This window comes from Pandoraea pnomenusa, assembly GCF_040391475.1.
GTDB lineage: Bacteria > Pseudomonadota > Gammaproteobacteria > Burkholderiales > Burkholderiaceae > Pandoraea > Pandoraea pnomenusa_C.
Genome location: NZ_JBEBXS010000010.1, coordinates 1 through 115077, shown reverse-complemented (window position 1 = coordinate 115077; position 115077 = coordinate 1). Strand labels below are relative to the sequence as shown.

The following is a 115077-nucleotide window of genomic DNA, read 5'->3' as shown; positions in this document are numbered from 1 at the left end:
GTCGCCAATTGGGCAGTGGGAAACGCCTTATGAATACTGCCAGAACGGCACAGCCGCGAAATCCACACCACAAATCTCTCAGGCCCAGCGCTTCAGGAGATTCCTGAGCGAGTTCCTTCGGGTTGCCGCGCCGAGCTGGATTCCTGTAGGAGAATTCGCTTCTTTCTATTGCTTGGCAGGCAGGCCCCTTATGGGCAATGATGATGGGTGAAGTTGGTCAGGAAGGTACTCGTTGACTGGCCGGACGCTGCTATGAGTCAAAGAATCTCACGCAATGCTTCCCAAAATCTCATCAGATGCATCCCACCACCCGAAGAGCCTTGTCCGGAGGGGCAGAAAATCTCACCTTATGACTCCCGCTACAGTATGTGTAGATAGACGCATAACCTGAGAAAAGGGGACCCATAAGTTGAAAAACTTATGGGTCTTTTCTTTTGGTGGGTAGCGGCAGGCCTAACGTGAGATTTTGCGATGCATCGGGTGAGATGCATTGAATGATGTGCAGTGGTCAACCCATCCCGGACTCTGGGGAAACGAGCGACATGGTTTGGTCAGCAGAGCCGACAAAGGATGATCACGCTGTCCCGTTCCCGCGAATTTGCCTTGAAAACTAGCGACAATCAGCTAGATTTGATCAAGCGCGTCGCGTCCGGCAAACAATAAGAACTGCGACACTTTTGGCCAATCGTTTCGCAAGTTGGCCGCTCCTCGCTGCACCACTTCCCGTGGCGCCCCGCATTCCTCTGAGAAACGGAGCAAGTCATGACTGTCGGACGCACTGTGGTGTCTCGCTTCAATCTCGGCGACCTTCTCACGCTTCCGGTGGTGACCTACCAGCGGGACGAGCACACCAGACAAGGTGTCTGGTCAAAACCGAACGTGCCTTTGTTGATTTTTAGTGACAATACTGTCGGTGGTGCCACGCTCCAGTATTCAAACGGCCCTATTGCGGGCGCCGCAGGCGGAAGCCCGCTGCAGTTGATCTTTTGGGGCGCGTGGTGGACTACCCAGACTGGTGCGCAGAGAAAAACGCTTATTGAACAGCGCGCTCAAAGCCTTCTGGCTAGTCCCTATTTCACGGAGCTCGTGCAGTACGGCGTCGTGCATGCACCAGTTTGGCGTGGATCGACGATTGTTACCAAGCCCGCGCCGCCGACACGATTAAAGTCGACCGATACCACCCGGAGCGTTCTTGATCTCGTCGACGACTTGCTCGACGACGGTGTGTTCCCCGATCCGGACGATGGTCCCCGCTTCGCATTCATCGTCTTAATGCCCGACGGCTTCACTGTCATAGACTCAAAGATACTCGGCGCTCACAAGAGCGACTATGACTGGGATTTCCCCTTTGACACTGACCGTTACTGGGCAGGATGGGTTCGTCCGGAGCCAACGGATCCTGAGGAAACGATGAGAACCCTGGGGCACGAACTGGTCGAGATCCTGACCGACCCCGAGAGTGATGCCTGGCGATGGAATCCCGTAATCGGCTCTAACACAGAAATAGCCGACACCTGCTTTTCTGACGGAGGTTCCACGTGGCAAGTCGCCTTTGTTAATGGTGTGATGGTCCAGTCATACTGGTCCAACCGCCATGGGGCGATGGTCATTCCGATCGACAATGATTACGAGGCAAGGCTCACTGCGAAGATCAGCGAATCATCGCGGAACGTCATCGCCGAAGGGACGTTTAGGCCGGACGCTTCAGACAGTGCGGCTTGCTCTCCGGAGTTGCCTGAGTGCTGCATCCAGGATCGAGACTATCAATGGCGCCTGTATTCGATAGCAGAAACCGCCCAGGTGCGAGTACAGACACATCGCTACCGAACACCCGCAATGACATGGACGATTAACGGTACGGCCGTATCAGGAGTGGGCGACCTCCCACTCACTGTCAACGTAGACGGGTTCATTGGACGCACGCCAATATCGACGACAAAGTCGTTCAAGGTGCACTTCGAAGTGAAGCCTAACGGCATCGACATCTCCGCTGCCGGCGTCGATGGTAATTTCGAAATCCTGGTCGGGTGCTCAGTGACAGACGGATCAATCACCGGCAACCTCACCACCAATGTCATCGCCACTCCGCAGCTCGTCGTCGACTTTGTCGGTGCCGAAGTCTTGCTGGAAGATGCCTACATCAGGCAGCGGTCCAATTGTCTGACCGCGATGGTGAAGCGCTACGCGGTTAAGTACAAGCCGACCGGAAAACCTGGCCCAGGCGATCCCATTAACTTTCTGACGCAGCTCAATGAATTACCGTCCCATGTAAGGCCAAACGAGTATCACCAGATCCGCGAAGCCGCGAAGGCGATGCGAGCAGCGTACGCCACGTTACCGGCGGCGTTGGCAGACAGTTTTGGACGTTCGCTGACCGTTGAAATTCCGACTCTGGAGCGCCAGCTTCGACGCGTGGACCAGAAGAAGGAGATTTCATGAAGTCATATGGAGAATGACGTTGCTCTGACGTTCGTGCTATCTGCAGATTCCCTCGAATCGAGTTGGTCGATATGTCTCGGAGATACATTCCATATGTTCGGGACACCAAGGTAGATATGCCATAGGCATAGATTCCGCGAGTGTTGCGTGACGGAGATCAACTATGGCGCCCTACGTGTGTTGTTGGGCCGCAGAGTCAGTGCGACTGGCGCCATCCCGATGTCATATCCCCAAACCCCCAGAACGCCTCCCGACCGACGACTCATTGATAGGCCCCATCTTTCCGGGGATGTCTCCCCCAAATAACAGAACTTCGAAATCGATATTGGACGCTTGCGCGGCTTCGTCTGAAGATGCCCTGCATTGGCGTGTTGCACGGTGTGCGGCGCGTTTGCGGGTAATCCTTATAAGAAGACAGGAGACAACGTGGTCAAGCGATACCAGCTCTATATTGGCGGCCGTTCGGTAGAGGCGACGGGTGGTCGGGTGCTTCCGAGCATCAATCCCTACACCGGCGCCGTGTGGGCCGAAATCCCTGACGCCAGCGCAACAGACGTATCTCGCGCCGTCGCCGCGGCCAGCCGGGCCTTCCACGAAGGCTGGCGCAACACGCCCGGCATCCTGCGCGCCGGCCTGATGAACAAGCTCGCCGCACTCGTCGAAGCGAACGCCGATCATCTTTCCACCATCGAGAGCACCGACAACGGCAAGATCGTGCGCGAGACGCGTCCGCAGATGCTCTGGGTGGCGCGCAACCTGCGCTACTTCGCCGGCTACGCCGACAAGCTCCTTGGCCAGCACCTCCCGCTCGATCAACCGAACACGCTCGACTACCTGTCGCTCGAGCCCTACGGCGTCGTAGGCGTCATCACCGCCTGGAATTCCCCGCTCTCGCTGCTCGCGAACAAGCTGGCGCCTGCGCTCGCGGCCGGCAACTGCGTCGTCGTGAAGCCGTCCGAACACGCCTCCGCATCGACGCTCGAATTTGCCTCGCTGGTCGAACAGGCCGGCTTCCCGCCGGGCGTTTTCAACGTTGTCACCGGCGGCGCGGAAACCGGCAGCGCACTGGTCGACGACCCGGGCGTTTCGCTCGTCAGTTTCACCGGTAGCCCCAACGTCGGTCGTCACATCGCCGCCGCCGCCGGTAGACGCCTGATCCCGGTCAAGCTCGAACTCGGCGGCAAGTCCCCGAACATCATCTTCGACGACGCCGATCTCGACAAAGCCGTCGTTGGCGCGCTCGCGGGCATCTTCGGCGCCACCGGACAAACGTGCGTCGCCGGCTCACGCCTTCTGGTGCAGCGCAGTGTCTACGACCAGGTCATCGATCGGCTCGCGACGCGTGCAAGCGCCATCCGGATGGGCGATCCGCTCGATCCGGCCACGGAGATGGGGGCCGTTGCCAACGAACCGCAATACCGACGCATCCTCGCCGCCATCGACGCCGCGAAAGACGCCGGCGGACGCCTCATCTGCGGCGGCAAGCGCGCCACCGGCCCGGGCCTCGATCAGGGGTACTTCATCGAGCCGACGATCTTCGCCGACGTCAACAATCGCAGCGAACTGGCACAGGAGGAAATCTTCGGGCCGGTGCTGGCGATCATCCCCTTCGACACGGAAGCCGAGGCCATCGCCATCGCCAACGACACGCGCTACGGCCTGGCCGCCGGCATCTGGTCGCGCGACATCTCGCGTGTCATGCGTGTCTCGAAAGCGATTCAGGCCGGCAGCGTGTGGGTCAACACCTACCGCGCACTGGCGGCACAAGCCCCCTTCGGCGGCTTCAAGGAATCGGGGATCGGGCGCGAGCGCGGCGAAGCCGGTCTGCACGAATACATGACGACCAAGAACGTCATGATCGATTACTCCGACGCCGTCCGCGATCCGTTCGCGATCCGCACGTAACGAACAAGAAAGGCCGCGACGCGCCGATCACGCGCTTCGCGGCCTCGTCGTCAACGACAACTCAGACAACGATATTCAGGAGACAATCTTGGCTACTACGCAAACCCTCGGCTTCATCGGTCTCGGTGTGATGGGCGGCCCCATGTGCGCCAACCTCACGCGCAAATCCGGCCACCCGGTGCACGTGTTCGATACCTCGAAGGAAGCCATCGGCAAACTCGTCGACGCGGGTGCTACGGCACACACCAGCATCGCCTCGCTTGCGCAGGCCGTCGACGTCGTGTTTCTCTCGCTGCCGTCCATCGATCAGGTCGAAGCCGTGTGCGCAGAACTGCGCAAGGCTGGCGACAAGCTTCGTCTGATCGTCGACATGAGCACGAGCGACGTGACGCGCACACGCGCCCTGGCCGAGTCACTCGCCGCCGACGGCATCGCGTATGCCGACGCCCCTGTCGCCCGGACGGCCGAGGCCGCCGTGAAGGGAACGTTGCTCATCACGGTCGGTGGCAGCAATGCGCTGTTCGAGTCCATCCGCCCGATGCTGGAATGCATGGGCAGCGACATCCTGCATTGCGGTGACGTCGGCGCCGGTCAGTTGGTGAAGATCCTCAACAACATGATGGTCTTCATGACGGTGAACGCGCTGTCGGAAATCATCACCATCGGACGTCGTGCCGGGCTGGACGGACAGGTGCTGTTCGATCTGCTGTCGAAGGGCTCGGCCGACAGCTTCGTGCTGCGCAACCACGGCATGAAGTCGCTCGCGGCCGACACGTTCCCGGAGAAGGTGTTTCCGCTCGTGTACGCCATCAAGGACGCGGGCCTGGCGCTAAAGCTCGCCGAGCAAGGCGACTTCAAGCCGCGTATCGCGCAATACACCTATGACGTGATGTGCGAAGCGCGCGAAGCGGGTTTCGGTCAGAACTACCATCCGGCGGTCGTGCAGATCGTCGACGGCCGAGCCGGGGGCAAGGTGGCGAAGTTGGCTTGACGCATCGACGCGCCACAACGCCCGAAAGCGGGTCGCAGGAACAGACCGAGCGGCCCGCTCACTCCCATCACTCCCCATCACCCCGCCTCGACCGGCACGCCGGCCAATCGCGGCAGTATCGTCGTGACGATCTTTTGCGTGAGCGCAGAGGCATGCCGCTGGCTCCAGATCGCCTCCATGCGAACACTACCGGCGGTCGTCGGCATCTCGCGAAATCGCACGCCGGGGAACGCGCTGTGCGCGTACGCACGCGGCACGAGCGACACCCCGAAGCCCAGGCGAACCATCTGGAAAATGGTCAACGGATTACGCGCGCTATGTTGCATCTCCGGACTGAAGCCGGCGCGATGACAGCACGCCACGATGGCATCGAAAATGGCCGGGCCGTGCTCACGCGATAGCCCGACCATCGGCTCGTTTGCCATGTCGGCAAGCGCGAAATCCGGCTTGCTGGCGAGCCAGTGATGCTCGGGCACGACGGCCACGAGCGACTCGCTGAAGATCGGCACGTGACTGAGCTTCATGCGGTCGGGACGCACATGGACGATGCCGAGATCGAGCGCTCCCTGCGCGACGGCCACCACCTGGTCCTGCGACTGCATGTCGTTGACCGAGATCACCACGTGCGGAAACGCTTCGCGCATCAGCGTGAGAAACGTCGGCATCACGCCGAACAACGCGGCCGTCGCAACGCCCACACGTAACGTGCCGGCGTCGCTCGTTGCCGTGCGCACCGTCGCATTGACTGCCGTGCGCAACTGATCGAGCAGCAACCGGCTCTCGCGCAGGAACACCACGCCGGCGTCCGTCAGCCTGACCTCACGCTTCGTTCGCGCGAACAACTGCACGCCCATCTCCGCTTCGAGCGCTTTGATGTGCTGCGTGAGCGGCGGTTGCGAAATATGCAGCCGCTCTGCGGCGCGGCTGAAGCTCAGTTCCTCCGCGACCGCGACGAAGGAGCGCAGATGTCGCATGTCCATGACGTTTCGCCTGTGATCTCCAATGGATGGGATGAGCGCTCGACGGGCAATACAGACCGACGATGGTGGAAGATTCTATAGCAGCGCGCAAGCCCGTCGAATATCACGCCGGCGCGCACCAAAGACAAGAGGCCCGGCATGCTGGATGACCGAGCCTCGGGGTGCCGAACCGCAGCGTCAATACGCGATAACGTTCTATTCGACGATATCAACCAAGCACACACGTCACATCGCGCACCGGCGTGTCCGGTCCGGCCGAGAGCAACGCGTCGAGTACGGTGTTCACGCGCGCGTCCGGCAGCGTCAGGCCGGCGTTGCCACGGAATTTCTCGCGGATCTCGTCGAGTGACAACGCACGCGCGCCGCTGCCGAGATTCATCGGTACATGGGCGCGCAGCGTGCGGCCATCTGCGAGTGTCACCGTCACCGCGCCGGAGAAGTACGTCGGGAAGTTGGAATCGACCTCCTTCACACATTCGGTCTTCGCGGCGAGCGCCAGAATGGCCGGATCGCGCAGGCTGTCGTCGTCGAGTTCACCCAGCGTGAATCGATTGCGCACGAAGCATGCCGCAACGACGAATTGCGCGCTGAATTTACCTTCGTAGTCGCTCTTCGGCACGATCTTGGCGCTGGCCGGCTCCGCCACGATCGGCAGCGTCGCTTCCGGCAACTCGCACACGATGCGCTCGATCTTCGCGTCGGGCCCCAGTTCGCGCCGCAGTTGCAGTGCGGCTTCGGCACAGCCGTGAATGAAGTGGCACACCGGGAACGGTTTGATGGACGTGTCGAGCATCGTCCACGTCGTGCCGAGCGCGTCGATGGCGGAGTCCGCATCGACCTGACTGGCCAGTGCCTGCAAGTGCGTATCGATCAGACCGAACCGACCCTCATACGGCCGCTTCGGACCGGCGAATCCGGCCTGCGCCATGTACGCCGCCGTGATGCCCGCGAGCGCGCCCCAACCGGGGTGCATGCGCTTGGTCCACGCGCCGTCTTCGAGGAACACCTGCACGCCGGACGCCGTGCTCGCAGCGATGCCTTGCGCGCAGGTGATCTGGTCGGCCGTCAGACCGAGCAGCTTGCCGGCGACGACCGCCGAACTGAAGTGCGACACGATGCCGGTCGCGTGGAAGCCTACGTGATGGAACCCGCCCTTCACCGCACGTCCCAGACGAATCGCCGTCTCCATGCCGGCCACATAGGCGGCGATCAGTTCGCCCCAGGTCGCGTTGGTCGCTTCGGCCAGCGCCATTGCCGTGGGCAGGCAGGCGACCGACGGATGCACGATGCTCGCCGGATGCGTGTCGTCGAAGTCCAGGCCGTGAATGAGGTAGCCGTTGGCCAACGCGGCATCGCGCGGCGCGAGACGCGCATCGCTGCCGATCACCGTGGCGTCGCCACTTCCGGCGGCCGCGCGAATCCCTTGAAGCCCCGGGGCGGCAAACGGAAAATGATGCGACGCGAACGCCAGTCCGATGGCATCGACGATGTGATGAACGGATTTGTTCCAAACGCTCTCGGGTAACGTCCCGGCATTCAGATCGACGGCGAACGCCGACAGGGATTGGGCAATATTGGCCGAGGGCTGGCGCAGTACGGAATTGCTGTGCATGGCGTATCTCTTTGCTTACGTGAACGATTCGGCCGCGACAAACGCCGTCAAGGCAGAACCGGTGTGGTATTCAATGCGTGTTCGATGCGTATCGATGCCTATGGTGGCGCGCTCACCGCGCGCCTGTGCACGGTTCAGATGCCACGAGCCTCGTCACCGATCCGGTAGATCCGGGCCGCTGTCCCATAGAAAAGATCGTGCTTTTCCGTCTCGCTGGCATTGGCGGCGAGACGCTTGAATGCGTTCCATACCGTCGCGTAGCTGGCCGACGCCCGATCGACCGGGAAGTTGCTCTCGAACATGCAGCGCTGCGCACCGAATGCCGAGATCACCGCTTCCACGGACGGACGCCATGCCTCGGCAAGCGTGAGCGATGACGGCGGCTCGGGCTGGCTGATGAAGTCGAAGCCGTACACGGCGGTGCCGTAACCACCGATCTTCACGACGACATTCGGACAGGTGGCCAGCGTCGCGAGCAACGGCAACCACTCGTCGAAGGCCGCTTGCTGACGGCCCGCGTAGGGACCGACGCCAAGCAGCCCGCCAATGTGATCGAGCACGATGGTCGTGTCCGGTGCGGCACGTGCGAGATCGATCACTTCCTGTAGCTGCGTGTGATACACCCACGCATCGAATGAAAGTCCCAGCGTCGCGAGTCGGCGCACACCGGCACGGAATCCGTCGTCGGCAAAAAGGCCCACCGGCGGGCGCGGCAGCACGCCGTGCTTGAACGCGTCATGACGCGCCGCCGAACAGCGAATGCCGCGAAAGCGACCCTTGCCGGCGTCGATTTGCGCAGCGAGCACGTCTTCGATCGCATCGCCTTCGCACAAATCGGCGTAGCCGACGATGCCGGCGGCCACGTCGGTCTTTGCACCTCGTGCCTGCGCGGCTTCGGCGCAGGCCACCACGGCCTCCGTCTCGCCGAGCGGCATCCATCGCGCCTCGCCCGACGTCCGATATTCCCAGCCGCACTGCACATAGACAGTCCCTTCGACGTTGTGCCCGGCACCCGTGTCGCGCAACAGATCGTCGAGACCGAAGCCCCCCCAGTGATGCGAGAAGTGATGATGCGGGTCGATGATCCGGCGCGCCGGGTCCAGCGTCGGCTCGGGCGCATGAGCGAGCCATTCGGGGCTCGGGTGACGGGTCTGCACCAGGGGCGGATCGTGCTGGACGGCTGCCTGCGTTGAAGCGTTCACGAAATGTCTCCTCCGAAGATGGTAGCCATGGATTTCGCATTCGCCGCGCGCCGGATTGGGGGGCGACGCGCCGGATCTATCCGTGCGGCGAATGAATGCGCGAACCGATGGCGGATTCATTCGCGGGCGTCGCGGCCCGCTGCTGGCCGGGGTGAGTCGACGAGGACAGTCGATGCGAATCTGGCTTGGCAACAAGCATAAACGCATCGGCGACGCGCCCGACGCCCCCGATTCATTCGATATGCCTATAGATCTATCGGACTGTCTAAATTGTTTTGGGTGGCCGCCGGGAATAACGTTGCTCTCGTGAAACACATGAACCAATTCCACACGAGGACAACGACATCATGACTTCTGCAACACCGCGGCAAATGGCGCTGGTCGCCTTCCTCCAGGCACAGAATTGCAGCAACTACGCGGGCTCGTGGCGGCACCCGTCGAGCATGACGGACTATCTGTCGCCCGAGTACTACCAGCGCATCGCCCGCACGCTCGAAGAAGGCAAGTTCGACATGGCGTTCTTCGACGACCGTCTCGCCATGCCCGACATCTACGGCAACAACCATAACGAAACCGTTCGCCACGGTGTGCGCGCCGTCAAACTGGAACCGACGTCGGTGCTCATGGCGATGGGCATGGTGACGTCGCGCCTCGGACTCGGCGCCACCTACTCGACCACCTACTACGAGCCGTATCACGTGGCGCGCCTGTTCGCGACGCTCGATCTGATGACGAAGGGCCGTGTGGCCTGGAACGTCGTCACGTCGATGAACGACTCGGAAGCCGCGAACTTCGGTGCGGATGAACACCTGGAACACGACACCCGTTACGACCGCGCCGACGAGTTCATGGAAGTGGTGATGGGTCACTGGGATACGTGGCGCGAAGGCGCCATCGTGGCGGACAAGCAGGAGAGCTACTTCGCCGACCCGTCGATGGTGACGCGGCTCGACCACGAAGGACGCTTCTTCAACTCCCGCGGACCGCTCACGGTGCCGCGCTCGGCCCAGGGGCACCCCGTGATTCTGCAGGCCGGACAGAGCGGTCGCGGTCTCGCCTTCGCGGCACGCTGGGCGGAAGTCGTCTTCGCCAAGTACCCGACGCTGGAGAACGGCATCAAGCAGTATCAGGCGTTGAAAGCGGGCGCGGCAGCGGCCGGCCGCGATCCGGCGTCGATCAAGATTTGCGCGGAAGTGAAGATCATCGTGGGCGACACCGAAGCGGACGCTCGTGAAAAGCACGACCTGATCGCGTCGCTCTCACGCCCGATCGACGGCCTCACCATGATCGGCGAGACACTCAACATCGACTTCGCGGGTCGTCCTTACGATCAGCCGTTCACCGACGAAGAGCTGGCCGCCGTGTCGTGGCAGAGCCTGCGCGACAAAGTGGTCCAGGTCAGCGGCAAGAAGAACCCGTCGGTCCGCGACTTCGTCGAGGCGTCCGGACGCGGCACGTTGCGCGATGGCCCGTGCTTCGTCGGCACCGGCGCACAGGTCGCGGAGCAGATGATCGAATGGTTCGACAAGGCGTGCGACGGCTTCGTGCTGTCGGCGACGTACGTGCCGGGCACTTACGAAGACATCGTGCGTCTGGTGATCCCCGAGCTGCAAAAGCGTGGCGTGTTCCGCAAGGAATACGAGAGCGGCACGTTGCGCAGCCATCTCGGCCTGCGCAAGCCGCTCGCCGGCGACTGGCGCAAGCCGCAGTAATGGACCGGTGATCTGAACGATATGGGAGATACCGTCCAAATGACGTCCAAGACAGTACGCATGATGTCGGCGAGCGGCATCCTGGGCTATGGCTTTCCGGAAGCGTCGATTCGCGCGGCCATGGAACGCAAGCCGCACATGTTCGGTGTGGATGGCGGCAGCTCGGACCCGGGCCCCTACTACCTGGGCTCCGGCAAGACGCTGAACTCGCGCCTTGCCATGAAGCGGGACCTGTCGCTGTTGCTGCGCGCGGCCATTGCGTCCGGTGTACCGATGATGGTCGGCACCGCCGGCGGCGCCGGCGGCGAGACGCACCTGCAGGTCTGCGCGGACATCGTGCGCGAGATCGCTCGCGAGCACGATCTGCATTTCAAGATGGCACTGATTCATGCCGAGCAGCCGAAGGACTATCTCAAGCGACGTCTCGCCGAAGGCCGCATCCGCGCGCTCGACGACGCGCCGGCGCTCGACGCCGAAACGCTCGACAGTGCGCAGCGCATCGTCGGCATGATGGGCCCCGAGCCGTATCGGGCGGCACTGGAAGCCGGCGCGCAGGTGATCCTCGGCGGTCGTGGCACCGACCCGTCGCCGTGGGTGGCACTGGCGATGCATCACGGTATGCCGGAGGCATCGTCGTGGTACGCGGGCAAGATGCTGGAATGCGCGTGCAACGCGGCGATCCCGAAGAAGCACGACTGCCTGCTCGTGACCGTGGGCGACGACTACGTCGAAGCGGAACCGCTCAACCCGGAACTGCGTTGCACGCCGTTATCGGTCGCGGTTCAGGCATTGCACGAGACCTCGAGCCCGGTGATTCGTCACGAACCCGGTGGTCTCGTCGACACGACGCATTGCCGCATCGAAGCCGTCACCGATCGCGTGGTGCGCGTGTCGGGCATGCGCTGGGAACCGCAACCGTACTCGATCAAGCTCGAAGGCGCCCGCAGCGTCGGATTCAGCGCCGTGACGTTCGCGGCGACGCGCGACCCGGGCCTGATTTCGCAGATGGACACGTTCCTCGATTTCGTGCGCGAATCGACGCGCACGAAAGTCTCTGCCCTGAGCATCTCGCCCGACGACTATCAGCTTGTGCTTCGTGTCTACGGACGCAACGGCGTAATGGGAGCGTGGGAGCCGACGTCCGGTGTCGTGCCGGTCGAGATGTCGATCATCGCCGAGGTGATCGGCAAGACCCAGGAGATCGCGAACGCGGCGCTCTCGCTCGCTCGCGTGACGTTGCTGCATTCGGACTTTGCCGGTCGCATGTGCCGCGAGGGCAACATGGCGTTCCCGTTCTCGCCGTCGGATATCGAACGCGGCGAAGTGTACGAGTTCATGTTGCAGCACGTCGTACTCCCGGACGACCCGCTCGAAATGTTCCCCATCGAATACGAGGAGGTCTGACGATGACCCGTCTCAAAGACATCGCGAAGGCCTGCAAGAGCAAGAATGCGGGACCGTTTCACATCACGCTCGACATCATGTTCGACGACCCGGCGTTGTACGAGCGCGTGCGTGCCACGGGCGTCATCACCGCCGAGCGCATTGCGTCGCTGTATCACGTGGACGTCGAGCAGGTGCGTTTCACCGAGTATCCGCCGGCGCTCGCGTGGAAGGCGACGTTGCCGCGCCGTATCGCGTCGGGCGCCATCGGTGACACCGACATCTACGGCGCGCAGCAGCACGCGATTCTGCTCGACATCGAGGTGCCGCTGTAATGGGTGCCGCCGAAGATGCCGGGTCTTCCGGACAGATACGCAAGGCCAGAACCATGCAAGACGTTCATTCACTGATTGAGAGACCCGCGCCGGCAAACGAGGCGCGCCCGTCGATTCCCGCCGGACTGCGTCGCCACGGCGCGACGGGCGCGTTCGACAACGTACCGGCGGCGATTCACGCCATCGAGCGAGGCGAGTTCGTGCTCGTATTGGACGACGAAAGCCGGGAGAACGAAGGGGATCTGATTATCGCGGCCGACGCCGTAACGCCGGAGAAGCTCGCCTTCATGGTGCGATATACGAGCGGACTGATCTGCGTGGCGATGCCCGGGCGCGTGCTCGATCGTCTGCAATTGCCGCCGATGGTGCAGAACAATGAAGATCCGATGCGCACGGCCTTCTCCGTGAGCGTCGACCTGCGTCATGGCATCTCGACGGGAATCTCCGCCGCCGATCGGGCGGCAACGATCACCGCGCTCGCCCAGACGAAGTCGTCAGCCGACGACTTTGTCCGCCCGGGGCATGTCTTCCCGTTGCGCGCCCGCGAGGGCGGCGTGACGGAGCGGCCGGGGCACACCGAAGCCGCCTACGACCTCGTGCGACTGGCGGGACGCGGCTATGCCGGTGTGCTGTGCGAAGTGGTCAACGACGATGGAACGATGGCGCGGCGCCCGGACCTGATGCGCTTCGCTATCGATCACGGCATCGCGCTCATCTCGATCGCACAACTGGTCGCGTATTGCGGCGCGACGGAAATGGCTTGAAAGGCGGGGAAAGGAAACATGAACATCATCGACAGTAAGGCGCTGCGCAAGACGCTCGGTGCATTCACGACGGGCGTGACGGTCATCACCGCGATCGGCGAGGACGGCAAGCGCTACGGCGTCACGGCGAACTCGTTCAGCTCGGTCTCGCTCGACCCGCCGCTGATCCTGTGGAGTCAGTCCACGGCGTCGCGCAGCCATCCGGCGTTTCGCGACACGGAACGCTTCGTCGTCAATATTCTGGCGGCCGATCAGAGTCACGTGTCAGACCGCTTCGCGAAGTCGGGCGACGACAAGTTCGAAGGCGTCGAGATCGACGAGGGGCTGGGCGGCCTGCCGATCATTCGCGGCGCCGCGGCGTTTCTCGAGTGCCGCAAGATGGCGACGTATCCCGGCGGCGATCACGTGGTGTTTCTCGGCCAGGTCGAGAACCTGTTTCGCGCGGATCGCGCACCGCTCGCGTTCTGCGACGGCCGATACCTGACACATCTCGCTCAGGATCACGCTGTCGCCTGAGCACGACTTTCCCGCCCGCGTCGCCGGCTTCGGGTCTGCGCGCGGGTGACAGACCGGACCTGAGCCTCAGTGTATTTCCCTACGCGCGGAGGCCATTTCGGCGCAGTCGGCCATCGGAGCTGCGTGCTAACATCGCCGCTAACGCGTTAGCGCGATGCCACCGAGCCTTTCGGTGACGCCTGCGCCGCACACGCGTGCGTCCGACGCATTTCCACCCTCGGCCGATCTCATGGACAATCCCGCGTTTCGCTTTCACCTTCCCGAGCTGGAAACTTTCCTGGTGGTGCTTGAAGAGGGACAGTTCAGCAAGGCGGCCGAGCGACTCTGCATCTCTCAGCCGACGGCGTCGAGCCGGGTGAAGAAGCTCGAATCGGTGTTGCGCGTGCAACTGCTCGTGCGCACCACGCGCAGCGTCGAACCAACGGAAGAGGGGCGCCTGCTGCAGGCCGCCGCCACCGAAGCGCTCAGCGGCCTTTACGACGTGCTCCGGCAGTTTCGCGGGCGCTCCGAAGCGGCGCGCAATCGTGTCGTCGTGGCCGCCACGCCGATGATTGCCGCGACCTTCCTGCCGCAGATCATTCATTCCTATTGCGAGCGTTTTCCCGACGTCAGCGTCCAGCTCAGGGACATGCCGTATGAAAGCGTACTCAAGTCCGTCTCCGACGGCGCGGCCGATCTGGGTGTGGCTGCCATCGACGGGGAGCAGGACAATCTGGTTTTCCGTGCGCTTGCCGAAGAACCGGTGGTGCTGATCGCACCGGCGTCGCATCCGATTACGCAGGTGCAGAAGGTGACGATCGAGATGCTGCTGCCGTTCCGTCTGATCCTGCTGGCTCGCTATGGCGATTTGCGCCAGCGTCTCGCACAGGCATTCGACGAGCGGGGGGCCGTGTTCGATGCCGCGTCGGCGGCCACACTGCCGACCTTGCTCGGCATGATCGACACCGGGGGCTTCCTGACGCTCATGCCGCGTTCTCTCGCAGAATCGAACGCGCGCCGCAATCGCACCACGCTGGAGCTCGCCGACTTTCACGCCACGCGCTGCTACGGCAGCATTGTCGCCCGCAAGGCGGTGCCCACCAGCGCCATCAAGAGCTTCCGTGAGCATCTGCATCAGGAGTTCGAGACGCTGATGCAGGGTGCCGGCACAGCGGCATAGTATTGGCGCAACGGCGTCGTAGCTTGCCGCATCCGTAGACCTTCGCTGCCTTCTCTCTCAAATAAAAAAGCGGTGTCACTGCCGAAGCCGTGACACCGTTGCGTCGATACCGGTCTTGCCGGCACCGGACGTGGGTTCAGGTGGTTGCGCTGTTGCCCACGACCGTTCCCCCGGAGGAAATCGAATCGTTGCTGGCTGACGCCGTGCCGCCTGCGTAGCCGACCGAGTGGGTACGGTGCATCCGCTTCATGTAGCCGATACCGCCGAGCGTGGCCACGAAGCCGGACACCGACACCATACCGGCAAGGTAGACCCAGGAGCCCGTCTCACGCATCAGCCATTCGGCGAGAAGCGGCGTGGGTGCGCTGAAGATGATCGAGGCGATGGCGCCGGACACCGCCACGCCGGTGTACCGATACTCCGCCGGGAACAACTCCGCACTCATGCTGCCGACCACCCCGTACGTCGTGACCTGTCCGCACACCATCGCGAGCGACAGCGCAATGCCGACGAACACCGGGTTGGCGGTATTCAACGTCATGAACAGCGGAATGCTGGCGAAGACGGCGAAGAGCGAGCCGAAGAAGAAGATGCGATGCGCGCCGATGCGGTCCGCATAGGAACAGACGATGGGGAAGGCGACCAGCGCGACCAGCGAGGCGATCATCACCAGGCGGAACGTCGTCGCCTGCGGCATCTTCAGTTGATAGGTGGCGTACGAGACGAAGTAAGTGGCCACCATGTAGAAGACGACGGCGAACGAGGCCGACATCGCCGTGGAGATCAGCGTGGGTACCTTGGCGTGACGCAGCAAATCGGCGATGGGAAGTTTCACCCGCTTGCCGGCGGCCTTCACGCGCTCGAAGTCTTCCGATTCCGCGACGCCGAGGCGAATGATGAGACCGATGATCACGAGCGCGAAGCCTGCGATGAACGGCACGCGCCAACCCCATGCGAGACGGTCGTCGGGCGGCAGCATGCCCACGAGCGCCATCGCGCCGGTCGACAGGAACAGCCCGAAGCCGCTGCCCATCTGCGGGGCGGCGCCGTAGAGCCGGATCTTGTGCTTCGGGGCATTCTCCACTGCGACCAGCACGGCGCCCCCCCATTCGCCGCCGACCGCGAGGCCTTGCAGCAGGCGCAGCGAGACCAGCAGCACCGGCGCGAGCATGCCGATCTTCTCGTAGGTCGGCAGCAGGCCGATGGCGCCGGTGGCCACGCCCATGAGCACCAGCGTGAAGATCATCGTCGACTTGCGGCCGATGCGGTCGCCGAGGTGGCCGAACAGGAATGCGCCGAGCGGACGCGCCAGGAAGGCGACGCCGAACGACGCGAAGGCGATCAGCCGGGCAATCGAAGGATCCTTGTTCGGGAAGAACAACGGGCCGAAGTAGAGGGCCGCTGCCGTGCCATAGATGAAATACTCGTACCACTCCACCGACGTGCCGACGCAGCTTGAGATGAGTGCCCGTCGCGCCTGCTTTGCCTTATCGACCCTGGGCTGGGCGGTTTGCTCTGCCATGATGTCTCCTGTCTTCATTTATTTGGTTTGAACCGGTGGGCGCGTGCAAGGGCAGCGGCCGCTGAGTCGGTTGATGACATTCTCGTCACGCGCGAGCAAGGCATCTATGCGTTGACTAAATAGATTGATTGGATTTTCGGAAGAATGCAAAGAGAGGGGCTGGCACGCCGGGCGGACGGCGTCCGGCGTGCCGTCGCCGCCCCTTAGCGATTGACCAGTTTCCCGGGCACGCACAGCGCCAGCATCGCACCGAGCACCATGAACCCGGCGAGCATGACCATGCTGGCGGTCGCGGTGCCGGTCGCGTCGCGCAACCATCCCACCGCGTAGGGGCCGGCGAACCCGGCGAGATTGCCCATCGCATTGACGAGCGCGATGCCGGCGGCGGCACCCGTGCCGGCCAGGATGGCGGTCGGAAAACACCAGAAGAGTGGCAGGGTCGTGAGAATGCCTGCGGTCGCCATCGACAGCGCGAACATGGACAGCGTCGTATTGTGGGTCCACGCCACGGCCAGCAGTAATCCAACGGCGCCGCAAAGCGCCGGGCCTGCGGTGTGCCAGCGGCGTTCGCGACGCAGATCGGCGTTGCGCGCCACGCCGAGCATGACGACCACGGCGGCAAGCGACGGAATCGCAGAGAGCAACCCGATCATCCATGGGTCGACGGCACCGGCGCCCTTGATGATCGTCGGCATCCAGAACCCGACGCCGTACATCCCCATGACAAAGCAGAAGTGCATCGCACAGATCAGCCAGATTCGCCGGTCGGTGAGGACAGCCGTGAGCGGCACATCGTCCTTGCTGGCGTTATCGGCGGCCACGTTGCGTTCGAGCAGGGTCTTCTCGTCATGAGTGAGCCATTTCGCCTTGTCGATGCGATCGTCGAGGCATGCGAGCACCAGGAAGCCGACCAGGATCGAGGGCAGGCCTTCGAGCAGGAAGAGCCATTGCCAGCCATGCCAGCCGTGCAGTCCGTCGAAGGTCTTGAGGATGTAGCCGGAGAGCGGGCCGCCGATGATGCCGGCAAGCGGCACCGCCACGATGAAGCGCGAGGTCATGCGTGCGCGACGGTGCGCTGGAAACCAGCAGGTCAGATAGACGATGATGCCGGGGAAGAAACCGGCCTCGGCCACGCCGAGCAGGAAGCGCATCACGTAGAAGCCGGTAGGCGACGTGACGTAGAGCGTCAGGCACGAGATCAGGCCCCAGGTGATCATGATCCGGGCGATCCATACGCGCGCGCCGACGCGATTCAGGATCAGGTTGCTCGGAATCTCGAACAGGAAATAGCCGAGAAAGAAGATCCCGGCGCCGAAGCCATACACGGCATCCGACAGATTCAGGTCGCTCGCCATCTGCAGCTTGGCGAATCCCACGTTGACGCGGTCGAGGTACGCCACGACGTAGCACAGCATCAACAGGGGAATGAGCCGCCGCGCGACCTTGCGATAGGTGGCCTCTTCAATCGCAAGGGTGTGCGCGCAAGGCGCGTCCGCCGGCGCTTCTCGCGGCGGGGAAAGGGAATCCATCTGCATTGCCATCGACGTGTCTCCAGGGCGGATCCTGGCGGGATCCATTTAATGTATTAACTGCACCGGTATTTCCTGGATGGATTCTAAGCTGCGGGGTGTCGGGCCATTTCTTGCGCAATTCGAATCGACTGATTTACCGAACGAATGAATCGTCAAGGCGCGACAGCAGACATAAAAAAGGCCCCATGAGCCGAAATGCTCATGGGGCCTTTTCATTCCCGGCGTTGCGCCCGATAGGTGGCCTAGTGACTGATCATCCAAGGTCTCCCACCGGGGCGTTTGAGGCCGGTGGACGTGTCTCGATTCACCCCGGCCAACCCCACCTTTCCGCTCGAGCAGCAACTACACCCGGGGCGATGTCTGCCTGACGTCCCTTCGCCAGACTGTCGCGGCGCATTCGCCGCCCGCTCGTTCGTTGCATGGGCAACCCTGCTGGCATTCCCCATCAACGCGAGAGATGGTGCCGTAATCACCCTCGTGCCTTCATTCCCGCAATCGGGGCAATGGCACGGCGCGTCGCGATCCGCGATGCGTCGCATCACCACAAACGGCCCACAGCCCGAACATTCGAAGTCGTAAATCGGCATGTCATCCTCCGTTCAGTGCCATAGCGCAAAAATTCGCATCCCGACTTCAAGATCTCAAGCCTTGACCACATCGGGCGAGCAGGGCATGTCCACGCCGCCCTTCACATGCTTCACGGGCCCATCGGCATTCGGACGAATATCGAAGTCGAAGATCTGTGTCGGGAGCCACAACGTCGCACAGGCATTCGGAATGTCCACGACACCGCTGATATGCCCCTGTACCGGCGCGCACCCAAGCAACGAATACGCCTGCGCGCCCGAATACCCGAACTTCTTCAGATACTCGATCGCGTTCAGACAGGCCTGACGATAGGCCACGGTGACGTCGAGATAATGCTGGCCGCCCTGCTCGTCCACTGAAATGCCTTCGAAGATCAGATAGTCGTTGTACGCGGGGGTGATCGGACTCGGCTGGAACACCGGATTACGAATGCCGTACTTCTCCATGCCGCCCTTGATCACATTCACGCGCATGTGCACCCAGCCCGCCATCTCGATTGCGCCGCAGAACGTAATCTCGCCGTCGCCCTGACTGAAGTGGAGATCGCCGACGGACAACCCGGCGCCATCGACATATACCGGGAAGAACACCTTCGAGCCGCGCGACAGATCCTTGATGTCGCAATTGCCGCCATGCTCACGCGGCGGGACTGTCCGCGCGCCGGACGCCGCAGCCTTCTCACGCGCAGCCCCCGACAACTTGCCCATATGTGCAGTCGCGGCGAACGGCGGATTTGCCAGCGGTGGCACGCGTTGCGGATCCGTCGCGATCAGGCCGGTCTCGCGTGCGTTCCAGGTCTCGAGGAGCTTCGGATCCGGCAAGCACCCGATCAACCCCGGGTGGATCAGTCCGGCGAAGTTCACGCCGGGGATATGACGAGAACTCGTATACAGCCCGTGGAAGTCCCAGATCGATTTCTGCGCATGGGGGAAGTGATCTGTCAGGAAGCCGCCGCCGTTCGTCTTCGAGAAGAAGCCGTTGAAACCCCATTGGCTGTCCTGCTTCGCGCCGATGTCCAGCAGATCGACCACGAGCAGATCGCCGGGTTCGGCCCCCTTCACACCGACCGGTCCGGAGAGAAAATGCACGATCGACAGATCGATGTCGCGCACGTCGTCTGCACTGTCATCGTTCTTGATGAAGCCGCCGGTCCAGTCGTAGGTTTCCAGGATGAAATCGTCGCCGGGCTTCACCCAGCACGCCATCGGAATGTCCGGGTGCCAACGGTTGTGCACCTGCTCATTTTCATAAGCGGACTGGTTCAGGTCGACCTTGATGAGAGTTTCAGCCATGCGCTCGCTCCTGGTTTCAAATGCCGGTGGGAGACACCGGCGATCTAATGGGCGCCATCCGGCGCCGGACTACACAGAGAGGGTTTCGCGGACGTACTGACATCGACAGTACAAATGCTTTGCACTACGTGAAATCACAGCATAAACCGCCGTATTTCGGGACATTTTTTTCTTTTTCTATCATCTGGCGATCCTAATTGGTGCAAAATGCATCTCCTGCACAAGAATAAGCACCATTGATGGGCATCCGAGATGAAATATCAAACCCTTGACGATTTCCTGCGCTTCACCGCTGAGCGCAACCCTGGTCAACCCGAATTCCTGCAAGCCGTCACCGAAGTGATGGAGAGCCTGTGGCCGTTCATTTCGGCGCATCCGAAATACGCCGAACACGGTTTGCTCGATCGCCTCGTCGAGCCGGAGCGCATCGTCATGTTCCGCGTGTCGTGGGTCAACGATCACGGCGACGTCCAGGTCAATCGCGGCTATCGCATTCAACATAGCTCGGCCATCGGTCCGTACAAGGGTGGCCTGCGCTTCCACCCGTCGGTCAATCTCTCGATCCTCAAGTTCCTCGCCTTCGAACAGACGTTCAAGAACGCGCTGACCACGCTGCCCATGGGCGGCGGCAAGGGCGGTTCCGACTTCGATCCGAAGGGCAAGAGCCCGGGTGAAGTCATGCGTTTCTGTCAGGCATTCGTGACGGAGCTTTTCCGTCACGTCGGCAGCGACACGGACGTGCCTGCCGGCGATATCGGCGTGGGCGGGCGTGAAGTGGGTTTCATGGCCGGCATGATGAAGAAGCTGTCGAACCGCGCCGACTGTGTCTTCACGGGCAAGGGACTGTCGTTCGGCGGCTCGCTGATTCGTCCGGAAGCCACCGGCTACGGCACCGTCTACTTCGCCGAGGAAATGCTCAAGCAGACCGGCCGCAGCTTCGACGGCCTGCGCGTGAGCGTCTCCGGTTCGGGTAACGTCGCGCAGTACGCTGTCGAGAAAGCGATGGCGCTCGGTGCGAAGGTCATCACGGTGTCGGATTCGAGCGGCACCGTCGTCGACGAAGAGGGCTTCACCCCCGAAAAGCTCGCCGAACTGATGGATGTGAAGAACCATCACTACGGCCGTGTGAGCGACTACGCGGAGCGTACCGGTATCGATTTCCTGCCGGGCCAGCGTCCGTGGCATGTGCCCGTCGATGTCGCGCTGCCCTGCGCCACGCAGAACGAGCTCGACGAGAACGATGCCGCCACGCTCATCAAGAACGGCGTGATCTGTGTTGCGGAAGGCGCGAACATGCCGTCGACCAACGAAGCTGCGAAGCGATTCGAAAAGCACGGCATTCTGTATGCGCCGGGCAAGGCGAGTAACGCGGGCGGTGTGGCGACGTCGGGCCTCGAGATGAGTCAGAACGCCATGCGTATTTCGTGGCCGCGTGAAGAAGTCGATGCACGTCTGCACGACATCATGCGCAGCATCCACGAAGTGTGTCTGAATCACGGCCGCCGCGCCGACGGCACGGTCAGCTACGTGAACGGCGCCAACGTCGCCGGTTTCGTGAAGGTCGCCGACGCCATGCTGGCGCAAGGGGTGATCTAAGCGAGGCGAACATCGCGCGCTCCGACCGGGAGCGCACGATCATGGCATCGCAAAATTGAAGGCGTTGTCCTCGCGGGCAACGCCTTTTTTGCATTGCACGCCCCGTGGTCGTTGGCTTTCGCGGTCGTGCATCGAAATGCGTTTCGCACCGTTATGGACAGTTTTCCACCTTCGCGATGGACGGCTTCATGAGACGCCAGAACGTTGTGCGGCTGATGCCGAGCGCTCTGGCCGCGGCTGCGCGATTTCCGCCCGACGCGTGCAACGCCGCGAGCGCGGTTTCACGCGTGACCGGCTCGCGCAGCGGGATCTCCTGCGCTTCACTTACGCTTCGCGCTTTCGTGCCCAGACGCAGCAACTCCGGAAACACCTCCTGCAACGTCTGCGAGTGTTGCGCCATGTCACCGTCGAGATAAATCGCGCCGCGCGCCAGCAGATTCTCCAGCTCTCGCACGTTCCCGGGCCAGTCGTAGCCGTCGAACAGGGGCGCAAGGGCTTCGAGCACGCGTCGGGACGCACGCGCATCGAGGCCGTATTGCGCCGCGCTTCTCGTGAGCAGCGTTTGTGCCAGCAGACGAATGTCCTCGCGTCGCTCGCGCAGGGCGGGCAGCGTGACCTGCAACAAATTCAGACGGAAATACAGATCGGCACGGAATCGCCCTTGCGCGACCAGCGCGTTCAGATCGCGGTGCGTGGCGGCGATCACCCGGACATCCACCGGTACCGGACGCCCCGATCCCAGCCGCATCACCTCGCGTTCCTGCAACACGCGCAGCAACCGGCTTTGCAGTGCCGGTGGCATCTCGCCAATCTCGTCGAGGAAGATCGTGCCGGTGTGCGCGATCTCGAACAGCCCCGCCTTGCCACCGCGCCGCGCACCGGTGAATGCGCCTTCGTCATGCCCGAACAATTCACTCTCGATGAGCCCCTCGGGCAACGCCGCACAGTTGAAGGCGACGAAGGGATTGCCGCGTCGCTCGCTCGCGTTGTGAATCCCCTGCGCGACAAGCTCCTTGCCCGTGCCGCTCTCGCCGGTCAGCAGCACCGTCGCATCATGCGACGCCCCCGCGCGTGCGAGGCGTCTCACCTTCTGAATCGACGGCGACTCCCCGACGAGCTCCGCCAGTTCATGCTTCGCGACCAGATGCCTGGGGCGCTGCGTCGTGCGCAACGAGCGGTCGATGCGCTGTGCCATCTGCGCATCCTGCACCGTGACCACGGCGCCGGAGCGCGTGCCGTGCTCATAGATGGGCACGCAACTGACGATGAAAGCGCGGCCGTCGATGTGCGCCAGACGCTCTTCGATCGCCACGCCGCTCTCCGATAGCTCGCGCAGCATCGGCCCGAGCTTGCGCGTGAGTTCGAACTGACGCGCGGCATGCGTGACAACGCGTGCGGCATCCACGTCCAGCAGCGAGAACATCGCCGGGTTCACGGCTTCGAGTTGCCCGCTGTCGTCGAACGCGGCGACGCCGTCGCGCATGTGCGCCACGATGGTGTTCAGCCGCAGGCGTTTCGATTCCTTCTCCCGGCTCACACGCGCCAATTCCACCGAACGCTCGAACGCTTCCTCCACCGCACCCAGCGAATAGAGGAAGACGTGTTCGAGCCCCGCCTCCTGCGCGAGATCGCATGCCATGCCCGGCCCGATGATGACCTTGCATCCCTGCGCGGCGAGCGTGTCGACGGCCGCCTTCACTTCGTCCACCGATCGGTACGCCAACTGACGCAGCTCGATCTTGAGCAATTCCCCGAGGTCGTCCAGCTCGCGCGAGACCGTCTCGTGCAGCACCAGCCCGAGGGGTTGATCGGGCCACGTCGTCGTCGCACGCGTAATGGCGCTGAGCACGTCGAAACCGTTGACCTTCACGGTGACGACCGGCACCGACAGGTTCTCGCGCAGATACGCGCCGTTCGATCCGGCCGCGAGCACGACATCGACCGCGCCCGACTCGACGTATGACTGCAACGCCGTAACGGCTGCCCCGTAGCCCTCGCGCACCGAGTAAAAGCGTGCGCGATCGGTATAGCGCGGCGCCACGGTCTCGCACAGGGTCTGCAAACGGCTGATGCTGACGAGCGCGATACCGGGGCGTCGGGTGCGCGAATCTGGGGATGGCGCAGCGGCGCCGGTGAGGCTGGGGGGCATGGCAGTGTCTCCGAACGTCTCCGATGGCCCGTTCCGAACACCGTTTCAAAGGTGTTTCAAAAGCGTTTCATGAAACGTTTCAAATGTCGTCCGTGAATTCTGCCATATCCGCATGCAACGGGCTTCCCAGCGCAAGTCCATGATTCGGCGTCAATTTTCGAAACGTTCTCAACGGCGCACCCGGCTGGCACAGCCCTTGCGAACAAATGTCCCATTTACCGATATCCGCCTACGGAGACCTTTGCCATGACCACCGCGACCGCACAACGCCGCGCCGAATTCCGCCGCAACGTCGAAGCCCGCCAGGGGCTGCTCGTGCCCGGCGCCTTTAACGCCCTGTCGGCACGCGTCATCGAAGACGCCGGCTTCGAGGCCCTGTACCTCACCGGTGCCGGCGTGACCAACATGTCGCTCGGCATGCCCGATCTCGCGTTCGTCGGTCTGGCAGAGATGGCCGAGCACACCGCGCGCGTGCGCGACGCCGTCTCGCTGCCGATCATCGTCGACGCCGATACGGGCTTCGGTAACGCGCTCAACGTGCGTCACACGGTGCGTGTGCTCGAGCGCAGCGGGGCCGACGCCATCCAGTTCGAAGATCAGGTGCTGCCCAAGAAGTGTGGCCACTTCAACGGCAAGGCCGTGATCGGCGCCGACGAGATGGTCGGCAAGATTCGCGCGGCCGTCGACGCCCGTGAAGACGGCAATCTGCAAATCATCGCGCGCACCGACGCCGCCGCCGTCGAAGGCATCGAATCGGCCATCGAGCGCGGTCGTCGCTTCATCGAGGCAGGCGCCGACATTCTCTTTATCGAGGCGACGGAAACGCTGGCTGACATCGAACGCCTGCCCGCGTTGTTCGACCGCCCGCAGTTGATCAACATCGTGATCGGCGGCAAGACGCCGACGCAATCGCAGGCGCGTCTGGCCGAGTTGGGGTACGGCATCGTGCTGTACGCCAACGCCGCGCTGCAAAGCGCCGTGCTCGGCATGCAGAAGGCGCTCGGCACGCTGCGCGACACCGGACGCCTGGACGAAGATCCGTCGCTCGTGGTGCCGTTCGCGGAACGCCAACGGCTCGTGAACAAGCCGTTCTACGACGCACTCGACAAGCAGTACGCGGCCGAATAATCACGCATCGCCTTCGAATCAAGCAGGACAGCGACGCCCGCGTGACCCCCTCACGCGGCGTCGCCGGATTATCCGCAGTACTGCATCACGGCACGACTGCATCAGACAACAAGTATTGGAGACAGATTTTGACGCCCCCCTCGGATTCCCTCGCCGCCCGCCCTTCGAACACTGCCCGAACCCAAACCGCTTCCGACGCCGCAACCGCATCCGGCGAGCGCGCGCCGGTGAAGCTCGGCTCGATCGTTGGTGGCCTCGCCGGCAACCTGATCGAGTGGTACGACTTTTTGGCGTACAGCATTTTTTCGATTTATTTCGCGAAAGCCTTCTTTCCCGGCGACAACCCGACCGTCCAACTCATGAACACGGCAGCCATTGCCGCCGTGGGCTATGTGGCGCGTCCGCTCGGTAGCTGGCTTATCGGCCTGTACGCCGACCGGCACGGCCGCAAGGCGGCGCTCACGGGCTCGGTGCTGGCGATGAGCGTCGGGTCGATGATGATCGCGCTCACGCCGGGTTACGCGACCATCGGCATCTTCGCGCCGATCGTGCTGATCGCGGCGCGCCTGCTGCAGGGGCTGTCGATGGGCGGCGAATACGGTACCAGCGCCACCTATTTGAGCGAAGTCGCGCCCGAGAATCGCAAGGGCTTCTATCTGGGCTTTCTGCAGGTGAGCGTGGTGGCGGGGCAACTCGTCGCGCTGGGCCTGATGCTGTTGATGCAGCGCGTGCTGTTCACCTCCGCGCAGATCGAGCACTGGGGCTGGCGCATTCCGTTCGTATTTGGCGGCGTGCTGGCGCTCTTTGCGCTGTACATGCGCCGCAACGTGACGGAGAGCGAGGCGTTCGTCGACAGCGCGAAGAAGCGCGAGACGTCGATCGCCCGCGAGGTGTTCGCGCACTGGCGTCAGATTCTGCTCGCGATCGGCATCACCATCGGCGGGACGGTCGCGTTCTACACGTTTACCGTCTACATGCAGAAGTTTCTGGTGAACTCGGTCGGGCTGTCGAAGGAGACTTCGACCTTCGTCTCCACGATCGCGCTGCTGCTGTACATGCCGCTGCAGCCGCTCTTCGGGCTGCTGTCAGACGTCATCGGACGCCGCAAGGTGCTGATGATCTTCGGCGTGAGCACGACGCTCTTCTCCGTGCCGCTCTTCACGGCGCTCAGCCACACGAAGGACCCGCTCACGGCATTCGCGCTGTCGTTCGCCGGGCTGGTCATGCTCTCGGGCTTCACGTCGGTCCACATGCTGGCGAAGACGGAACTCTTCCCGCCGCGAATCCGCGCGCTGGCCGTCGGCTTCCCCTATGCGCTGACGACCGCCATTCTCGGCGGCACGACGGAATTCGTTGCGCTGCGCTTCAAGGCGAGCGGCCACGAATCGTACTTCTACTGGTATGTGACGATTTGCGCCGCGATTTCGCTCGTCGTCTACCTGAAGATGCCGGAAACGCGCGGTCGCAAGTACGCCTGATGAGAAGCCGCAGCTCGTGCTGCGGTGGCCGGAAACCGCGCCACAAATGAAAAAGGCAGAAGAACCGATGTTCTTCTGCCTTTCGAATTCTGGTGCCGACGGCGAGACTCGAACTCGCACAGCTTTCGCCACTACCCCCTCAAGATAGCGTGTCTACCAATTTCACCACGTCGGCTTTGTCCAGCAAGGGAGCGCGATTGTAACGGGAAAATTTAATTTTGTGAATGCTTCGCTCACGAAATTGGGCTTCCTGCCGCCTTCCCGTGCCGTCGTGCAGGCGCTCCCTGTCCGGACATCGCGTCAGGCGGCCAGCCGCTGTGCGCTACCGACGACCGACAGCGACGGCGCGTGTGCCCCGCCGAAGCCGCGCGAATCGACGTGATGCCCTTCGCGCAGACGGAAGCGCGCCACGGTTTCCGCAAGCATGCGCGCCTGTTCGCTGAGCATGGCGGAGGCCGCGGCCGATTCTTCCACCAGCGCCGCGTTCTGCTGCGTGGCCTGATCCATCTCCGAGACCGACCGGTCGATCTGGCTGATGCCCGCGCTCTGCTCGGTCATGGCGCCGTGGATTTCGCTCACCAAACGCTGCACGCGCGCGATGCCGTCGACGATCTCGTGCATCGTCGTGCCGGCCGCCTGCACCCGCTCGGTGCCGCTCTTCACGTTCTGCACCGATGTCTCGATGAGCGCCTTGATTTCCTGCGCGGCCGCCGCGCTGCGTTGCGCCAGCGTACGCACCTCGCCGGCCACGACAGCGAAGCCGCGGCCCTGCTCACCTGCGCGCGCCGCCTCCACGGCCGCGTTGAGCGCCAGGATATTGGTCTGGAACGCAATGCCGTCGATCACGCCGATGATTTCCGTGATGCGTTCCGACGACTGCGTGATGGCGGCCATCGTGCCGACGGCATCGGTCACGACCTGACCGCCGCGCGCGGCGGCGGCGCTCGCATCATTGGCCAGACGTGTGGCGTGCTCGGCGGTGTCCGCTGTCTGCTTCACGCTGGAGGTGAGTTCCGTGAGGGCCGACGACGTCTCCTGCAACGATCCCGCCGAGGCTTCCGTGCGCTGCGACAGGTCGCGGTTACCCATCTCGATCTCGCTGGTGGCCGAGGTCATTGACGAGACACCCGAACGTACGTCGAACATCACGGAGCTGATCTTGTCGACGAAGGCGTTGAACGACTTCGAGATCTGCGCCACTTCGTCGTTGCCGACCACGTCCAGACGCTGCGTCATGTCGCCGTCGCCCGAACCGATGGTGTCCATCGCGTCGCGCACGATCGACAGGCGCTTGAACGCATGCGACGTGAAGATCGAGGCGATCACCAGTGCAACCAGCGTAAGCACGATCAGTGCGACGACCGTGGCGCCGAGCACCTGGGTGAGGCCGGCGGTGGCTTCGGCGCGGTCGAGTGCGACCACCAGATACCAGTCGGTGCCCGGAATGCGCTTGGCCTTGAGCAGCTTGGGCGCGCCGTCGAGTTCCATCGGAACGGGCGCGGCGTCTTCGCTCGCGAGCCCCGGCAGCGACTCGGCGGTGAGCGTGGCGGCCACGTCGGTGGACGGCTTGAGCGAGAACTTGTTGTCCGGGTGGGCGATTACCTGACCGTCGCTGGCCACCACGAGCGCCAGGCTCGACGGCGTGGGGTGCACGGCCTTGATGATGTCCTGCACGCCGGTGAGCGCAACCGCGCCGCTGATGGCACCGGTGGTCTGCCCGTCGCGCACGAGCGGGGCGGTGAAGGCGACGTAAGGAATGCCCGTCGACGAATCGCCATACGGCTTCGTGACGGTGAGTTTGCCCGCCGAAACGGCGCTCTTGTACCAGGGACGCGCGGTCGGATCGTAGTCCGCCGGCGTCGGCGCCGTGGAGAAGAAGGTCTTGTCCGACCAGCCGATGCTGGTAATCGGGAAGTCGTTGGTCTTGCCCATGAGCTTCACGAGACCGGCCGGATCGCCTTTCTCGACAACCTGCGATGTCGCCACGACGGCCTGCGCCTTGTCGGCGGACCAGCGCTCGATGGCGCTGGCGTTGCCGTTCGCGACGGCCGACAGCGTGTGGGCGATGCTCGACATCATGCTGCCGCGCACGATCACATAGGTGGTGACGCCTGACAGGATCAGCGCGCCGACGACCGTCAGGCAGGTAATGAGCAGAATCCGGGTTCGCAACGTAGTGACTTTCATGAGCTTTCGTCGGTGGGCTCGCAAGCGAGCCGTGGATCGGGGGGGCTACCGCGCCGGCGGTACTGCCCGCGCCGTCGCGTGGTGACATTGCTGCTTCACTCTCTGCGCTTACGGCTTCATGCGGCCGCAACTTTAATGAGCGGAAGTCAATGCGGGGGGGGCGCCGTTCAACGGCGCAAAGACGCCGGGAGGGCAGCGTGGGCGTGGGGCACGACGGGCGGTGAGTTCTGCCGGCAGGACTACGGGTGACGGCGCTCAGACGGCGCCTCGCGGCGATCGTCGTCGCCGGTGCTTTCGTCGATGAAGGGAGAACCCGTGTCGCGCGTGCCGTCGCGCAACGCGAGGCGCGCCTCGTTCGCCAGCGCTTCGTACCGGGTGCGAAATCGCTGGAGTTCCTTTTCGTCGAGTTCCTCGAGATCGAGCAACGCGTTATGCGCGCCTTCCATGGCGCGAATCAGCTCGTCGAGCTTGATATGCATGGCCGCCGTATCGCGGTTCTGCGTGTTCTGGATCAGGAAGACCATCAGGAACGTGACAATCGTGGTCGAGGTATTGATGACCAGTTGCCAGGTATCGCTGTAATGGAACAGCGGGCCGGTGACGGCCCAGATGAGCACCAGCGCGACCGCCAGCACGAACGCGGCCGGACGCCCGGTGACCGAGGAAAGGTAGCTCGAGAACTTCGAAAACCACTTGCCGCTCATGGCTGTCTCCCGTTGTCGAAAGCAATGGACGGATGATGGCACAGCGACGTGACGCGCCGAAATCTCTCCAGGACGGGGCTGCGAGGTGAGCGGACCCGGTCTTATCTATCGCTTACGAAGGCATCGGAGAGTTCCGGAAAGCCCAGTTGCTGTGCACCACACCCTTCGGCCAGCACATCGTCGTGCGTGGAGAAGAATACGCATCGATCCCGGCCGAGTTCGGTGAAAAGTTCGATAAGCACGCTTCGTGACGGGCCGTCGAGACCACCACTTGGCTCGTCCGCGAGGATCACACGCGGCGAACCGAACAGGGTTGCCGTCAGATAAAACTTCCGGCGCGTGCCCAGCGACATCTGGTCGAAGCGCTTCTCCATGTGCGGCATCAGGCCGAAGCGTTCCGCCCAATGGAGAATGTCCGCGCTCACGGTTACGCCCCGCTCTGCGGCGCGTTGTTCGAGAAATTCCCGGCCTGTCTGTGCAGGCGCCGTCAGACAGTCGAACGGCACCACGGCGAGTGCGGCCTTGGCCGCATCCGGCGCGTCTTGCATGGACTGGCCGTCGATCCATACGCGGCCCCCGCCCGTGTCGGCCGTGCCCGCGAGCATGCCGAGCAGTGTGGTCTTGCCGCCGCCGCCTTCGTCGCGCAACGCGAAGCAACCGTGCGCCGCACGGAAGCTCAGGTTCTCGAACAGCGTGAAATCGCCGAAGCGCTGGGTGAGGTTCTCGAAGCGGAGGATCGGGGCGGGGTGGTTCACTTCAGATAGGCCTTGATGACGTTGAGCAACGGGGCGAGTTCGGCTTCACGATGAGCTTCGTCAGGTTCATGGACAAGGTGATCGACGAGATGGCCCTCGATGACCGCCCCCATCAATCCGTTGACGGCGCCCCGAATGGCGGCGATCTGCTGGAGGATCTCGACGCAGTCGCCCTCGTCGTTCAACTGACGCTCCAACGCCTGCGTCTGCCCCTGAATGCGACGCACCCGTGCCAACAACTTGCTCTTGTCCCGAATCGTGTGCACGGCCTGTCGCGCTCCTGTTCTGTGTCGATCGAATTGCGAAAAATGCTAACACGAATATACTGGGGGGTAGTATATTTCGGATTCCGTTTTCCTTCCCGCTTTCCAAGATGCCATGACCGAGTTTTCGACACTTCTCCAGCAAGGCAATGCGTGGCTGTTCGTGCCAAGCGCCATATTGCTCGGCGCGCTGCACGGGCTGGAACCGGGGCACTCCAAGACGATGATGGCGGCGTTCATCATCGCGATTCGCGGCACTGTCGGACAGGCGGTGTTGCTCGGGCTGGCGGCTACGGCGTCGCACACGGCGGTCGTGTGGGCAGTCGCCCTCTCGGGCATGTATTTCGGGCGCAACTGGAACGCTGAAGCCACGGAACCGTACTTTCAACTGGCGTCGGGGGTGCTGATTCTTGCCGTGGCGGGCTGGATGTTGTGGCGGACGTGGCGCGACAACGCGCATTCGCATTCCCATTCCCATGATGGGGAGCACAGCCATCATCATCACGACCACGACCACGACCACGACCACGACCACGACCACGACCATGGTCACGGACACCCACATGCAGCGGCTCACGGTCACCGTGCCGGCCAAACGCATTCACATGTCCATGTGCAAGCCCGAACGCCCGCACACGCCTCGCCCACTCCGGCGTCGACGGCGATGCCGGTCGACGGCTACCAGGACGCTCACGAGCGCGCCCACGCCCGCGACATCGAGAAGCGATTCAGCGGCCAGAACGTCACCACCGGTCAGATCGTCATGTTCGGTCTGACGGGGGGGCTGGTGCCGTGTCCCGCGTCGATTACCGTGTTGCTGCTTTGTCTGCAATTGAAGCGCTTCACCCTGGGCGCAGGACTTGTGCTGTGTTTCAGCATCGGACTGGCGCTGACGATGGTGGCGTCGGGCACGCTGGCGGCGCTGAGTGTGCGTCATGTGTCGCGACGCTGGAGCGGCTTCGGCGAGTTCGCTCGAAAGGCACCGTACTTCTCGAGCGCGCTCATCATTCTGGTGGGTTTGTACGTCGCTTATCAGGGCGCCGCGCATCTTCTCTTCAAGTAACGCGCGAAGATTGCAGAAGACGTCGGTGAGCGTGTTCGCGAGCACGGACCTCGACAAGCGAATGAAGACGCAGGGCATCGATACCCTGCTGATTACGGGGCTGATGGCGCATGCCTGCGTGGCCGAGGCGGCGCGCGACGCGGTGCGCGCATTCATCGACTTCATGACGGAACACTATCGGCAGTCCTGAATCATTGCCCGGCGCGAATGTCGGCAGTGTGCAAGAATCGGCGCATCCGGCAATCGTCCACCGAGGTATGTGCCATGACCGCTCCGAAAGACATCGCTCCCGACAGTACGGCCGCCCGCGTTGCGTTGTGGCGCGCGCTGCATCTCGAGGCTGACGCGCCGCCGGCCGTGCTCGCCGACGACATCGGCCTGAAGCTGCTGGAGCCGCCCGACGACTGGCGTGAGCGTGGCGACATGAATCCTGTGTTCACACGGCCGTTCCGGGCATCCATCGTGGCGCGTGCGCGGTTCATCGAAGATCTCGTGATCGAGCAGATGCAGCATGGGGTGAGCCAGTATGTGATTCTCGGTGCAGGGCTCGACAGCTTCGCGCAGCGGCGTCCGGAGCTTGCGTCGTCGCTGACGATTTTCGAAGTCGATCGACCCGGGCCGCAGCAATGGAAGCACGACCGGCTGATCGCGCTGGGCTATGGGGTGCAGGACTGGTTGCGCTTCGTGCCGGTGGATTTCGAAGCCGGGCAGTCGTGGCGCGATGCCCTGTTGCAGCACGGCTTCGATCCGGGCAAACCGGCGGTGATCGTTTCTACCGGCGTGAGCATGTATCTGACGCGCGAGGCCAACGCCGCGACGCTGCGCGAAGTGGCGTCGTTCGCGCCGGGCTCCACGCTGGCGATGACCTTCCTGCTGCCATTGGAGATGGCCGATCCCGAGGTGCGTCCGGGGCTGGAGATGGCCGAGAAAGGGGCGCGGGCGAGCGGCACGCCGTTCATTTCGTTCTTCACGCCGCAGGAGATCATGGCCTTTGCCCGTGAGAACGGATTCAAGGCGGCTCGCCATGTCTCGGCCGAGGCGTTGACCGAGCGCTACTTCGCCGGTCGTAGCGACGGTTTGCATCCGCCGCGCAACGCCGAAGAGTTGCTCATCGCCACCCTCTGAACGATCGGATCTCGCGCCGATCCTGCTGTGCGAAACGGGCGGGATCGCGTTATGCTGCCCGCTGCCTGGGTGCCGACAACAGGTTCGGCGCCAGGTATCGATACATCGACCGGAGAGTGGCATGACGTTGACCGAACTTCTCGTTCCCACGTGTTCTCATATGCTGCGCGCCTTGTCTGCGTGGCTCGACAAGGCGGCAGCCTACGAAAAGTCGCAGGGCAAGGACGCCGACGCGCTGATGACGCTGCGTCTCGCACCGGACATGTATCCGCTCGCCGCCCAGGTGCGCTTCGTCTGTTATCAGTCCATGGAGCCGGCTTACCGCCTGCGCAGCGAACCGATTCCCGAGCACGTGCTCGCGCTTCAGCACGAAGGCTGGAACGCCGACCAGCACCCGGGCACGTTTGCCGACGCGAAGACCCGTCTGACCGACACCATCGCCTTTCTCGACACGCTCCCCGATAACGCGCTCGACGCCGGCGAGTACATCGACATCTCGCTCTCGCTGCCCAACGGCGTCATCTTCGACATGACCGGCGAGCAGTACGCGCGCGACTGGCTGCTCGCGCAGTTCTATTTCCATACGAACATGGCCTACGCCATCCTGCGTCAGCACGGCGTGGAACTGGGCAAGGCCGATTACGTGGCCCACGTCACGGCCTATCTGCGCCCGGGGTCGGCGCCGAAGGCGTAACGACGCAGACCGGGACCGCCTTGGGGTGTCGCGCCCAAGGCCGTCCCTCCGGTCATTCCGGGATCAGGAACGGCGGTCCGAAGCGCGTGGCGATGTGCTCCGTCGACTCGAACAATTCGCGCAGCACCTGGCTCGTGCACGTGGGCTGCACGTACAGATAGAACGCGACATCGGGCAGGCGCGGCAAGCCGTCTGCTTCGGAGAGCACGCGCATGTTCGCGTCGAGCAGTTCGGTGGTGCGGGCCGTCACGCCGAGGCCGGCGCTGATGGCCGCCTTGATTCCCGTGAGCGTGGGGGAGATGAAGCTCGTGCGCCACGCGATCCCTGCCGCGTTGAGACGTTCGATGGACAACCGTCGGAACAGGCTCAGCTCGTCGGCCATCACCAGCGGCACGGGGGCCGCCGAGTTGAAGATGAAGTCGTCTGCGCAGATCCACACCATCGGCGACGTGCGCAGCTTGATGCCGGGAAACCCTTCGTCATAGCGCGTCGAAATCGCGAGATCCAGTTCCTTGTCGCGCAGCGCATCCATCAGGTGCGGGCTGCGGCCGACGATGATCTCCAACTGCAATTCCGCCGACAGTTTCGAGAGTCGTCGCAGCATGCTCGGCAGAATCGAATCGGCCACGTCGTGAGGCGAGCCGATCCGCAATTTCTCGGCAGGCCCGCGCGTCTGCATGACCTGCACCGCCTGATCGTTGAGCGCGAGAATCTTGTTCGCATACGCGACGAGCCGCACGCCATCGGCAGTCATCGTCTTCTGCCGCCCCTGCTTTTCAAACAGCGCACAACCCATTTCCTGTTCGAGCCGCTGCATCTGCTGCGTGATGGCGGACTGCGTGCGTCCGACACGCGTGGCGGCTGCCGCAAAGGTCTCGTGCTGCGCGATCGCCACGAATGTGCGCAACAAATCGATGTCGAGATTCCGCATGGTCGTCTGCGTCGATACTTCAGAGACGCTAATGTTTCCGAGATAAAAATTAAATTGTTCTTGGGAATTTTGGTCGATAACCTGCCTGACACTCAAGCAATATTTATGTGACCGGGGGCGAAACCGGCGCCGACCGGTCCCCCGCTAATCGATTTGCCCTCACAAATCGAATCCAAGGAGACTCTGGACCATGTGGCAACGACATCTTGCAGCCGCGCTGTTCGCGACCCTCGCCATGACGGGCATCGCGCACGCCGACCAACTGGCTGACATCAAGGCGCGCGGCACGCTCGTTTGCGGCACGCAAAACGCGAGCGAACCGTATGCGTTCCCCGACGCTGCCTCGCGCAAGATCGTCGGCTTCGATGTCGACGTGTGCAACGCCATCGCCAAGGGCCTCGGCGTGAAGCTCGAGCACCGCGCGCTGTCTACCGATGCACGCATTCCGGAACTGAAGACGCGCCGCGTGGACGTGCTCGCCGCCGCCGTCGCCTGGATGCCCGCGCGGGCCGCACAGGTCGACTTCAGCGACCAATACTTCGTGGCCCCGATCCGCGTGCTGGTGCGCGCCGAGTCGCCGGTGCAGAACCTCGATCAACTCGCAGGCAAGAAGATCGCCGCCTCGGAAGGGTCGAGTTCTGCGGCGGTGTCGGTGACGCGTCTGCCCGATTCGAATCTGCTCACGTTCCACGACATTTCGTCGGCGTTCCTCGCGCTGCAGCAAGGCAAGGTGGAAGGTCTCGTCGCCGGTCAACTGATCCTCGCGCGCTTCGCCAACGAAGCCGCCACCAAGGGCGGCCAGCAATACCGTCTGATCACCAAGCCGGTGTTCGAAGAGCGCTGGGGCGTGGTGATGAACAAGGGCGAACCGGCCCTGCGTGACGCGGTGAACAAGATCCTGGTCGACTACGACAAGTCGAACGGCCTGCAGGAGAGCTTCGACAAGTGGCTCGGCAGCAAGTCGGTCTACAAGTTCACGCGCGACTACAAGGTCGAGCCGATCAAGGTGCAGTAAGCGAGACGCAACAGAATGTTCGATCTCTCGTTTCTGCTCGACGACGGCTACCTGAAGCTGTTTCGCGACGGGGTACTGACCACGCTGCGGTTGTTCGTGGTCTCGGGCCTGCTGGCGATCGTGGTGGGCGTGGTGCTCACCACGCTGCGCGCCCTGCCGGTGAAGCTCTTCAAGGGCTTCGTCATCGTGATCGTGGAGTACCACCGCAACGTGCCGGTGCTGGTGCAGATTCTCGTGTGGTACTTCGGCGTGCCGCAGCTCCTGCCCGATGGCCTGCGCGACTGGATCAACGCGGGTAATACCGAGTTCTTCTTCGCGACGGTGGCACTCGCGCTCAACGCCGGCGCCTTCATCTCCGAAGACCTGCGCTCCGGCTTGCGTGCGATTCCGAACACGCAGCAGGAAGCCGCGTGGTCCATCGGTCTGACGTACCTGCAGTCGTTTCGCTACGTAATCCTGCCGCAGGGCATTCGTGTGGCGCTGCCCGCGCTGCTCAACCAGGCGCTGCTGCTCTTCAAGAACAGTTCGCTGGCGATGGCCATCGGGGTGCACGAGTTGCTCTATCGCACGCGCCAGATCGATAACCTCACGTTCCGGACGTTCGATGTGTTTCTGGTGGCGACGATCCTCTACCTGATCGGCACGCTTGCCCTGATGGCGCTCTCCGAGCACTTCGCCAAACGCCGTACGGCGCCCTCGGGAGTCTGAGTCGATGTACGAGATTCTGCATGACTATCTCGCGTTGTTCCTCGTCGGCAGCTGGCCCAACGGCCCGCTCGGCGGCGTGGCGATCACGCTCATTCTCTCGGCGCTCGGCCTCGTGGTCTCGTTTCCCATCGCCGTCGCGATCGGCATGGCGCAAGTCTCGCCCTGGCGCTGGATGCGACGCGTCGCCGGTGTCTGGACGCGGCTGGTGCGCGGCATTCCACTGCTGATGATCATCTTCTGGGCGTACTTCGCGGTGCCGCTGCTCGTGGGCGCCGAGGTGTCGGCCTTCACGACCGCCGTGTGCGCGATCATCGTCTACGAGAGCGCGTTTCTGTCGCAGATCGTGCGCGCCGGTCTGGAAGGGTTGCCGCGCGGGCAGATGGAAGCGGCGCGCTCGAACGGGCTGTCGTGGCTGCAGAGCATGCGCTACGTGCAGTTGCCGCAGGCGCTGGCGAACATGCTTCCGTCGATCGTCAACCAGTTCGTGTCGATCATCAAGGCGACGTCGCTGGCCTATGTGATCGGCGTGCCCGAACTCACGTATTCGGCCGCGCAGGTCAATACGATCGTGCTGACAAAACCGCTGCAGACGTTCCTCGTGCTCGCTGCATTCTATTTCGTGTTGTGTTTCGCCATTTCGCGCTTCGCCGGCTGGCTCGAGCGTCGAATCGCCCGCCAGCGCGCGGGGCTGGCGTAAGCACAGGTTCCAAGAAGGAGAACGCGACCATGTCCATGCTCGCATTCGAGAAGGTCGACAAGTTCTACGGCGAACATCACGTCCTCAAGGGGATCGACGCCACCATCGGACGCGGTGAAGTCGTCGTGGTGTGCGGGCCGTCCGGCTCCGGCAAGTCGACGCTGATCCGTACCGTCACGCGGCTCGAAGCCATCCAGAAGGGGCGTATTCTCTTCGAAGGGAAAGACGTGAGCGCGCGCGACGTGAAGCTCAATCAGCTTCGTGCGCGCATCGGCTTCGTCTTCCAGAGCTTCAACCTGTTCCAGAACCTGTCGGTGCGCCAGAACCTGATTCTCGGCCCGACCAAGGTGCTGGGCATGTCGCGCGACGAAGCGGTGGCACAGGCCGAAACGTTGCTGACCAAGGTCGGTCTCGCGCACAAGATCGACGCCATGCCGGCCAACCTGTCGGGCGGTCAGCAACAACGCGTGGCCATTGCGCGGGCGCTGGCCATGAAGCCGCCGCTCATGCTGTTCGACGAGCCGACCAGCGCGCTCGACCCGGAGATGGTGCAGGAAGTGCTGCAAGTCATGCGCTCGCTGGCGGATGACGGCCTGACGATGATGATCGTCACGCACGAGATGGGATTCGCGCGCGACGTGTCGAGCCGCGTCTGGTTCATGGATCAGGGCCAGTTGATCGAAGACGCCTCGCCCGCCGAGTTCTTCAGCCAGCCAAAGCACGCGCGTGCCCAGCGATTCCTGCAGGACGTGTTGCGTCCGTCGCCGATGATCAGCGTGCCGCGCGACCCCGTGACCGCCTGACACCCCCTATCACCAAGACAGAAGACAGCGCCTCACCCGGGCCGTCGTCCAACAAAGCACTACGGAGAAGACTCTCATCATGTCCACGACCAATCTTTCCGAACAGCGTCAGGCCGTCGTCGGCGATGCCATCGCCGCCATGAAGGCCGCCCTGGCCCCTGCAGGTGAAACGCGCCCCGCGCTGGCTGCCGTCCTCGACGAGGTCAAGGCACTCGCCGCGCGCAGCGCGCTGTGGAGCGAAGCCGACTTCCCGCCCCCGACCGACGGCGAACTGCAGGCGCGCTATCTGATTCACGAAGACGCCGACAAGACCTACGCGCTGTACCTGAACGTGATGCGTCCGGGCAAGAAGATCACCCCGCACAACCACACTACGTGGGCATGCATCGCGGCGGTCGACGGCGTGGAATACAACTACGTCTATCGCCGCACCGACGACGGCAAGACGCCCGGCGTCGGCACGCTCGAAGTGAGCGACACCGTCGTGGTCGATCCGGGCAACGGCATCGCGCTGGCGTCGGACGACATTCATGCGGTCGAGATCAAGGGCGAGGCCCCGATTCGCCACCTGCACATGTACGGCCGCGCGCTGGAGACGCTCACCGAGCGCATCACCTTCGATCTGGCCAAGGGCACGTATCAGGTCATGGACATCGGCGTGAAGACGCGTCGCTGACGCCGGGCTGATACGGCACCCGCCAGATACCACCGGCGGCGTGCCCATCGCGAACCCCTGACGGCGCGAATGCCTCCCGCGCCAATGCATCACATCGCCCCGGCGGGCGGTGCGGACCCGCTCATCCCTACGCTTTGGCAATGGCCGGGCGAGGTCCACGAAATGAGCCGAAAACTGAGCCCAATTCCGAGCCCAATTCCGAGCCGATAACCGGGCTGCCCCCGAGCGGAAAACCCAGCTGACAACCGACATAACGCTATGACCTCGTTCACTCCTCAATTCGTGTCGCCCGCCCAACTGAAGGCATGGCAGCACGACGGCGCCGAAATCGCCGTGTTCGACGTGCGCGAGCACGGCCAGTACGGCGAAGCGCACCTGTTCTACGGCGTGACACTGCCGTACAGCCGGCTCGAACTCGACATCGTGCGCCTCGCGCCGCGCCGCGATGCACGCGTGGTGGTCTACGACACCGACGCGAGCGTGGCGGTACTGGCCGCGCAACGTCTGGCCGAACTCGGCTACACCGATGTGTACGCGCTCGAAGGCGGCACCAACGCGTGGCAACAAGCGGGCTACACGCTCTTCGCCGGGGTGAACGTGCCGTCGAAGACGTTCGGCGAACTGGTGGAGATGGCGTATCACACGCCGCGCGTGACGGCGCGTGAACTCGCTGCCATGCGCGAGCGCGGCGATAACGTCGTGATCCTCGACGGTCGTCCGGTGAACGAATACCTGAAGATGACGATTCCGTCGTCGATCTGCTGCCCGAACGGTGAGCTGGGCTATCGCATTCGCGATCTGGTGCCCGACGCGACCACGCCCATCGTGGTGAACTGCGCCGGCCGCACGCGCAGCATCATCGGGGCGCAGACGCTCATCAATCTCGGCATTCCCAATCCGGTGATGGCGCTGGAGAACGGCACGCAAGGCTGGTATCTGGAAGACCTGCCGCTGGAGCATGGCAGCACGCGCCGCTATCCCGACACGGTCGCGGCGTCGAGCCTCGCGCAGATGCAGGAAGCGAGCGGCGCGCTGGCCGAGCGCTTCGCCGTGCCGGAAGTCGACGCGGCGACCTTCGCCGAATGGGCGCGGGACACGTCGCGTTCGCTGTTCCTGTGCGACGTGCGCACCCCCGAGGAATTCGCGGCAGGTTCGCTGCCGGGCGCGCAGCATACGCCGGGCGGTCAATTGATTCAGGCGACGGATCAGTACGTGGGGGTGCGTCACGCGCGCCTCGCGTTGTTCGACAACGACGGTGTTCGCGCGCCGATCGTGGCGAGCTGGCTGCGTCAACTGGGGCACGATGCGTACGTGCTGCGCGACGGCCTGTCGAGCGGCGCCTCATTGCCGGTTCGTGAGGCATCCGCCGATGTCGCGTTGCCCGAGATCGATGCCGCCGGACTCGTTGCCGCGCTGGCCGCCAGCAGCGTCGCGGTGGTCGACGTACGCCCCAGCATGACCTTCCGTCGCGAGCACGTGCCTGGCGCGCAATGGGCGATTCGCCCGCGTCTGCCGCAGTTGCCTGCGTCACGCAACATCGTGATCGTTGCCGACGAGCCGGGCGTCGCCGCGTTGTTCGTGGCCGACTGGCAGCGCGAGCATGCGCAGGACTCGCGCACGTTCTCGCTGCTCACGGGCGGCATGAAGGCGTGGAAGGCCGCCGGCCAGCCGGTGGAAGCCTCGGCCGATGTGCCGCCGGATGCCGAATGCATCGACTACCTGTTCTTCGTGCACGATCGTCACGACGGTAACAAGGCGGCGGCGCGCCAGTATCTGGCATGGGAAACGGGTCTGCTCGCCCAACTCGACGAGCAGGAGCGCGGTGCCTTCCGTATTGGTGAGTCCGTCGCTTCGAAGTAAGCTCTGACATCGGGGTGCGCTGCCGCAGGATCGTCGCAGCGCACGCCGGTTTCGCTTTTCTCCTACCCCCCACGTCTCCGATCATGTCTCGACAATCGTCTCCCAAACGTCTCGCCACCCGACTGGTCAAGAGTGGCACGCATACGCCGGTCGTCGGCGGGCGCGCCGTCAACCCGCCCGTGGTGCGCGCGTCCACCGTGTTGTTCGACACGATGGACGACATGAACGACGCGCGCCGCCGTCGCGGCACCGAGCGCATGTTCACCTACGGCGCACGCGGCAACCCGACCGGCTTCGCGCTGGAGGATGTCGTTGCGGAGCTCGAAGGCGGCTACCGCACGCGCCTCTTCCCGACCGGACTCGCCGCGATTTCGATGGTATTTCTCGCGTATACGCGCCCCGGCGATCACGTGCTGATTTCCGATTGCGTGTATCAGCCGTTGCGTCATTTCGTCGAGACGTTCCTGAAGCCGTGGGGCGTTCATGTGACTTATTTCCGTGCCGACGGCCGCGACGCCGCCGAGCACATGACAGCCCGCACGAAGCTGATTTACGTGGAAGCGCCGGGCTCGCTCGTCTACGAGATGTGCGACATTCCGGCGCTGGCGGATCTGGCGCATCGTCACGGTGCGCTGCTCGTGGCAGACAACACCTGGGGCTCGGGCGTGCAGTGCCGTCCGCTCATGCTGGGTGCCGACGTTTCCGTGATGGCCGCGACGAAGTACCTGAGCGGCCACTCCGACGTGATGATGGGCACCGTCACCACGACGCAGGAGGTCTGGCAGACGCTTTCCGCGATGGCGGATGCGCAGGGCGTTGCCGTCAGCCCGGACGATTCGTACCTGGTGCTGCGCGGCATTCGCACACTCGGGGCGCGCTTGCAGATGCACGAGCGTCATGCCCTTGAAGTGGCGCACTGGCTGGAGGGCGTACCCGACGTTGCCCGCGTGTTCTGCCCGGCGCTGCCGACGCATCCGGGTCACGCGCTGTGGCAACGCGATTGTCTCGGCACCAACGGACTCATTTCGTTCGAGTTCGCCAACGCCACGACGGCGCAGGCGAATCAGTTCGTCGATACGCTGTCGCTGTTCGGGATCGGGGCGTCGTGGGGCGGTTACGAAAGTCTGGCGACGGTCTCGAACGTGGCGGGTACGCGGACCTGCGAGGACTGGACAGCCGCCGGACCGATCGTGCGCCTGCATATCGGTCTCGAAGACCCGCAGGATCTGATCGACGACATGGCAGCAGCGCTGGAGACGGTGTTCGGCCGCTGATGGCCTTGCTGTACCTCGCCCGCCCTGTCTACGTGCATTCACGAGACACGGCGGGCGATATCACCGTCGGGTTACTTCCCTGATGCGGAGGTTTGGCGCGGGCTGCCGTCGAGCGTCGTGAGGATGTGATGCGCGGCGCGGATGCGCTCGTCCATCGCATAGTTCTTGTTCGCCAGCAGCACAATGCCCATCTGCTTTGACGGCACGAACGCGACATAGGCGCCGAACCCGTTCGTGGAGCCGGTCTTGTTGACCCAGGCGACGGGCGTGGGGGCCATCGCCGGCGACAATTCGCGTGCAGACGTAGGTTCGTACGCCATGTGCGACGAGTTGCCCTCGAGCAGCGCGTCGACACTCACCGGATACGGATACTGTTCCCAGACCAGATCCTGCGTCATCGGCTTGTCGAAGAAGTAGCCGGTGCGTGTGGCATAGATCGCGTGACGCAGTTTGCGATCGTGCACGGGCTGGCCGAGGTTGGCACGCACGAACTGCAACAGGTCGCTCGCGGTCGTCTTGACGCCATAGGCCTCCTGTTCGAACAACCCGGGGTTGACGCGAACCGGCTTGCCATCCTTTCCATAACCCCACGCATAGTTCGCCTGCTCGGCGTCCGGCACCCGAAAGTACGTGTGCTGCAGGTCGAGCGGTTTGAAGATGTGCTCCGTCACGAGCGTGGCGAAGTCACCGTGCATGGCGCGCGCCGTCACCCAGCCGAGGGCGCCGAGGCTCACATTGGAGTAGGTGCGCACGGTACCGGTCGGCTTCGCCGGCTTCCAGGCCTTGAGGTACTGAAGCATCTGGTCCATGTCGCGGATGTCGTCCGGTACCTGGAGCGGCATGCCCCCCGTTGTGTGCGTGGCGAGATTCAGGACCTTTACCTCGCCGAACGGCGTGCCTGCGAGTTCGGGCACGATGCGGCCGGTCTTGTCGGTGAGCGACAGAGCGCCGTCGGTCTGTGCGTAGGCGGCCAGCGTGCCGGTGAACGTCTTGCTCACGGAGCCGATTTCGAAGAGCGTGGCGTCCGTCACCGGTTTGTTGGCGGCCTTGTCGGCCACACCATAGTTGAAGACATAGGTCTGTCCGTCGAAGACGATGCCGACGGCCATGCCGGGAATGTCCTGCAGGGCCATGAGCGGACGGATCGTCTCGTCGACGAGCGTTTTGATCGCGGCCTGACGCGGGTTGGCCTGAGGCTGCGTGTCCGGTTCGGCGGCGTAGCTGCGTGCGCTGAACGCCATCCAGCCGATGGCTGCCGTGGCCGCCAGCGCGGAAAACAGGGTGAGGTAAGGCTTGGTCATTGACGGTGGTCTCCGTGGGGGCACATCGGACGCTCGGGCGCCCGGGCCCGTCGGCATCATTGTGAAACGTGTTTCGCTATGCCCGAAGCGTAATCCCAAAGCGGTGCGCCGTTGAGACCTGCGGAGGTAACCGACGTAACCGACGTAATCGATGTGACTGATGTGACTGATGTGACCGCCGTAAGTGAAGTGACAACGACGTAAGCGACGACGCCGACCGAATACGCATAAAAAAGCCGCCCTCAAGGGGCGGCAACACGCTGAAACCAAACGGGGGGATCGGGGGGACTACATTTTCAGCGCGTGGGTTCTTTACGTGCTTGCCGCTTACAGGGCCGCTTCGAGTTCGCGGTCTTCCGACGCGCGCATGGCGCGAATCGCGTCTGCGGAAATCATGGCGTCGGCGTTCAGCGGCGGCACGTCGCCAAACAGCGGGCGATAGACGAAGTCGCCAACGTCGATCGTGTCACCCGTGAGCGCGCAAACGCCGGGGTGATGCGCCTTGCGAATGCGCCAGATCTGGGCGCCATAGTTGCCGCCCGTGGCGTCGTTCCACGACACCGTGATCGTGAGTTCGCTGGCAATCTCGAGCACGCGCACGATGGGCGCGCGGCGGGTGTACGGAATCACGGGGCGGCAGACGACGGGTTCGGCGTCGAGCATTGCCACGGTGTGCTGCCACACGTGCTGATCGCGCGCGGAGGCGCGCGAAGTCCGCGAGGTCGTGCGCGACGGACGTGCCGTCGCCGTGGTGCCGGGAGCGCGGCTGCTGCCGCTTCTGTTGGAGCAGTTGGTTCGGTCGCTTCGCATAGTCAGGCCAGCCGGAGACGCGGCCCGCGAAGGCCGCCGAGTTTTTCCGCGCCCAGCAACATCGTGGCGCGGGTGAACCCGTGCAACGCATGCTGATGACGCCGATACAACATGGCGTGGCTCCACTGCGCAAAGCGTCCGCGCACGATGCCACCTTTGAAAATGCCGAATCGCCCGAGCGCCCCAAACGCGTTGTAGTCCGACAAGGACACCGACGCGCCCGGATCGCGATAAGCGAATGGCGGAATGGCGCGGCCATCGAGCCACGCACCCAGATGACGGCTCAAATGCGCCGCCTGCTGTGTCGCTACCTGTGCGGTCGGCGGCAAGGCGCCCTTGCCATCCGTCACCGTGAGCGACGCACAATCACCGAGCGCGAAAATGCGCTCGTCCTGCGCGGTCTGCAACGAACTGCGCACCACGATCTGGTTCGCCGCGTTCGTCGCGAGTCCGCCAATGCCCTTGAGCACGTCGGGCGCTTTCACGCCCGCCGCCCACACCAGCAAATCGCCGGGAATCAACTGGCCGTCGTCGCGATAGAAGCCGTCGCGGTCGGCACACACGATGCGGGTGTCCGTCAGCACGCGAAAGCCGCATTGCTCGAGCTGTTCCTGCGCCGACGTCGACACCTCGGGCGCGAAGGCCCCCAGCAGACGCGGGCCGCTTTCGATCAACGTGAGCTTCAACCGCTCGCAAATCTGCGGATCACCGTAACCGGCGGCCAAGGCAAACGTTTGACGCAATTCGGCCGCGAGCGCCACGCCGGTCGCACCGCCGCCGGCGATCACGACCCGCAGCGCGTCGTCGTTGACTGCGCTGCGCAACGATTCGCAACGCAACGCCGCGTTGAACGCTTCGGCCTGCGGCTGGCTGTCGATGAAATGGCAGATGTCGCGCACGCCTGGCAGACTGGCGTCGTTCGCTTCGGAGCCGAGGGCGAGCACGAGCGTGTCGTAAGGCACATGGCGCTCACCGAGCAGCCGCGAACCGTCCGGTGCGGCCATCTCCCCCAGCACAATCTCCCGGCGTGTGCGGTCGAGTCCGCACATCCGCCCCGCCTGATACGTGAAGCCGTGACTGCACGCATGGGCCAGATACGCCACCTGGGTCTGCGCAACATCGCGCGTGCCGGCCGCCATGCTATGCAGCATCGGCTTCCACAGATGGGTGGGGTGACTGTCGACAAGTGTCACGCGCGCAGCACCGTCGCGGCCGAGCGTGCGGCCCAGACGCGTTGCCAGCATCAAGCCGGCGATACCGCCACCGACAATCACAATTCGGTTTGCGCGAGACATTTGGGGGGGAAATGTCAAATTCAACAAGTGATGAATAAGCGCATAATAGCGAGCGTGGCCCCGGCATGTCAAATGGGAAGTGTCCGGGAAGGCAGCCGCGCCCGGGTCGGTTAGACTTGGCGCATTGCTGTCGCGAAATCGTTACCCCATCGCTCCATGACTCCAGATAAAGCCGTCTCGCAAGCCGAACCACCCCGCAAGCGCACACGCGGTCGTCCCACGTGCAATTGCACGCACGGTGCCGACGCGCTCTTGCTCAATGCGCGGCGCATCTTCGCCCAGCGCGGGTTTTATGCGAGTAGTGTGCGTCAGATCGCCGAAGCGTCGGGTGTCGACGCAGCGCTGATTTCGCATCACTTCGGTTCGAAAGAAGCGCTGTGGGTGGCGGTGGTCGATCAGATCGGCACGCTCACGCAGTCGCTGATCGAAAACACGCACGCATTGCGGCACGCGCCGATGGGGCCCGCCGAGCGACTCGAGCAAGCGGTGCGTGAGTTTGTCGAGGCCGTGTTCGAGAATCCCGACGTCGGCATGTTCTTCTCGACGGCGGCCACCGAAGAGGGCGAGCGTCTCGATATCCTCACGCAACGGCTTGTGCGTCCGTATCGCGACGCGATGGTGCCGCTCGTATCGGACTGGCTCGAAGCACAGCAGCGTCCGGTGCAGGATGCCGACGTGATGTTCTTCATGCTGACGTCGGCCATCAGCAAGACGGTGTCGTACCGTCACATGATGGGACCGTTCCTGCCGCCCGAAGGCATGGCCGATCTCAAGCGCACGGTGCTCGATTGCGCGATGGCGCTGATTCGTCAGTAAGACGTTGGGGATGGCGTCGGGCGTTGCCGGATGCCATCGTGGGGGCATCGACGTGTCGTGAGACGGGTCGTATAAGATAGCGGCACCCGGGCCGAATCCCGGCCCGTTTTCTTTGTTACGGTGCCCCCCTATGTCGAACGAAATCAAGCGTCTGCACACCAACGCTCGCATGAGCCAGATCGTGATCGCCAACGGCGTCGTGTACCTTGCCGGCCAGGTGCCGGACACGGCCAACGTGTCGGTCACGCAACAGACCACCGAAATTCTCACCCGCATCGACTCGCTGCTCGCCGAAGCCGGTGTCAACAAGTCGCGCCTGCTGACGGCCAACATCTGGTTGTCCGACGCCAAGCACTTCGCCGAATTCAACGCCGTGTGGGACGCCTGGGTGCCGGAAGGTCACGCACCGACGCGTGCTTGCGTGCAATCGCCGCTCATGCGTGCCGGTCTGGAAGTCGAGATCGCCGTGACCGCGCTGGCGTAATCGCTCGCCAGAACGAGGCTCATCGCGACGCGCGTCGTGCAGGAGCCTCGTCAGCGCGCCTGATGCGCTGACTTCCTCGCCTGTCTCCGTGCATCAGCGCATCTCCGCGCGGCTCCCCTTCGCTTCACTCCTGCCTTACTGCGGCATCTCCTCCTGTACATCGACGCCCGGCGTACGTGCGCCTTCTGCGCCTGACTCACCACTTGTCCCCGGCGCGTTGCCGCCGATCACGCTGATCTCGAACAGTGGCTTGCCCGCGAGCGAGCGCACCTGTGGATCCTCCGGATAGGTCTTCAGCAGCGGCAGGATCACCGACCCGCCGATGACGTTGCGACGACTGTTGTCGGCCGGCGAGAGTCCCCAGACGTTCTGGTATGTCATCGGCACGCTTTCGCCGTCATGCTGCGCATTGCCCAGATACAACATGATGTGACCGTTGATGTGGATGAGCGTCATCAGCGGACGACCGCGCTCGGCCAGGGTGTGCAAGCGTGTATCGATATCGGCATTGCGAAGATCCGTGCGCTTTCCGGCGCGCAACTGATCCGACGAATGGCGCGGGAGCCACACACCGAACGGCGCGAATAGACTGCGCGTTTCTGCGGAGCAGTCGTTGTAGAACAGCGTGTTGCCCCAGCCGTAGGGGCGGCCGATCTGCTGCTTCATCACCTGCGCCAGATGACGCGGCGTGAGTGCCCACGGCATCGGCACGAATGTCGTGTCGTCGAACGTCATCGTGCGGATCGTCGCGCGACGATCGGCATCGGCCACGGGAATCATCGCGAGCTGACGTCCGTCGTGCGAGCGCGACATGGGCAGCACCGTGCCAATCGGCGCGAACGTGCGATAGACGCCATGCGTGGCGCCGGGTGGCACATCAATGAGCGGCGTATCGGCGCGAATGATGGCACCGAGGCCGCGTTGCGCAGCGCTACGCCATGTGGCGACGAAGCGCTCGTCGGCAGACGCCACCGTGCGCGCGTCGACCCAGCCGGTCAGATCGGGCGAATAGACGAGCAGCCACGCACCGTCGGCGCTGCGCGCCAGTGTGTAGACGGGGGTGCCCGGACGCAGGGCGGAGTCCTGCAAGGCGTCGAACGGATACCCCTCGCCGGCTTCGCGGAAGTCGTAGAACGCCGGATCGTTCGTCGGCAACTGACGTACCAGTGCGTTGTCGACGGTGATGCCACGCCGACGCGGATCGTAGCGCCAGTTCGCATGATCGGCGTCGAGTTGGGCGAGCGCCATATTCGCTTCGATGGCGCGAATCCATGCCGTGGTGTGCGGCTGGAAGTTCTCGCCGTAGGTCTTGCGAACGCCGGGCGTGCCGTTGTCGAAACGCCTGACGCGACGACCTTGCGCGTCGGCGATCTGCTGTGCACCGGCGGCATTGAGGAGCGATGTGGTGAGCCACGCTTCGTTCCAGGGCGACGGGTCTCGCGGCGCGGTGCCGAAATATCGCGCGCGGAACGCTTCGAAGTGTCGCGCCTGTTCCTGCGCCGAGAGCAACGGACGATCGTAATCGGGCGAATCGGGACGGATCCAGTGATCGACGTCCTGATCGTAATGCTCGATGGGGAACCGGCTGACGTTGAAGCGGGGGGCGGTTGCGGTCTGCGCAGACGCCTGTGGTGGCGTCTGTACCGGCGGTGTCCCCGCACAGGCGGCGAGAACAAACAGCGGAAGGAACCGCGCCAGCACGACGGCGCGGCGGCGTGTCGCATGCGTGGCGCACGCCGGAGCGGTGCGCGACGCAAAGGGTGACGTGAGATCGGCAATGGCGCTGCCGACATTGCCGAAGTGACGCAGCGCGAGGAGTGCACCCATGTCGTGCGATGAAGAGCCCGGATGTCGCCATGCTACTCCATCGACACGGGCGCCAGTCCCCGCCTGCGTTCAACGGCTTTGCCGCCCCCGCCGCGACCTTCCTCCGACGATTACCAGCGCGCCGTCACACTGCCGATGACGGTGCGGCCCGTGCCGTAATAGCACTGCACGGTCGTGTTGCAGCCTGCGACATAGGTGCGGTCGAACAGGTTGGTCGCGTTGAGTTGCAGACGCCAGCGCCAGCCGATGTCCGCGTGCAGCGAGGCGTCGACGAGCGTCACGCTCGGCACGGAGAACGAGTTGGCGCTGTCGCCCGCCGTCTGGCCCAGATAACGGATACCGGCCCCGGCGCCAAGCTTCGCGTCACCCACGGTGCCGAAGTTGTAGTCGGCCCAGAACGACGCCATGTTGCGCGGCACGCCATACGGACGCTTGCCCAGATCGGCGTTGTTGCTGCGCGTGACCTCCACGTCCTGATACGTGTAGCTCGCCACCATATTGAGCTTCGACGTCAGGCTCATGCGCGCTTCGAGTTCCACGCCACGCGAGCGCACTTCGCCCGTCTGGATGGTGTTGCGCGTGTTGGTCGGGTCGGCGGTCGACACGTTCTGCTGCGTCAGGTTGAAGAGCGACGCCGTGAAGATCGCGTCCGTGCCCGGCGGTTGATACTTCACGCCGATTTCGTACTGCTGGCCCGTCGTGGGCTGCAGCGGATCGCCCGCGAGGTTGGTCGAGAGCGTCGGCAGGAACGAGGTCGAGTAGCTGAAGTACGGCGACAAGCCGATGGCCGATTCGTACAGCAGGCCCGCGCGCCACGTGAACTTGTTCGGCGTTTGCTTCACCGACGTGTTGTTCAGGTTGTTGTCGGTCGTCGACCAGGTGAAGTCTTCGCGGCCGCCGAGCGTGAGGTACCAGCGATCCCAGCGCATCTGGTCCTGCAGGTAGAGGCCGAGTTGGGTCTGCGTCTGATCGGTGCTGGTCGTCGGATTGGCGGGCAGCACGCCCTTCACGCCGTAGACCGGCGCGTAGAGGTCGAGCGACGGCGCCGTGCCCGTCCACACGCGGTTCAGGAAGCGTTGCGTCTGGAAGTCGGCGCCGCCGACCACTTTATGCGCGACGGGGCCGGTCTTCGTGTCGTACTGCACGTTGTTGTCCAGCTGCCAGCCGTTCAGGATCGGTTCGGCCTGGTAGGCGGTGCGCTGCAGCGTGCGCTGATCGGCGAGCAGTGCCGTGCCGTAGATCGACTTGTAGTCGAGGTTCATGTGCGTGAAGCGCGCGGTCGAGCGCAACAGCAATGCCTCGTTGAAGCGGTGCTCGAAGCGATAGCCGGTCGCCACCTGCGTCTTGCGATAGCGGTCGAACGCCGGATCGCCGGTGAGGAGTTCGCGGTCGATGCGTCCCCACTTCGAGTCTTTCACCATGCCGAGCGCCGGACCGTAGCTGACCGACGATCCCATGTTGTCCTGCATGTAGTTGACGAACCATGTGAAGCTCGTCTGCGCATTCGGTCGCCAGGTGAACGACGGTTGCAGCATCAGACGGTCGTCGCTCACGTTGTCGGTCTGGGCATTCGACAGACGTCCGAGGCCGGTGAAGCGATACAGCAGCGTACCGTCTTCGTTCGCCGGGCCGGTCATGTCGACGCGCAACTGGCGACGATCGAAGGTGCCGTAATCGATGCCGATCTCGCGGTACGGCTCGGCGCTCGGCGCCTTGCTCACCAGATTGACGAGCCCGCCGAGGTTGCCCGCGCCATACAGGATCGAGCTCGGGCCGCGCAGCACTTCCACGCGCTCGAGCGTGTACGGATCGACACGAACGGCCGCGTAGCTGCCCGGACGGTTGGCGATCTGCGGCACGCGCAAGCCGTCCCAGTAGACGTCGGCGTTGAAGCCGCGAATGTAGAACCAGTCGGCGCGCGTGTCGCTGCCGTACGGATCGGCGTTCACCCCGGCGGCGTACTTGAGTGCGTCGGTTACCGTCTGCACCGCCTGATCGTTCATCTGGTCGCGCGGAATCACGCTGATCGATTGCGACGTCTGCATGATCGAGGTGTCGGTCTTGGTCGCCGTGTCGCTGCGTTGGGCGACATAGCCGACGACCGGACCGCGCGCCACGTCGCGTTCGGCGTTGGCGTTCACGTCGGTCTGCGGCAGCGAGACGGCCGCACCGGCGTCGGCACCGGCCGCCGCACTTGCGCCGGGCGCGACGATGTAACCGCCGTTCGGCTGGCCGGTGGCCTGGAGCCCCGTGCCTTCGATCAGGATCGCGAGCGCAAGCGTGGGCGTGTAAGTCCCGGTCACGCCCGCCGTGCGCTTGTCGGCGATCTGGGCGGCGTCATACGAGATCATGAGTCCGGTTTGCTGCGCGAAGGCCACGAGACCCTGTTGCAGCGACCCGGCGGGAATGCGGATCGGTTGTGCGGCGCGCGCGGCCGTGGCCGGCGCGGCACCTTTCGCGGGGCCCGATTGCGCGTGAGCGTTCAGGGCGCTCATGGCCGTCAGGGCGAAGAGTGCGCTGGCGGCGAGCGTGACGGCACGGGCTGCACGCAAGGGCGTGTGGCTGACGTGAGAAGACATGACGGCGGATTCCTTTCCTGGGAGCATCGAAACATCGAAATGGGCATTCCTGTCTATGCCCCGCGAGATTCGAAAACCCCTCATCCGACGTCAAAAAATTTCTGGACCGACGGTTTACGTGTGCGGGCGGTCGCCGCCGACGGCCTGATAGGTGCTGCGCTGCGTTCGGATACGGCCCGGCGATTCGCCGGATTCCGTGCCCGGCTGCACGCGCACGAACCAGCGGGTGTAGCGCTGGACTTCGACCGGCAGCGCGCGAGAGAGCATGTCGAGTACGCGATCGGTGTCGTCGACCGGGTAGATGCCCGAGACACGCAGGTTGGCCACCTCCGGTGCGCAACCGAGGTGGCCGCGCCGGTAACGGCCGAGTTCGTGGAGGAAGTCGCCCAGCGGCATGGCGTGCACGACGAGCATGCCTTGCGTCCACGCGGCGGCGGCATTGGCCGTGCCGGCATCGTCGAAGCGCGAGCGCAGGTCGGCGGCGTCGAACGTGGCGCCCTGCCCGGCCATCAGCACGACGGCGGCCTCCGGCGTTCGCGAAGACCGGATGGGCATGACGCGCACGGCGCCATCGAGGACCGCCACTCGCGTGATGTCGTCGTGTTGCCGCACGTCGAACCGTGTGCCGAGCGCCTGAAGGCTGCCTTGTGCGGTGTCGACGAAGAACGGACGGTGGCCGTGTTCGGCGTCGGCGCCGGTGGTGATCGCGATTTCTCCGCGCACGAGATGCAAGCGGCGGGTGTCCTGCGAGAAACGCAAGTCGACCGCCGTATCGGTGTTCAGGTCCAGCGTGGTGCCGTCGGCCAGCCTGATGGTGCGACGCTCGCCCACACCGGTGCTCAGGTCGGCGCGCCAGGCGCGCACGGCGTTGGAGTCGGCAGCCGTCCATGTGGCACCGGCGACCCCGGCGAACAGTAGCAGCCCGAGTACGCGGCGGCGCTCGGCATTCGCGCGCGAACGGGCGCCCACGAGCGTGCCGTGTGCCACGCGCGCGGGGATCGTGCGCAGGTGTGCGTCGAAGTCGAGCAGGCGCTGCCACGCGAGGGCGTGCTGCGCGTCGGCGTCATGCCAGCGTTGCCAGGCCGCCTGTGTGATCGTGCGTGCGGGACCGTCGGTGTGCTGATTGGCTTGCAGTCGGACGAACCATTCGGTCGCGGCGAGCGTGACCGATTCGGGCAGTGCGGTCGAAGGGGTCGTGCGAAGCGGTGACGTATCGGCGCTCATGCCGTCGGACTCCCGAAGCAACAGGCGTGCAGCGCCTTGACGATGTGTCGTTGGACGGTGGCGATGGAAATGCCGACGGTCTCGGCGATATCGCGCTGGGCGAGGCCGTCGAGTTGCGACATCAGGAACACGCGCCGTACGACGGGCGGCAAGCCGTCGAGACGGCGATCGATGTCGATGAGGGTCTGGAGCAGAATCGCACGGGCTTCCGGATCCGGGGCGACGGCCTCGGGTTGTGCGGCGAGCACTTCGAGGTACGCGGCTTCGATCTTGCGATGACGATGCAGATTGGCGACGAGCCCTTGCGCGACGACGGTGAGAAAGGCGCGCGGTTCGCGCGGGCACACGGGCGTGTCCTTGCTGAGCAGGCGCACGAACGTGTCGTGGGCGAGGTCGGCGGCGTCGCCGTGATTGCCGAGCTTGCGGTGCAGCCAGTTGCGCAGCCAGCCGTGATGATCGTGGTAGAGCGCAGCCACGCCGGACGCGTCGGCGCGTGCGTCGTTCTGGCGTCCCCCGGTGTCGTCACGCGTCATGGTCTGGGCCCGGTCGCGTTACCTCCTGAACGGCACGCAACCCTCGCTGATCTGGCAGCTTATGAGGTTAATGATAATCATTCGCATCATATCACGATGCGTATCGTGCGGTGACGGATGGGAAACAAATCGGGGGGATTCGGGGGATCGGGGGGCTGGTCTGATGCGGGTGACGAACGCAATCCGCACGGGTGAAACGTCAGGCGTTGAGCCAGTTCTCGATACGGAGGCCGGGATACGCGGCGAAGTCGCGTTCGTTGTTGGTGACGAGGGTGACGTCCAGCGCAATCGCATGCGAAGCAATCAGCTTGTCGAGATGATCCTTTCGGCGTTCGCGCGTGGCTTCACGGACCGGTCCATAAGCGTCGGCCGCAGCGGCGTCGAAGGCCAGAACCGGAATATCCTCAATCAAAGCCGCAAGATGGTGACGCTCGCGTGCGGGGTGAGCGCTTACCGAAACACCGTAGGACAACTCGGCAAACGTAATGGCCGACATGACGACGTCGCCCACGTTGCATTGCGCGAATCGTTTTGCAACGACCTCCGGCTGATGTTTCATCAGATAAATGCAGATGTTGGTGTCGAGCATGTAGCGAGGCATCACAGTGCCTCGCGATCCGATTGCTCCTGATCGCCCCGGCCGTCGGCCATGACGTCGGCACCGAAGCGCGCGAACTTGTCGAGTACGCCGGTAAGCGGCCGCCGCCGCGGGCGGATGCGGAGTTCATCGCCGATGCGCTCGATCTCCAGGTCCATATCGGTATTGGCGTAGGCCAGGTCAGCAGGTATACGGACCGCTTGCGAATTGCCGTTCCGAAAGGCGCGCGTGATGTGCATGAATGACTCCAGCAGATAGACCTGATGTCGATACTGTAGGCGTCGTGCGGGCTGATGTAAATACATGTGTGTGTACATCGGAGTGGGAGAATAAAAAAGGGGCGTCCGACTTAGGAATGCCGGCGGTGGGGGATCTATTGATGCTGTACAAATATACAGTACAATCGACCCGTGCCGAGCGTCGCCTGGATGCTGCCAGCGACTGACGCATCGGCCTGATACAGTAGTTCCCCCGAGGCGCGTACGCGCGCCGTCAGACGTCACGCTGTCATCGTCAGTCATTCAAGCGGCCCTGATATCAAGTGGATAACGCATCCTCGAAACCCGACCCGTCGGCCAGCCACGCCATTCGTATTCGTGGCGCTCGCCAGCACAACCTCAAGAACCTCGACGTCGATCTCCAGACCGGTGAGATGACGGTCGTGACCGGCCCGTCCGGTTCCGGCAAGTCGAGCCTGGTCTTCGACACGCTGTTCGCCGAAGGCCAGCGTCGCTATGTCGAGACCTTCAGCGCCTACGCACGCCAGTTCCTCGACCGCATGGACCGACCGCAGGTCGACCATGTGGAAGGCGTGCCGCCCGCCATCGCCATCGACCAGACCAACCCCGTGCGCAGCTCGCGCTCGACGGTCGGCACGATGACCGAACTCAACGACCACCTCAAGCTCCTGTTCGCTCGCGCGGCGGCGCTGTTCGATCGCGAGACCGCGCAGGCGGTGCGTCACGACACGCCCGAGACCATCTACGCCGAACTGATGGCCCGCACGTCGAAGGACGATCCGCGTCTGGTCGTCACGTTCCCGGTCGAGTTGCCCGGCACGGTGACCGCCGACGAGGTCGCGCAATGGCTCTCGGCGTCGGGCTACACGCGCGTGCAGGCCGAGCGCGAAGTCGCCACCGCCGACGGCACCCGCAAGGTGCTCGACGTCGTGGCCGATCGCTTCCGCCTGCAGAACACCGAGAAGGCGCGTGCGATGGAGGCCATCGAGTCGTCGCTCAAGCGCGGCCGAGGCCGTGTGAACGTCTATGTGCTCGCCGACGAAGGCGAGCCCGATATCTGGCGTTACTCGCAGGACCTGCACTGCCCCGACAGCGATCTGCACTACGCCGATCCGCAGCCGGCGCTCTTTTCGTTCAACTCGGCTTATGGCGCATGCGAAGCCTGTCGCGGTTTCGGACGCGTGATCGGCGTCGATCTCGGTCTCGTGATTCCCGACGAGCGCAAGACGCTGCGCGGCGGTGCGGTCAAGACGATCCAGACGCCGGCGTGGAAAGAGATTCAGGAGGATCTGCTCGAGTACTCGGGCAAGGCCGGCATTCCGCGCGATACGCCCTGGTCGAAGCTCTCGCCGGAGCATCGCGAGTGGGTCATCGAGGGTGACCCCGACTGGAAGGGCGAGTGGAACAAGCAGTGGTACGGCATCCGCCGCTTCTTCGGCTATCTGGAGTCGAAGGCGTACAAGATGCACATCCGCGTGCTGCTCTCGAAATACCGCAGTTACACCACGTGCGAGACCTGCGGCGGCGCGCGCCTGAAGACGGAAGGCCTGTTGTGGCGTCTGGGCTCGAAAGCGAATGCCGACGCCGTGTTGCCGCCCGACCAGCGCTTCATGCCGCGCGGCGTGTCGTGGTCGCGCGAGCAACTCGAAGCGTTGCCCGGCCTCACCATGCACGACCTGATGCTCATGCCGATCTCGCGCGTGCGTCAGTTCTTCGATTCGCTGACGTTGCCGTCGAGCCTGCTCGACGACGCGCTCAAGCTCCTGCAGGAAGAAGTCGGCACGCGTCTGAAGTATCTCTGCGATGTCGGCATCGGTTACCTCACGCTCGATCGACAGAGCCGTACGCTCTCGGGCGGCGAGGTGCAGCGGATCAACCTGACGACGGCCCTCGGCACGTCGCTCGTGAATACGCTCTTCGTACTCGACGAACCGAGCATCGGGCTGCATCCGCGCGACATGGACCGGATCGTGGCCGCCATGCATCGCCTGCGCGACGCGGGCAACACGCTCGTCGTCGTCGAGCACGACCCGGCCGTGATGCTCGCGGCGGACCGCGTGATCGACATGGGTCCGGGGCCGGGTGAGCGCGGCGGGCAGATCGTCTTCGACGGTACGCCCGACGAAGTGCGCACGGCGGACACGTTGACCGGCAGCTATCTCGGCGGACGCAAGCACGTCGCGAACGCGTCGAACTGGCGCGCACGTCCCGTCGACGACAACACGCCGCGCCTCACGCTGACCGGCGCGCGCGAGCACAATCTCAAACGGGTGAGCGTCGACATTCCGCTCGGCCGTCTCGTGTGCGTGACCGGCGTATCCGGGTCCGGCAAGTCGACGCTGGTGCAGGACATTCTCAACCCGGCGCTGGCACGTCACTTCGGCGATCCGACCGAGGCGCCCGGCGCGCATGACGAACTCATCGGTGCGGAACAGCTGTCGGGCGTGGTGTTCGTCGATCAATCGCCGATCGGCAAGACAGCGCGCTCGAATCCGGCGAGCTACGTCGGCGCGTTCGACGAAATCCGCAAGCTGTTCGCGGCGGAACCGGTGGCGCTGCAACGCGGCTACAACGCGAGCACGTTCAGCTTCAACTCGGGCAATGGCCGTTGCCCGACGTGCGGCGGCTCGGGCTTCGAACACGTGGAGATGCAGTTCCTGAGCGATGTGTATCTGCGTTGCCCGGACTGCGACGGCAAGCGCTACCGCGCCGAAGTGCTCGACGTGAAGATTCAACGCGCGGTGCCGGGCGAGGCCATGCGCGAGTTGAGCGTGTCGGATGTGCTCGAACTGACCGTCAACGAGGCGGTGAAGCTCTTCTCATCGGATCGCGACGTCCTGCGCGTGCTGCAGCCGATCGTGGACGTCGGTCTCGAGTATGTGAAGCTCGGTCAGCCGGTGCCGACACTCTCGGGCGGCGAAGCGCAGCGTCTGAAGCTCGCGGGCTTCCTCGCCGAGGCGGCGCAGAAGAAGACGGCGAGCGGTCAGAAGGTGGCGCATCGCGGACGTCTCTTCATCTTCGACGAGCCGACGACCGGCCTGCACTTCGACGACATCGCCAAGCTGATGCGCGCGTTCGCGAAGCTGCTCGACGGTGGCAATTCGCTGCTCGTCATCGAACACAACCTCGACGTGGTGCGCGCCGCCGACTGGATCATCGATCTGGGCCCGGAGGGCGGCGAGGGCGGTGGTGAGGTGCTGTGCGCGGGCACGCTCGCGGATGTCGTGGCTTGCGACGGCTCGCATACCGGGCGCGCGCTGGCCGACTACGAGCGCACCGTCGTCGCGCCGCAAGCCGTGGCAGTCAAGCCGCTCGGTGCGACGTCCGCCGAACCGGGCATGCCGTTGCAAACGGCGCTGCGCGCCGCGCGTGCGCATCGCAAGCCGGCGGGGGGCGACGACATTCGCATCGTCAACGCGCGCGAACACAACCTCAAGTCGCTCGACGTGGCGATTCCGCGCGGCAAGTTCAGCGTGATCACCGGCGTGTCGGGGTCCGGCAAGTCGACCCTGGCGTTCGACATCCTCTTCAACGAAGGACAGCGTCGCTATCTCGAGTCGCTCAATGCGTATGCGCGCTCCATCGTGCAGCCTGCAGGGCGTCCGGAAGTCGACGCCGTGTACGGCATTCCGCCGACGGTGGCCATCGAGCAGCGCCTGTCGCGCGGCGGCCGCAAGAGTACCGTCGCGACGACCACCGAAGTGTGGCACTTCCTGCGTCTGCTTTACGTGAAGCTCGGCATTCAGCATTGCATTCACGACGGCGCGCCGGTCACCGCTCAGAGTCCGGATTCCATCGTGGCGCAGCTCATGCGTGACCGTCGCGGTCAGCACGTCGGCCTGCTCGCGCCGCTGGTCGTGGGACGCAAAGGTATCTACACCGATCTGGCGAAGTGGGCCAAGGCACGCGGTCATTCGCATTTGCGTGTCGACGGCGTATTCCTGCCGGTCGATCCGTGGCCGAAGCTCGATCGCTTTCGCGAGCACACCATCGAACTGCCCGTCGGCGATGTGGTCGTGACCCCGGAGAACGAGGGGCTGCTGCGTACACTGCTGGCGGCGGCGCTCGAACTCGGCAAGGGGGTCATGCATTTGCTCGCGCCGCTCGACGGCCTCGGCGAGACCATGAGCGACGAACAGCCGGGCGAGGGCGTGGGCGAGATCGAAGTGTTTTCGGTCAAGCGGGCCTGCCCGGTGTGTGGCACGAGCTATCCGGATCTCGACCCGCGCATGTTCTCGTTCAACAGCAAGCACGGTTGGTGCTCGACTTGCGTGGGCACGGGGCTCGCACTCACGCGCGAGCAACGCGAAGCGTTCGACGACACGGTGCTTGGCCAGGACAATCGCGGCCGCGAGCATTCGCTGCCGTCCGAGGAGCAGGAGCCGGAAGGCGTGGGCGATCAGCCCTGCCCGGACTGCCACGGCGCACGACTCAACCCCGTCGCGCGTGCCGTGACCTTCGACGACAGCGCGATCTCCGACGTGGCTCAATGGACGGTCACCGATGTGCGCGTGTGGATTCAGGGCCTCGAATTGCGTGGTCGCGACGCGAGCATCGCGCGCGATCTGATCAGCGAGATTCAGGGGCGCCTGGAGTTTCTCGAGGAGGTCGGTCTCGGCTATCTCACACTCGATCGTGCGGCGCCGACGCTTTCGGGCGGCGAGTCGCAACGCATTCGTCTGGCAGCGCAACTCGGCAGCAATCTGCAGGGCGTGTGCTACGTGCTCGACGAGCCGACCATCGGCCTGCACCCGCGTGACAACGGCATTCTGCTCGGCGCGTTGCGCAAGCTCGGCGATCAGGGCAATACGCTGGTCGTGGTAGAGCACGACGAAGACACGATCCGTCGCGCGGATCACATCATCGATATCGGTCCCGGGGCCGGCAAACGCGGCGGCACGCTCGTCGCGCAGGGCAACGTGGCCGATCTGGCGGCGCATCCCGATTCGCTGACGGGCAAGTTCCTCGCGCATCCGTTGCAGCATCCGCTGCAACCGCGACGCGAAGTGGTGGCCCCGACGAAGGGCGTGGAGGCGGTGCCGCCGCATTGGCTGACGGTGCATGGCGCCACGCTTCATAACCTGAAGCACGTCACGGCGTCGTTGCCGTTGTCGCGTCTGACGGCGATCACCGGCGTTTCGGGGTCGGGCAAGTCGACGCTGGCGCGCGACGTGCTGATGACGAACCTGCTGGATGCGGTAGGACGCTCGGTGCTCTCGTCGCCCGCCGAACGGCGCGCACGCAAGGGCACGGTGCGTCATGCGGTGAAGGCGGACGGCAAGCCGCGCGCAAAGTCGGAGGTGGCGGTGGAGCCGCGGCGTCCGGTGGTGCATGCGTGGCACGGCTGCGAGTCGGTCACCGGCTGGGAGACGATCGATCGCGTGCTCGAAGTCGATCAGACGCCGATCGGCAAGACGCCGCGTTCCTGCCCGGCGACGTACATCGGCTTCTGGGACACGATCCGACGCTTGTTCGCCGACACGCTCGAAGCCCGGGCGCGCGGGTATTCGGCATCGCGTTTCTCGTTCAATACCGGCGAAGGCCGCTGCCCGGCATGCGAAGGGCAAGGCGTGCGGACCATCGGCATGAGCTTCCTGGCGGACGTGAAGGTGTTGTGCGACGTCTGCCACGGACAGCGTTTCAACGCCGAGACGCTTGCGGTTACGTGGCGTGGCAAGAGCATTGGCGACGTGCTGACGATGGAGGTCGACGAGGCCGTGGCGTTCTTCGCGTCGATGCCGAGCATCGCGCACCCGTTGCAACTGATGCAGGACGTCGGGCTTGGGTATCTCACACTGGGACAACCGTCGCCGACGCTCTCGGGCGGCGAGGCGCAGCGTATCAAGCTCGTGACCGAACTGACCAAGGTGCGCGACGACATCACGCGCCGCGGCCAGAAGTCGCCGCACACGCTGTACGTGCTCGACGAGCCGACGGTCGGGTTGCACATGGCGGACGTGGCCCGATTGATCAATGTGCTGCACCGGCTGGTGAATGGCGGGCACACCGTGGTCGTCATCGAGCACAACCTCGACGTGATTGCGGAGGCCGACTGGATCGTCGACATGGGGCCCGAGGGCGGCAAGGACGGAGGCACCGTGGTGGCCGCAACGTCGCCCGACGCGTTGACGAAGGTGGCTGCGAGCCATACCGGCATCGCGCTCAGGCCTGTGCTGGCCCAAACGGCAGCGTCCGGGGCAACCAAAGCGTCGCCGGAGGCCGCCACGGCGAAATAGCCTGCACGGATTCTCCCCTGCCCCTTACACAACGGGACGCCAGCAATTTGGCGTCCCGTTGTCGTTTCATGCCGTTCCTGCGCTGCCTCTATTATTTCTGAAATTGCAATTAAAAATAGACAATTATCGTATTTATTGCGATTGACGATAGCAATAGACTGCAACTGTCGACGATGAATTGAACATCGCCGCGTTTCAAACAGACAGGAGAAACATCATGAAGCGCACTCTTATCACCTCTGCCCTGATTTCCACGATGCTGGCCGTTTCGGCTGGTTCGGCTTTTGCCAGCGACGCTTTCGAAGGTCCGTCGGAATTCGCATGGGTCCCGCAAACGTCCGCCCTGAGCCGCGCACAAGTTCGTGAAGAACTGGTGCAAGCCCGCCAGGCAGGTCTGCTGCAACAACACGATACGGTTTATCCGAAGACCGTGGCTGCGCCCAGCGGTGCCGCTTCGGCCGTGACCCCGGGTTCGGTCGGCAAGATCGCCCGTGCCGGTACCACGTACTTCGGTAGCTAATCGACTCACCCATCGCTGTACTTGCTGTACCCCCGTGAGCCGGCGCCAACGCGGCGCAACGCGACTCCGGTAGCAGTCTCCGATACCAAATCGGCCGCAATTCTGGCGGCCGATTTTGTTTTGGGCGCTCGCCTCGTTATGGAGAGGTGCTGTGGATAAGCCTGTCGATAACCTTGTGAGCAAGCTGTGATGCGGCTGTGGGCAACCCTGTGGAAGACCTGCGGATAGTCGGTGGATAGCGGATGGAAATCCGGTGGAAAAGCCACCGAATCGACGTGGATAACCCGTGTATAAGTCGTGGATATCTCGTGAATAACCGACAAATTGCCGTGGAAAAGCCGGTGGATTTCCTGTGGAAATCCGGCGATTTTCTGTGATTAAGCTGTGGGTAGCACGTGCATAAGTTTCAGGTCGGTGGGCCGAGTAGCCCGCCAGACAAGGGATTCAGGGCGGCAACGCTGTTGAGAGGCCAAAATCGCCGCCGAGCGTCACTTCCCGAAAGCCTTGGCAAGAAACGCCGTTACGCGCGCGATGGCATCGTCGCGGGCTTCGGGCTGGGTGCCGGTAATCGGCACGACGTGTGTCTTCGGGTTCGTGAATTCCGGGCGCGCCCTGACTGGCAGGTTCGGATAGTCGAAGTCATGCACGGCACCCGGGTAGATGTGGAACGTGATCGGTGCGCCCTTCGACGTGACCGCCTGGACGAAGGCGTCGCACGGCGCCGGTTTTGACCAGACGTCGTCGGCGCCTGTGAGCAAGAGCAGGGGAATCGAGGTGGACCAGTCAGCACCCTGCGCCTTCAGGTTGCACCAGCCCGGGTAGAACGCCACAGCTGCCGCGAAGTCCGGTGCCGCCTTTGCGCCTGTACCGCTCGAAGCATCCGATAGGTGGCCCGGCCCCTTCGGCCCGATGGAAAACAACACCGTTCCGCCGCCGTGCGACCACCCCATGAGCGCAACACGATCCGGCAGGATGTCCAAAAGCCGCTGGAGATAACGCAACGCGCCGTAGGCGTCTCGCGGACGCTCGACCGATGGCCGCACGTCGCCGCCGCCCCGGCATTCGCTGGCCTGAGCGCGCGAGGTGAAGCTGTCCACCGCCAGCACCGCATAGCCCAACGCATTGAAGCGCTGTGCCCAGTCCAGCTCGCGGCGATCGATACCGCCCTTGCGCGTGAACATGCCGTTGCAGCCGTGCATGAACACGACGGCAGGTGTCGGACCGTTCGCGTTGGGCACGCGGAACAGATACGCATCGAGCATCACCGGCTTGCCCGCGGCATCCGTATCCAGCGAGGCTACCGCCACTTTCTCCTGCGCAACGGCGAGGCCCGCGGGGCTCAGCAGCGCGAGCACATTCAGACACACACCTGCGGCAAGTGCGGCAGCGAATCGTGCCGGGGAACATCCGAACGACATGACAGTGCGTCTCCTGAAGCGGCGCGAAACGATCGGAACCCATCGGAAGCGCCGGCGGCAACGGGCGCGACGCTCGCAAGGCTGCCGCTGCCGTAACCCTTGCATCGGCCCTCGCATTCACCCGGCCCGTTGTGTGAACGAGTATATCCAGCGGCTCTCCCGCCAGATAGCGCATGCGGCTCGCGCCATATTACGAACGGTTGCGCGACGGCGATCGCTTAGCTTCTGCCCAACGGAGATAAGGCCGGCCCGGCCAGCCGTTTAGAATGACATCGGATACCTAATGAAAGCGTTCCGCAGGTGGAACGTCACGCCTATCCGGAGACATTCGACATGACCGACAAGACCCAGAACGCCAACGACGCCGAAACGGCACCGCAAGCCCCGCAATGGCGGCTCGAAACGCTCGCCGTGCACGGCGGCTATCGCCCGGATCCGACCACGCGCGCCGTGGCGGTGCCGATCTATCAGACCGTCGCCTTCGCGTTCGACGACACGCAACACGGCGCCGACCTGTTCGACCTCAAGGTGCCGGGCAACATCTACACGCGCATCATGAACCCGACACAGGACGTGCTCGAGCAGCGCGTGGCTGCGCTCGAGGGCGGCGTGGCGGCGTTGGCGCTGGCCTCCGGTCAGGCGGCGGTGACCTACGCCATTCAGACGATTGCGGAGGCGGGCGACAACATCGTCGCCGCGAGCGCGCTGTACGGCGGCACCTACAACCTGCTGGCGCACACGCTGCCGCTCTCGGGCATTACCACCCGCTTCGCCGATCCGCGCGAACCCGAGTCGTTCGAGCCGCTCATCGACGACAAGACCAAGGCGATCTTCGCGGAATCGGTCGGCAATCCGCTGGGTAACGTCACCGATATCGCCAAGCTCGCCGAGATCGCGCATCGTCATGGCATTCCGCTCATCGTCGACAACACGGTGCCGTCGCCGTATCTGCTGCGTCCGTTCGAACACGGTGCGGACATCGTCGTGCACTCGCTGACGAAGTACCTGGGCGGTCACGGTACCAGCCTGGGCGGCGCCATCGTCGATTCGGGCAAGTTCCCGTGGGCCGAGCACAAGGCACGCTTCAAGCGACTCAACGAGCCCGACGTGAGCTATCACGGCGTGGTGTACACCGAGGCGTTCGGTCCGGCGGCGTACATCGGGCGCGCGCGTGTGGTGCCGCTGCGCAACACCGGCGCGGCGATCTCGCCGTTCAACGCCTTCCAGATCCTGCAAGGCATCGAAACGCTGGCGCTGCGGCTCGACCGCATCACCGAGAACGCGCTGAAGGTCGCCCAGTTCCTGAAGTCGCATCCGAAGGTGGAATGGGTGAACTACGCCGGGCTGCCCGACCATCCGGAGCACGCGCTCGTCGAGAAGTATCTGTCGGGACGCGGCCCCGGCATTCTTACCTTCGGGGTGAAGGGCGGCCGTGAAGCGGGCGCGGCATTTCAGGACGCGCTGCAACTCTTCACGCGTCTGGTGAACATCGGCGACGCGAAGTCGCTTGCCACGCACCCGGCGTCGACCACGCACCGTCAGCTGTCGCCGGAGGAACTGCGCAAGGCGGGGGTGAGCGAGGAGACGGTGCGCCTGTCGATCGGCATCGAGCATATCGACGATCTGCTCGCCGATCTCGATCAGGCGTTGAGCGGTATTCGCGGCTGAGGCCGACAGGTATCGGCGGGCGTCGACGGTCGCCGGCATCGGTATCACGCCGATCCGGCACCGAATGTGACACCCCTCGGTGGCCTCATTTCCGGCCAATTCTGACGGAGTATCATGCGCGGCAGCCGGTCGAGGGTAAGCGACCGGTGCCGCCGTCATGTGACTGTCACAAAATTGACACGCGTTCGGCGTACTGTCCTTGCCCATTTCACAAGGATTACGCATGGACTATTTGCAAGTGCTCGTGCTCGCGATCGTGCAGGGCGTGGCGGAGTTGCTTCCCGTGTCGAGTTCGGCACACGTCATCATGGCCGAGAAACTGATGGGGCTCGACCCGTCGGCGCCGGCCATGACGCTGCTGCTCGTCATGCTTCACACCGGCACGATGCTCGCCGTCATCGTCTACTTCTGGAAGTCGTGGCGCGAACGCTATTTCTCGTCGAAACACGACTTCATCCATAACGCGAAGCAGGTCATCATCGCCACCGGCTTTACCGGCGTGATCGGGCTGGCGCTGATGTTCTTCATCGAGAAGGTGTTGATGCGCGGCACCGAACATGCCGAGATCGAGCACCTGTTCGGCAACATGTACATCATCTCGGCCGGTCTCGCGATGGCGGGCATCCTGATCCTGATTTCGGGCAGCAAGCGTCCGCCGATGGGCGACCGTCCGATGCGCGGCGGCGACTCCGCATGGATCGGCGCCGTGCAGGGGCTGTGCCTGCCCTTCCGTGGTTTCTCCCGTTCGGGATCGACCATCTCGACGGGTATGCTGCGCGGGCTCGACAAGGTGCGCGTCGAGGAATTCAGCTTCGCGCTGGCCGTGGTGCTCACGCCGCCGGTGATCGTGAAGGAGGCATACCGCCTGTACAAGTCGGGTGGTGCGCAGACCTTTTCAGGCCATTTCATGACGGTGCTTACGCCGAGCCTCGTCGGCATGGTCTTCAGCTTCCTCGCCGGCCTCGTGGCGCTGCGCTGGCTGTCGCGCTGGCTCGAACACGGCCGCTGGTATCTGTTCGGCATTTACTGCCTGCTGGCTTCGGCCGTCGTGCTCGTGTCGAGCCAGTTTCTCTAAGTCGACGAATGTCCCGGGAGCCGCGGCGTTGGCCGCGCTCTCGTGTCATTTGCGCCGACTTCATACCAATCCTGCCACCACCTCCAGAAACGCCGCGATCACGCGCGATTCGCGCCGCTCCGCAAGGCACACGATCACGGTCGTGGTCTCCACGCGGGCGTCGCTGATCGAGACGGTCGCGAGCCGCTCGTCCGGCGTATGTTCGCGCGCCGACACCGCTGCAATCCCCAGTCCCAGAATCACGGCCTCGCGAATCGCTTCGCGGCTGCCGATCTCCATTGCGACGTTCGGTGTCACCCCGGCCTTCTGCATGGCCGCTTCGAGGGCGTGACGTGTCGTCGAGCCCGGCTCGCGCATGAGCATCGGTTCGTCGGCCAGCTCGGCGAGCTTCACGCTGCGACGGCGCGCGAAGCGGTGCGAACCTGGCACCAGCAGCACCACCGGGTGCGTGCGATACGGCACGGTGTGCAGACGCGCATCGTCGTGATAGCGCGCGAGTACCGCCACATCGGTGCGATACGCCAGCAAGCTGTCGATCATCTCCTCCGAATTGCCAGGGCGCATCGAGATACGAATGCCCGGATAGCGCGGCTGAAAGGCCGCCACGATCTCCATCGCGTGATGCGGGCCTACCGCGCCGAGCCGCAACTCGCCGGTGCGCAGCCCGCCATGCTCCTTGAGCAGGCCAAGTGCCTCGGCTTCGTCCGAGAAGATGCGCAGGCTCACCGAATACAGCGCCTTGCCGGTCGGTGTGAGCGTCAGCCCACGCCCGTGGCGGTAGAAGAGCTCGACGCCGTAAGTCTCCTCCAGCGCGCGGATCTGCGTGGTCATCGTGGGCTGGCTGACGTGCAACGCCTGGGCCGCACGCGTCACGCTGCCGTGGTGGGCCACCGCATGAAACGAACGCAACTGGGTAATCCGCATGACGTGACGCTCCCGTGACGAGGTATAGGTTTTATCAATACATCGGCGAAAAAATGTGAATTGGAAGTATAGGACGCCGCTCACCATAATCCAGCTCAATCTTCGTCAATCGATCGCAACGCCTGCGGGCGAGGCGGCACCGTCCTCACCATGACTGACTGTTCGCGCCATTCACGTTTCCATAATCCGGTCGACGTCCACTTCGGGCCGGGGGCCCTCGCGCATTTGCCTGCGCTGGTCGGCAACCGTCGCGCGGTGCTCGTGACGATGCCGGAAGCGCGGGGGTTGGGCATGACGGGGCAGATCGAAGCGTTGCTCGGGCAGCGTCTCGCCGGGGTGATCGATCAGGTCAGCCCGAATCCGGATGTGCGCGAACTCGCGCCGATGTATGGCGATTTCTGGCGCCGGTACGGTCAGTGCGAAGTGATCGTGGCGCTGGGCGGCGGCAGTGCGCTCGATACCGCCAAGCTGCTGATGGTGGCTGGCGACGACGACCGCTTCGCCACGCTCGTCGACGCACTCGACGCGGGTGGCACTTTCCGGCCCACGCGCACGAAACGCCTGATTACGGTGCCGACGACGGCGGGCACGGGCAGCGAAGTCACGCCGTGGGCCACGCTGTGGGACCGCCACGTGAAGCGCAAGAAATACTCGCTGCACCTGCCCGAGACGTGGCCGGAGGCGGCGATCGTGGACCCGCGGCTGACGCGCTCGCTGCCGCGTGCCGTCACCTTGCAAAGCGGTCTCGACGCCCTCTCGCACGCGCTCGAGGCGATCTGGAACGTGAACGCGAATCCGATTTCGGACACCTTCGCGGTCACGGCCGCGCGCGACATGATGCGTGTGCTTCCGCAACTCATGGCCTCGCTCGACGACGAAGACCTGCGCGCCCAGGCGGCGCTGGCGGCATTGCAGGCGGGCATGGCGTTCTCGAACACGAAGACCGCGCTTGCGCATTCCATTTCGTACGACATGACGATCCGTCACGGCTTGCCGCACGGCATTGCGTGCTCGTTCACGCTGCCGGCCGTGATGCGACTGGCGATCGGCCGGCGCGCCGATCGCGACGCGGTGCTCGCGCGCGTGTTCGACGGCGACATCGCGCGCGCCCCGCAGACGCTCACGGCGTTTCTCAACGGCCTGGGCGTGGCCACCGAATTTTCCGCGTATGGCGTGAGCGAACCGGAGTCGAGCGCGATGATCGCCGCCGCGCTCGACGGCCCGCGCGGACGCAACTTCATTGGCGCCGTGGCATGACTTTCGGAACGCGCGTAACGACGCTGTCGTGCGCGTCATCCTGATCGGCATGCCACCGCCGTGAACGCATGGCCCCGCGCATGCGTGTTTTCGAGTCTTACCCGCAGTCCCCGCAATACCCATCATCACGACAATAGCCGCACACAGAACACGCGGCACCGAGACATCCAGGAGACAGACGCCCGGCACAGACCGGCGCGTCGCAGCGCGCCGACGGGGCGCGGCGCACAACAGGAGGCGCAATGGAACAGGTTCTCACCGGTGTGGGCGGGCGCGATGCCGTCAATGCCGAAAAAGCGGTGCGCACGGTCGCGCTGGCCAGCCTGATCGGCACGACCGTCGAATGGTATGACTTCTTCCTGTACGGCACCGTCACAGGACTCGTCTTCAACAAGCTTTTCTTTCCCAGCGGCGACGCGTTCGTTGCCACCGCCCTCGCCTACACGGTGTACGCCGTGGGCTTCGCGACCCGCCCGCTCGGCGGCATTCTCTTCGGCCATTTCGGCGACAAGCTCGGGCGCAAGCCGTTACTCATCGTCACCCTGACGATCATGGGCGTTTCCACGTTCCTGATCGGGCTGGTGCCGACCTACGACAGCATCGGGATTGCGGCACCCCTGATCCTGTTGTTCCTGCGCTTGCTTCAGGGCATCGGGCTCGGTGGGGAATGGGGCGGCGCCGTGCTGATGGCGTTCGAGTACGCGCCGCGCGACAAACGCGGGCAGTTCGCGGCGTATCCGCAGATCGGACTGGCGGTGGGCTTATGTCTGTCGACCGGTGTCGTGGCCCTGCTCTCATCGACGCTGACCGACGCGCAGTTCATGGCGTGGGGCTGGCGCCTCGCATTCATGCTCAGTCTGGTGCTCGTGGCCGTGGGCATGTTCATTCGGCTGCGCGTGCTCGAGACGCCCGAGTTCGCCCGCATCAAGGACAGCCAGCACGTGGCGCACGTGCCGCTCTCCGAGATCGCGCGTGATTACCGGCGCAACGTGCTGCTCGGCTGGGGCGCGCGGTATATCGATGGCGTGGTGTTCAACGTGTATGCCGTGTTTGCGATTTCGTATCTCGTCGGCACGCTGCACTTTCCGAAGACACCGATTCTCCTGGCCGTCACGGTAGCGGCGCTGGTGCTGATCGCCACGATTCCGTACGCGTCGAAACTCTCCGACCGGGTGGGGCGCCGCCGGGTCTTCGGCTGGGGCGCAGTGGCGTGCGGCGTGTCGTCGATTCCGGCGCTCGCCGTGATGCACTACTCGTCGAACGTGTGGTGGGTGTCGCTCGCGGTCATCGTGCCGCTCGGGGTGGTGTATGCGTTTGTGTACGGGCCGGAAGCGTCGCTGTTCTGCGAGCTGTTCGATACACGCGTGCGCTACACGGGCATCTCGGTCGTCTATCAGGTGTCGGGGATTGTTTCGAGTTCGATTACGCCTTTGGTGGCGGCGACGCTACTCGAATTCGGCGGGCACAAGCCGTGGTGGATCGCGGTGTACGTGCTGGCGGTGGGATGCCTCTCCGCTGGATGTGCGGCGGCGATGAAGCGGACTTACTGATTTCAGGTTCCCATGTGAGTCGGGAACACGGCAGGCCGGCGGATGGCTCCCCGGCTTGCCGTTTTTTCTACGACGCCGGTGCTTACTGGCCGAAGTAGATCGAACCGGCGCGGTTCACGCGGCCCGGCACTTCGTACACGGGGGAGACAACGGTCGTCGTCGGTTGTGCCGCGATCGGGCCCGGTTGGGCTTGCGTCTGCGTTTGCACTTGCGTTTGTTGCTGTGCCTGAGCCTGGGCGGCGGCCGGCTGGGCTTGCTCGGCGGCGCTGGCAGCACCGGCGAAGAGGGCAACTGCGAAGGTCGAGGCGATCAGAGCCTGTTTCATTTTCATTTCTCCTGTCTGGCGAGACGTCCACCATGGGCGCCGTCATTGCTGCCAATCTACCCTCGCGCGAGGGGGAGAAAAACGCGATCCCTGATAAGGACGCATTGCGGAAAATGAAAGAATAAAACGCAAAAATCGCGGATTCGGCCGCCAGGCAACGAAAGTCAGCGGGTATACCCGGTCACGCTGATGGCGTACCGGCTATACGCAATTTGTGAACTTTCGCAGAATCAGCGACGCGTGACGCGGGCTTGTTGACGACGCGTGCGTGCGGTACGGCTGCGCAGATACGAGGCGGTAAGCAGCGAGGCGCTCGCCAGCAGAAGGAAAGAACCGAGGGCAGCCATGGTAATGCTCCTGTTCGAGCCGGCCTCGTTCGCGGTGCGGCGCACCTTGCGATTCACGTTGCCGACTGACTTCATCATGTTGTCACTCTACTGCCGACGCACTCTGCAATAAACCCCATCCGATCAAACACCGTGTTGCGCAAAGCGGCATTTCCCGCCAAATCGGTGCCCGACAAGCGTCATCAGCAGGCCATCTAGCGGTTTTAACGGCGCTAACCATATGATTTTCAATGGATTTTATTAATCGGACGATCGGTTGCGTTTTGTGGACGCTTAGTTGCGAAAAAACCACGGGTTTTCCCTAAGATTCACCCATGCCAACGCGACGGACACCGCAACGCAGCAAAACCTGGCTGCCGATGCCCCGAACGCTAGCTGAACGAGCCGTTATCCCAAATTGACAGGAGTCACACCATGAACACTCGTATCCTTGCTGCCGTTGTTGCTGCCACCTCGTTTGTCTCGGCTTCCGCCTTCGCTGACGCCCGTTACAACGACAACACCCCCGATCTGCAGGTCGCCACCCAAAGCGAGGTGAGCCGCGAAGCGGTGCGCAGCGAACTGGTGCAAGCCGCTGCCAGCGGTCAACTGAATCAAGTCGAGACCGGTACGCCGCTGGTCACCGCCGCGCATGCGCAAAGCGACTGGAGCGCCGCTCCGGTGACCCGTGCCGATGTGCGTGCACAAGTGAGCGACCGCGCGCTGATTCAGGACAACCGTTCGTAAGTTGCCCCGTCGTATCACCCCAAGCGATGCGACACCGCCGGCCCGCCCAGGCCGGCGTTTTTTTGCCTTGACGCCGTGCATTGCGATTTCGGCGCCGACGGATCGTCCGGTGACGTCGCGCGCCTGGCGCGGCACGCGGCACTAACTACCGCGCGCGAGCAACACCGGCGCCTGCGCGATCAGATACAGCACGGCCCCGATCAGCCCGCCCACGAGCGTGCCGTTGATGCGGATGTACTGCAGGTCCTGCCCGACGCTCAGGCGGATTTGCTGTGAGAGATGTTCCGCGTTCCACCCATGCACCGTCGCGCGAATGTGCTCGGTGACGAAGTCGGCGAAACCCGGGGCCATGCGCTCGGCGGCGTCGAGCAATTGCGCATCGAGTGCCTTTCGCAGCGACTCGCTGCGTGCCAGTTCCTGTCCGATCCAGGCTGCCGCGCCGTTGATCTTCGCGCCGATGACGGAGTCGTCGCGCGCGAGGTCGCGCTTCACCCAGCCGCGCCATTCGTTCCAGAGTCCGCCGACGTAGGCATTCAGCGCCGTGTCGCCCTTGAGTTGCGCTTTGAAGGCGTCGAGCTTCGCCTGAAGTTCGGCGTCGTGCTTCAGGCGTTCGATCAGCCCCGCGACCGCCCGGTCAAAGGCCTGACGCAACTGATGCGACTCGTCGGCTTCCATCTGGGCAAGCATGCGTGTCACGGCCGCCGAGATCATGTCGGAGCCTTTGTTGCCGATCCATTCCGACGGCAGCACCTTCTCCTTCTTCGGATGATCCGTCTTGAGCCACTCGACGATGCGTGCCGAGATGAACTCGCGCGTTTGCGGCTCGTTGAGCAGTTCGACGAGATAGTCGAGCGTCTCGTCGAGCAGCGCCTGATGACGACCGTCGCGAGTCAGGGTGTCGAGGATGGCTGCGGCCGACTGAGACAGGTCGAGCCGGTCGATCATCGTGTCGAGCGCGCGGCGGATGAACGCCTGGACGTTACGCTCGTCCATCACGTCGAGTACGCCTCCGGCGACTTTCACCAGCACGGCACTCAACTGACGTGTGTTTTCGTAGGAGGCGAGCCAGTGCGTGACGGCGTCCGCCGGGTTCTGCTGCTGAATCAGGCGCACGACCGAGGGCGTGTCGAGAAATTTCTCGCGCACGAAGCGAGCGAGCCCGTCGCCGAGTGCGTCTTTCTTGCGGATGAGAATATTCGTGTGCCGGGAGAGGCCGGGAATGGGAATGCGTCGGAACAACGCTTCGACGGCAAACCAGTCCGCCAGTCCGCCCACCATCGCGGCTTCCGCTGCGGCGCGGATCCAGCCGGTGACGAAGTGCACCGGCATGAAGAGCGTGGCGATGAAGATCACCAACGCCACGAGAAGGAAGGACAGCGCGCGCCGTTCGGCGCGTTGCAGGGCAAGGGCGGGATCTGCGGCATCCATGCGCAACCGGCTCCTGAAAAAACGAAGACGCCCGACAGGTTACCCCGTCGGGCGTCTCGTGATAAGTCCGGTGCATCGGGGGTGTCCGGCGTACCCGCATCGTTTCATCGACGATGGCGCACGCCAGACATCCGTCACCCTTACGTGACCCTTACCCGCGTTGCTTCGCCTTGAGCGCCAGGCGGTACTTGTGCAGCAGCGGTTCGGTGTAGCCGTTCGGCTGCGTGAGGCCTTCGAACACCAGCGCGCTCGCGGCCTTGAATGCCAGCGAGTTGTCGAAGTTCGGCGCCATCGGCACGTACTGCTTGTCACCGGCGTTCTGCTTGTCCACCACGGCGGCCATGCGCTTCATGGTCTCTTCGACCTGCTCGCGCGTAATCACGCCGTGACGCAGCCAGTTCGCCAGGTGCTGGCTCGAAATGCGCAGCGTGGCACGGTCTTCCATCAGGCCGATGTCGTTGATGTCCGGCACCTTCGAGCAGCCCACGCCCTGATCGATCCAGCGCACCACGTAGCCCAGGATGCCTTGTGCGTTGTTCTCGATTTCCTTGCGGATCTCGTCGGCGCTCCATTCGGCCCTGGCCACGACCGGCACCGTCAGAAGACCGGTCAGCAGCGCGTCGCGCTCCTTCGCGTAATCGATCTTCTCGAGTTCCTGTTGCACGGCCTGAACGTCGACCATGTGGTAGTGCAGTGCGTGCAGCGTGGCGGCCGTCGGCGACGGCACCCAGGCGGTGTTCGCACCGGCCTTCGGATGCGCGATCTTCTGTTCGAGCATGGCGTGCATCAGGTCGGGCATGGCCCACATGCCCTTGCCGATCTGGGCGCGACCGCGCAGGCCGGCGGCCAGACCCACGAGTACGTTGCTCTTCTCGTAGGACGTGATCCACGCAGACGACTTCATGTCGCCCTTGCGCATCATCGGACCGGCTTCCATCGCGGTGTGCATTTCGTCGCCCGTGCGATCGAGGAAGCCCGTGTTGATGAAGGCCACGCGCGAGGCGGCGGCGGCGATACAGGCCGAGAGGTTCACGCTGGTGCGACGCTCTTCGTCCATGATGCCCATCTTGAGCGTATTGCGCGGCAGGGCGTACAGGTCTTCGATGCGGCCGAACAGCTCGTCCGCGAAGGCCACTTCGGCCGGGCCGTGCATCTTCGGCTTGACGATGTAGATCGAGCCGGTGCGCGAGTTCAGTTGATGCTTGCGGTCGTGCAGCGAGGCGAGCACGGTGACCACGCCGTCAAGAATGCCTTCCGGAATCTCGTGCCCGTCGCGATCGGTGATCGCCGGGTTGGTCATCAGGTGGCCGACGTTGCGGATGAACAGCAGCGAGCGGCCATGCAGCTTCACCGGCTTGCCGTCGGCGCCCGTGTACTCGCGGTCGGCGTTCAGGCGACGCGTGAAGGTCTTGCCGCCCTTGGCGACTTCTTCGGTCAGCGTGCCTTGCATCAGGCCCAGCCAGTTGCGATAGAGGTCGACCTTGTCGTCGGCGTCCACGGCGGCGACCGAGTCTTCGCAGTCGATGATGGTCGTCACGGCGGCTTCGACGAGCACGTCCTTGATATGGGCGGGGTCGGTCTTGCCGATCGGGTGGTTCGCGTCGAACTGGATCTCGAAGTGCAGGCCGTTGTGCTTGAGCAGCACGGCGGCGGGTGCGGCGGCGTCGCCCTGGAAGCCGACGAACAGCGACGGCGTGGCGAGATCCGTCGTGCCCTGCGTCGTCGTGACGACGAGCTTGCCGTTCTCCACGCGATAGCCGGTCGCATCCTTGTGCGAGCCAACGGCCAGCGGCGCGGCCTGATCGAGGAAACCGCGCGCGAAAGCGATCACGAGTTCGCCGCGCTTCGGGTTGTAGCCGGTGCCCTTCTCGGCGCCGCCGGTCTCGGGGATGGCGTCGGTGCCGTACAGGGCGTCGTACAGGCTGCCCCAACGCGCGTTGGCGGCGTTCAGGGCGTAGCGGGCGTTGGAGAGCGGTACGACGAGCTGCGGGCCGGCCTGCTCGGCGATCTCAAAATCGACGTTGGCCGTGGTGGCCTTCACGCTGGCGGGTGCGGGCAGCAGGTAGCCGATCTTTTCGAGGAAGGCGCGATAGGCGGCGGCATCGGCGATCGGGCCCGGATTGGCGCGGTGCCAGTTATCCAGTTCGCCTTGCAGACGGTCGCGTTCGGCGAGCAGTGCGCGGTTCTTCGGGGCGAGGTCGTGGACGATGGCGTCGAAGCCTTTCCAGAAGGCGTCGACATCGACACCGGTGCCCGGCAGGGCTTCCTTTTCGATGAACGCGATCAGATTGTCTGCGACCTTCAGGCCGCCACGCTGGGAAGTGGAAGTCATGATGCTGTACTCGAGTTTGAAAACCTGGTTGACGCGACTACATCCGCCCTTCCCGGGATGCCACCGGCGCGTTTCTCACCGGAAGAATCGTCAGGAGGACAGACGATAAGGGGCAGTCTTATATAAGACTCTGAGTGTAATCCTTCTGCGGGCGCTCGGAAACCCGGGATTTCAGGTGGCGACACCGGCCCGGGTTATAGGTGGCATAAGGGTTTGCGTATGAGGTCGACGCCACAAGGCTTTGCGCCAGGTGCCCAATTTTTCATCGGCGGTTGCAGCATTCGGTATGACGTTTCACTTCATGAGAAATGACGTCGCCCGCTTGCGAAAGCTTGCACCGTCCGTGTCCGCTGATTTTGTCCGGTCTGGTGACGAGTACACTCATTGCTTTCGCCGGACGCCCGACGGGCGCCTCGATCGAAATGAAGACACCCGAACCGATCGCCAACATGACGATATGCCCCGGAGGGCACGCGCCGTGAAACAGATTTTGATGATGAGCAGTTCCCGCAAGGGCAGCCAGGGCTTTCTGGAGCACGCGTACGATCAGGTGCACGCGGCGCTGCATGGGCGTGTGAAAAGCGTGTTGTTCGTGCCGTATGCGGGCGGTATTACGTTCAGCTACGACGAGTACGAAGCGCGTGTGAAGCCGACGTTCGACCGGCTGGGCTACACGCTCGAATCGATTCACCGCCACAAGGATCCGCGTGCGGCGATCGAGCAGGCCGAAGCGGTGGTGGTGGGCGGCGGCAACACTTTCGCGTTGCTCGACCGGATGTATAACGCGGGCATCGTGGGTCTGTTGCGCGAGCGCGTGACGGCGGGCATGCCGTATGTAGGATGGAGCGCCGGGGCGAACGTGGTGTGTCCGACGATTCGCACGACCAACGACATGCCGATCGTCGAGCCGCCGACACTCAAGGCGCTCAACCTGATTCCGTTTCAGGTCAACCCGCACTTCATCAGCGGCAAGCCGGCCGGTCACAATGGCGAGTCGCGCGAGGAGCGTCTGGCGGAGTATCTGGCGATCAACCCCGATGAACGGGTCGTTGCCCTGCCCGAAGGCACCGCGCTGATCGTGCAGGGCGAGAACGCCACGGTGTTGGGCGAGTTCGACGCGTTGCACCTCAAGCAAGGCGGCGTCGTCGAGACACTCGCGACGGGCAGCACGTTTGCGTTGACGTCGATTTGATGGAGGTCGGTGCCTGACCTGTTGATGCGAACGACAAGGGGCAGCGCAGCGGCTGCCCCTTATCGTTCAATGCAGACGGGTAGTGCGGATCGCGGCGATCAGGCGTCGTCGTCGAGCCACGGGATTTCGACGTCGGTCAGGAAGGCGACCATCGCGAGCGGACGCGCCTCATGGCGGCCGATCTTGCCGTCGGCACGATGCCACACCACGCGGAACGTGTCGGGATGCGTGTCGGCGAGCAACTGCACGACGCGCAGCTCTTCTTCATCGCTCTCTTCGATGGGGCCGTCGAACGACAGGACGAGCGTCTGCGGCCAAACGCCGTCTTCCGGGTCGTAGACCTTGTCGCCGTTCGGCACGTCTACCACCGCCTCGACGCCGATCGTCGCCGACGTGGCCACGATCATCTCGCCCAGCGCACGCAGCAATGCGGTGGCGCGGGCCGAGTTGATCTGGCGCATGGCGAGATCGCCGCGCGTCAGCGCTTGTTCGAGCTTGGGGTCGGTTTTTTGTTTGGACATGCGGTTCCTCGGTAAAACGTTAGCCACCGCGCGGCGGCCATGCCATGTCACTGCGACACCGGCGCCCTGCGCGGGGTTCCGATGCTACCACCGTCGCGCTCGCCGGGGCGCATTACAATGCAGGTTTTCGCTATCCCGCTTTCTGCGCTTTCCTCAGGTGCCCGCTGTCATGGATTCACCCAAGCCCGCCAATTCCGATCAAGCCAACCCGACCGCCGCCTCAGGCGCGAGTGACGTCTATCTGCGTCTGCTCGGCGAGACGGCAAAGATCGACTGGAAAGATCTGGAGTCGTTCTTCGCACGCGGCGTGCTGCTGTACGTGTCGCCCGGCGTCGATCTCGTGTCCGTCGCCGAAGCCGTTGCCAACGACGATACGCCGACCGTGTCCCAATGGCTATCGTCCGGCATGGTGCAGCGCATGCAAGGCGATCAGGCCGCAGACTTCGCGGCGCGCACGCCGGAACTGTGGGCCGTCGTCGTCGCCCCCTGGGTGCTCGTGCAGGAACGCGGGATCGCTGCCTGATACGCGTTCTGCGTTCGCTCGCCCTCGGCGTCCTGCCTACTCGCTAATGTCGGTAATGCCCGCCTCGACGAGGCGGCGCGTGCAATCTTCCAACAAGTCCTGCGCCACCGCCGACGCGTACGCATAGTCCGCGTCGAGCGATTCGGTCATCTCGTGCGCGGTGTACAAACCCGCCTCGCGCGAGAGCGTGCCCGCCAGTTCGCGCGCAAAGTCGTCGCTCAACGTGGAGAGCAGACGCCGCTCATCCAGCGGCAACTGCAACTTCGAGCGCGACAGCCACAGTTGCGCGAGCGTCGCGCCTTGCTTGTCCGTCATCCACTGTCCATGCTCGTAAAACGCCGACAGACGTTCGGCCGTCAGCGCGAACAGCAGCGCACGGCGCGTATTGAAATTCAGACGAATCGGGGTGTTTTCCGGCATGACGACAGCCGCAATAAGCGGATAAGAACAGGATCAGTGGGCAAAGGTATCACGCGAACAGGCGCAGCAGCGCATTGCGCGCGTGACGGATCAGGTCGGTCTCGTCGGCGCGTCCGGGCAGCAGATGGAATTCCGCGCGCGGCAACGGTGGCAGGCCGAGCGACGGGGGACAGACGATGAGATCGGACGTCAGCGCCGACTCGTTCAGGCACGAGATGCCCAGCCCTGCGCTCAACGCCAGTTGCATGCCCGCTACGCCGGCAGCGGAATGCGACACACGGTACGGCACCTTGTGCCGTTCGAGCACGCCGAGCACGAGGCTTTGCAGTGCGCACGAGGGCGGCAGCGTGACCAGCGGCAGCGGCTCATCGATGGGCTCCGACAGTGTCGACGCCATCGCCCACACCAGTCGCTCGCGCCGCACCAGGGTGCCCGGTGTACGATAGCCGAGCGCCTTGGCGCCCTTGCCGACGTCTTCGTTCATCAATCGCAACGCCAGCCCCACGTCGAAATGCTCGCCAGTCATTGCGGTGCGCTCGATCTGCGCGCTTTGCATGGCACTCACATGCAGTCGAAGGCGCGGATACAGGCTGGTGAATCGCTTGAGCACGCGCCCGACATCGTGTGGACGGTAGTAGTCCGTGATCGCGATGCGCAACTCGCCGTCGAGCAGCACGCCTTGCAGATCCTCGAACGCCGCTTCGGACAATGCCGAAATCTGACGGGCGTAGGCAAGCAATCGTGTCCCGGCCGGCGTCGGGCGCATACCTTTACGGGAGCGAACGAGCAACGGTTGGCCCGCACGTTCTTCGAGCTTCTTGAGTTGCTCGCTGACGGTCGATTGCGACAGGAAGATCAGTTCGGCGGCGGCCGAAATGCTGCCCGCATCGTGAATGGCGATGAAGGTGCGCAGTTGTGTGAGGTCGAAGGCTCGGGCGTTCATGGCGGCTCCCGCAGGGCATCGTGTCAGCCGGAGTTAATCCGGATAACCCGATATAAGTCATCGAATTTTCCCGCTTTTCCGATGCTGTGTCCATCCGTAGGATGGGGGTCAGGGTGTCGCTTGTCCCGCGCCATCGCGAGACGCGACACCGTTTCTCCTCCCCCTCTGAGGCGCGTGCCTGCGGGCCGCGCAGCGTGTGACACATGAACGAACGTCTCTGTCCTGCTCCCGCCGCACCGGTCGCCGGCAAGTCCGGTACCCCTCGCGCTCCTGCCAGCCATTCGCCGGCGCCGACCCCGGCGGCGAGTGCCGCACCTCGTCTCGGTCCCAACCATCGCTGGAAGGTCCTCGGCGTTGGCGTGGCCGCCAATTGCAGCTTCGCGGCGGCGATGGGTGGCATTCCCGCCACGGCGGTGCAAATGCGCAGCGCCTACGCGCTGGGCACCGGCGACCTCGGCATCGTGCTGGGCATGATCGGGCTGGGCATCGCGCTGTCCGAATTACCCTGGGGCATGCTGACTGACCGCTGGGGTGACCGGCGCGTGCTCCTCGTCGGCTTGCTCGTCACGGCCGTGGCGTTCATTGGTCTGGGGTTCCGGGTCGTGCCGATGCCGCACTTCGTGCCTTCGACGCCGATGCTCGCCGCCGGGATGCTGGCCATCGGCCTGCTCGGCGGCAGCGTGAACGGCTCCAGCGGACGCGCCATCATGCGATGGTTCCATGACCGCGAGCGCGGTCTGGCAATGAGCGTGCGGCAATGCGCGGTGCCGCTCGGCGGTGGCATCGGCGCGCTGGTCTTGCCGGGGACCGCGCTGCACTTCGGCTTCAGCGCCGTGTACTTCGGGCTGGCGGCCGCCTCGATCGCGGCGGCCGTCATGGCATGGGTCTGGCTGCTGGAGCCGCCGGAAGAGGCGCATGAGAGCCCGGCGAATGCCACGCACGGTGCACACGCCGCTCGTCCCGCCTCCGGTTACACACCGTTGCGTGACGCCCGCCTGCTGATTACGGCATTGGGTATGGCGGTTCTCGCCATGCCGCAAGTTGCGGTGCTGACGTTCGGCACCGTCTTTCTGCACGACTTTGCGCATGCCAGCGTGTCCACGATCTCCCTCACGCTCGGCGCGGTGCAGGCCGGGGCTGCAATTACGCGAGTGTGGAGCGGACGTTTCACCGACAAGCGTCGTAACCGGCCGCAGTACTTGCGCGTCTGCACGATGGTGGTTGGGGCGGTGTTCGCGTTGCTGGCGTTACTCGTCGCCGTGCTCTCGCATCGTCCCGAATGGCTCGCGCATGGCGCGCCGTGGGTGATCGCGTTGCTGATCGTGGGTGGTGTCGTGGCGTCTGCGTGGCACGGGGTGGCGTTCACCGAACTGGCGACGCTTGCGGGCGCCTCGCGGGCGGGCACGGCACTCGGCATTGGCAACACGGGCGTGTTTCTCACGATGTTCCTCACACCGCTCACGATCCCGCTGTTGTTGACCGTGGGCGGATGGGGCCTGGTGTGGGCGGGCGGCTTGCTGTGTGCCGCGATGGCATGGCGGATGTTCGTGTGGTCGCATCGCAACCCCGGCTGATCTCTGTCGTTCGACGGCCTCAGGGCAGATGCACGTTGGTCACGAGGAAGTCGAGGAACGCGCGTACGCGCGCGGGCAGGTGTCCGCCCTGGCCCACGTACACTGCGTGTATCGGCTCCGGCTCGCCCGCGTTGTAGTCTTCGAGCACGGTGACGAGGCGCCCCGCGCGCAGGTCCGTATCGACGTGATAACGGGCATGGCGCGCGAGTCCCATGCCCTCGATCGCGAGCTTGCGCATGGCTTCACCGTCGCTCAGCGCCATGTTCCCCGAGGGCTGATAAAACGTAATGCCACCGGCGCCGTCGCGAAACGGCCAGCCCTGCACCTGACGATCGAAGTTGAACGCCATGGCGTTGTGATGGATCAGGTCGGCGGGCGTGCGCAGCGGGGCACTGCGCGCGAGATAGCCGGGCGACGCCACCACATGCACCTGACTCTCACCGAGCTTGCGCGCCACGAGCCGTGAATCGCGCAACGGACCGGCGCGCACCGCTACATCGGCGCGCTGCTCCAGCAAGTCGACGACGGTATCGGTCAGCGTCAGGTCAAGGCGAATTTCCGGATACTGCGCGAGAAACGCCGGGATCACCGGTAGCAGATAGAGCGTGCCGATCGGCACACTCGAATTCACCCGCAGCAAACCGCGCGGCACGGCGCCCGCGGCCGCCTCGCGCTCTGCCGCTTCGATATCGGCCAGCACCCGCATGGCCCGTTCGTGGAACGCGGTGCCCTCGGGCGTGAGCTGCAGGCGGCGCGTCGACCGGTTGAACAGCCGCGCCCCCAGGCGCGCTTCGAGGCGCGCGACCAGCTTGCTCACGGCAGATGGCGTCATGTGCAACGCGCGGGCCGCTGCGGAGAAGCCGCCCAGCGCGACCACGCGCGTGAACACTTCCATATCCCCCGAGCGATTGACGTCCTGTCGACCCATCGTGCGTTGGCTCCTCGCCGCGGATTCCGTTGCCTGATTCGGTTGCCTGATTCGGTTGCTTTTACCGGCTTCTGATCCGGTTTCTGATCATTTGTGAATATAAATCACAAATCATATTCCGTAGCGCAGTCTATTTCATCAATCAAAGCCCGTCTATATTCCGCACATCGACGCGCGGGTGTGACATCACCGGCGCGGCCTTTCCCGAACACAGACAGGAGTCTTTCGTGCCCATCGCCCTTTATGCCCTCACGGCCGGTGCCTTCGGCATCGGTGTGACGGAATTCGTCATCATGGGCTTGCTGCTCAACGTCGGCGCCGATTTCGGCGTGTCGATCGCGGCAGCCGGCCTGCTCATTTCCGGTTATGCCCTGGGCGTGGTGGTCGGCGCCCCGCTCATGACGACCGCCACCGCTCGCTGGCCGCGCAAGACGGTGCTGCTGGTACTCATGGCGATTTTCACCATCGGCAACGCTGCGTGTGCGCTCGCGCCGAGTTACGGTGCACTCATGGCGGCGCGCGTGCTGACGTCGTTCGCGCACGGTACGTTCTTCGGTGTCGGTTCGGTCGTGGCGACCGGTCTGGTGCCGCGCGAGCGCCGTGCGTCGGCCATCGCCGTGATGTTCACCGGCCTGACCGTCGCCAACATTCTCGGTGTGCCGTTCGGCACATGGCTTGGTCAGCATTTCGGCTGGCGCGCCAGCTTCTGGGCGGTGACCGCCATCGGTGTCGTCGCTTTCCTCGTGATCGCAGGGTTTGTGCCGAAGATCACGGCACCGAAGGATGCGGGCGACTGGCGTGCAGACCTGCGTGCGCTGGCACGTCGTCCGGTACTGCTGGGCTTGCTCACGACGGTGCTTGGCTGGGTCGGCGTGTTTGGCGTGTTCACGTATATTGCGCCGCTGCTCACCGAAGTGACGGGCTTTTCGGAGGGTGCCGTCTCGCCGATCCTGCTGGTTTTCGGCGGCGGGCTGGTCGTGGGGAACCTGCTGGGCGGGAAGCTCGCGGACCGTCATGTGGTGCCGACCGTCCTGGGTAGTCTCGTCGCGCTCTCGGCGGTGCTGGGATTGATGACGTTCGCGCTGCACTCGCACTGGCTGGCCATCGTGTTCGTGGCGTTGCTCGGCGCAACCGCTTTCGCAACGGTGGCACCGCTGCAGCTGTGGGTGATGGAGAAGGCGTCGGGCGCGGGCGAGAGTCTGGCGTCGAGCTTCAATATCGCCGCGTTCAACCTCGGCAATGCCATCGGCGCGTGGCTCGGTGGCTTCGTCATCGATCACGGCCCGGGTCTGACGGCGGTGCCCTGGGTGGCGGCGCTCGTGCCGCTCGCCGGTGCCGGTGTCGCGGTTTTGAGCCTGCGCCTGGATCGACGCGATGCCCGCCAGCACGCAGTGCCGGCTTGCGAAACCCCGGCGCTGTAACTTGCGCAAAGGGCTGACGCGCAAGCGTCAGCCCTTTGTTGTCTTGCTCACTGATGGCGCAATGATCCTGACGCCTGAACGTCAGGCCAATACTCCGAGAATCACGCTGGTGGCCGCGAAGGTTGCCGTGGCGCCGACACCCGTCGTCAGCCCGCGTGCCGAGAGCGTGTCGTGCGGCATGACCGCAGCCAGATGACTGCCGCCCGGCAGCGCCAGAATCACTTCCGCTTGTCCCTCGTCGTTCGTGACGGTTTGCACGGTGCCGGAGAGTCGGTTGGCCGTGGGCAGTCCGGCCAGATCGGCCCCGCGTGCAATATCGATCCACGGCGCCTTGATCAGCGCGAAGGCTTCGCCGCCGATCGCGAGCCCGAGCGTCTGGGTACTGCGATGCGTGAGCGATGCCCGGATCGCCTCGCCGCCCGGCAGCGTCAGCGTCACCTCGTCGTTCACCCCGCAGCGCCGGATGCCGGTAATCGTGCCGTGAAGTTGGTTGCGCGCGCTCGTCTGGAGGCCGAGCCGGGCGATGATCGGCCATTGCTCGTCGAAATGCTCGAGATCGGCGGCCACGCGCGCGAGGAACTGCTGTTGCGCGACTTCCACCGCCCGAAATGCCGCGACGAGCTTCGCGCCGCGTGCCGTGAGACGTGTGCCGCCGCCGCCACGCCCGCCCGTGCTGCGCGCCACCAGCGGCTCTCCGGCCAACTGATTCATGGCGTCCACGGCATCCCAGGCCGCCTTGTAGCTCATGCCGGCAGCTTTTGCTGCTGCGGTGATCGAGCCGGTCGTGGCAATGTGTTCAAGCAACGCAACGCGCGCCTGACCGCCCAACGACGAACTGCCGCGGTGCAACCAAAGCGAGCCGCTGACTTGCAGGCGGTCATTCATTTCGTTGTGTAAAACGTCGTCCGGCGTTGAAGAAGGTTCGGAAACCATAACGATTTTTTCGATCAAACACATCAGGTGGCCGCATTGTAGAGGGCGGGCGAACCCGTGGAAAATGGCAGGGGACGGGGAACTGTTGCGGCGCACCAACGGAGCACGCTTCGGACGCCCGTCTGGGGGACGAATGGGGGACGTTTCTCCTCTACATTGACTTGAGCCGCATGCCCCCCCAAAGCCGGTTGTATCGCCTCGGACCGCCAGTCGGGCCCGATGGGAGTTGACCGGGAATGCGACGTTTGCCGAAGTGCCGACTCACCTGACACAACAGAAACGGGGTGAAATGATGCGCGTCAGGAATATCAAGGAAACGGTTGACGGGGCTCGATACTATCGTCTGGTTCGCACACTGCCCAACGGCAAGCGGCATCAGATGCAAATCTCTTTCTCCGCGGGTGAAATGCGCTTTCGAAGTTTTGTCGCGCAGCGATTGTGGCTGCTGCGAGCCGAAATGCGCGCCAGCACACGAGCGGCCGCCACACCCGCACCCCGCAGCAACATGCCGCAATTGGTTTTCTGATCCCACGCGCGTCTTGGCGTTATACGGCGTCGGCCCGGTGAGTTTTCACCGGACTGGCGCTGTCGTCGCTCGCTTCGCGCCACCGCGTGCATGCGATTCAGGTGCTGCCCTCGGCCCGCAATCCCGGCGTGACAGTCTTGGCAGGCGTGAGCCTGGTGGCCGCCGACGGCCCGGTTTTCACCGCCGTCAATCCCGTGCCTGCGTGCGCAATGGCGAACTGCACCAGCTCGTCGAACGAAATCGGTCGCGCGAACAGGTAGCCTTGAGCATAGGTCACGTTGCGGCCTCGCAGGTAGTTCGCCTGCATCTCGTTTTCCACCCCTTCCGCCACGATCGTCATATCGAGTCGTTCGCCGAGATCGATGATGGAGTCGCAGATATTGCGCGTGACGGTGTCGTTCTCGTTGACGGGCAGGAATTCCTTGTCGATCTTCAGATAGTTGAAGTCGTAGCGCTTCAGGTAACCGATGGAGTTGTTCTCGGCACCGAAGTCGTCGAGCGCCGTCTCGATGCCGCGCCGCTGCAACTCGGCCATCACGTTACGGGCCGCAGCCGTGTCGCGAATCACGTAACGCTCGGTGATCTCGGCGACCATCGGATAGGTATCGTTGAGCGTGCCGTAGTAGCGCTCGATGTCGTGCACGATCGTCATGTCGCGCAAATGGCGTTCCGCGAGATTGATGCCGATGTGAAAGCCCTGCGGCAGGGCGCCCTTGGCAACGTCGTTGCGAATCTGGCGCAGCAGCGAGCGTGTGAGTTCGATGATGAGGCCGTTGCTTTCGGCAATCGGAATGAAGGCGTCCGGTCGCACCAGACCCGCCACCGGGTGATGCCAGCGCACCAGCGCCTCGCCCCCGGCGCAACGGCCCGTCGCGAGTTCCATTACCGGCTGGTAATAGACCTTGAACTCGTTTCGCTTGATGCCGTGCGCGATCTGTCGCCGCATGAACTGCGCAGGGCCGAGACGGCGGAACGTCAACACGCCGAGCAGGAACGCCACGACGCCGCCGAACGACAGGAAGATGGGGGCTTGATGCGCGGCGAGCGATCGCATCAGCGACGGGCTGCCGGCGAGCGACGTCACGAAGTGTTCGGACGACAACGTGACCTGCGCGCCCCGGGTTGCAATGCCGGTCGATTCCAGGCGCGGCCCTTCCGAGGTGAGCGAGACATTGCCGACGGTCATCGCTGTCCATGCCAGATCGCTGTTCTTGACGCTATGCAGCGTCTCGGTCAGATACACGCCATCGACGAAGCCGAGCACGCCATCGGTCGCCGAGGTCGGTATGAACAGGGCCAGCGCCGGCGAGTTGCTTACGTAAGGCGTGCCGCCGACGAGCAGTGTGCGCGTGCCGGTCAGCATGGGCACGAGATCGCCGGGCAGCGGCAAGTTGAGCGCCTGGTCCGAGCGAATCACCGACGAACAGTAGAGCTGGCCGCGCGACACAAGCCAGATGGAGCGGAAATAAGGACTGAGGGTGCCGACCGCCTGCATCGAGGTGTTGACTTCGGCGCATGAGCGGCCCACCCACGGGGTGGCGCCCTGCAGGGTGCTTTCGGCTTGCGAGACGATGCGCTCCAGCGCGTCGCGCTGACGTTCGGCGTTCTCCTGGAGGACCAACTGCGACATGTGATAGACGCGCAGCCAGCCCAGGAAGAGGACGACGACGAGCGTGACCGCCACGACAAGTCCGGTCACCAGCCACTGCACGACTCTGGAGTGTTGAATCATGTTTGCTGCCAACCAAGGAAAGAGTGGGGCCCTGTCTTGCACGCGGTGTTGCAAGGCACAACTCGTCAATTGACTCTACACGAATCCCCGACGGCGTCCGACTCCCGATAAACCCGCACAAGCCCGAAAGACGTGCGGTGAAGAAAGTGCCCGGCGCCGCGCCGGTTCCCGTGCGGCGGCCGATGTCGCGACGACGTCGTGCCCGGAGTGCCCGCAATTAGCGGTATTCAGGGATGGCGCAATCGCGACAAAACTTGGCGTAACGACGATTTACGCATGTTCTACACTTCACACATTCAATTTCCGGCAAAAAATGGGAAAAAACCTAACTTTTATCCCGACTTTTGCGCATTAACGCGCGAAAGCTGCCGGAAAGCCTGTGATTTCCCAAAGCCTTTGACGTAAATCCTCCATCCCATGTCGAGTCAACCTGCAACGTCCCTTCCCGGCACCCCCGCGCCGGCGGCGCAGGGCACCGCGTTCCGCGTGCTGTCCGCGATCAGCTTCTCCCATCTGCTCAACGACATGATTCAGTCGTTGATTCTGGCCATCTATCCATTGCTCAAGGCGAGCTTCGATCTTAGCTTCGCGCAGGTCGGCCTGATCACGCTCACCTATCAGGTCACGGCGTCGCTGCTGCAACCGGTGGTGGGGCTGTATACCGACAAGCATCCGAAGCCGTATTCGCTGCCGGTGGGCATGGGCTTTACGCTCGTGGGCCTGCTGCTGCTGGCGGTTGCCCCCAATTTCGGTGTACTGCTCGTGGCCGCCTCGCTTGTGGGCATGGGCTCGTCGGTGTTCCATCCGGAATCGTCGCGCGTCGCGCGCATGGCTTCCGGCGGACGCCACGGCATGGCGCAGTCGTTCTTCCAGGTCGGCGGTAACGTCGGCTCGTCGCTCGGCCCGTTACTGGCAGCGCTCATCATCGCGCCGCACGGCCGGGGCAGCGTGGCCTGGTTCTCGGTGGCGGCGCTCCTGGCGATCTTCGTGTTGTTCCACGTGAGCCGCTGGTACGCTGCCCAGCGTGCCGCGAGCAAGGGCAAACCGGCTGCACGTCGCGGTGGCACGCTCGAATTGCCGCGCGGCAAGGTGCTGTTAGCGATCGGCATTCTGCTGGTGCTGATTTTCTCGAAGTACTTCTATCTGGCGAGCATCAGCAGCTACTTCACGTTCTACCTGATCAGCAAGTTCCACGTGTCGGTGCAAAGCGCGCAGGTGCATCTGTTCGTGTTCCTGTTCGCCGTGGCGGCAGGCACGATGATCGGCGGCCCGCTGGGCGACAAGATCGGCCGCAAGTATGTCATCTGGGGCTCGATCCTCGGTGCCGCGCCGTTCACGCTCATGTTGCCTTACGCCAACCTGTTCTGGACCGGCATTCTGACGGTGGTGATTGGCCTGGTGCTGGCATCGGCGTTCTCGGCGATCCTCGTCTATGCGCAGGAACTGATCCCGGGCAAGGTCGGTACGGTCTCGGGGCTGTTCTTCGGCTTTGCGTTCGGGATGGGTGGCGTGGGCGCCGCAGTCCTCGGTCAATTGGCCGATTCGACAAGCATCGACTTCGTCTACCACGTGTGTGCCTATCTGCCGTTGCTCGGCGTCGTCACGATCCTATTGCCGGACGTGGAAGGCCGCAAGAAGAAGATGGCGGCGGCCTGACGCTCGCCCCATGAAAAAAGCCGGTCCCGCGAAATCGGGACCGGCTTTTTTTCGTCAGTCGACGGCGACGTGCCGCTCAACGCCACGAAGCGATTACGGCGCGGCGCGGCGTTGCAGTTCCCAGTGACCTTTCTCGCCTTGCTTGCAGGCGGGCAGACGGAGCGTGACTTGCTGTCCGCGCGCGCCCAGCACCACGATCAGGTCGCGGCAGGTCTGTTCGTCGGTCTTCTGGGTGTTGGTGGGCGTGAGTTGCGCCGTGATGGCGGTCGGGTTGCCGGTGCCCTTGTTGGTCCACTCGGTGGTCTCGTTGTCCTGCTTGTCGCTGAGGACTTGCCCGGCGGCCTTGGCGATCGATGCGTTGTCCGCACGGCGCATGAAGGCCAGCGGCGAGTTGTCCATGAAGGAGAGGTTGGAAGCGGCAAACGCGGGCATGGCCACGCTTGCCCCGATGACGAGCGCCGTGCCAAACGCGATCGAGCGGGCACGCGACAAGCGGATTTGTGACATTCGGAGTCCTTGAGATTGTGGACGGGGGGACGGATCCTGAACGGAGCCGGCGCGGCGCTCGCGCCGGCGTCCGGCTCTGGGGACGCACGTCGATCATAAAAGAAACGGACTGCGCCGTCATCTCGGCGTACCGCCGCCCATGGTGCAGATTGCCCCGAAGGTCGCTGTCTCCGGTCACGCTCGGTCGCCGGTGGCGCCCACGACCTCGACGACCTGCGTGAGCGCGGCGCGTAATGCGGTATCGCTGGCGGGTGAGCCGAGGGCGACGCGAATGGCTGCCGGAGCGCTCTGGCCGGGCGCGGCGAACGCATCGACGGGCGTCACGGCGACACCGCGCGCCTGCAGCGCGGCCACCACGTCGTCGCAGCGCATTGGCGCGGGTACCGGCAGGAGCCGGTGAAATGCGCCGTCGTATCCCGTCGAATCGAGTCCGGCGAGGCAGGCTTGTGCCATCGCCTGACGCCGCCGCGCCAACGCGCGTTTGCGCACGATCCACTGGTCGAGGGTGCCATCGTTGAGCCAGCGCGATGCCAGCTGCGTCATGAGCGGCGCCGCACTCCAGACACTGGCGCGCAGGGCGGCATGAACGCGCGACATGAGTCCGGACGGCGCGATCAGATAGGCCACACGCAACCCCGGCGCGCCCGGCTTGGAAAGACTACACACCTCGAAGGTGCGCTCGGGGGCGAGTGCGCGAAGCGGCGGCGGCGCATCGGCAACGAGAAAGCCGTAAGCACTGTCTTCGACGAGCAGCAGGTCGTGACGCCGCGCGACTTCCACCAGCGCAAGCCGTTGCGCCAGCGGCATCACGCTGCCCAAAGGGTTGTGCAAGGTCGGCATGACGTAGACGACGCGCAGACGGCCCGCGTGCGTGCGGCAAGCGATATCGAGCGCGACGGGATCGAGACCGTCGGGCGTCATCGACACGGCCACGAGCGGAATGTCCCGCAACGCCGCGAGCGCCTTCCAGCCGGGATACGTCAGGGCTTCGACCGCCACCGGCTCGCCCGCCCGGCACAACGCCAGTTGCAGCACGTCGAGCGCATGCTGCCCGCCGGCGCAGACGACCAGCGAGTCGTGCGAGACGTCCGGGCTGTCGCGCTGCGAGAGCCATTTCGCCGCGGCGCGCCGGTCGGCCAGGTGGCCATCGTGCGGGGAGTGGGCGAGCAGGGCGCTCAGATCGCCGCCCGATGCCGTGTCGCGCAGTGCCTGTCGGAAGACCTCCGCCTGTTCCGGCAATACCGGATAGTTGAAGGCCAGGTCCACGCCATCGATGGCGCCCGGCGCAGGAGCCCACTGCGCGAACGCGGCGGCAGCGCCGACCGCAGGCGAGCGCACGAACGTGCCGCGCCCCACTTCGCCGACGGCGAGCCCCCGGCGGGCCAGTTCGGTGTAGACCCGCGAGACGGTGGAGATGGCGAGACCGTGCGCGTCGGCGTAGTCGCGCTGCGGCGGCAGCTGCGTGCCCGAGGCCAGATCGCCCGAAGCGATGGCATCGGCGAGGCGGTCGACGTGTTCGAGGTAGCGGGCAGGGGCGGCCATAAGTGAGTCTCGGACGTGAGCCTTTGATGCTCGCGTGTGACGGAATTGATATCAGGACAATTCAATAATTGCACTGGCATGACGCGATGGCAATACTGAATGGCCGCATGTCACCAGCCGATGGCTCCCTTAAACGAACGCATCGTATGTCTTCCCCCAAGCTCACCCTTCCCCCCGCGCCGACCGGGATGCGCCAGCCTGCCTACGCGATCCCGTTGCTTGCCGTGCAGCTCTTTCTCGTGACATTCGCCGTCAACCTGCAGGCGCCGCTGGTGCCGCACTACGCCGCCGCCAGCGGTTACGGCACGGGCGCGCAGGCGCTGGCGTTCGCGTGCTACGTCGGGGCGCTCGTGCCCGCGTTGCTGCTGCTCGCGGGCCTGTCGGACCGCGTGGGGCGACGCCTGCCGCTCGCCGTTGCGCTGCTGCTCGGTCTCGCGGGCACATGGCTGACATTGAAATGGCCGACGCTCGTCGCACTCGGGGGTGCGCGGGCGTGTTACGGGCTGGCGACGGGGCTCGTTGCGGGCAGCGGCACGGCGTACATGACGGAGCTGTACGGCCAGCGCGAAGACGCAGCGACGCGAGGCGCGGCACTCGTCGCTGCGGCCACTTCGCTGGGGTTCGGCACCGGCGCGCTAGTGACCGGCATTTGCCTCATCGTCTCGCCTTCGGTGTTGCCGCCGTTGAGCCTGTGGGCGTATCTGCCGGTGGCGCTCGTGGCGGCCGTCGCCGTGGCGGCGCAACCCGCGCCCGCGCGCCATCCGGACGTGCCGTGGCTACGCTGGCCGGTAATTGCCCCGGGCACCGTACCGCTCGGGGTGGCGATTCTGCTGGCCTGGGCGGCCGTAGGCGTCGTGATCGGCGTGGTGCCCGCCGCCCTGGCTGCGCATGGGCACGCAGCGTGGGCGGGTTTCGCTACGTTCTTCGTCGTCTCGACGGGATTGCTGTTCCAGCCGGCGGCGCGGCGCCTGTCGCCGGTGCGCGCGGTCCGTCTGGGGCTGGTGCTCGTGCCGCTCGGATTCGTTGTGTTGGCGCTGGGGGTGATCTACGCGAATCTGCCGGCGTTGCTCGTCGGTGCGGCCATCGCGAGTTCGGCCTGTTACGGCTTCACGTATCTGGGCGGACTGGCCGCCGTGAATGCGGCCGTCGCCCCGACGCTACGCGCCCGCGCGGCGGCGGGCTACTTCCTGTTTGCCTACTTCGGCTTTTCGGTGCCGGTCGTCACGAGCGGGTGGCTGGCCGATCACTTCGGCATGCCTGTCGCGCTCGCGCTGTTCACGGTGGCACTGGTCGCGGGCAGCGCAGCGCTGGGGCTCGCATTGCGCCGCGAGGCGGCGTCGCTTACGCGTCGGCCGGATCCGGCCTGATCCGCCCGACGCCCGGTTCGCCGCCACCGGCCGGCGAGACATAGGCGCCGGTGCCGTGCAACTGGTCCTCGGCAAGTTCAAGGGCGCGCACGGCGCCGCGCCCCTTGCGGGCGAGGAGCATCTCCACCAGCGTTTCGACCACGGCGATCCCGGCTGTGATCGACGGGAAGAACGACGGGCTTTCGTGCGAGAACAGCACGGTCACGTCGGCATCGAGTGCGAGGGGCGAGACCGTCGAGTCTGTCAACGCCAACACCCGCGCACCGGCCGCCCGCGCCGCGCGCGCGACGATCAGCGCTTCGTTCGAATACGGCGCAAAACTGATCACGACCACGACGTCGCGCGCCGACAACGCGCGCAATTCCATTTCCAGTGTGCCCGCCTCGCCCCGGATCAGATGTACCGTGGGACGGAACAAGCGGTAGACATACTGAAACGTGAAGGCGATGGGAAAGCACGCGCGAAAGCCGGCGACATGGACCGTGCCCGCGTTGGCGAGCAGATCGACCGCCGCACCCAGCGACGGATTCGCGCCCGCCTCGGTCAGATCGAGGTTGTTGTGCTGTACGCGGAACATCTCCGGCACCATGCGTGCGGCGTCCCCCTCGCGAATTACCTGACGGGCACGGCTCGCGTAAGGCTGCGGCCCGAGACGAATCGATTCGAGAAACAGTTCACGCAGACCGTGCCAGCCGTCGAAGCCGAGATGCTGCGCGAGCCGCACGAACGTCGCAGGCTGCACGCCCGCTTCGGCGGCGATCGCACGCATCGAACTGATCGGTACGCGTTGTGGATGATCGAGCAGGAAACGCGCGCCCGACTGAAATTGCGGACTGAGTTGGGGATAGCGTTCGCGAAGCAGCGTATTGAGCTGTTCGAGCGTCTGCGGCAGCGCAGTGGCTTCTGTCATTTGGGGAATGGCAACACGACGGCGAAATAATGTAACGATTGTTGCATGAAATGCCGGGAACGCGCACGCGCTTTCCCCAATCCCCTTGTCCTGCGGTGAAACATCGCTTGTGGTAATGGGGTTGGGGGAAGTGTTGCGGCGACAAAACACATGAAACATATGTTGCAAACACAGGGCGATACGCCTACACTGGGCGTCATTGTTCGCGAAGGGTTGCCAGGCATCAGGAAGGCCGTCGCCGCCTTGCGCACCCATTTCTTTGTCAGAGGTTCAGGCATGACTCACGTGTTTCACCGCAACCCGCGCCAGACGTTGCCCGTCGCGGTCGGCGGTCAGGGAATCGAGTTGATCGACAGCACCGGCAAGCGCTATCTCGACGCGTGCGGCGGCGCCGCCGTGTCGTGTCTGGGACACGGGCATCCGCGCGTGATCGAGGCGATGCAGCAGCAGGCGGCTCAACTGGCGTATGCCCACACGTCGTTCTTCACGACCGAAGTCGCCGAGCATCTGGCCGACATGCTTGCGACGAGTGCACCGGGCGACCTGAATCACGTGTACTTCGTGAGCGGCGGTTCGGAAGGCGTGGAAGCCGCGCTCAAGCTCGCGCGTCAATACTTCGTCGAAATCGGGCAGCCGCAACGTCAGTACTTCATCGCGCGTCGTCAGAGCTATCACGGCAACACGCTGGGCGCGCTCGCCATCGGCGGCAATGCCTGGCGACGCGAGCCGTTCCTGCCGCTGCTGGTGCCGGCGCATCACGTCTCGCCCTGCTTCGCGTATCGCGAGCGCTTCGAGGGCGAGAGCGACGACGCCTACGTGCAGCGTCTGGCCGACGAGCTCGAAGCCAAGATCCTCGAACTTGGCGGCGACAAGGTGATCGCGTTCGTGGCCGAGACGGTGGTGGGCGCCACGGCCGGGGCGGTGCCGCCGGTGGGTGACTACTTCAAGCGCATTCGCGCCGTGTGCGACAAGTACGGCGTGTTGTTGCTGCTCGACGAAGTGATGTCGGGCATGGGACGCACCGGTTACCTGTTCGCGTGCGAGGAAGACGGTGTGGTGCCGGACATCCTTGTGATCGCCAAGGGGCTGGGCGCCGGTTATCAGCCGATCGGGGCCATGCTGTGCTCGGACAAGATCTTCGACGCCGTCGTCGGCGGCTCGGGCTTCTTCCAGCACGGTCACACGTATCTGGGCCATGCAATGGCCTGCGCGGCGGCGCTTGCCGTGCAGCGCACGATTGTCGCGGACAACCTGCTGGAGAACGTGAAGGCGCGCGGCGAGCAATTGCGTGCGCGACTGCGCGAGGTCTTTGCCGATCATCCGAATGTCGGTGACGTGCGCGGCCGAGGCCTGTTCGTCGGCGTGGAATTCGTGGCCGATCGCGCGACGAAAGCGACGCTCCCGACGGCCGACAAGACGCACGCGCGTTTGAAGGCGGCCGCCAAGGAGCGCGGGCTGTTGATCTACCCGATGGGCGGGACGGTCGACGGCGTGCATGGCGATCACGCGCTGATCGCGCCGCCGTTCATCTGCCAGCCGGACGACATCGATCGCATCGTGGAGCGCCTGGCGCTCGCGGTGGCCGATGTCACTGGCGTGAAAGCCGGAGCCACGGCATGACGCGCGCGTTTGCGCTGGCGGTCGCACCCAACGGTGCACGCCGCACGCATGTCGATCACGCGGCACTGCCGATGACGCCTGGGGAACTGGGTGCGTGCGCCAAGGCGTGTCTGGACGCGGGCGCCGCCATGATCCACCTGCACGTGCGCAAGCCCGATGGCACTCATAGCCTCGAAGTCGCGCATTACGAAGCGGGTATCGCCGCGGTGCGCCGCGCCGTTGGCGACGCGCTCGTGTTGCAGGTGACGACCGAAGCCGTGGGGATCTACACGCCGGCACAGCAAATTGCCACGGTGCACGCGCTGCGTCCCGAAGCGATTTCGGTGGCGCTGCGCGAGGTGTCGCCCGACGCGGCCCACGCGCCGGCGGCCGAAGCCTTCTTCGAATGGCTCTGGCAGGAGCACATCACGGCGCAATACATCCTGTACGACACGGAAGACGTGGCGCACTACTGGCGCTTGCGGGCGAGCGGCGCGATTCGCCCGGGACGTCACTGGGTGCTGTTCGTGCTGGGACGTTACAGCAAGGGGCAGTTGTCGTCGCCGTCGGATCTGTTGCCGTTTCTGACGGCCTGGCAAGCCGGCGCACAGGCGCAGGGCGGGACGGCCGATGCTGCCGACGCCACGCCGTGGGCCATGTGTGCCTTCGGGCCGCGCGAGGCGGAGTGTGCGCTCGCGGCCGTGTTGCAGGGCGGCCACGCTCGCATCGGTTTCGAAAACAACCTTTTCCTGCCCGATGGCAGCGTGTCGCCGGATAACGCGGCGTCGCTGCGTGCGCTGACGGCCGCTGCCACGCCGCTGGCGCTCGCCCCCATGAGCGCCGACGCGCTGCGAGCACTCACTCGCTAAGCGCTTGTTCGCGGGCGTCGACGCGCTTTTGCGGGACAGAGGGCGCGCCCGAATTCAGAAATAAACCCAAATACACGGCCTGACCGGCGTTGCCCGGCCGGGCCGCTGTAATAGAATCGGCGTAACCTCAAAAAAGGCCCGCGTCGCCCTCCCCGGCACCGGGCGTGAACAACGAACGGGAGCGCGGCGTGAAACACTGGTCGATCCGACATCGCATTCTGGCCAGTTTTGGCCTGATCATCGCCTTGATGGCCCTCATGGCCGGTATCGCCTATTCGCGGCTGGCCGCCATCGATCAGGAAGCGAATAACGTGGAGACCGATTCCACGCCGGGGCTCTACTACAGCACCATGCTGCGCGGCGCCTGGTTCGAGAGCTACCAGTTGCTCCAGCAGGCGGTCGCCGTCGACGACAACGACAAAACCCGTGCCATCGATCTCGACGCATTGCGCGCCGCAGAGGGCCGCATCGACAGCTGGCTCAAGAGCTACGGCACGACGGTCAACCGGGCCATCGACCGTACCCAGTTCGACGAAGTGCGCAACGTTCGCCAGCAGTACAGCCGCATCAGCAACCAGATCCTCAAGCTGACCGCCGACGGTCAATTGCCTGCCGCGCGTGCCGCACTCACCGAGCAGTTGTATCCGGAATGGGGGCGCGGGCGCATGGCGATTCAGCGCCTGGTCGATACCAACAAGACCTTCGCCGACGAATCGACCCATAACATCGGGGAAGCGGTCACGGCAGCCAAGGCGACCTTGCTCATTACATTGTGTGTGGCGCTGGCCGTTGCTGTCCTGGCCGGCTGGCTGCTGTTCCGCGCGATCAGCGTGCCGCTCGCGAGCGTGATGCAGATTCTTGAAGTCATGCGCTCCGGCGACCTCACCAAGCGGCTCGATCTCGCGCGCCGCGACGAATTCGGCGCGCTCGAGTCGGGCTTCAACCGCATGACGGACGAACTGACCGGGCTCGTCGGACAGGCGCAGAAGTCGGCGCTCCAGGTCACCACGTCGGTGACCGAAATCGCCGCCACGTCGCGTCAGCAGCAGGCCACCGCGTCGGAGACGGCCGCGACCACAACCGAGATCGGCGCGACTTCGCGCGAGATCTTCGCCACGTCACGCGATCTGGCACGCACCATGACGGAAGTCGCGGGCGTGGCCGATCACGCGGCGTCGCTCGCGGGCACCGGTCACGTGGGCCTTTCGCGCATGGAAGACGCCATGCGTCACGTGATGGATGCGGCCGGGTCGGTCAACGGCAAGCTCGGCATCCTCAACGAGAAGGCGGGCAACATCAATCAGGTCGTGACGACGATCACCAAGGTGGCCGACCAGACCAACCTGCTCTCGCTCAATGCGGCCATCGAGGCCGAGAAGGCGGGCGAGTACGGTCGCGGCTTCGCGGTGGTGGCGACGGAAATCCGTCGCCTTGCCGACCAGACAGCCGTGGCGACCTACGACATCGAGCAGATGATCAAGGAGATCCAGTCGGCGGTGTCGGCCGGGGTCATGGGCATGGACAAGTTCGCCGAGGAAGTGCGTCGCGGCATGGACGAAATGCGTCAGGTCGGCGACCAGCTCGCGCAGATCATTGCGCAGGTGCAAACGCTGCCACCGCGCTTCCAGGTCGTCAACGAGGGCATGCAGGCGCAGGCGACCGGCGCCGAGCAGATCAATCAGGCGCTGGTGCAGCTCTCGGAAGCGGCGCAGCAGACGGCCGAATCCTTGCAGCAGTCGAGTCAGGCCATCGAGGAACTCAATCACGTTGCCAATGGGCTCAAGAGCGGCGTATCGCGCTTCAAGGTGCAGGCGCCGCCGCCCACGGGGCTGGTGTGATGCCGGCATAACGCCAAGGCCGGCGCCACCAGCCATACCCGCCTTATCAGCCTCATTCGTCATTCGCGGACACCGACATGTTGTTCCTGCGTTTCGCCATCGGGACCGATCATTACGTCATCGAAGCCAGCCATGTGGCCGAGGTGCTGCCGTGGCTCGCGCTCAAGCGCCTGCCCGCCGCCCCGCCGTGGGTGGCCGGGGCGTTCAGCTATCGGGGCGAATCCGTGCCGGTGATCGACCTGACGCGACTGGCCACCGGCGTTGCAGCCCCTGCGCGCCGCTCCACGCGGCTGGCGCTCGTGCATTACCCGGCCCCCGGTCCTGCGGCGCGCCGACTCGGTGTACTCGTCGAGCGTGCGACCGACACGCTGCGTGCCGACGCGACGGCGTTTCGGCGTAGCGGCGTCGACCTGCCCGAGGGCCGCTATCTCGGCCCGGTGCTCGATACCGACGAGGGCATGGTGCAGTGGGTGCGCATCGATCAGTTGCTGACGGATGAAGCACGCGCGTTGCTGTTCGACGCGGCGCGCGACGCCCTCGCTGCGGATGCGACGGAAGTGTCCTGCGCAGCGACGGACGATTCGGCGGTCTCCGCCGCAACGGCACGCCCGGATGCAGGGGGCACACGATGAGCCACGTGGCCGCCATCGAACGCCTGCTGTACGAGACGATGGGTCTCGACGCGCAAACGCTGGGCGCGAACGCCGTCGAGCGTGCCGTGCGGGCACGACTGGCCGCGCTGTCGCCCGAGGCACAGGATGCACCCTCGTATTCGCTCTACTGGCAACGGCTGCAACAGTCGCCGGAAGAGTTGCAGGCACTGATCGAGGCCGTCGTCGTGCCCGAGACGTGGTTCTTCCGGCATCGCGACGCCTTCAAGGCGCTGGCGCAGATGGCACAGGAGGCGCGCGCCGAACGACGTGGCACCGCACGCGAGGCGCAACCGTTGCGCTTGTTGAGCTTGCCGTGTTCCACGGGCGAGGAGCCGTATTCGATCGCGATGACGCTGTTCGACGCCGGTTTCAAGGCCAATGAGTTCACCATCGACGCTATCGACATCAGCGAACGCGCGCTGGCGGTGGCGCGCGAGGGCGTGTACGGGCGAAATTCGTTCCGCGGTCCGCCGGGCACGTTGCTGTTTCGCGACCGGTACTTCACACCGGTGGAAGCCGAGAGTTTCCGTGTTGCCGACGCCGTGCGCACCCAAGTTCGCTGGCAGGCGGGCAATCTGTTCGACGACACGTTGATCGAACGCATCGGCACGTTCGATTTCGTGTTCTTCCGCAATGTGCTGATCTACTTCGACCGCGATGGACAACGGCGAGCGATTGCCGCGCTGGAGCGACTCATGCGCATGGGCGCCACGCTCTTTGCCGGACCAGCCGAAGGCGGCACGTTGACCACCAACGGTTTGACGTCCACGGGCCACGTACAGGCGTTTTCGTTTCGCGTGTCCGGTCCGGTGCGCGATGTCGTGACGCCCGTTGCCACAGCGTCGCGCTTCACCGGCACGCTCGATACGTTCAACGTGTCGCCGCCGGCCAATATGGTGGACGCCTTTGCTCATCGGCACACACCACTGCCGCATGTGACGCACACGACGCACACGACGCACACGACGCATGCGGCACTTGCCGCCGCACCCGCACCCGCAACGGCGAGTGCCACCCCGTCGGCCCCGCGTGGCACACCGGATACCGTACGCAATGCGCCAGCCTCGCACGCGACGGTGGCGGCAGCCGCGACGACTGGAGCGCCCGGTTCGTCTCCGTCGTCTGCATCGTCCCCGTCGGACGACGTTCGCACGCAGCTCGAACAAGCGCATCTGGCGGCCGACGCCGGCGACTTCGTTCGCGCGGTAGCGTTGTGCCGCAGCGTGCTCGGCACCGACCGCGCCAATGCGCAGGCGGAATATCTGCTCGGACTCGTCGAAGACGCTCGCGACAACGCCCAGGGCGCACTCGTGCACTACCGTCGCGCGTTGTATCTCGACCCCGGTCACTACGAGGCGCTCGTGCATTGCGCGGCGCAACTCGACGCCCGGGGCGACGCCGACGGCGCTCGTCGCTTGCTCGAGCGCGCCGGGCGGGCCGAGCACACCGACCCTACCGCCGCGACCGATGCGCCTGACCGTGTCCGTCGCCACGGGGCCCGACATCGATGACCCATCACTACGACTTCGCGCAAAACGCTGCCCTCGAAGCGGCGACGGAAGCCGGTGCCGACGCGAACGTGCGCCCACCCGACAACGGTCCGAGTGGCGACCGTCAGAGCCTGCATCGTCAAGCCGCCGAGTTGCTGGACCGGTTGCCGGTAGTTCCGGCCGATCCTGCACCGTGGCGCGCTGTGGCCAATTCGCAGGAATCGGCGCGCGGTACCTCGCTGCTGCTCTTTCGTCTGGCTGACGAATGGCTCGCGCTTCCAGCGTCCGCCATCGAAGAAGTGGCGCCGATGCGCGCCTGGCATTCGCTGCCGGGGCATCGTCAGTCGACAGTGCTCGGTCTGGTGAATTTGCGCGGTGCACTCGTGCCGTGCCTGTCGCTGGGCGACTTGCTCGGCGTACAGCCGGCGGTGGCGGCACAGAGCACGCCGTCGAATACGCTGCGCGCCAGCACGGCGCGTGTGCTGGCCTTGCGGCATGGCCACCATCTGAGCGCGTTTCCCGTGACGGAAGTTCACGGCACGGTGACCCCCGCGAGCGACGCGCTCGGCACGGTGCCTGCCACGGCGTTGGGCGCATCGGACGGTTTCTCGGTCGCCGTGCTGCGCTGGCGCGATCGCATCGTGGGCGTGCTGGACCCTCTGCGCGTTGGCGCAGCGTTCGACCGGAGCCTCGCATGAGCGACGATCTTCAGAACGCCACGCTGCTCGACCTGTTCCGCATGGAGACGGAGACGCAGGCGCAGGTCCTCGGCGACGGTCTGCTCGCACTCGAGCGCGCACCGACGGATGCGTCTCGTCTCGAAGCCTGCATGCGCGCGGCGCACTCCCTCAAAGGGGCGGCGCGCATCGTCGGCGTGGAGGCCGGCGTTGCGCTCGCGCACGTTCTGGAGGACGCCTTCGTCGCCGCGCAACATGGCACGCTGACGATCGACGTGCCGCTCATCGACCGGCTGTTGCAAGGCGTCGATCTGCTGATGCGCCTGGCGCACCCGCCGAGTCACGATCCCGGCTGGGCTCAGGGTGCCGGCAAAGCGGAGATCGATACGTACGTCAGCGCACTCGCCGGCCATCTCTCGACGCTCACGGCGGATCGCTCTGCGGCGCGCAGTGTCGAACCGCAGCGCCTGCCGGACGACGACGGGGCGTTCGACTATGCCAGCTACGGAACGCCTGCGGCGGAAATGCCCGCCACGCCCGCCACGCCGGTCCCTCACGTCCCTGTGGGGGCTGTTTCGCATGAGGCTGCCGGCTCGCCGCTGTCGGGTGACGCAGGGGGAAGACTCGGCGACACGCTGGCAGGCGACGGCGACTCAGACGGAAGCAAAGACAGGTCGGAGAGCGCATCGCGTGCGCTGCGGGTTTCTGCCGACAGTCTGGACCGGCTGCTGCGACTGTCGAGCGAAGCGCTGGTAGCGTCGCGCTGGTCGCAGCCTTTCGCACAATCATTGTTGCGGCTCAAGCGTCACCAGCACGACGCGGGCGATGCCCTCGATCGGGTGAGTTCCGCATTGGGGCGCGTGGCGGATCGCGCCGCCGACGACGGTCAGGTACTACTCGCTGCGCTGGCCGATCTGCGACGTGCGCTCGGTGTGGGCGGACAACTGCTCGCCGAACAGATTCACGAGCTGGACCAGTTCGACCGTCGCTCGACACAGCTCTCGCAGCGACTCTACGACGAAGCCCTCGCATGCCGCATGCGTCCACTGGACGACCGGCTCGGCGGTTTCCCGCGTATGGTGCGCGACCTCGGTCGTTCGCTCGGCAAGCCGGCGCGGCTGGAAATTCGCGGCGCGCACACACAGGTCGATCGCGACATCCTCGATCAACTGGAAGCGCCGCTGGGTCACCTGCTGCGCAACGCCGTCGATCACGGTCTTGAGCGTCCGGAACAGCGCGCAGCGGCGGGCAAGCCGGCAGAGGGCGTCATCACGCTCAGCGCGCGGCATAGCTCCGGGCTGCTGCTCGTGAGCGTGGCGGACGATGGCGCAGGTATCGACATCGAACGTGTGCGCCAGGCGGTTGTCGCGCGCGGGCTGGCCACACCCGAGACCGCGCAGCGGCTCGACGACAGCGAGTTGCTCGAATTCCTCATGCTGCCGGGTTTCACACTGCGCCATACGGTGACGGACGTGTCCGGGCGCGGCGTCGGGCTGGACGCCGTGCGTGAAATGGTTGCGCGGGTGCGTGGCACGGTGCGCATCGAACATGCGCCGGGGCTTGGCACGAAGTGCACGCTGCAACTACCGCTCACGCTGTCGGTGGTGCGCAGCCTGCTCGTGGAGATCGGGGGCGAGCCGTATGCATTGCCGCTCGCGAACCTGTCGCGCACGCTGGCGCTGCCGCAGTCGCGCATCGACATGCTCGAAGGGCGTGCGCACTTCACGCTCGACGGCAAGCAGATCGGTCTCGTGAGCGCGGAGCAGGTGCTTTGCGGACGCGAGCCGGCGGGCACCTCCGGCGATCAGCCGGTGGTGGTCTTTGGCGACGCAGAGGCAAGTTACGGGCTGGCCGTCGACAAATTCCTCGGCGAGCGCATGCTCGTCGTACAGCCGCTCGATGCGCGGTTGGGCAAGTTGCCGAACATCGCCGCCGGCGCATTGACCGAAGACGGCTCACCGTTGCTCATCATCGACACCGCCGATCTGGTGCGCTCGATTGCGAAGGCCGTGGAGATGGGATCGCTCGAACGATTGCCGGTGCGTACGGCGCCGGCGAGCGGGCGCGCGCGCAAGCGCGTGCTGGTCGTCGACGATTCCTTGACCGTGCGTGAACTCGAACGCAAACTGCTGGCGGCGCGCGGCTTCGAAGTGAGCGTCGCCGTCGACGGCATGGATGGCTGGAATGCCGTGCGCAGCGAGACGTTCGACATGGTGATCACCGACGTCGACATGCCGCGCATGGATGGCATCGAACTGGTCACGCTCATCAAGCGCGATGCCCGCACGGCGGAGTTGCCGGTCATGATCGTTTCTTACAAGGATCGCGAGGAAGACCGTCAGCGCGGACTCGACGCCGGCGCCGACTATTACCTTGCGAAAGGCAGCTTCCACGACGACGCGTTGCTGCGTGCCGTCGTGGATCTCATCGGGGAGCCGGGAGCATGAGAATCGGGATCGTGAACGATTCGGTCATCGCCGTGGAGGCATTGCGCCGCACGCTCGCGCAACGCCCCGAGTTCGAGGTCGCGTGGGTGGCGCACGATGGCGCGCAAGCTGTCGCGATGTGCGCTGCCGCGCTGCCGGATCTCGTGCTGATGGACCTCGTCATGCCGATCATGGATGGCATTTCGGCCACGCGCGAGATCATGCGCCGCACGCCCTGCCCCATCCTGATCGTCACGTCGGATGTCGGCCATCACGCCAGCCTGGTGTTCGATGCGATGGGCGCCGGTGCGGTAGATGCCGTCGACACGCCTGTACTGGGCACCACGGACAAGGTCCGGCCGGGGGCGTCGCTGCTCGCGAAGATCGACGCCGTTGCCGCGCAGCAGGCCGACGCGCGTCAGCCCCGCCGCAGCATGGTGTCGCCGGCGCCGACGGCCGGCACCGACGCACTGGTTGCCATCGGGGCTTCGGCCGGTGGCCCGGCAGCGCTTGCGACGTTGCTGGCCCGTCTGCCGGCAAACTTCGGCGCGGGCGTGATCGTGGTGCAGCATGTCGACGACGCGTTCGCACCCGGCATGGCCACGTGGCTCGATCAGCAGACGTCGCTCACGGTGCGCCTGGCGAAATCCGGCGACCGCCCGGCGTCGGGACTGGTGTTGCTCGCCGGCGGCAACCGCCATTTGCGGGTGGATGCGACCGGGTGCTGCGTGTATAGCGACGAACCGAAGGAAGCGGTCTATCGCCCGTCGATCGACGTCTTCCTGCACAGCGTGGCCGAACACTGGCGCACGCGCGCCGTGGGGATACTGCTCACGGGCATGGGACGCGATGGCGCCGCCGGGCTGGGCGACATGCGCACGCGCGGCTTCATCACCATTGCGCAGGATCGCGCGACCAGCGCCGTCTACGGCATGCCCAAGGCGGCAGCCGAGGCTGGCGCGGCGTCGGAGATTCTGCCGCTGCCGACCATTGCGCCACAACTGGTGACGCTGTTTGGAACCGTATGACAGGACGCGAATCATGACGACAACGCCACGCCAAACCCAACCCGAAGTGCAACCGATCGGCACCGAGAGCAGCCTGAACGACTCGTCGGCCATGGTCTTGCTCGTCGACGATCAGGCGATGGTCGGGGAAGCCGTGCGGCGCGCACTGGCGAACGAGGCGAATATCGACTTCCATTACTGCGCGAATCCCGAGGATGCGCTGCGGGTGGCCGAACAGACGCGCCCGACCGTCATCCTGCAGGATCTCGTGATGCCTGGCACCGACGGGCTGTCGCTGGTGCGTCAGTACCGGGCGAGTCCGCTCACGCGCGACATTCCGATCATCGTGCTCTCGACGAAGGAAGAGCCGACGATCAAGCGCGAGGCCTTCGCGGCGGGGGCTAACGATTACCTCGTCAAGCTGCCCGATACCATCGAACTGGTCGCACGCATTCGCTATCACTCGCGCTCGTACATGAACCTGCTGCAACGCGACGAAGCCTACCGCGCGTTGCGCGAGAGCCAGCAGCAGCTACTGGAAACGAACCTGGAGTTGCAGCGCCTCACGCACTCGGACGGTCTCACGGGGCTGGCGAACCGGCGTTACTTCGACGAATACTTCGGCGCGGAATGGCGGCGTGCGCTGCGCGAGCAACGCGAGATGGCGTTGCTCATGATCGACGTCGACAACTTCAAGATCTACAACGATACCTACGGCCACATTGCGGGCGACGACGTGTTGCGCCGCGTGGCGCGCACGCTGGCCGATGCCGCCTCGCGTCCGGCCGATCTCGCGGCGCGCTTCGGCGGTGAAGAGTTCGTGATGGTGCTGCCGAACACGTCGGCTGCGGGTGCGGCGGCGATTGCCGAGAAGGTGCGCGCGCAGATCGACGCGATGGCGATTCCGCACGTCGGCTCGGCCAATGGCCGTCATGTCACGATCAGTCTGGGCGGTGCGGCGCTGGTGCCGCGCACGCATATGGCGTCGACATCGCTCATCGAGTCGGCGGATCTGGCGCTGTACCGCGCCAAGCAACAGGGCAAGAATCGCGTGGAGATGCAGCCGGGCGCTTCGTAAGCCTGAGGAGGGTGCATGACCTTCGAACTGTTCTACTGGCCGGGTCTGCAGGGGCGCGGCGAGTTTGTCCGCCTCGCTTTCGAGGCCACCGGCACACCGTACGTGGAGATCGTGCAGGGCGACGGCCCCGGACAAGGCATCGACGGTCTCATGCAAACGATGGACGATCCCGGTGTTGTCGATCCGCCTTACGCGCCCCCCTTTATGCGGGTCGGTGACGAACTGATCGGCCAGACGGCGAACATATTGGCGTATCTGGGCCCGCTGCTAGGCCTCGTTGGCGAGTCGCCACGCGCGCGTCGCTGGGTCAATCAACTGCAACTTACGCTCGCCGATCTCGTGGCCGAAGTCCACGACGGGCACCACCCGATCGCCAGCCGGCTGTACTACAGCAACCAACGCGCCGAGGCGCGCAAGCGCACGGCGGACCTGATCGCGTACCGCTTGCCGAAGTACTTCGGCTATTTCGAGCGCGTGCTGACGAACAATCCACAGTCCGGTGGCTGGCTCTCCGAAGGCGCGATGTCATACGCCGATCTCTCGCTGTTTCAGGTCGTCGAAGGACTGTATTACGCGTTTCCGCGCGCCATGTCGGGGTTCGCCAAGGCATTCCCGCGCTGTCGCGCGGTGCGCGATGCTGTCGCCCGCGAGCCGCTCGTCGCGGCCTATCTGAAGTCGTCGCGGCGCATCCCGTTCAACACCACGGGCATCTTCCGCCATTACAAGGAACTGGATCGCGAGTCGCCGTTCTGACGACGCTTCGGTCTTACTCGGGCAGCGTGGTATCGCCGGCGTTCAGCGCGCGCTGCATCAGCACGGTATCCACCCAACGGCCGAACTTGAAGCCGACGGATTTGAGCGTGCCGGCCTGCTCGAATCCGCACGCGCGGTGAAGGGCGAGCGACGCCGCGTTACCGCTATCGCCCACGTTGGCGATCAACTGCCGCCACGGACCGCCCTCGCAACGCGCGATCAGCGTGAGCAGCAACGCGCGGCCCACGCCCTGGCCCGTGGCGTCTGCAGCGATGTACACCGAGTCTTCCAGCGTGAAGCGGTATGCCGAGCGCGGGCGGTAGTGCGTTGCGTAGGCATAACCGAGCACCTTGCCGTCGTGCTCCGCCACGAGATACGGCAACCCGGTGTCGAGCACCTTCGCGCAGCGCGCGCGCATCTCGGCTTCGTCGGGGGGAATTTCCTCGAACGACGCCGAACCGGTGCGCACGTGGTGGGCGTAGATCGCCGTGATGGCGGGCAGGTCGGCGTCGCGCACCGGACGCACCGTACAGGCGCAGCGCGCGAGTTCGGTGCCGACGCGTCGGGCGGCGTGCGACGTATTGGACGAGGCGCAAGGGGAGGACGAGGAGGACGGGGAGGACGACGACATTCGAACACGCTTATTCGTTGAGGGGCGCGGCGACCCGGGAATCAGTCGTTCCGGGTCGCGTCTGGCAGATCTGTCGGCAGTGTGCGCCTCGTCGGTTCATAAGAAAAGCTTGTGCCGATTATGAATTGCATAAGCGGGACTTTGAGATGCCGCGGCGGTCGTCCGGCGCATCAGGCGTCTTTCAAGCGGCCTTCTGCGTCATCCGGCGGCACACCGCCGGCCCGTTGCACTGCGCTCTCGCCGGCCATGCCCGCCGCCGCCGGCTCGGTGTTCATCGCATCGAGCCGCTGACGCACGAAGCCGATGTGCTCGCGAAGCACATAGAACTGATCTGCATACGCGAGCGGAATCTTCAGGCGATTGACGGCCGCCTCGATGGCGTCGAGCCGGTGACGAAGGCTTTGATACTCGGCATGGGCGTCGTCGGACAAGGCTTCGCGCTCGAGCCCGATGAGCGCGCCATACCAGCGATACAGCCGCGACTTCACGCGCCAGCTATACAGCGCCGGGACCAGCCGGAACGCCGGAATCAGCACCACGATGATCGGCACGAGCAGCACGATGATGCGGTCGGCAAGGCTCGCGATCCAGAACGGCAGATGCCGGTACAGGAAGCCCTTGCCCGACTGGTAGTACCGCGCGGCGTCGTCGGAGATCGGGAACTCGTGCACCTGCGCCGACGGGAACTCGCCGGCGCGTTGTAGCAGATTCGCCCTGCCGTGCACCTCCTTCGCCGCTTCGATCAGCAGATCGGAAAGCGCAGGATGCAGACTGTCGCGCGCCACAAGCTCGACGGTTGGACTGATAACGTAGACCGGCTGCGACGGGAGGTTGCGGCCGAGATCGAACACGCCGCGCGGCAGCACGAGTTGATTCAGGTAGGTAAACCGTCGCGTGTAGGCCTCGGCCTGCGCGAAGCTCATCAGATGCACGCCCGGCTCGCGGATCAGCTTGCCCATCGTGGGACCGGTGGCGGTGTCGCCGGTGAGCATGGCAGCGTCGACGCGACCATCGATGAGCGCTTGTGCCGCTTCCTGGCCATCGTAGGCGGTGAGCGTGGTCGGGCCGCCCGGTTCGATGCCGTTCGCCTTGAGCAGCGTAAGCGAGAGCGCACGCGCGCCGCTGCCCTCGCGGCCGATCGCAATGCGCTTGCCGGTCAAGTCCGAGAGCTTGGATACGCGCGGGCCGCGATAGAACACGGAAATCGGGGCGAAGAACACGCTGCCCAGCGATACGAGGCCGTCGATATTCAGGCCTTGCGAAACACCGCCCTGCACGAGGCCCAGATCGACGTTCTGTGCGTCGTCGGCCAGGCGCTCGACGTTCTGGCGCGAGCCCTCCGAGGGCAACACGTTGAGGGTGATGCCGTCGCGCGCGAGGATCGTCTTGTAACGCTGTGCGGCATTCCAGAACGAACTGCCTTCGGGGCCGGCACTGATCGTGACGGTACGTGGCGGCGCCGGTTTGACCAGCCAGACGGCGAGCCAGATGGCGGCAATCGAGACGAGCACCACGGGCCCGAAGGAAACGGCGAGATCACGCCAGGAAATCGCGACGAAGCGCGCGCGGAGTCGCCGGTGGGCGGGTTGGTTCGAGTCGGTCATCGATCAGGCAGGCTTTATCCAACACCCGGCCGATAATACGCCATCTGCGGCGAGGCACGTGCCGACCGTGCCCCTCAGCGATGCGCGAGACTCTGTGCGAGTTGCTTCCAGAGATGGTCGGCGGCCGGCGAAAGACGTCGTCCCACGCGCGTCATCATCTGACTTGAGAACCCGAGCGCAATGGGGTGATCGATGGGCACGGCCACGAGTTCGCCGAGTTCGATGCCGCGCCGCGCCGTAATGGCGGACATGAACGCTACGCCCAGTCCGGCGGCAGCCAGCGTTTGCGCGGTATTGAACAGGTCGACGCGATACGCGGGCGTGACGTTCAGTCGCGTGGTTTCCAGCACCGAGTGGACGAAGTGCTGCACGCCGTGGGCTTCGGTCATGAAGATGAGCCGCTCGTGTTCGAGTTCCGTGGGCGGCACGCTGGTGAGCTTCGCGAAGCGATGTGTGGGCGCGACCACGGCGCACAGCGGCTTCGGCGCAAAGGGATGGATACGCATTGCCGGATCGTCGGCGGAGCGTGCACACAGGCCGATGTCGACGACGTCGTCGCGCACGAGCGAGAGCACCGTTGGCGTGGGACCGGAGCGAATTTCGACGAGGATGTCGGGATAGCTCATGGAGAAGCGCTGCAACGCCTGCGCGATCAACCGGCCGATGAAGCCCTCGCCGACACCGATGGCCACCCTCCCCCGTTTCAGGTGCCGATACTCTTCCAGCCGTGCGGACAGATCACGCTGTCGCCGCTGGCCGTCGCGGTAGTAGTCGATGAGGACCTGACCGATCTCGGTGACGCTCACGTTGCGCCCGCGCCGCTCGATCAGCGGGAAGCGCAAACGCCGCTCGAGCGCGGCGATCTGGCGGCTGACCACCGACGGATTGACCCCGAGCGACTCGGCCGCCATGCGCACGCCGCCGGTCGCGGCAATTTCGGCGAGGTACTTGAGCGAGCGCTCGCCGATGTCGTCCATCCACGCATCGATTGTCATCACGAAGTCCGGGAATCCGGTGCCTGATCGTTGCCTTGAAAGCAACATTTTGACGTGGTTTGCGTCATGGGTCGAGATTTTCGTCGATGCAATACTCCGCGATATTCGAAAAAGAGAGGGAGCCCCCATGAGTGAGACTCGTTATTGCGAAGTCGGCGATCTGGCCGATGCCCGCGAGCAACTGGCTGACATTCGTCACCATATTCATCAACACCCCGAGCTGTCCTACGAGGAAGTCGACACGTCGCGCTACGTGGCGCAGAAGCTCGAAAGCTGGGGGTATCAGGTCACGCGCAATGTCGGTGGTCACGGCGTGGTCGCCTCGCTGACGGCCGGGACCGGCACGCGCACCGTGGGTGTGCGCGCTGACATGGACGCCCTGCCGATTCACGAGCAGACGGGTCTGGCGTACGCCAGCGTGCACGACGGCAAGATGCACGCCTGCGGTCACGACGGCCACACGACCGTGCTGCTGGGCGCTGCGCAGCAACTCGCGAAGACGCGCAACTTCGACGGCACCGTCCACCTGATCTTCCAACCGGCGGAGGAAGCCGGTTCGAACAGCGGTGCCGAGCAGATGATCGCTGACGGCCTGTTCGAGCGCTTCCCGTGCGACGCGATCTTCGGGCTGCACAACCACCCGGGCGTTGCCACGGGTACGTTCGGCTTTCGCGCGGGTCCGCTCATGGCCGCTTGCGACACCGTCAAGGTGCGCATTCACGGCCGGGGGGGTCACGCTGCGCGCCCGCACCTGGCCATCGATCCGGTGATGATCGGCAGCAGCCTCGTGATGGCGCTGCAAACCGTGGTGGCCCGCAACATCGACCCGACCGAAGCCGCCGTGGTCACGGTCGGCACGTTCCACGCCGGATTCGCGCCGAACGTCATTCCCGAAGAGGCCACGCTGGAGATGAGCGTGCGCTCGTTCTCGGCGAAGGTGCGCGCCACGCTCGAGGAGCGTATCTGCGCACTGGTGAAGTCGCACACCGAAGGCTACGGCGCGAGCGCGGACATCGAGTACATCCGCGGTTATCCGGTGCTGGTGAACAGCGAGGCGGAGACGGAATTCGCGCGCGGCGTGGCCGAGGAACTGGTCGGTGCCGAGCACATCATCTCGCCGTTCCCGCCCATCGCCGGCAGCGAAGACTTCGCCTACTACCTGCAGAAGGTGCCGGGTTGCTTCATTCGCCTGGGCAACGGCGAAGGCAAGCCGATGCTGCACAACGCCAAATACGATTTCAACGACGACAATCTGACCATCGGTGCCGCCTTCTGGACGCGTCTGGTCGAACGCTTTCTCGCCAAGGACCGCGCATGAGCATCGCAACCACGACATTGACGGCTGACGGTGCGCAGCCGTCGCAGATGAGCCCGTCACAGCAGCGCAAGATCGTTTTCGCAGCCGTCATCGGCAACCTGCTCGAGTTTTTCGATTTCACGGTCTACAGCTACTTCGCGCTGACCATCGGCAAGCAGTTCTTTCCGGCGGACGATCCGATCACCTCGTCGTTGCTCGCGTTCGCCGTGTTCGCGGTCGGCTTCGTGATGCGCCCGCTGGGCGGTATCGTGCTCGGTCGCTACGCCGACCGTGCGGGCCGCAAACCGGCGCTCACGCTGACCATCCTGCTGATGGCGATCGGCTCGGCGGCAATCGGCCTCGCACCGACCTACGCCCAGATCGGTCTGGCGGCGCCGCTGCTGATCGTCGGGGCGCGTCTGCTGCAAGGTTTTGCACAAGGCGGCGAGTTCGGTGCGGCCACGGCCACGCTGCTGGAAGTGGGCGGGGCAAAGAGCCGCGGCTTCCGTGCGAGCTGGCAGTTGGCGAGCCAGGGCGCAGCCGCACTGCTCGGGTCGGGTCTGGCGGCAAGCCTCGGCTTCCTGCTCTCCGACGACACCATGCATAGCTGGGGCTGGCGCATTCCGTTCCTGCTCGGCACCCTGATCGCGCCGGTCGGCATCTACCTGCGTCGTCACATCCAGGAAGAGCCGCCGAAGGCGAAGGCCGTTGCCGGTCGCGACGACCCGAAGCGCGGCGTGTACGTGCGCAACTGGTTCCTCACGATCTTCTCGATCATGGGCATGTCGGTCTCGACGTACGTGATGATGTATTACATGCCGACGTACTGCATTCAGTACCTTGGTCTGCCGCCGAAGATGTCGATGCTCGCCGGTGTGGCCGCCAGCACGATTTCGCTGGTGATGTGCCCGATTTACGGCGCGTGGTCGGACAAGATGGGCCGTCGCAAGCCGTTGACGATTGCCGGCCGCGTGGCGCTCATCGTGTTGTTGTATCCGGCGTTCTGGGTCATGACGCACTTCCCGTCGCTGCCGGTCGTGCTCGCCGCACTGATCGTGCTGATGCTGTGCTACACGATGGGTTCGGCCCCCGCGTATGCGCTGATGCCCGAGAACTTCCCCAAGCATCTGCGCGCGGGCTACATGTCGAGCGCCTATGCGATCGCCGTGTCGGTGTTCGGCGGGACCGCCCAGCTCGTGGCGGGGTGGCTGATCCGCGTGACGGGCAACAAGATGGCCCCGGCGTGGTACATGATCGTTTGCGTGGTCATCTCGCTCATCGCCGTGTCGATGTTCGAAGAGACCGGCAACAAGGTGCTCGACGAGTAATCCGGTCGAGACAGGCCCATCGGTCGCGGCGCGTTCGTGCCCGACCGATGGCGCGCGAAAGCCTTCGCGCCTTCCTAGATGCGTTCGAAGATGGCGGCGATACCTTGTCCGCCGCCAACACAGGTCGTCACGAGCGCGTAACGCGCCCCGGTGCGTTGCAGTTCGTGCACGGCCTTCGTCACCATGATTGCGCCGGTCGCACCGACCGGATGCCCCAACGCAATGGCACCCCCATTCGGATTGACGCGCGTGTCGTCGATCGCCATCTCGCGCAAAAAAGCCCCCACGTCCGACGCGAACACCTCGTTCAGCTCGATCACGTCCATGCGATGAATACGCAACTCGGCACGACGAAGTACTTCGCGCGTGGCGATCACGGGCGCGATGCCCATGTCCTCGGGCATCACGCCGACGCGTGCATGGGCGATCAGCCGCGCCATCGGGCGCAGCTCGTGAAATCTCGCGTGCCGTGCGGTCGTCATCAGCACGGCAGCGGCGCCATCGTTGAAGCCCGAGGCGTTGGCCGCGGTAATGGTGCCTCCGTCCTGGCGGAAGATAGGTTTGAATTTGGCGAAATAGCCGGGAGTCACTGCCGCGCGAACGCGTTCGTCGCGCGTGAATGTCACTGCCTTGTCCGATGCCCCGGTGTCGACGGGCACGATTTGGGTGTCGAAGTAGCCGGCGGCAGCCGCGTGTGCCGCGCGCCGGTGCGACGAGAGTGCAATGGCGTCTTGTCGCTGCCGGCTGATCTTGAAGCGCGCGGCGATGCGCTCGCCCAACTCGCCGATGCGAACCCCGGTCATCGGGTCAGTGAATCCGCGCAGGAGCGTGTCCGCCACGACAGCCTCGCCGGGCGGTGTGCCGGGGGGCGATATGGGCAGCAGTTGCGGCGCGAGGCTCATCGTCTCGGCACCCCCGCCCACGGCTATCTCGGCTTCGCCCGACGCGACGTAGTGCGCGGCCAGCAGCACGGCTTCGAGTCCGGAGCCGCCCAGCCGGTTCACGGTCAATGCCCCCGCGTGAGGGGCGACACCGCCACTCAATGCCGCGAGGCGGCCGAGATACATGTCTCGAGGTGTGGTCTGAAGCACGTTGCCGAAGACGGCCTGGCCGATGTCCTCGCCCGACACGCCGGTACGCGTGAGCAGCGCCCGGATGACGGCCGCGCCGAGCCCTGCGGGCGCCATCTTGCGCAAGCTGCCGCCGAATTCGCCAATCGGGGTGCGCACGGCCCCCACGATGACCACGTCGTTACTCATCAGTCGGATTCTCCCGAAGTCTTCGGGCGAACGGACGGCACAGGCAAGTACGTCGCAGACGATAATGATCGCCCGAGCCTCGAGCGTATGACGCAATCGGGCGTCCGACACCTGACAAGGTTGACAGGTGCGGCGCGCTTCGAATTACATTACGGCTCGCGCGTCGTGGGCGTTTGCCGCCGACCTACGCTTCAAACGCGACGTCGGTGTCCAACGGATACACCGGACGATTGACGCGCGAGAACGGGAACAGTGCGTAGTTGGAGCTGGTCACGCCATTGCTGTCGCACTCGACCAGTCCTGCCGAGATCGGCACGAAGACCGGGCGGCAGTACATGCGCGACTTGAGCAGCAGGAAGCGTTCGCCATGCGGATCGAGGCCCACGCAGGTAAACACGCCGTGATCCCACGGCTCGTGAGTGCGTTCCGTCACGACGATGCGCGCCGCGCCGATGTCGAACAGTACCGTGCGTCCCATGTAGCAGCGCTGGCCGGTGTAGGTCGGGCCGCTCACCACATACTCGCCGTCGCTGATCTTGCGCACGATGCCGGTGAGGACCGCCGGCGTTTTCGTGATGCCCAGTTGCGAGAGCGGGCGCTTGTTGCCCACGGCCAGCGTGACTTCGGCCCCCTCGCCTGCCTCGATCAGCGTTGCCACGGCTTCCGGGTCGCACAGCGGGCCGACACCGATGCCCGTCAGCCCCGCCGCGAGCGCGGCCTCGAGCACGTCCATGGTGTCGCACGTGCCACCCGACATGCAGTTGTCGCTGTGATCGAGCAGCAGCACCGGCTTGTCGGCGCCTTCGGCGAGGCGTTTCGCCTCGGCAATCGAGGCGTCGAGTGTGGCGCTGCGATAGACGAAGCCGTCGCGCTCGTCCCACGCTTGCGACGCGATACGGTCTGCTACGGCTTGCGCCCGCTGCACGCCTTCTTCGCCGTCGGCGGCCGTCACCACAACGCTGATGCACGGCGACGCAATGTCGGCGAGCGAGAAGCCCGAGAACACGGAAACCGCCGGGATGCCCTCTTCCGTCTCGGCACGTTTGGCGGCGTCGAGCGCGCGCTTCATCGCACCGCCGTGGCTCGTGCTGCGCAGCGAATGCACCATGAGCGGCGGCTGTCGCCAGACGACCTTGGGGCGGCGCTTGCCGGCAAGCATTTCAAACAGCAGACGTCCGGCGTGCTCGCCGGTCTCGTACATGTCGACGTGCGGATAGGTCTTGAAGCCGACGACGATGTCGGCATTCGCCACGATCTTCGGCGTGACGTTCGCGTGCAGATCGAGCGCCACGGCAATCGGGGTATCGGGTGCGGCGGCGCGTACGCGTTCGAGCAGATCGCCTTCGCCGTCGTCGCTGTTCTCGGCGACCATCGCGCCGTGCAGATCGAGGAGGATCGCGTCGACGCCGCCCGCAGCCGCCACGATCCGGCGGCACAGTTCGTCGTAAGCGCTCGCCGCCACGCGCCCGCTCGGATTGGCGCTGGCGGACACCGGCGTCACCATCTCGGCACCGGCCGCGTGCGCCAGATCGATGAACGCGGACATGGCCGTGCGCATGCCCTTGTTGTCGCGATAGGCGTCGTCGTCATACGTCGGCCCGTGATTGCCGAAGGCTTCGAGCGGCGTGGGCACCGGCGAGAACGTATTCGTCTCGTGATTCATGCGCGCGATCATCACCTTCATGCGGCACCTCCTGCGCGTTGCAGCATGGCTTGCAGCAGCACGTTGCAACCGGCCTCGAGATGCACGGGGTCGGCATCCTCGATCTCGTTGTGACTGATGCCGTCCTTGCACGGCACGAAAATCATTGCCGTGGGCGCCACGCGCGCGAGATAGACGGCGTCGTGTCCGGCACCGCTGATCGCATCCATCGACGACAGCCCCAACGCCTGTGCGCCGCTGCGAATCGCTTCGACGAGCGCCGGCGCGAACGGTTGCGGCGGGAAGTACACGACTTGTTCGATGGCCACGTCGATGCCATTCGTGCTCAGCGCCTCGCATTCGGCGCGCAGCTTGGCATTCAGCGTGTCGAGCGTGGCATCGTCGGCCGCGCGCAGATCGACCGAGAGCTTCACCCGGCCCGGAATGACGTTGCGCGAATTCGGATAGTTGTCGACCCAGCCGACCGTGCCGCGCGCGTGCGGCGCATGCTCGCAGGCGATGCGGTTCACCGCCTGGATCAGTTGCGCGGCGGCGAGCAAGGCGTCGCGGCGCAATGCCATCGGCGTCGGGCCCGCGTGCGCTTCCATGCCGGTGACGGTCACGTCGTACCAGCGCTGGCCGAGCGCACCCTGCACCACGCCGATGGTCTTGTCATGCGCTTCGAGCACCGGTCCCTGTTCGATGTGCGCTTCGAAGTACGCGCCCACCGCACCGGGTGCGCCCACAGCGGAGTCCTTTCCGGCGTAGCCTGTGGCCTTCAGCGCCTCGGCGACGCTCACGCCGTTGTGATCCTTCTGTGCCAACGCGTGCTCGAGCGTAAAGGCGCCTGCGTAGACGCCGGAGCCCATCATGACGGGAACGAACCGGGAGCCTTCCTCGTTCGTCCACACGGCCACTTCGAGCGGCGCCTGCGTCACGATGCCGTTGTCGTTCAGGGTGCGCAGCACTTCGAGACCGGCCAGCACGCCGTAGTTGCCGTCGAACTTGCCACCGGTCGGCTGCGTGTCGATATGGCTGCCGGTCATCACGGGCGGCAGGGTGTCGTCGCGTCCCGCGCGGCGCGCGAAGATGTTGCCGATGGCGTCGACGCGCACCGTACAGCCGATCTCCTTGGCCCACGTCACGAACAGATCGCGGCCCTGTCGGTCGAGATCGGTCAGTGCGAGACGGCACACGCCGCCCTTTTCCGTCGCGCCGATTTGCGCGAGTTGCATGAGGCTGTTCCACAGGCGCGCGCCGTCCACGCGCACTGCGGCCGCCGGTTGATCGAGACGTTCCATGTTCACAAGTCCTTCAGGGCATGCGCCGCGGCAATCACGTTGACCGTGTTGGCCGTGTTTGTCGCGAAAGGCGCATGCGTTGGCAAAGCGGCGCGCGCTGTGTCGAGGCCTCGACGGCTTCGGACGGGGCAGCGCGCGTCGCGCGATACGATAGATGCGACAGGCGCGTCAGGCCACGCCCACCCCGAGATAGCGGTCCTTGACCACGTCGTCGGCGAGGAACGCGGCGTTGTCGGCGCCGTACACGATCACGCCCTGCTCGACGATGTAATGCCGGTCGGCCAGCTGCGTGCAGACTTCCAGATTCTGTTCGACGAGCAGGATTGCCACGCCCGCCTGCTTGATGAGCTTGAGCTGCGCCACGATCTCTTCGACGATCACGGGCGCGAGGCCTTCCACCGGTTCGTCGAGCATGAGCAGTCGCGGATGATTCATCAGCGCGCGGCCGATGGCCAGCATCTGCTGCTCGCCACCGGACAGCTGCGCGCCACCGTTCTTGCGACGCTCCTGCAGGCGCGGAAAGATGCGGTAGATGTCGGCAAGCTGCCAGGGCGAATCGCGTCGCGCGCCGAGCCTGAGGTTCTCCTCGACCGTCAGCAGCTTGAAGATGCCGCGATGTTCCGGCACGAAGCACACGCCGCGCGCGGCGATGCGATGCGCGGGTTGTCCGGCAACGGGCTTGCCGAGAAACGTGATGCTGCCCGCCTTCGGCGTGACCACGCCCGCGATTGTCTTGAGCGTGGTCGATTTGCCCGCGCCGTTGCGTCCGAGCAGGGTGACGAGCTCGCCGTCGCCGATATTGAGCGACACGCCCTGCAGGATGTGGCTCTTGCCGTAATAGCTGTGAATGCCTGCGACGTCGAGGATCATGCGCGTCCTCCGGTAATCATGTTGCCGAGATAGGCAGCGCGCACGCGGTCGTCGGCGCGGATCGCATCGGGCTTGCCTTCGACGAGCACCCGGCCCTGCTGCATGACGGTGATCGTGTCGGAGATGTCCATTACGATGTTCATGTTGTGTTCGATGAGCACGACGGTGTGGTCGTCGCGCAGACCGCGAATGAGTTGCTTCATGTCGTCGAGGTCGTCGATGCCCATGCCGGACGTCGGCTCGTCGAGGAAGATCGCCTTGGGGCGCGCCGCGAGCGCCATGCCCACTTCGAGGCGTCGCTGCTGGCCATGTGAGAGCGAACCGGCAGCGGTGCCCGCGTGACGCGTGAGCGCCAGTCGCGTGAGCACGTCGTCGACGACGGCGGCGCAGGCGCGCGGGCCGTCGGCCTTGCGCCAGCACGAGAGCGCGCGGCGCGGGGTCACCCCCAGCGCGGCCAGACGCAGGTTTTCACGCACCGACAGGTTCTGGAACAGCGCGGTGACCTGGAACGAACGCGCGATGCCGCGTTGCACGCGACGGTAATCGGCCTCGGTCGTCACATCGTGACCATCGAACAGGATGCGCCCGCCCGAGACCGGCACGGTGCCGGTGAGCATGTGAAACAGCGTGGTCTTGCCGGCGCCGTTCGGGCCGATGACGGAGTGCACGGTGCGCGGCGCCACGCGCAGATCCACGCCATGCAGCGCCGTGAACTTGCCGTACCGCTTGACGATGCCCGAGGCTTCGATCAGTGCGTCGCTCATGTCGGGTCTCCCTGCGTGTCCAGTTTGCCGTTCTTGTCATTCTCCTGGCCGCGTTTGCCAGTCAGGCGATGCCACAGCGACTCTCCCACGCCCCACAGTCCGCGATGCATGAACAGGCTCACGGCGATGAGCAACAGGCCGAGCAAGAGCAGCCAGCGCGGCCACAGGGTGGAGAGCCAGTCGGCGGCAAGCACGTAGAACGCCGCGCCCAGCACCGACGCGAACAGGTTGCCCGTGCCGCCGATCACCGTCATCACGAGGATCATCTCGCTCGTGTGGTACTCGATGTTCGACAGCGGTGCGATGCCCGTCATGAGCGCATGCAATGCCCCGGCGAGTGCGGTGACCGCGCCGGAGATCGCGAACGCCACGAGCTTGAATGTCTTCACGTGGTAGCCGATGGCCGCCGCGCGGGTCTCGTTGTCGCGAATGGCAAGCAGTGTGCGACCGAACACGGAGTCGGCCACGCGCAGCAACACGGCGAACACGATCAGGAAGACGACGGCAACGAAGGTGTAGTACTGCCATGGCGTCTCGAGCGGGATCAGTGTCGTGCCGCCGAGCGCGAGCGACTTGCGCGGAATGTCGAGCAGGCCGTTGTCGCCGCCGGTCCAGTCGGTGGCGGTATAGGCCACGAAGTAGAACATCTGCGCGCAGGCGAGCGTGAGCATCACGAAGTACGTGCCCTTCTGCCGGATCGCGAAGCTGCCGACGACGGCGGCGATCACTGCGCCCAGCACGATGGCCGTAATGACGGCCAACGGCATCGGAAGTGCGGTACGCGTGAGCAGAATGCCCAGCGTGTAGCTGCCCAGGCCGAAGAAGATGCCCTGACCGAACGACAGCAGACCGGTGTAGCCGAGCAGCAGGTTGCAACCGAGTACGGCCAGTGCATAGACCAGCACTTCGGTGGCGAGCGTGCCCGACGACAGCGTGAGCGGCAGGATCAGTGTGACGGCGGCCGCAAGGAGCCAAAAACGGTAACGTACCAGCATCATCCCCTCCCGAGCAGGCCGTGCGGGCGCATGAGCAGCACCGCTGCCATCGCCACATAGATCATCAATCGTGCGCCTTCCGGCCAGATCGTGCTCATCAGGCTTTGCACGATGCCGATGACGAGGCCGCCCACCAGTGCCCCGGCGAAACTGCCCATGCCCCCGATGACGACCACCACGAAGGCGATGCCCAGCGCTTCGATGCCCATGAACGGTTCGACGCCGCGCACCGGCGCAGCGAGCACGCCGGCCAGCGCCGCAGTGCCCGCGCCCAGCGCAAAGGCCAGACTGAACACACGGAACACGTTGATACCGAGCAGCGACACCATCTCCGACGACTCGCTCCCGGCGCGCACCGCACTGCCCAGTCGCGTGCCTTCGAGCAGCCACCAGAGCACCGCAGCGAACACTGCCGTGAAGCCGATGAGGAAGAGCCGGTATTTCGGATAGATGAAGTTGCCCCACATCACCACGCCGTCGAGCACTTCGGGCACCGCGACGTTATCGCCGAGCGGGCCCCATACGATGATGACGAGTTCCTGCACCACCAGCGCGAGACCGACGGTGACGAGGATGTGGAATTCGTGGGCCTTTTCGTAGATGTGCGAGAGCAGGACTTTCTCGGCGATCCACGCCAGCGCGCCGACCACGATCGGACACACGATGAGCGCGAGCCAGAACGACATGCCCCATTGCAGCGCCTGATAGCAGAAGTAGGCGCCGAGCAGATAGAAGGCGCCGTGCGCGAAGTTCACG

General features: G+C 64.7%; 98 protein-coding genes, 1 tRNA gene and 1 pseudogene (1 of these 100 only partly in view). 52 read left to right on the top strand and 48 right to left on the bottom strand.

Annotated features, from left to right (window positions below):
- The 4 genes from ABWO90_RS12910 to ABWO90_RS12895 all read left to right on the top strand — a co-directional run.
- A protein-coding gene (locus ABWO90_RS12910) for a DUF2357 domain-containing protein (RefSeq protein WP_353191636.1) crosses the window boundary here: on the top strand, nt 1–33 show its end. It extends 1548 nt beyond the left edge of the window; only the last 33 of its 1581 coding nucleotides appear in the window; its start codon lies off the left edge, out of view; its stop codon occupies nt 31–33.
- Between the two features lie 729 nt (nt 34–762).
- Complete coding sequence (locus ABWO90_RS12905; RefSeq protein ID WP_353191635.1) at nt 763–2439, top strand: hypothetical protein; 1677 nt, start codon at nt 763–765, stop codon at nt 2437–2439.
- A 426-nt stretch (nt 2440–2865) separates the two neighbouring features.
- A complete protein-coding gene (locus tag ABWO90_RS12900) occupies nt 2866–4344 on the top strand; it encodes an aldehyde dehydrogenase (protein ID WP_353191634.1) in 1479 nt (492 codons plus the stop codon).
- An 85-nt stretch (nt 4345–4429) separates the two neighbouring features.
- A complete protein-coding gene (locus ABWO90_RS12895; protein WP_502922604.1) occupies nt 4430–5335 on the top strand; it encodes an NAD(P)-dependent oxidoreductase in 906 nt (301 codons plus the stop codon).
- 77 nt (nt 5336–5412) lie between these two features.
- Here the strand turns inward: ABWO90_RS12895 and ABWO90_RS12890 are convergent, their stop codons facing one another.
- The 3 genes from ABWO90_RS12890 to ABWO90_RS12880 form a co-directional block, all read right to left on the bottom strand.
- Complete coding sequence (locus tag ABWO90_RS12890) at nt 5413–6315, bottom strand: LysR family transcriptional regulator (RefSeq protein WP_353191632.1); 903 nt, start codon at nt 6313–6315, stop codon at nt 5413–5415.
- A 208-nt stretch (nt 6316–6523) separates the two neighbouring features.
- Nucleotides 6524–7927, bottom strand: coding sequence for an MmgE/PrpD family protein (locus tag ABWO90_RS12885; RefSeq protein WP_353191631.1), 1404 nt, complete (start codon nt 7925–7927; stop codon nt 6524–6526).
- 134 nt (nt 7928–8061) lie between these two features.
- A complete protein-coding gene (locus ABWO90_RS12880) occupies nt 8062–9129 on the bottom strand; it encodes an amidohydrolase family protein (RefSeq protein WP_353191630.1) in 1068 nt (355 codons plus the stop codon).
- Between the two features lie 347 nt (nt 9130–9476).
- Between ABWO90_RS12880 and ABWO90_RS12875 the strand changes: the two genes are divergently transcribed.
- From ABWO90_RS12875 to ABWO90_RS12850, 6 genes are all read left to right on the top strand, one after another.
- A complete protein-coding gene (locus ABWO90_RS12875) occupies nt 9477–10841 on the top strand; it encodes an LLM class flavin-dependent oxidoreductase (RefSeq protein WP_353191629.1) in 1365 nt (454 codons plus the stop codon).
- Between the two features lie 39 nt (nt 10842–10880).
- Entirely contained in the window at nt 10881–12245 is a 1365-nt protein-coding gene (locus tag ABWO90_RS12870) for an acyclic terpene utilization AtuA family protein (protein ID WP_353191628.1), read from the top strand.
- A gap of 2 nt (nt 12246–12247) precedes the next feature.
- Nucleotides 12248–12559: a DUF4387 domain-containing protein gene (locus ABWO90_RS12865; RefSeq protein ID WP_353191627.1), complete on the top strand. Its 312-nt coding sequence runs from the start codon at nt 12248–12250 to the stop codon at nt 12557–12559.
- A 53-nt stretch (nt 12560–12612) separates the two neighbouring features.
- Nucleotides 12613–13323: a 3,4-dihydroxy-2-butanone-4-phosphate synthase gene (ribB, locus tag ABWO90_RS12860; protein ID WP_353191626.1), complete on the top strand. Its 711-nt coding sequence runs from the start codon at nt 12613–12615 to the stop codon at nt 13321–13323.
- Between the two features lie 18 nt (nt 13324–13341).
- Nucleotides 13342–13839 carry a flavin reductase family protein gene (locus tag ABWO90_RS12855; protein WP_353191625.1) on the top strand — a complete coding sequence of 166 codons (498 nt, stop codon included), beginning with the start codon at nt 13342–13344 and terminating at the stop codon, nt 13837–13839.
- Between the two features lie 154 nt (nt 13840–13993).
- Nucleotides 13994–14998, top strand: a complete 1005-nt coding sequence (locus ABWO90_RS12850) for a LysR family transcriptional regulator (protein WP_353191624.1) — start codon at nt 13994–13996, stop codon at nt 14996–14998.
- A gap of 136 nt (nt 14999–15134) precedes the next feature.
- On the opposite strand, the gene ABWO90_RS12845 is transcribed toward ABWO90_RS12850, so the two are convergent.
- From ABWO90_RS12845 to fmdA, 4 genes are all read right to left on the bottom strand, one after another.
- Complete coding sequence (locus ABWO90_RS12845; RefSeq protein ID WP_353191623.1) at nt 15135–16520, bottom strand: MFS transporter; 1386 nt, start codon at nt 16518–16520, stop codon at nt 15135–15137.
- A 203-nt stretch (nt 16521–16723) separates the two neighbouring features.
- Nucleotides 16724–18049 (bottom strand): MFS transporter, encoded by a 1326-nt coding sequence (locus tag ABWO90_RS12840; protein WP_353191622.1) that lies wholly within the window; start codon nt 18047–18049, stop codon nt 16724–16726.
- A gap of 245 nt (nt 18050–18294) precedes the next feature.
- Entirely contained in the window at nt 18295–18639 is a 345-nt protein-coding gene (locus ABWO90_RS12835; protein WP_353191621.1) for an FmdB family zinc ribbon protein, read from the bottom strand.
- 54 nt (nt 18640–18693) lie between these two features.
- A complete protein-coding gene (fmdA, locus tag ABWO90_RS12830) occupies nt 18694–19932 on the bottom strand; it encodes a formamidase (RefSeq protein ID WP_353191620.1) in 1239 nt (412 codons plus the stop codon).
- 252 nt (nt 19933–20184) lie between these two features.
- Here fmdA and gdhA point away from each other — a divergent pair, with 252 nt between their 5' ends.
- A complete protein-coding gene (gene gdhA, locus ABWO90_RS12825) occupies nt 20185–21528 on the top strand; it encodes an NADP-specific glutamate dehydrogenase (RefSeq protein WP_353191619.1) in 1344 nt (447 codons plus the stop codon).
- A 151-nt stretch (nt 21529–21679) separates the two neighbouring features.
- Here the strand turns inward: gdhA and prpR are convergent, their stop codons facing one another.
- Nucleotides 21680–23677 carry a propionate catabolism operon regulatory protein PrpR gene (prpR, locus tag ABWO90_RS12820; protein WP_353191618.1) on the bottom strand — a complete coding sequence of 666 codons (1998 nt, stop codon included), beginning with the start codon at nt 23675–23677 and terminating at the stop codon, nt 21680–21682.
- A 246-nt stretch (nt 23678–23923) separates the two neighbouring features.
- Here prpR and ABWO90_RS12815 point away from each other — a divergent pair, with 246 nt between their 5' ends.
- Both ABWO90_RS12815 and ABWO90_RS12810 read left to right on the top strand, forming a co-directional pair.
- A complete protein-coding gene (locus tag ABWO90_RS12815; RefSeq protein WP_353191617.1) occupies nt 23924–24805 on the top strand; it encodes an isocitrate lyase/PEP mutase family protein in 882 nt (293 codons plus the stop codon).
- Nucleotides 24806–24933: 128 nt separating this feature from the next.
- Complete coding sequence (locus tag ABWO90_RS12810) at nt 24934–26283, top strand: MFS transporter (RefSeq protein WP_353191616.1); 1350 nt, start codon at nt 24934–24936, stop codon at nt 26281–26283.
- Between the two features lie 90 nt (nt 26284–26373).
- Here the strand turns inward: ABWO90_RS12810 and ABWO90_RS12805 are convergent.
- From ABWO90_RS12805 to ABWO90_RS12785, 5 genes are all read right to left on the bottom strand, one after another.
- Nucleotides 26374–26458 (bottom strand) — tRNA-Leu (locus ABWO90_RS12805).
- 125 nt (nt 26459–26583) lie between these two features.
- On the bottom strand, nt 26584–28470 hold the full coding sequence (locus ABWO90_RS12800) for a methyl-accepting chemotaxis protein (RefSeq protein ID WP_353191615.1): 1887 nt from the start codon (nt 28468–28470) through the stop codon (nt 26584–26586).
- A gap of 239 nt (nt 28471–28709) precedes the next feature.
- Nucleotides 28710–29174 (bottom strand): low affinity iron permease family protein, encoded by a 465-nt coding sequence (locus ABWO90_RS12795; RefSeq protein WP_353191614.1) that lies wholly within the window; start codon nt 29172–29174, stop codon nt 28710–28712.
- Between the two features lie 101 nt (nt 29175–29275).
- Nucleotides 29276–29929, bottom strand: a complete 654-nt coding sequence (locus tag ABWO90_RS12790; RefSeq protein WP_353191613.1) for an ABC transporter ATP-binding protein — start codon at nt 29927–29929, stop codon at nt 29276–29278.
- Nucleotides 29926–30195 carry a metal/formaldehyde-sensitive transcriptional repressor gene (locus tag ABWO90_RS12785; protein WP_353191612.1) on the bottom strand — a complete coding sequence of 90 codons (270 nt, stop codon included), beginning with the start codon at nt 30193–30195 and terminating at the stop codon, nt 29926–29928. The genes ABWO90_RS12790 and ABWO90_RS12785 overlap by 4 nt, the downstream gene beginning before the upstream one ends.
- A 112-nt stretch (nt 30196–30307) precedes the next feature.
- On the opposite strand from ABWO90_RS12785, the gene ABWO90_RS12780 reads away from it, so the two are divergent.
- The 4 genes and pseudogenes from ABWO90_RS12780 (at nt 30308) to ABWO90_RS12765 (ending at nt 33074) form a co-directional block, all read left to right on the top strand.
- Nucleotides 30308–31255 (top strand): nickel/cobalt efflux protein RcnA, encoded by a 948-nt coding sequence (locus ABWO90_RS12780; protein ID WP_353191611.1) that lies wholly within the window; start codon nt 30308–30310, stop codon nt 31253–31255.
- Nucleotides 31256–31265: 10 nt separating this feature from the next.
- A pseudogene (locus tag ABWO90_RS12775) lies at nt 31266–31400 on the top strand (cysteine hydrolase family protein); the annotation flags it as partial.
- 119 nt (nt 31401–31519) lie between these two features.
- Nucleotides 31520–32380 carry a class I SAM-dependent methyltransferase gene (locus ABWO90_RS12770; RefSeq protein WP_353191610.1) on the top strand — a complete coding sequence of 287 codons (861 nt, stop codon included), beginning with the start codon at nt 31520–31522 and terminating at the stop codon, nt 32378–32380.
- A 121-nt stretch (nt 32381–32501) separates the two neighbouring features.
- Complete coding sequence (locus ABWO90_RS12765) at nt 32502–33074, top strand: DUF1993 domain-containing protein (RefSeq protein WP_353191609.1); 573 nt, start codon at nt 32502–32504, stop codon at nt 33072–33074.
- Between the two features lie 52 nt (nt 33075–33126).
- Here the strand turns inward: ABWO90_RS12765 and ABWO90_RS12760 are convergent, their stop codons facing one another.
- Nucleotides 33127–34005 (bottom strand): LysR substrate-binding domain-containing protein, encoded by an 879-nt coding sequence (locus ABWO90_RS12760; RefSeq protein WP_353191608.1) that lies wholly within the window; start codon nt 34003–34005, stop codon nt 33127–33129.
- Nucleotides 34006–34195: 190 nt separating this feature from the next.
- Between ABWO90_RS12760 and ABWO90_RS12755 the strand changes: the two genes are divergently transcribed.
- The 7 genes from ABWO90_RS12755 (at nt 34196) to metC (ending at nt 41038) form a co-directional block, all read left to right on the top strand.
- Nucleotides 34196–35020, top strand: a complete 825-nt coding sequence (locus ABWO90_RS12755; protein WP_353191607.1) for a transporter substrate-binding domain-containing protein — start codon at nt 34196–34198, stop codon at nt 35018–35020.
- A 15-nt stretch (nt 35021–35035) separates the two neighbouring features.
- Complete coding sequence (locus ABWO90_RS12750; RefSeq protein WP_353191606.1) at nt 35036–35728, top strand: amino acid ABC transporter permease; 693 nt, start codon at nt 35036–35038, stop codon at nt 35726–35728.
- A 4-nt stretch (nt 35729–35732) separates the two neighbouring features.
- Nucleotides 35733–36425, top strand: a complete 693-nt coding sequence (locus tag ABWO90_RS12745; RefSeq protein WP_353191605.1) for an amino acid ABC transporter permease — start codon at nt 35733–35735, stop codon at nt 36423–36425.
- Between the two features lie 35 nt (nt 36426–36460).
- On the top strand, nt 36461–37228 hold the full coding sequence (locus ABWO90_RS12740; RefSeq protein ID WP_353191702.1) for an amino acid ABC transporter ATP-binding protein: 768 nt from the start codon (nt 36461–36463) through the stop codon (nt 37226–37228).
- 79 nt (nt 37229–37307) lie between these two features.
- On the top strand, nt 37308–37904 hold the full coding sequence (locus ABWO90_RS12735; protein ID WP_353191604.1) for a cysteine dioxygenase family protein: 597 nt from the start codon (nt 37308–37310) through the stop codon (nt 37902–37904).
- A gap of 258 nt (nt 37905–38162) precedes the next feature.
- Nucleotides 38163–39764 (top strand): rhodanese-like domain-containing protein, encoded by a 1602-nt coding sequence (locus tag ABWO90_RS12730; RefSeq protein WP_353191603.1) that lies wholly within the window; start codon nt 38163–38165, stop codon nt 39762–39764.
- Between the two features lie 83 nt (nt 39765–39847).
- A complete protein-coding gene (gene metC, locus ABWO90_RS12725) occupies nt 39848–41038 on the top strand; it encodes a cystathionine beta-lyase (protein WP_353191602.1) in 1191 nt (396 codons plus the stop codon).
- Nucleotides 41039–41109: 71 nt separating this feature from the next.
- Here the strand turns inward: metC and blaPNC are convergent, their stop codons facing one another.
- From blaPNC to ABWO90_RS12710, 3 genes are all read right to left on the bottom strand, one after another.
- Nucleotides 41110–42339 (bottom strand): PNC family class C beta-lactamase, encoded by a 1230-nt coding sequence (blaPNC, locus tag ABWO90_RS12720; protein WP_353191601.1) that lies wholly within the window; start codon nt 42337–42339, stop codon nt 41110–41112.
- Nucleotides 42340–42666: 327 nt separating this feature from the next.
- Nucleotides 42667–43023, bottom strand: a complete 357-nt coding sequence (locus ABWO90_RS12715) for a DUF3331 domain-containing protein (RefSeq protein ID WP_353191600.1) — start codon at nt 43021–43023, stop codon at nt 42667–42669.
- A 128-nt stretch (nt 43024–43151) separates the two neighbouring features.
- A complete protein-coding gene (locus ABWO90_RS12710) occupies nt 43152–44444 on the bottom strand; it encodes an NAD(P)/FAD-dependent oxidoreductase (protein WP_353191599.1) in 1293 nt (430 codons plus the stop codon).
- Between the two features lie 156 nt (nt 44445–44600).
- On the opposite strand from ABWO90_RS12710, the gene ABWO90_RS12705 reads away from it, so the two are divergent.
- Both ABWO90_RS12705 and ABWO90_RS12700 read left to right on the top strand, forming a co-directional pair.
- Nucleotides 44601–45260 (top strand): TetR/AcrR family transcriptional regulator, encoded by a 660-nt coding sequence (locus tag ABWO90_RS12705; protein ID WP_353191598.1) that lies wholly within the window; start codon nt 44601–44603, stop codon nt 45258–45260.
- 130 nt (nt 45261–45390) lie between these two features.
- Nucleotides 45391–45744 (top strand): RidA family protein, encoded by a 354-nt coding sequence (locus ABWO90_RS12700; RefSeq protein ID WP_039394400.1) that lies wholly within the window; start codon nt 45391–45393, stop codon nt 45742–45744.
- Nucleotides 45745–45879: 135 nt separating this feature from the next.
- On the opposite strand, the gene ABWO90_RS12695 is transcribed toward ABWO90_RS12700, so the two are convergent.
- From ABWO90_RS12695 to vapB, 6 genes are all read right to left on the bottom strand, one after another.
- A complete protein-coding gene (locus ABWO90_RS12695) occupies nt 45880–47571 on the bottom strand; it encodes an SH3 domain-containing protein (RefSeq protein ID WP_353191597.1) in 1692 nt (563 codons plus the stop codon).
- A gap of 110 nt (nt 47572–47681) precedes the next feature.
- On the bottom strand, nt 47682–50150 hold the full coding sequence (locus ABWO90_RS12690; RefSeq protein WP_353191596.1) for a TonB-dependent siderophore receptor: 2469 nt from the start codon (nt 50148–50150) through the stop codon (nt 47682–47684).
- A 114-nt stretch (nt 50151–50264) separates the two neighbouring features.
- Nucleotides 50265–51374 carry a FecR domain-containing protein gene (locus ABWO90_RS12685; protein ID WP_353191595.1) on the bottom strand — a complete coding sequence of 370 codons (1110 nt, stop codon included), beginning with the start codon at nt 51372–51374 and terminating at the stop codon, nt 50265–50267.
- Complete coding sequence (locus ABWO90_RS12680) at nt 51371–51907, bottom strand: sigma-70 family RNA polymerase sigma factor (RefSeq protein ID WP_353191594.1); 537 nt, start codon at nt 51905–51907, stop codon at nt 51371–51373. Before ABWO90_RS12680 ends, ABWO90_RS12685 begins: the two co-directional genes overlap by 4 nt.
- 199 nt (nt 51908–52106) lie before the next feature.
- Nucleotides 52107–52508 (bottom strand): type II toxin-antitoxin system VapC family toxin, encoded by a 402-nt coding sequence (locus tag ABWO90_RS12675; RefSeq protein WP_353191593.1) that lies wholly within the window; start codon nt 52506–52508, stop codon nt 52107–52109.
- Nucleotides 52508–52744, bottom strand: a complete 237-nt coding sequence (gene vapB, locus ABWO90_RS12670) for a type II toxin-antitoxin system VapB family antitoxin (protein ID WP_353191592.1) — start codon at nt 52742–52744, stop codon at nt 52508–52510. The genes ABWO90_RS12675 and vapB overlap by 1 nt, the downstream gene beginning before the upstream one ends.
- A 302-nt stretch (nt 52745–53046) precedes the next feature.
- Here vapB and uvrA point away from each other — a divergent pair, with 302 nt between their 5' ends.
- Together uvrA and ABWO90_RS12660 are read left to right on the top strand one after the other, a co-directional pair.
- Nucleotides 53047–58980 carry an excinuclease ABC subunit UvrA gene (uvrA, locus tag ABWO90_RS12665; protein WP_353191591.1) on the top strand — a complete coding sequence of 1978 codons (5934 nt, stop codon included), beginning with the start codon at nt 53047–53049 and terminating at the stop codon, nt 58978–58980.
- 217 nt (nt 58981–59197) lie between these two features.
- A complete protein-coding gene (locus ABWO90_RS12660) occupies nt 59198–59500 on the top strand; it encodes a DUF4148 domain-containing protein (RefSeq protein ID WP_353191590.1) in 303 nt (100 codons plus the stop codon).
- 488 nt (nt 59501–59988) lie between these two features.
- On the opposite strand, the gene ABWO90_RS12655 is transcribed toward ABWO90_RS12660, so the two are convergent.
- Nucleotides 59989–60918: a dienelactone hydrolase family protein gene (locus ABWO90_RS12655; RefSeq protein WP_353191589.1), complete on the bottom strand. Its 930-nt coding sequence runs from the start codon at nt 60916–60918 to the stop codon at nt 59989–59991.
- 333 nt (nt 60919–61251) lie between these two features.
- Between ABWO90_RS12655 and ABWO90_RS12650 the strand changes: the two genes are divergently transcribed.
- A complete protein-coding gene (locus tag ABWO90_RS12650; RefSeq protein WP_353191588.1) occupies nt 61252–62586 on the top strand; it encodes an O-acetylhomoserine aminocarboxypropyltransferase/cysteine synthase family protein in 1335 nt (444 codons plus the stop codon).
- A 223-nt stretch (nt 62587–62809) separates the two neighbouring features.
- On the top strand, nt 62810–63661 hold the full coding sequence (locus ABWO90_RS12645; protein WP_353191587.1) for an undecaprenyl-diphosphate phosphatase: 852 nt from the start codon (nt 62810–62812) through the stop codon (nt 63659–63661).
- 60 nt (nt 63662–63721) lie between these two features.
- Here ABWO90_RS12645 and ABWO90_RS12640 read toward each other — a convergent pair whose 3' ends face one another.
- Nucleotides 63722–64585, bottom strand: a complete 864-nt coding sequence (locus tag ABWO90_RS12640; protein ID WP_353191586.1) for a LysR substrate-binding domain-containing protein — start codon at nt 64583–64585, stop codon at nt 63722–63724.
- A 150-nt stretch (nt 64586–64735) separates the two neighbouring features.
- Between ABWO90_RS12640 and psrA the strand changes: the two genes are divergently transcribed.
- Together psrA and ABWO90_RS12630 are read left to right on the top strand one after the other, a co-directional pair.
- Nucleotides 64736–65842, top strand: coding sequence for an iron-containing alcohol dehydrogenase PsrA (gene psrA, locus ABWO90_RS12635; RefSeq protein ID WP_353191585.1), 1107 nt, complete (start codon nt 64736–64738; stop codon nt 65840–65842).
- Between the two features lie 242 nt (nt 65843–66084).
- Complete coding sequence (locus tag ABWO90_RS12630) at nt 66085–67392, top strand: MFS transporter (protein ID WP_353191584.1); 1308 nt, start codon at nt 66085–66087, stop codon at nt 67390–67392.
- Between the two features lie 82 nt (nt 67393–67474).
- Here ABWO90_RS12630 and ABWO90_RS12625 read toward each other — a convergent pair whose 3' ends face one another.
- Together ABWO90_RS12625 and ABWO90_RS12620 are read right to left on the bottom strand one after the other, a co-directional pair.
- A complete protein-coding gene (locus ABWO90_RS12625) occupies nt 67475–67717 on the bottom strand; it encodes a hypothetical protein (protein ID WP_353191583.1) in 243 nt (80 codons plus the stop codon).
- Nucleotides 67718–67947: 230 nt separating this feature from the next.
- Nucleotides 67948–68142: a hypothetical protein gene (locus ABWO90_RS12620; protein WP_353191582.1), complete on the bottom strand. Its 195-nt coding sequence runs from the start codon at nt 68140–68142 to the stop codon at nt 67948–67950.
- 336 nt (nt 68143–68478) lie between these two features.
- On the opposite strand from ABWO90_RS12620, the gene ABWO90_RS12615 reads away from it, so the two are divergent.
- A complete protein-coding gene (locus ABWO90_RS12615; RefSeq protein ID WP_353191581.1) occupies nt 68479–68790 on the top strand; it encodes a DUF4148 domain-containing protein in 312 nt (103 codons plus the stop codon).
- Nucleotides 68791–68931: 141 nt separating this feature from the next.
- Here the strand turns inward: ABWO90_RS12615 and ABWO90_RS12610 are convergent, their stop codons facing one another.
- Entirely contained in the window at nt 68932–70218 is a 1287-nt protein-coding gene (locus ABWO90_RS12610) for a DUF445 domain-containing protein (RefSeq protein WP_353191580.1), read from the bottom strand.
- A 151-nt stretch (nt 70219–70369) separates the two neighbouring features.
- Nucleotides 70370–72550 carry a malate synthase G gene (locus ABWO90_RS12605; RefSeq protein WP_353191579.1) on the bottom strand — a complete coding sequence of 727 codons (2181 nt, stop codon included), beginning with the start codon at nt 72548–72550 and terminating at the stop codon, nt 70370–70372.
- Nucleotides 72551–73028: 478 nt separating this feature from the next.
- Between ABWO90_RS12605 and pepE the strand changes: the two genes are divergently transcribed.
- On the top strand, nt 73029–73742 hold the full coding sequence (gene pepE, locus ABWO90_RS12600) for a dipeptidase PepE (protein ID WP_353191578.1): 714 nt from the start codon (nt 73029–73031) through the stop codon (nt 73740–73742).
- Nucleotides 73743–73840: 98 nt separating this feature from the next.
- Here the strand turns inward: pepE and ABWO90_RS12595 are convergent, their stop codons facing one another.
- Nucleotides 73841–74263: a hypothetical protein gene (locus tag ABWO90_RS12595; protein ID WP_353191577.1), complete on the bottom strand. Its 423-nt coding sequence runs from the start codon at nt 74261–74263 to the stop codon at nt 73841–73843.
- Between the two features lie 169 nt (nt 74264–74432).
- Here ABWO90_RS12595 and ABWO90_RS12590 point away from each other — a divergent pair, with 169 nt between their 5' ends.
- Nucleotides 74433–74786, top strand: coding sequence for a DUF2288 domain-containing protein (locus ABWO90_RS12590; RefSeq protein WP_353191576.1), 354 nt, complete (start codon nt 74433–74435; stop codon nt 74784–74786).
- A 36-nt stretch (nt 74787–74822) separates the two neighbouring features.
- Here ABWO90_RS12590 and ABWO90_RS12585 read toward each other — a convergent pair whose 3' ends face one another.
- Nucleotides 74823–75206 (bottom strand): hypothetical protein, encoded by a 384-nt coding sequence (locus tag ABWO90_RS12585; protein ID WP_353191575.1) that lies wholly within the window; start codon nt 75204–75206, stop codon nt 74823–74825.
- A gap of 49 nt (nt 75207–75255) precedes the next feature.
- Nucleotides 75256–76149 (bottom strand): LysR family transcriptional regulator, encoded by an 894-nt coding sequence (locus ABWO90_RS12580; RefSeq protein WP_353191574.1) that lies wholly within the window; start codon nt 76147–76149, stop codon nt 75256–75258.
- A gap of 203 nt (nt 76150–76352) precedes the next feature.
- Here ABWO90_RS12580 and ABWO90_RS12575 point away from each other — a divergent pair, with 203 nt between their 5' ends.
- On the top strand, nt 76353–77723 hold the full coding sequence (locus tag ABWO90_RS12575; RefSeq protein WP_353191573.1) for an MFS transporter: 1371 nt from the start codon (nt 76353–76355) through the stop codon (nt 77721–77723).
- 19 nt (nt 77724–77742) lie between these two features.
- On the opposite strand, the gene ABWO90_RS12570 is transcribed toward ABWO90_RS12575, so the two are convergent.
- A complete protein-coding gene (locus tag ABWO90_RS12570) occupies nt 77743–78651 on the bottom strand; it encodes a LysR family transcriptional regulator (RefSeq protein WP_353191572.1) in 909 nt (302 codons plus the stop codon).
- Nucleotides 78652–78878: 227 nt separating this feature from the next.
- Here ABWO90_RS12570 and ABWO90_RS12565 point away from each other — a divergent pair, with 227 nt between their 5' ends.
- A complete protein-coding gene (locus ABWO90_RS12565; RefSeq protein ID WP_353191571.1) occupies nt 78879–80072 on the top strand; it encodes an MFS transporter in 1194 nt (397 codons plus the stop codon).
- Between the two features lie 81 nt (nt 80073–80153).
- Here the strand turns inward: ABWO90_RS12565 and ABWO90_RS12560 are convergent, their stop codons facing one another.
- On the bottom strand, nt 80154–81005 hold the full coding sequence (locus ABWO90_RS12560) for a TOBE domain-containing protein (RefSeq protein ID WP_502922601.1): 852 nt from the start codon (nt 81003–81005) through the stop codon (nt 80154–80156).
- Between the two features lie 226 nt (nt 81006–81231).
- Between ABWO90_RS12560 and ABWO90_RS12555 the strand changes: the two genes are divergently transcribed.
- On the top strand, nt 81232–81531 hold the full coding sequence (locus ABWO90_RS12555) for a hypothetical protein (RefSeq protein WP_353191569.1): 300 nt from the start codon (nt 81232–81234) through the stop codon (nt 81529–81531).
- 97 nt (nt 81532–81628) lie between these two features.
- On the opposite strand, the gene ABWO90_RS12550 is transcribed toward ABWO90_RS12555, so the two are convergent.
- Nucleotides 81629–83263 (bottom strand): EAL domain-containing protein, encoded by a 1635-nt coding sequence (locus tag ABWO90_RS12550; RefSeq protein WP_353191568.1) that lies wholly within the window; start codon nt 83261–83263, stop codon nt 81629–81631.
- 417 nt (nt 83264–83680) lie between these two features.
- Between ABWO90_RS12550 and ABWO90_RS12545 the strand changes: the two genes are divergently transcribed.
- A complete protein-coding gene (locus ABWO90_RS12545) occupies nt 83681–84919 on the top strand; it encodes an MFS transporter (protein WP_353191567.1) in 1239 nt (412 codons plus the stop codon).
- Nucleotides 84920–85012: 93 nt separating this feature from the next.
- Here ABWO90_RS12545 and ABWO90_RS12540 read toward each other — a convergent pair whose 3' ends face one another.
- Both ABWO90_RS12540 and ABWO90_RS12535 read right to left on the bottom strand, forming a co-directional pair.
- Complete coding sequence (locus ABWO90_RS12540; RefSeq protein ID WP_353191566.1) at nt 85013–85426, bottom strand: RT0821/Lpp0805 family surface protein; 414 nt, start codon at nt 85424–85426, stop codon at nt 85013–85015.
- A gap of 174 nt (nt 85427–85600) precedes the next feature.
- Nucleotides 85601–86968, bottom strand: a complete 1368-nt coding sequence (locus ABWO90_RS12535; RefSeq protein ID WP_353191565.1) for an aminotransferase-like domain-containing protein — start codon at nt 86966–86968, stop codon at nt 85601–85603.
- 146 nt (nt 86969–87114) lie between these two features.
- On the opposite strand from ABWO90_RS12535, the gene ABWO90_RS12530 reads away from it, so the two are divergent.
- Nucleotides 87115–88335 carry an MFS transporter gene (locus tag ABWO90_RS12530; RefSeq protein ID WP_353191564.1) on the top strand — a complete coding sequence of 407 codons (1221 nt, stop codon included), beginning with the start codon at nt 87115–87117 and terminating at the stop codon, nt 88333–88335.
- Here ABWO90_RS12530 and ABWO90_RS12525 read toward each other — a convergent pair.
- On the bottom strand, nt 88310–89245 hold the full coding sequence (locus tag ABWO90_RS12525; RefSeq protein ID WP_353191563.1) for a MurR/RpiR family transcriptional regulator: 936 nt from the start codon (nt 89243–89245) through the stop codon (nt 88310–88312). The two genes, ABWO90_RS12530 and ABWO90_RS12525, sit on opposite strands and share 26 nt — an antisense overlap.
- 276 nt (nt 89246–89521) lie before the next feature.
- On the opposite strand from ABWO90_RS12525, the gene ABWO90_RS12520 reads away from it, so the two are divergent.
- The 10 genes from ABWO90_RS12520 (at nt 89522) to ABWO90_RS12475 (ending at nt 101635) form a co-directional block, all read left to right on the top strand.
- Nucleotides 89522–90865 carry an aspartate aminotransferase family protein gene (locus tag ABWO90_RS12520; protein WP_353191562.1) on the top strand — a complete coding sequence of 448 codons (1344 nt, stop codon included), beginning with the start codon at nt 89522–89524 and terminating at the stop codon, nt 90863–90865.
- Nucleotides 90862–91713, top strand: a complete 852-nt coding sequence (locus tag ABWO90_RS12515) for a beta-keto acid cleavage family enzyme (protein WP_353191561.1) — start codon at nt 90862–90864, stop codon at nt 91711–91713. Before ABWO90_RS12520 ends, ABWO90_RS12515 begins: the two co-directional genes overlap by 4 nt.
- A 164-nt stretch (nt 91714–91877) precedes the next feature.
- On the top strand, nt 91878–93551 hold the full coding sequence (locus tag ABWO90_RS12510) for a methyl-accepting chemotaxis protein (protein WP_502922600.1): 1674 nt from the start codon (nt 91878–91880) through the stop codon (nt 93549–93551).
- Nucleotides 93552–93628: 77 nt separating this feature from the next.
- A complete protein-coding gene (locus tag ABWO90_RS12505; protein ID WP_353191560.1) occupies nt 93629–94183 on the top strand; it encodes a chemotaxis protein CheW in 555 nt (184 codons plus the stop codon).
- Nucleotides 94180–95715 (top strand): CheR family methyltransferase, encoded by a 1536-nt coding sequence (locus ABWO90_RS12500; protein WP_353191559.1) that lies wholly within the window; start codon nt 94180–94182, stop codon nt 95713–95715. Before ABWO90_RS12505 ends, ABWO90_RS12500 begins: the two co-directional genes overlap by 4 nt.
- Nucleotides 95712–96392 carry a chemotaxis protein CheW gene (locus ABWO90_RS12495; protein WP_353191558.1) on the top strand — a complete coding sequence of 227 codons (681 nt, stop codon included), beginning with the start codon at nt 95712–95714 and terminating at the stop codon, nt 96390–96392. Before ABWO90_RS12500 ends, ABWO90_RS12495 begins: the two co-directional genes overlap by 4 nt.
- A complete protein-coding gene (locus ABWO90_RS12490) occupies nt 96389–98818 on the top strand; it encodes a hybrid sensor histidine kinase/response regulator (protein ID WP_353191557.1) in 2430 nt (809 codons plus the stop codon). The genes ABWO90_RS12495 and ABWO90_RS12490 overlap by 4 nt, the downstream gene beginning before the upstream one ends.
- Nucleotides 98815–99825 carry a chemotaxis-specific protein-glutamate methyltransferase CheB gene (gene cheB, locus ABWO90_RS12485; RefSeq protein ID WP_353191556.1) on the top strand — a complete coding sequence of 337 codons (1011 nt, stop codon included), beginning with the start codon at nt 98815–98817 and terminating at the stop codon, nt 99823–99825. The genes ABWO90_RS12490 and cheB overlap by 4 nt, the downstream gene beginning before the upstream one ends.
- A 13-nt stretch (nt 99826–99838) precedes the next feature.
- Nucleotides 99839–100882, top strand: coding sequence for a diguanylate cyclase (locus ABWO90_RS12480; protein WP_502922599.1), 1044 nt, complete (start codon nt 99839–99841; stop codon nt 100880–100882).
- A 15-nt stretch (nt 100883–100897) separates the two neighbouring features.
- Nucleotides 100898–101635: a glutathione S-transferase gene (locus tag ABWO90_RS12475; protein ID WP_353191555.1), complete on the top strand. Its 738-nt coding sequence runs from the start codon at nt 100898–100900 to the stop codon at nt 101633–101635.
- Between the two features lie 13 nt (nt 101636–101648).
- Here ABWO90_RS12475 and ABWO90_RS12470 read toward each other — a convergent pair whose 3' ends face one another.
- From ABWO90_RS12470 to ABWO90_RS12460, 3 genes are all read right to left on the bottom strand, one after another.
- On the bottom strand, nt 101649–102266 hold the full coding sequence (locus ABWO90_RS12470) for a GNAT family N-acetyltransferase (protein WP_353191554.1): 618 nt from the start codon (nt 102264–102266) through the stop codon (nt 101649–101651).
- A 170-nt stretch (nt 102267–102436) separates the two neighbouring features.
- Nucleotides 102437–103870, bottom strand: a complete 1434-nt coding sequence (locus tag ABWO90_RS12465) for a TAXI family TRAP transporter solute-binding subunit (protein ID WP_353191553.1) — start codon at nt 103868–103870, stop codon at nt 102437–102439.
- A gap of 74 nt (nt 103871–103944) precedes the next feature.
- Nucleotides 103945–104865 carry a LysR family transcriptional regulator gene (locus ABWO90_RS12460; protein WP_353191552.1) on the bottom strand — a complete coding sequence of 307 codons (921 nt, stop codon included), beginning with the start codon at nt 104863–104865 and terminating at the stop codon, nt 103945–103947.
- A 127-nt stretch (nt 104866–104992) separates the two neighbouring features.
- Here ABWO90_RS12460 and ABWO90_RS12455 point away from each other — a divergent pair, with 127 nt between their 5' ends.
- Together ABWO90_RS12455 and ABWO90_RS12450 are read left to right on the top strand one after the other, a co-directional pair.
- Nucleotides 104993–106183, top strand: a complete 1191-nt coding sequence (locus tag ABWO90_RS12455; RefSeq protein WP_353191551.1) for a M20 aminoacylase family protein — start codon at nt 104993–104995, stop codon at nt 106181–106183.
- Nucleotides 106180–107490, top strand: a complete 1311-nt coding sequence (locus ABWO90_RS12450) for an MFS transporter (protein WP_353191550.1) — start codon at nt 106180–106182, stop codon at nt 107488–107490. Before ABWO90_RS12455 ends, ABWO90_RS12450 begins: the two co-directional genes overlap by 4 nt.
- Nucleotides 107491–107564: 74 nt before the next feature.
- Here ABWO90_RS12450 and ABWO90_RS12445 read toward each other — a convergent pair whose 3' ends face one another.
- The 7 genes from ABWO90_RS12445 to ABWO90_RS12415 form a co-directional block, all read right to left on the bottom strand.
- The gene (locus ABWO90_RS12445; RefSeq protein ID WP_353191549.1) at nt 107565–108749 is read right to left on the bottom strand and encodes an acetyl-CoA C-acyltransferase; all 1185 of its coding nucleotides are present in this window, start codon (nt 108747–108749) and stop codon (nt 107565–107567) included.
- A gap of 184 nt (nt 108750–108933) precedes the next feature.
- Nucleotides 108934–110433: a M81 family metallopeptidase gene (locus ABWO90_RS12440; protein ID WP_353191548.1), complete on the bottom strand. Its 1500-nt coding sequence runs from the start codon at nt 110431–110433 to the stop codon at nt 108934–108936.
- Nucleotides 110430–111692 (bottom strand): Zn-dependent hydrolase, encoded by a 1263-nt coding sequence (locus ABWO90_RS12435; RefSeq protein WP_353191547.1) that lies wholly within the window; start codon nt 111690–111692, stop codon nt 110430–110432. Before ABWO90_RS12435 ends, ABWO90_RS12440 begins: the two co-directional genes overlap by 4 nt.
- Before the next feature lie 168 nt (nt 111693–111860).
- Entirely contained in the window at nt 111861–112562 is a 702-nt protein-coding gene (locus ABWO90_RS12430; protein ID WP_353191546.1) for an ABC transporter ATP-binding protein, read from the bottom strand.
- Nucleotides 112559–113326: an ABC transporter ATP-binding protein gene (locus ABWO90_RS12425; protein ID WP_353191545.1), complete on the bottom strand. Its 768-nt coding sequence runs from the start codon at nt 113324–113326 to the stop codon at nt 112559–112561. The genes ABWO90_RS12430 and ABWO90_RS12425 overlap by 4 nt, the downstream gene beginning before the upstream one ends.
- Nucleotides 113323–114321, bottom strand: coding sequence for a branched-chain amino acid ABC transporter permease (locus ABWO90_RS12420; protein ID WP_353191544.1), 999 nt, complete (start codon nt 114319–114321; stop codon nt 113323–113325). Before ABWO90_RS12420 ends, ABWO90_RS12425 begins: the two co-directional genes overlap by 4 nt.
- Nucleotides 114321–115077 (bottom strand): branched-chain amino acid ABC transporter permease (locus tag ABWO90_RS12415; protein WP_353191543.1); only part of this gene is annotated, 757 nt, incomplete at its 5' end. The genes ABWO90_RS12420 and ABWO90_RS12415, both read right to left, overlap by 1 nt.

Bases quoted from the DNA above. Each gene is read 5' to 3' on its own strand.
- ABWO90_RS12905 (WP_353191635.1), top strand. From the start codon at position 763: ATGACTGTCGGACGCACTGTGGTGTCTCGCTTCAATCTCGGCGACCTT.
- ABWO90_RS12890 (WP_353191632.1), bottom strand. From the start codon at position 6,315: ATGGACATGCGACATCTGCGCTCCTTCGTCGCGGTCGCGGAGGAACTG.
- ABWO90_RS12885 (WP_353191631.1), bottom strand. From the start codon at position 7,927: ATGCACAGCAATTCCGTACTGCGCCAGCCCTCGGCCAATATTGCCCAA.
- ABWO90_RS12875 (WP_353191629.1), top strand. From the start codon at position 9,477: ATGACTTCTGCAACACCGCGGCAAATGGCGCTGGTCGCCTTCCTCCAG.
- ABWO90_RS12870 (WP_353191628.1), top strand. From the start codon at position 10,881: ATGACGTCCAAGACAGTACGCATGATGTCGGCGAGCGGCATCCTGGGC.
- ABWO90_RS12865 (WP_353191627.1), top strand. From the start codon at position 12,248: ATGACCCGTCTCAAAGACATCGCGAAGGCCTGCAAGAGCAAGAATGCG.
- ribB (WP_353191626.1), top strand. From the start codon at position 12,613: ATGCAAGACGTTCATTCACTGATTGAGAGACCCGCGCCGGCAAACGAG.
- ABWO90_RS12855 (WP_353191625.1), top strand. From the start codon at position 13,342: ATGAACATCATCGACAGTAAGGCGCTGCGCAAGACGCTCGGTGCATTC.
- ABWO90_RS12850 (WP_353191624.1), top strand. From the start codon at position 13,994: ATGCCACCGAGCCTTTCGGTGACGCCTGCGCCGCACACGCGTGCGTCC.
- ABWO90_RS12845 (WP_353191623.1), bottom strand. From the start codon at position 16,520: ATGGCAGAGCAAACCGCCCAGCCCAGGGTCGATAAGGCAAAGCAGGCG.
- ABWO90_RS12840 (WP_353191622.1), bottom strand. From the start codon at position 18,049: ATGGATTCCCTTTCCCCGCCGCGAGAAGCGCCGGCGGACGCGCCTTGC.
- ABWO90_RS12835 (WP_353191621.1), bottom strand. From the start codon at position 18,639: ATGCCGATTTACGACTTCGAATGTTCGGGCTGTGGGCCGTTTGTGGTG.
- fmdA (WP_353191620.1), bottom strand. From the start codon at position 19,932: ATGGCTGAAACTCTCATCAAGGTCGACCTGAACCAGTCCGCTTATGAA.
- gdhA (WP_353191619.1), top strand. From the start codon at position 20,185: ATGAAATATCAAACCCTTGACGATTTCCTGCGCTTCACCGCTGAGCGC.
- prpR (WP_353191618.1), bottom strand. From the start codon at position 23,677: ATGCCCCCCAGCCTCACCGGCGCCGCTGCGCCATCCCCAGATTCGCGC.
- ABWO90_RS12815 (WP_353191617.1), top strand. From the start codon at position 23,924: ATGACCACCGCGACCGCACAACGCCGCGCCGAATTCCGCCGCAACGTC.
- ABWO90_RS12800 (WP_353191615.1), bottom strand. From the start codon at position 28,470: ATGAAAGTCACTACGTTGCGAACCCGGATTCTGCTCATTACCTGCCTG.
- ABWO90_RS12795 (WP_353191614.1), bottom strand. From the start codon at position 29,174: ATGAGCGGCAAGTGGTTTTCGAAGTTCTCGAGCTACCTTTCCTCGGTC.
- ABWO90_RS12780 (WP_353191611.1), top strand. From the start codon at position 30,308: ATGACCGAGTTTTCGACACTTCTCCAGCAAGGCAATGCGTGGCTGTTC.
- ABWO90_RS12770 (WP_353191610.1), top strand. From the start codon at position 31,520: ATGACCGCTCCGAAAGACATCGCTCCCGACAGTACGGCCGCCCGCGTT.
- ABWO90_RS12765 (WP_353191609.1), top strand. From the start codon at position 32,502: ATGACGTTGACCGAACTTCTCGTTCCCACGTGTTCTCATATGCTGCGC.
- ABWO90_RS12760 (WP_353191608.1), bottom strand. From the start codon at position 34,005: ATGCGGAATCTCGACATCGATTTGTTGCGCACATTCGTGGCGATCGCG.
- ABWO90_RS12755 (WP_353191607.1), top strand. From the start codon at position 34,196: ATGTGGCAACGACATCTTGCAGCCGCGCTGTTCGCGACCCTCGCCATG.
- ABWO90_RS12750 (WP_353191606.1), top strand. From the start codon at position 35,036: ATGTTCGATCTCTCGTTTCTGCTCGACGACGGCTACCTGAAGCTGTTT.
- ABWO90_RS12745 (WP_353191605.1), top strand. From the start codon at position 35,733: ATGTACGAGATTCTGCATGACTATCTCGCGTTGTTCCTCGTCGGCAGC.
- ABWO90_RS12740 (WP_353191702.1), top strand. From the start codon at position 36,461: ATGCTCGCATTCGAGAAGGTCGACAAGTTCTACGGCGAACATCACGTC.
- ABWO90_RS12735 (WP_353191604.1), top strand. From the start codon at position 37,308: ATGTCCACGACCAATCTTTCCGAACAGCGTCAGGCCGTCGTCGGCGAT.
- ABWO90_RS12730 (WP_353191603.1), top strand. From the start codon at position 38,163: ATGACCTCGTTCACTCCTCAATTCGTGTCGCCCGCCCAACTGAAGGCA.
- metC (WP_353191602.1), top strand. From the start codon at position 39,848: ATGTCTCGACAATCGTCTCCCAAACGTCTCGCCACCCGACTGGTCAAG.
- blaPNC (WP_353191601.1), bottom strand. From the start codon at position 42,339: ATGACCAAGCCTTACCTCACCCTGTTTTCCGCGCTGGCGGCCACGGCA.
- ABWO90_RS12710 (WP_353191599.1), bottom strand. From the start codon at position 44,444: ATGTCTCGCGCAAACCGAATTGTGATTGTCGGTGGCGGTATCGCCGGC.
- ABWO90_RS12705 (WP_353191598.1), top strand. From the start codon at position 44,601: ATGACTCCAGATAAAGCCGTCTCGCAAGCCGAACCACCCCGCAAGCGC.
- ABWO90_RS12700 (WP_039394400.1), top strand. From the start codon at position 45,391: ATGTCGAACGAAATCAAGCGTCTGCACACCAACGCTCGCATGAGCCAG.
- ABWO90_RS12695 (WP_353191597.1), bottom strand. From the start codon at position 47,571: ATGGGTGCACTCCTCGCGCTGCGTCACTTCGGCAATGTCGGCAGCGCC.
- ABWO90_RS12690 (WP_353191596.1), bottom strand. From the start codon at position 50,150: ATGTCTTCTCACGTCAGCCACACGCCCTTGCGTGCAGCCCGTGCCGTC.
- ABWO90_RS12685 (WP_353191595.1), bottom strand. From the start codon at position 51,374: ATGAGCGCCGATACGTCACCGCTTCGCACGACCCCTTCGACCGCACTG.
- ABWO90_RS12680 (WP_353191594.1), bottom strand. From the start codon at position 51,907: ATGACGCGTGACGACACCGGGGGACGCCAGAACGACGCACGCGCCGAC.
- ABWO90_RS12675 (WP_353191593.1), bottom strand. From the start codon at position 52,508: ATGCCTCGCTACATGCTCGACACCAACATCTGCATTTATCTGATGAAA.
- vapB (WP_353191592.1), bottom strand. From the start codon at position 52,744: ATGCACATCACGCGCGCCTTTCGGAACGGCAATTCGCAAGCGGTCCGT.
- ABWO90_RS12660 (WP_353191590.1), top strand. From the start codon at position 59,198: ATGAAGCGCACTCTTATCACCTCTGCCCTGATTTCCACGATGCTGGCC.
- ABWO90_RS12655 (WP_353191589.1), bottom strand. From the start codon at position 60,918: ATGTCGTTCGGATGTTCCCCGGCACGATTCGCTGCCGCACTTGCCGCA.
- ABWO90_RS12650 (WP_353191588.1), top strand. From the start codon at position 61,252: ATGACCGACAAGACCCAGAACGCCAACGACGCCGAAACGGCACCGCAA.
- ABWO90_RS12645 (WP_353191587.1), top strand. From the start codon at position 62,810: ATGGACTATTTGCAAGTGCTCGTGCTCGCGATCGTGCAGGGCGTGGCG.
- ABWO90_RS12640 (WP_353191586.1), bottom strand. From the start codon at position 64,585: ATGCGGATTACCCAGTTGCGTTCGTTTCATGCGGTGGCCCACCACGGC.
- psrA (WP_353191585.1), top strand. From the start codon at position 64,736: ATGACTGACTGTTCGCGCCATTCACGTTTCCATAATCCGGTCGACGTC.
- ABWO90_RS12630 (WP_353191584.1), top strand. From the start codon at position 66,085: ATGGAACAGGTTCTCACCGGTGTGGGCGGGCGCGATGCCGTCAATGCC.
- ABWO90_RS12625 (WP_353191583.1), bottom strand. From the start codon at position 67,717: ATGAAACAGGCTCTGATCGCCTCGACCTTCGCAGTTGCCCTCTTCGCC.
- ABWO90_RS12620 (WP_353191582.1), bottom strand. From the start codon at position 68,142: ATGATGAAGTCAGTCGGCAACGTGAATCGCAAGGTGCGCCGCACCGCG.
- ABWO90_RS12615 (WP_353191581.1), top strand. From the start codon at position 68,479: ATGAACACTCGTATCCTTGCTGCCGTTGTTGCTGCCACCTCGTTTGTC.
- ABWO90_RS12610 (WP_353191580.1), bottom strand. From the start codon at position 70,218: ATGGATGCCGCAGATCCCGCCCTTGCCCTGCAACGCGCCGAACGGCGC.
- ABWO90_RS12605 (WP_353191579.1), bottom strand. From the start codon at position 72,550: ATGACTTCCACTTCCCAGCGTGGCGGCCTGAAGGTCGCAGACAATCTG.
- ABWO90_RS12595 (WP_353191577.1), bottom strand. From the start codon at position 74,263: ATGTCCAAACAAAAAACCGACCCCAAGCTCGAACAAGCGCTGACGCGC.
- ABWO90_RS12590 (WP_353191576.1), top strand. From the start codon at position 74,433: ATGGATTCACCCAAGCCCGCCAATTCCGATCAAGCCAACCCGACCGCC.
- ABWO90_RS12585 (WP_353191575.1), bottom strand. From the start codon at position 75,206: ATGCCGGAAAACACCCCGATTCGTCTGAATTTCAATACGCGCCGTGCG.
- ABWO90_RS12580 (WP_353191574.1), bottom strand. From the start codon at position 76,149: ATGAACGCCCGAGCCTTCGACCTCACACAACTGCGCACCTTCATCGCC.
- ABWO90_RS12575 (WP_353191573.1), top strand. From the start codon at position 76,353: ATGAACGAACGTCTCTGTCCTGCTCCCGCCGCACCGGTCGCCGGCAAG.
- ABWO90_RS12570 (WP_353191572.1), bottom strand. From the start codon at position 78,651: ATGGGTCGACAGGACGTCAATCGCTCGGGGGATATGGAAGTGTTCACG.
- ABWO90_RS12560 (WP_502922601.1), bottom strand. From the start codon at position 81,005: ATGGTTTCCGAACCTTCTTCAACGCCGGACGACGTTTTACACAACGAA.
- ABWO90_RS12550 (WP_353191568.1), bottom strand. From the start codon at position 83,263: ATGATTCAACACTCCAGAGTCGTGCAGTGGCTGGTGACCGGACTTGTC.
- ABWO90_RS12545 (WP_353191567.1), top strand. From the start codon at position 83,681: ATGTCGAGTCAACCTGCAACGTCCCTTCCCGGCACCCCCGCGCCGGCG.
- ABWO90_RS12540 (WP_353191566.1), bottom strand. From the start codon at position 85,426: ATGTCACAAATCCGCTTGTCGCGTGCCCGCTCGATCGCGTTTGGCACG.
- ABWO90_RS12535 (WP_353191565.1), bottom strand. From the start codon at position 86,968: ATGGCCGCCCCTGCCCGCTACCTCGAACACGTCGACCGCCTCGCCGAT.
- ABWO90_RS12530 (WP_353191564.1), top strand. From the start codon at position 87,115: ATGTCTTCCCCCAAGCTCACCCTTCCCCCCGCGCCGACCGGGATGCGC.
- ABWO90_RS12525 (WP_353191563.1), bottom strand. From the start codon at position 89,245: ATGACAGAAGCCACTGCGCTGCCGCAGACGCTCGAACAGCTCAATACG.
- ABWO90_RS12520 (WP_353191562.1), top strand. From the start codon at position 89,522: ATGACTCACGTGTTTCACCGCAACCCGCGCCAGACGTTGCCCGTCGCG.
- ABWO90_RS12515 (WP_353191561.1), top strand. From the start codon at position 90,862: ATGACGCGCGCGTTTGCGCTGGCGGTCGCACCCAACGGTGCACGCCGC.
- ABWO90_RS12505 (WP_353191560.1), top strand. From the start codon at position 93,629: ATGTTGTTCCTGCGTTTCGCCATCGGGACCGATCATTACGTCATCGAA.
- ABWO90_RS12500 (WP_353191559.1), top strand. From the start codon at position 94,180: ATGAGCCACGTGGCCGCCATCGAACGCCTGCTGTACGAGACGATGGGT.
- ABWO90_RS12495 (WP_353191558.1), top strand. From the start codon at position 95,712: ATGACCCATCACTACGACTTCGCGCAAAACGCTGCCCTCGAAGCGGCG.
- ABWO90_RS12490 (WP_353191557.1), top strand. From the start codon at position 96,389: ATGAGCGACGATCTTCAGAACGCCACGCTGCTCGACCTGTTCCGCATG.
- cheB (WP_353191556.1), top strand. From the start codon at position 98,815: ATGAGAATCGGGATCGTGAACGATTCGGTCATCGCCGTGGAGGCATTG.
- ABWO90_RS12480 (WP_502922599.1), top strand. From the start codon at position 99,839: ATGACGACAACGCCACGCCAAACCCAACCCGAAGTGCAACCGATCGGC.
- ABWO90_RS12475 (WP_353191555.1), top strand. From the start codon at position 100,898: ATGACCTTCGAACTGTTCTACTGGCCGGGTCTGCAGGGGCGCGGCGAG.
- ABWO90_RS12470 (WP_353191554.1), bottom strand. From the start codon at position 102,266: ATGTCGTCGTCCTCCCCGTCCTCCTCGTCCTCCCCTTGCGCCTCGTCC.
- ABWO90_RS12465 (WP_353191553.1), bottom strand. From the start codon at position 103,870: ATGACCGACTCGAACCAACCCGCCCACCGGCGACTCCGCGCGCGCTTC.
- ABWO90_RS12460 (WP_353191552.1), bottom strand. From the start codon at position 104,865: ATGACAATCGATGCGTGGATGGACGACATCGGCGAGCGCTCGCTCAAG.
- ABWO90_RS12455 (WP_353191551.1), top strand. From the start codon at position 104,993: ATGAGTGAGACTCGTTATTGCGAAGTCGGCGATCTGGCCGATGCCCGC.
- ABWO90_RS12450 (WP_353191550.1), top strand. From the start codon at position 106,180: ATGAGCATCGCAACCACGACATTGACGGCTGACGGTGCGCAGCCGTCG.
- ABWO90_RS12445 (WP_353191549.1), bottom strand. From the start codon at position 108,749: ATGAGTAACGACGTGGTCATCGTGGGGGCCGTGCGCACCCCGATTGGC.
- ABWO90_RS12440 (WP_353191548.1), bottom strand. From the start codon at position 110,433: ATGAAGGTGATGATCGCGCGCATGAATCACGAGACGAATACGTTCTCG.
- ABWO90_RS12435 (WP_353191547.1), bottom strand. From the start codon at position 111,692: ATGGAACGTCTCGATCAACCGGCGGCCGCAGTGCGCGTGGACGGCGCG.
- ABWO90_RS12430 (WP_353191546.1), bottom strand. From the start codon at position 112,562: ATGATCCTCGACGTCGCAGGCATTCACAGCTATTACGGCAAGAGCCAC.
- ABWO90_RS12425 (WP_353191545.1), bottom strand. From the start codon at position 113,326: ATGAGCGACGCACTGATCGAAGCCTCGGGCATCGTCAAGCGGTACGGC.
- ABWO90_RS12420 (WP_353191544.1), bottom strand. From the start codon at position 114,321: ATGCTGGTACGTTACCGTTTTTGGCTCCTTGCGGCCGCCGTCACACTG.